Here is a 113,399-nt window from a genome sequence, read left to right as displayed (position 1 = left end):
TGATGAGATCCACGGCGACCTGGTGCTCCAGCACGGTGATGTTGTCGCGCCGGCGCACCATGCCCTCCAGCGTGGTCTCCACGGCACGGCCGGTGGCGTCGGCGGCGTGGACGATGCGGCGGTGCGAGTGACCGCCTTCCCGGTGCAGGTGCAACGGGCCCTCGCCGCGGCCGTCCTCCTCCCGCGAGAAGGGAACCTTGTTGCCGATCAGCCAGTGGATGCAGTCCGCCGCCCGGGATGCCACGAACCGGGCCACCTCCGGGTCGGACAGGCCGGCACCGGCGTCCAGGGTGTCGGCCACGTGGGCCTCCACGGAATCCCGCTCGTCCAGGACGGCGCTGATGCCGCCCTGGGCGTACAGGCTGGAACCCTCGGTGAGCGGACCCTTGGACAGGACCGCCACCCGCAGGTGCTGCGGCAGGCGCAGCGCAAGGGTGAGGCCGGCGGCGCCGCTGCCGACGATGACGACATCGAACTGCTCGGACATGGGCACGTTGCTTTGCTGAAAGATTGCTGGGGCCTGTTTCCGGAGTGCGCGTTTCCCGGACAGGAGACCGCCGGGCAGGCTGGCCCGCTTCCGGCCCGTCGCTTGCAGGGCCATTGGCCGATCGGCTACCCTCAGTGACCGTTCCGGCCTGCCTGATCCGGCCGAATGGCATGCCGGAGCCGAGTCAAGCAACGACCGCACTGGGCGGCGTAGCCGGCACTTATCTAAACACAATCCGCGGAAGTGCGCGAACTATCCATGCCCATCAATGTCTATGGCACAGACGTGGTCAGAGGAATGATCACGAAAGGACGGGCTGAATGACCAATGCTCAGGTCGATCAACAGCTCGTCGAGCGTGTGCAGGCCGGCGACAAGAAGGCGTTTGACCTGCTGGTGCAGAAGTACCAGCACAAGCTCGTGAAGATGATTTCACGGTACGTGTCCGATCCCAGCGAGGCGCAGGATGTCGCGCAGGAGACCTTCATCAAGGCCTACCGGGCCCTGCCGAAGTTCCGGGGCGAGAGCAGCTTCTACACCTGGATCTATCGGATCGGCGCCAACACGGCCAAGAACTACCTGGTCGCCCAGGGGCGGAGGCCGCCGGGCAGCGATGTCGACGCCCAGGACGCCGAGCAGTATGCCGCCGACTCGATGCTGCGCGAGACGGATACACCGGAAGGCCTGGCCTACCGGGAAGAGATCGAACGCACCGTGTTCGACGCAATCGAGGCGCTGCCGGAAGACCTGCGCACCGCGATCACGTTGCGGGAGCTGGACGGTCTCAGCTACGAGGAGATCGCCAAGGCCATGGATTGCCCCGTGGGGACGGTCCGATCGAGAATCTTCCGTGCGCGAGAAGCGATCGACAACCGACTGCAACCGTTGCTGGATAATAAATAGCGGACAGGTGGTGTGCCATGACGAAGCCTTACCATGAACAGCTGTCGGCCCTGGTGGATGACGAGCTGGACTCCTCCGAGCTGCAGCTGCTCCTCCGTCAGGCGCAGCGTGACGACGAGCTCGCCGAGCGGGTGGGCCGGTACGCGGTGATCCGCGACGCCCTGCACCGGAATCTGCCGGAGCAGGTGGATCCATCGCTGGGACGCCGGGTCTCGGCGGCGCTGGAGCAGGAGCCTGCCCATGACGCGCGGGCGCCGGAGGTGCCGCGCCGCTGGATGCGGCCGGCGGCCGGGGTCGCGGTAGCCGCGTCCGTGGCGCTGGTCGCCATCACGGTGTGGCCGGAGCAGTCCGCCGGACCGGAAGGCGAGCCGCTGCAGACCGTCGCCACGCAGGGTCTGCCGTCCGGTGTCACCGGGCAGCCCGTGAGCACGGACAGCATTCAGTGGGAGCGGCTGGATTCGGATGTCGAGACACGCCTCCAGGAATACGCGGTCACCGGCGCTGAAGGCCGGGAGATGCAGCTGGAGCTGCTGACGCGGCCGGTGAGTACGCAGGGCGCTGACAACTAGTGCCGTATTCCGGTGGACAACGCGGCGCCCGAAGCGCCGCAGCGCAGCCACTTGAGGCTTCGGCATCGCCTTCTTCTGCAGGCCACGCAGCCCGTCACTCCTGCCCCCCGGAATCGAACCGCCGTCGCACACCGTGGGCGGCAGGAATATGTCGACCGACCATGCCGTTCGCGCAATGAGGTGCGGATGATCCGGCAGCACGGCGAGGTGGCGGAGGTAACGGGCCGGTTCGTCCGGGTCCGCGTGCAGCGCCGGAGCGCGTGCGACCGATGCCACCTGCGCCACGGCTGCGGTGCCGGCGTTTTCGCGCGGGCCTTCCCGGGCGGTCATGTCGATATCGAGCTCCCCGCATCGCGGCGGTGGCGGACCGGGGACCGGGTGACGGTGGCCCTGCCGGAGGGCGGCCTGCTTCGCGCAGCAGCCATCGCCTATCTCGTGCCATTGATCGCAATGCTGGCGGGTACCCTGGCGCTGGCCGCCTGGGGCGAAGGCGGCAGTATCGCCGGAGGGCTCGGCGGCTTCGCCGCCGGGTGCCTGGCGGCGCGATGGCTCGGCCGATGCGCTGGACGGGGGAACCGTTTTCAACCAGTGTTAGTGGAGCAGGTTCCTGATACGGTCTGCAGCGCAGGGTACCAGGGCCGCCAGGGAGAGGGCGGCTGAGCGGCGGCGACACCGTGGAAGAACCAAGCGATGGTACGCATCCGGCTTCGCCGGGGCGTGCGGATTTCAGTTTCGGGAGTACGGGGATCCGAGCATGCAACAACTGGTGAGACAGAAGAACCTGATCGCGGTGTGCACCCTGGCGCTGCTCGCGGCCATGACGCTGGCCCGGGCCGAGGCGCAGGAGAGCCTGCCGGCCTTCACGGATCTCGTGGAAGCGAACAGCCCCGCCGTGGTGAACATCAGCTCCACGCAATCCGGCGGCCAGGGCAGCAGTACGCGCGACATGCCGGATCTTCCCGAGGATCACCCCTTCCGAGACTTCTTCGACCGCTTCGGCGGGGAAAACGGGGGCGACGGCGCGCCGCCGCGGCCGTTCGATGCCGAGTCGCTCGGCTCCGGGTTCATTATCTCGTCCGACGGCGACATCATCACCAACTACCACGTGGTCCGCAACGCCGATGAAGTCGTCGTGAAGCTCAGCGATCGCCGGCAGTTCACCGCGGAAGTGGTGGGCTACGACGAGCGCAGCGACCTGGCCCTGCTGACCATCGATGCCGAGAACCTGCCGACGGTATCCATCGGCTCGTCCAGTGATCTCTCCGTGGGCGAATGGGTCCTGGCCATCGGCTCGCCGTTCGGCTTCGAGCATTCGGTGACCGCGGGCATCGTCAGCGCCAAGCAGCGCAGCCTGCCCCAGGACAACTACGTGCCGTTCATCCAGACCGACGTGGCCATCAACCCGGGTAACTCCGGCGGCCCGCTGTTCAACCTGGACGGCGAGGTGGTGGGCATCAACTCCCACATCTACAGCCGCAGCGGCGGCTTCATGGGGCTGTCGTTCGCCATTCCCATCGAGCTGGCCATGGACGTGGTGCAGCAGCTGCGCACCGAGGGCCGGGTCGCCCGCGGCTGGCTGGGTGTGCTGATCCAGGACGTGGACCGCGATCTGGCCGAGTCGTTCGGCATGGACCGGCCGCGGGGCGCGCTGGTCGCCCAGGTCACCCCGGACAGCCCGGCGGACGAGGCGGGGCTCAAGCCGGGCGATATCATCGTTCGCTTCGACGGCCGCGAGGTGGGGACGTCGTCGGACCTGCCGCCGATGGTCGGCCGCAAGCGCGCCTCCTCGGAGGCGACGGTGGAAGTGATCCGCGACGGCGAGCGTCGCGAGTTCGAGGTCACCCTGGGTGAGCTGCCCGACGACCTGGCGCAGCGCCAGCAGCCCGGCTCCCCCGACAAGCGGCAGGCGCCGGCCGAGCCGGAGACGTTCTTCGGCATGCGGCTGCGCGACCTGAGCAGCCAGGAGCGTGAGGAGATGGGGCTGGACCAGGGCGGCGTTCTCGTGGAGGGCGTCGACGCCGGACCGGCCGCCGAGGCGGGCGTGCGCAGCGGGGACGTGATTACCATGCTGGATCAGAAACGCGTCGATTCCCTGGAGGCCTTCCGGGAGATCGCCGAAGACCTGGAAGGCGGCCGCGTGGTGCCGCTGCTGCTTCTGCGCAACGGTTCACCCCGGTTTCTGCCGCTACGCCTGCCGGAAGACGACTAAACCGGTACAATACCGGCTCCGGAAGGGTGCCGGAGTACGTCGCACGTGCCCCGCCTGCGGGGCACGTTTGCGTTCGAGTGCCGCAAATTCGGGGCCGGGCGGCCCGCGGCGGGCCGCCGGCGGATCAAGAAGGTGACATGAAACACATACGCAATTTCTCCATCATCGCGCACATCGACCACGGCAAGTCGACGCTGGCGGACCGGCTGATCGAGCGCTGCGGTGCGCTGACGGGCCGCGAGATGTCCGAGCAGGTGCTCGATTCGATGGACCTGGAGCGCGAGCGCGGCATCACCATCAAGGCACAGAGCGTGGCGCTGCAGTACCACTCCCGCGACGGCAATACCTACCAGCTCAGCATCATCGACACCCCCGGGCACGTGGACTTCTCCTACGAGGTCTCGCGCTCGCTGGCCGCCTGCGACGGCGCGCTGCTGGTCGTGGACGCATCCCAGGGCGTCGAGGCCCAGAGTGTGGCCAACTGCTACACGGCGGTGGACGAGGGGCTGGAGATCCTGCCCGTGCTCAACAAGATCGACCTGCCGTCGGCGAATCCCGAGGAGGTCCTCCAGCAGATCGAGGAGATCATCGGCCTGGAGACCGACAACGCCCTCATGATCAGCGCCAAGACCGGCCAGGGGATCGACGAGCTGCTGGAGGCCATCGTCAAGCATGTACCGGCGCCCCGCGGCAAGCCCGAGGACCCGCTGAAGGCGCTGATCATGGACTCCTGGTTCGACAACTACCTGGGCGTGGTCTGCCTGGTCCGGGTGTTCAACGGCCAGATCAACGTCGGCGAGAAGATCCAGGTGATGTCCACCGGCCGGGAGTTCCAGGTGGACCAGCTGGGCATGTTCACGCCCAAGAAGACGGCGATGAAGTCCCTGGAGACCGGCGAGGTCGGCTTCGTGGTCGCCGGCATCAAGGATATCGACGGCGCCCCGGTGGGCGACACGCTGACCCACAAGTACGCCCCCTGCGCCGAGCGCGTGCCGGGCTTCAAGCGGGTCCAGCCGCGCGTGTTCGCGGGCATGTTCCCGATCAGCTCCGAGGACTACGAGTCCTTCCGCGATGCGCTGTCGAAGCTGCGCCTCAACGATGCCTCGCTGCAGTACGAGCCGGAGAATTCCGCGGCGCTGGGCTTCGGCTTCCGCTGCGGATTCCTGGGCATGCTGCACATGGAAATCGTGCAGGAGCGCCTGGAGCGCGAGTACGGCCTCGATCTCATTACCACCGCTCCCACCGTGGTCTACGAGGTGGAGACCACGGACGGCGAGATCCTCAACATCAGCAACCCTGCGTCGCTGCCGCCGATGCACGAGATCGCCGAGATCCGCGAGCCGATCATTCTCGGCAACATCCTCGTGCCGCAGTCCTATGTCGGCGCCGTGATCGCCCTGTGCGAGGAAAAGCGCGGCAAGCAGCGCGACATGCAGTTCGTGGGCAACCAGATCTCGCTGACCTACGAGCTGCCGCTGAGCGAGGTGGTGCTGGATTTCTTCGATCGTCTCAAGTCGGCGAGCCGCGGCTTCGCCTCGTTCGACTACGATCTCGCGCGTTTCCAGGCGGAGGACCTGGCGCGCCTGGATATCCTGATCAACGGCGACCGGGTCGACGCGCTGGCGCTGATCGTCCACCGCGAGCACGCCCACCGGCGGGGACGCGAGCTCACCGACCGATTGCGGGAGCTGATCCCGCGGCAGATGTTCGAGGTGGCGATCCAGGCGGCCGTGGGCAACCACATCGTCGCGCGGTCCACCGTCAAGGCCATGCGCAAGAACGTCACGGCCAAGTGCTACGGCGGCGACGTCACGCGCAAGCGCAAGCTTCTGGAAAAGCAGAAGGCCGGCAAGAAGCGCATGAAGCAGGTGGGCAAGGTGGAAATCCCGCAGGAAGCCTTCCTGTCCGTCCTCCAGGTCAACAACAACGAATAGCCCCCAGGAGTCTCCATGTTCCCCGATTTTGAAGTCCTGTTGGTTGCCCTGACCCTGGTGACCGCGGTCACGGTGGTCTGGGCCCAGGTGCAGCGTCGGCGGAGGCAGAAGGCGGGCGAGCCCGCCACCCGGGAGAACTGGTGGGTGGACCTGTGCCGCTCGCTGTTCCCGGTGATCCTGGTCGTGCTGGTGATCCGCTCGTTCATCGTGGAGCCGTTCCGCATTCCCTCGGGCTCCATGATCCCGACGCTCCTGGCCGGGGATTTCATTCTGGTCAACAAGTTCTCGTACGATGTACGCCTGCCGGTGCTCAATAGTACGCTGATTCCGACGGGCGAACCGGAGCGTGGCGACCTGGCGGTGTTCAAGTACCCGGAGGACCCCGGACAGGACTTCATCAAGCGCATCGTCGGTCTGCCCGGGGACAACGTTGTCTACGACAACGGTACGCTGTACATCAACGGCGAGCGTGTCGAGCAGACCGAGCTGGGGCCGTACGACCAGCCGCAGGCGCCGCGCGCGTACGTGATCGAGGAGCATCTCGGCGGGCGGGAGTACCGCACGCTGCGCCATCCCCGGGGCACGTGGTGTACCGACTATGCAGCGCCGCCGGATGGTTACACGGTCCCGGAGAACCATTACTTCGCCATGGGGGACAACCGGGACCGGAGTAGTGACAGCCGTTGCTGGGGGCCCGTCAGCGAGGATCTGCTGGTCGGGCGGGCATTTCTCATCTGGATGAGCTGGGACACCCATGAAAATCGAGTCAACTGGAGTCGGATCGGCGATGTTCTCAACTAGCGGCACGGTTCCCGGGCCGCGGCGACAGGCCGGAGCCGGCCTGATCGGGTGGTTTCTGGTGCTGGTGGTCGCCGCGTTCGTGGCCGTGATGGCCCTGCGGATCGTGCCGGTGTACATGGAGTCGATGACGGTTGGGTCCATCGTGGACAACGTGGCCTCGGACGCGGCGCTGCGGGGCGCCGGGGTGAACGACGTCCGCAGGGCCGTGAGCCGGCGCATGCAGGTCAACAGTGTCGATTCCGTGGTCCGGGACGGCCTGAGCGTGGAAAGGGCCGGCGAGAGCATCCGGGTGGTCGTTGAATACGAGCGCCGGTTCCCGCTGGTCTGGAATCTCGATGGAGTCGCCAGCTTCCGCAACGAGGCAATGGTGGAGCCGTGAGCGACAGCCTGGAGCCGCTGTGCCGGATGCTTGACTACCGATTCAATGATCCGGCATTGCTGGAAGAGGCCGTGACACACCGCAGTGTCAGCGACCGCAACAACGAGCGGCTGGAGTTCCTGGGAGACAGCGTCCTGAACTTCGTCATCGCCGACGAGCTGTTCCGGCGCCAGCCCCGGGATTCCGAAGGCGGTCTGAGCCGCCTGCGGGCGAGCCTGGTCAATCGCGAGACCCTCGCCTCCATTGCCCGCCAGCTCGACCTCGGACGGCACCTGCGGCTGGGCAGCGGCGAGCGCAAGAGCGGCGGGCGCCGCCGGGACTCCATCCTGTCCGACGCCCTGGAGGGCGTGCTGGGGGCGGTCTACCTGGACGGCGGTTTCGCCCGCTGCCACGCCCTCATCGTGCGGCTGTTCGCCGAGCGCCTGGAGCACCTGCCGGATGCCTCCGAGCTCAAGGACCCGAAAACCCGGCTCCAGGAATACCTGCAGTCCGCGCGCCTGTCCCTGCCCACCTACGAGGTCCTGGAGATCGCCGGCAAGGCGCACGACCAGACCTTCCGGGTGGAGTGCCGCGTGCCCGAGGTGGACACGGTGACCGTCGGCGAGGCAGGCAGCCGGCGCCGGGCCGAGCAGCGGGGCGCCGAGGCCATGCTGCGTACCCTCGAGGCCGGCAAGCAGGAGGATTCGCAATGACCGACCGGGTGCCGGACGACGCCGGCGCGGAGCAGCGTTGCGGCTATATCGGCCTGATCGGTCGACCCAACGTGGGCAAGTCCACGCTGCTCAATCGCCTGCTGGGCATGAAGCTCAGCATCGTCTCGAACCGGCCGCAGACGACGCGGCACCGGCTGCTGGGCGTGCAGACCCGCGGCGACACGCAGTTCGTGTACGTGGACACCCCCGGCCTGCACGGCGAGCAGAAAAAGGCGCTCAACCGCACGCTCAACCGCACGGCGGTGGCGGTGCTGGGCGACGTGGACGTCATCGTCCTGCTGGTCGAGCCGGGGCGCTGGACCGACGACGACGACCGCGTCCTGAAGCACGTCCGCGAAGCCGGACGCCCGGTGATCGCGGTGATCAACAAGGTGGACCTGATCCCGCACAAGGAGCAGCTGCTGCCATTCATCGAGGAGCTCTCCGGGCGTTACGAGTTCGCCGACATCGTGCCGTTGTCGGCGACCAAGGGCCAGAACCTGGAACCGCTGGAGGAGGCCATCCGCGGATTCCTTCCTGTCTCGGCGTTCTTCTTCCCCGAGGACCAGGTGACCGATCGCAGCGAGCGCTTCCTGGTCGCCGAGCGCATCCGTGAGCAGCTCATGCGCACCCTGGGCCAGGAGGTACCGTACTCCACCTCGGTGGCGGTGGAAGCGTTCGAGGCCGGCAGCAGCCTCACGCGCATCGCCGCGGTCATCTGGGTGGAGCGCGAGGGGCAGAAGGCCATCGTCATCGGCAAGGGCGGCGAGCAGCTCAAGCGGATCGGCCAGCAGGCGCGGCGGCAGATCGAGCCCCTGCTGGGCCAGCGGGTGCACCTGGAGCTGTGGGTCAAGGTGCGGGCCGGCTGGGCGGACGACGAGCGCGCCGTGAAGAGCCTGGGTTACGACGAGGGCGGCTGAGCGTGACAGGGCAGGCGCACCCGGTGCCCGCCTGGGTGGTCCACCGGCGTTCCTATCGCGACACCAGCCTGCTGCTGGAGCTGCTCACCCGGGACCACGGGCGTATCGGCGCCGTGGCCCGTGGTGCGCGCGGACAGCGATCCCGTTGGCGCGGCGTGCTGGAACCCTTTCAGCCGGTACTGGTGAACTGGGCGGGCCGCGGCGAGCTGGCGACGCTGACGTTCGCGGAAGCGGGCGGGCGGCCGCTGCGCTTTCCCGGTACCCGGCTCGCGGGGGCGTTCTACCTCAGCGAGCTGCTGCTGCGGCTGCTGCGCCGGGATGACCCGGTCCCGGACGTGTTCGTCGCCTACGGCGACGCGCTGACGTCCCTGGCCGCCGCGGACCAGCCCGAGGACGTGCCGTTGCGGCTGTTCGAGAAGCGGCTCCTGGAAGGGCTCGGATACGGCCTGCTTCTGGACAGTACGGCGGATACCGGGCGCCCGGTGGATCCGGGCGCCCGGTACCGCTACGAGCTCGAGTACGGCCCGGTGGAGGCCGACCCGGAGGCCGCCGGGCTGGTGATCTCGGGAGCGGCGCTGCTGGCCCTGGCGCGCGAGGAGCTCGCCGACGAGGCGCTTCGCGGCGAAGTGCAGCGCCTCATGCGCGCCGCCGTCGGCCTGTACATCGGCGCGCGCCCGCTGCAGAGCCGGGCGTTGTACGCCAGCCTGCGACGCACGGACCTCTCCCAGGAACAGGAGCCATGACAATGACCTGCAGCCCCCGGACCGGTGTTCTGCTCGGCGTGAATATCGACCACGTGGCCACGCTGCGCCAGGCGCGGGGAACACGGTACCCGGACCCGGTCCAGGCAGCCCTGATCGCCGAGCAGGGCGGTGCCGACGGCATTACCCTGCATCTGCGCGAGGACCGGCGTCATATCCAGGATCACGATCTGGAGCGGCTGGCACCGGTGCTGCAGACCCGCATGAACCTGGAGATGGCGGTCACCGAGGAGATGCTGGCCATCGCCGAGCGCGTGCAGCCCGCCCATTGCTGCCTGGTTCCCGAGAAGCGCGCGGAGCTGACCACCGAAGGCGGGCTGGACGTGGCGGCGGAGCCGGAACGCATCCGCGGCGCGTGCGAGCGGCTGGCCCGCGCCGGCATCCAGGTGTCGCTGTTCATCGACCCGGACCCGCGCCAGATCGTCGCGGCACGGCAGGCGGGGGCGCCCACGGTGGAGCTGCATACCGGGCGCTATGCCGACGCCGGCGACGAGGAGACGCGGCGCGACGAGCTCGATCGCGTTCGCGCCGGCGTCGAGCTGGGGCTGGAGGAAGGGCTCATTGTCAACGCCGGCCACGGGCTGCATTACCACAATACCGAGGCGATCGCGGCGATTGCGGGCATCCACGAGCTCAATATCGGCCACGGCATCATCGCCCGCGCCGTGCTCGCGGGACTCGAGCAGGCGGTGCGGGACATGAAGGCGCTCATCCGGGGAGCCGCACCGTGAGCGTGATCGGCATCGGCACCGACCTGGTGCAGATCGAGCGCGTGCGCCGGGCCCTGGAGCGCCACGGCGAGCGTTTCGCCGAGCGGGTGCTGACGCCCGGCGAGATGGCGCGGTGGCGTGCCCATGGTGATCCGGGCGGGCATCTCGCCCGCCGCTGGGCGGTCAAGGAGGCCGCGGCCAAGGCGCTGGGCACGGGCATCGGCGCAGCGCTGGCCTTTCACGACCTGACCGTGGAGCGCACCGCCGCCGGGGCTCCGGTGCTGCAGGTCGGCGGCCGCGGGGCGGAGACCGCGCGGATCCTTGGAGTTGCCCGCTGGCACGTCAGCATCAGCGATGACGGCGCCTATGCGCTTGCCTTCGTCATGGCCGAGGGCGGCGCGGCCGAGAGGCCGCCCGACGGTCACTGATCCCCGGCATAGGTGGTCAGCAGCTGATTGATGGCCGTGACCACGCGCTCGACGCCGGACGGGATGTCCACCCGCCGGTCCTCGGCCACCGCGCGTTCCAGATCCTCGCATGCGACCCGCAGCTCCTCGGCCCGGCAGACGCTGGCGGCGCCGTTGAGCTTGTGCACGTGATCGCGCAGAGCCTCCAGCTCGCCCCGCCGATAGGCCCGGCGGATCGCCTGGCGATGGTCGGGGAGCTCGCCGGTGAGCATGGACTGCATCTCGCCCTGGAGCTGGCGGTAGACGGTGCTGCTGCCGGCGGGATCCGCATCCGCCTGCTCGCCGCCCGCCGCGGCATCGTCCGGCTCCAGCCCGGTCGCCAGGCGCAGCTGTCGTGACACCTGCTGCTCCGACACGGGCTTGATCAGGCACTCGTCCAGGCCCAGGGACAGCAGGCGCTCACGCTCCCCCGAGAGGGCATTGGCGGTCAGCGCCACCAGGCGGGGGACGGGGCCGCCCCGGGCCGTGACGTTCTCGCGGATGGCCTGGGAGGCGGCCTCGCCGCTCATCGCCGGCATGTGGATGTCCATGAACACGATGGAGAAATCGGACTCGCGGCAGCATGCCACTGCCTGGTGCCCGTCGTCGGCTTCCTCCACGTCCACTCCCTGGTGACGCAGGATAGTGGAGACCAGCTTGCGGTTGATGGCGTTGTCGTCCACTACCAGGGCCCGCGTCCGGGCGCGCGGGATGGCGGCAGCGGGCGCCGGCTCGGCAGCCGGCCGCAGACGGGGCGGTACGGGGGCGGGCGCGTGGGGCTCGCCCCTGTCGTCCAGCAGGCGGCAGAGCTCCCGGTAGAGGGTCTGCCGGCGGACCGCCTTGGGCAGGCACGACGCGGCGCCCTGCTGGTAGAGACCGCGCAGCTCGTTGCGGTCCACGGTACTGGCCAGCACGAGCACGGGGCAGCCGAGCCGCTCCACCCGGGTCATGAGGTCGCGGAAATCCCGCCGGTTGAGCTCGTCCCGGGACAGCCCGACGACGATGCCGTCCCAGTTGCGGGCGGCGGTGGCCAGCGACTGAAAGGTGGCGGCGTCCTCGGCGTCGCGTACGCGCACGTCCCAGCCCTCGAGCACGTGGCGAACGGCGAGGCGGCTCAGGGTCGAGGTGTCGTAGAGCAGCAGCTGCCGCCCTTCGATGGGGTTGTGACCGACCACCGGCCGATCGTCGGTCTCGATACGGCGCTGCTTGACGCAGCTCAGCGTGAACGAGAACGTCGATCCCGACTGCGGCTCGCTCTCCAGCCCGATCTCGCCGCCCATCTGCTCCACGAGCTTCTTGGAGATGATCAGCCCCAGGCCGGCCCCGCCGAAGCGTCGGGTAATGGATGTATCCGCCTGGCTGAACGCCTTGAACAGCTTCTCCTGCTCCTCGGGCTTCATGCCGATGCCGGTGTCGGTAACCGAGATGCGCAGGAGCGCGTGCTCGGCCGCTTCTTCCTCCAGCATCACCCGGACCACGACGCGGCCTTCCGGCGTGAACTTCACCGCGTTGTGGACCAGGTTGGTCAGCACCTGCCGGATGCGGATGGGGTCGCCGAACAGCTGCAGCGGAACGTCCTGGTAGATCAGGTGCACCAGCTCCAGGCTCTTGCCGTAGGCCGTCGGTGCCATCAGCGCCAGGACTTCCTCGATGCAGTCGCGCATGTCGAAGGCGACGTTGTCGATGACCAGCTTGCCGGCCTCGATCTTGGAGAAATCGAGGATGTCGTTGACCAGGGCGATGAGATTGGTGCAGGACTCGCGGATGGTACCCACGTAGTCCTGCTGCTCCTCGTCGAGCCGGGAGTGGGACAGGAGGTCGGCGAAGCCGAGAATGCCGTTGATGGGCGTGCGGATCTCGTGGCTCATGTTGGCCAGGAACTCGGACTTGACCTTGCTGCCCTCCAGGGCCCGCTTGCGGGCGATGTCCAGCTCGGCGTTCTGGATCTCCACCGCCTCCAGGGTCTCCCGCAGCTCCCGGGTCGCCTGGTCGATCTGATCGTTCAGGTCGCGCTCGTTGCGCTCCTGGCGGATCGCCATGCGGTTGATCGAGCGCGCCAGCCGGCCGACTTCACCGCCGGCGAGCAGGTGCACCCGCGCGCGCAGATCCCCGGCACCCAGCCGCCTCACCGTCTCGGTGAGCCGCTCCAGCGGCCGGCGCACGCCGCGCGCCGCCCAGTAGCCGAGCGCCAGGCTGATCAGCAGGACCAGTCCCAGAACGGCGGCCGCCCGCGCCACCATGGTCGCCTCCCGCTGGAGGTAGGGGGCGGCGTCCACGTCCACGAGTACCCAGCCCAGCGGCGGAGTGCCGCTGTCGATGGGGAGGCGGTCGACCAGCGGGGCCGGGGGCGGGACCACCGGAACCCGGAAGCTGGGCGCGCGGTCCAGCCCGAGAAGCCAGGAGCCGAGGGTGACCATGAAGCCGTCGGTGCGGGAATCCGCCGTCTCCGCGGCGCTTTCCAGCAGGACCCGGCCGTCGCTGCGCTGGATGGTCACGCGGGCGATGGCCGGGTCCAGGCGGGCGGCGACCACCACCTCGCGCATGACGTCTTCCTGCTCGCGGGTGAGCGGCCCCGTGAGGGCCGGTGCCAGCTGGCGCGCCACGGTCTCGCCGCGCTCGAGGAGCTGCGTGCGCACATCCTGCCCCCGGCTGTAGAGCAGGTAGCCCACGAGCACCGTCGTGGCCAGCATCGGCGCCAGCACCGCCAGAAAGAATATGCGCGCACCCAGTCCCCAGCGCATGGTGATCGGTCCTGTCCGTGGGATCGGCTTCCGTTATGCTACAGGTGATGATGCGGGCCGCACAGCAAGCCGAGCTTTCCCGCGTCCCTGCTTGTGGGCGAGAATACGCCTCCGGGGCGGCCGCGCCCCGGATTGTTCCTGCGCTCCGCACGACGGAAGCGCCCCTGGCCGAGTTTGCACATACATGAGTTATCCCACGGTAGAAGACTTCGTCGGTAACACGCCGCTGGTTCGCCTGCAGCGACTGGGGGGCGAGTCCTCCAACACCATCCTGCTCAAGCTGGAAGGCAACAATCCCGCGGGCTCGGTCAAGGACCGCCCGGCCATGAGCATGATCCGCCGGGCGGAGGAGCGCGGCGAGATCCGCCCGGGGGATACGCTGATCGAGGCGACCAGCGGCAACACGGGCATCGCCCTGGCCATGGCGGCAGCCATCCGCGGCTACCGCATGGTGCTGGTCATGCCGGAGCACATGACCGCCGAGCGCCGGGCGTCCATGCGCGCCTACGGCGCGGAGCTGGTGCTGGTGTCCCAGGAGGGCGGCATGGAAGAGGCCCGGGATCGCGCTCAGCAGATGCAGGACCAGGGGCTGGGCCGCGTGCTCGATCAGTTCGCCAACCCGGACAACTGGCGGGCCCACTACGAGGGCACCGGTCCGGAGATCTGGCGTGACACCCGCGGGACGATGACGCATTTCGTCTCCTCCATGGGCACCACCGGCACCATCATGGGAACCTCGCGCTTCCTGCGGGAGACCGCGCCCGGCGTACAGATCGTCGGCGTCCAGCCGGAGGACGGCTCGCAGATCCCGGGGATCCGCCGCTGGCCCCAGGCCTACCTGCCGAAGATCTACGAGCCCGAGCGCGTGGACCGTATCATCGACGTCAGCCAGGATGACGCCGAGGAGATGACCCGGCAGCTGGCCGCGGTGGAGGGCATCATGGCCGGCGTCTCCTCGGGGGGAACCCTGGCGGCGGCGCTGCGCCTGTCGGCGGAGGTCGAAAACGCCACCATCGTCACCATCGTCTGCGACCGCGGCGACCGTTATCTTTCGTCCGGCGTGTTCCCGGCGTGACGCCATGAGCGTATTCGTGTTCGACATCGAGACCGTACCGGACGTCGCCGGGCTGCGCGCGCTGCACGGGCTGCACGACCTGGACGACGCCGGGGTGGTGGAGGCCGGGCGCGCCCTGCGCCGGCAGGAGACCGGCGGCTCGGATTTCCTGCGCCTGCACCTGCACCGCGTGGTGGTGATCTCCATCGCCATGCGCAGCGGTGACCGCTTCCGGGTGTGGTCCCTGGGCGAGGGCGGCGACGACGAGGCGGACGTCATCCAGCGCTTCTATGACGGCATCGACCGCTTCGCGCCGACGCTGGTGTCGTGGAACGGCAGCGGCTTCGATCTGCCGGTCCTGCACTATCGCGCCCTGCATCACGGGCTCAGTGCGCCGCGCTACTGGGAAACCGGTGCCAGCGAGCAGTCGTTCCGGTGGAACAACTACCTCAACCGTTTCCACGAGCGCCATACGGATCTCATGGACATGCTCGCGGGCTTCCAGCCGCGGGCCAATGCGCCACTGGACGAGATCGCCAGCCTGTGCGGATTCCCGGGCAAGATGGGCATGAGCGGCGGCCAGGTCCACGAGGCCATCACCGCGGGCAACTTCGCCGGCGTGCGCGACTACTGCGAGACGGACGTGCTCAATACCTACCTGGTCTGGCTGCGCTTCCAGCTCCTGCGGGGGCACCTGGACCGCGCCGGCTACGCCCGCGAATGCGGGGTCGTGCGCGAGACTCTGGAGGCGGACGGCCGTGATCACTTCCGGGCGTTCCTGGACGCCTGGCCGCGGGGCGCGCTGGAGGAAACCACCGATGGCTAAGCGGCGTCGCCGCCCGCGGCTTCCGCCGGAGCCGGTGGATGTCGCCATCGAGGGCCTCAGCCACGAGGGCCGCGGCGTCACCCACGTGGATGGCAAGACCGTGTTCGTCCACGGCGCGCTGCCCGGTGAGCAGGTGCGCATGCGCTATGTGCGCCGCCACCGCCGGTTCGACGAGGCGCGGCTGGAGGCGGTGCTGGAGGCATCCCCCGAGCGCATCGAGCCGCGCTGCCCGTTCTTCGGTGTCTGCGGCGGCTGCAGCCTGCAGCACATGCCGCCGGAGGCGCAGATCCGCTTCAAGGAGGGCGTCCTGCTCGAGCAGCTCCGGCACATCGGCGAGGTTACGCCGGACGCGGTCCTGGAGCCGCTGACGGGCCCGGTGTGGGGCTACCGCCGCAAGGCGCGGCTCGCGGTCAAGGATGTTGCCGCCAAGGGGCGGGTACTGGTGGGCTTCCGCGAGAAGCACAGCCCCTATGTCGCCGACATGACGGAATGCCACGTACTGGATCCGCGCGTGGGAGGGCGGCTTACCGAGCTCAGCGATCTCGTCGCCGGCCTGTCCTGCCGGGATCGCATTCCCCAGATCGAGGTGGCCATCGGCGACACCGGCACGGCCCTGGTGTTCCGCAACCTGCGGCCGTTCACGGACGCCGACTACAGCCGGCTGGCGGGTTTCGCGCGGGAACACGACCTGGCCGTCTACGAGCAGCCCGGCAACGAGGACACGGTGGCCCCGATCTGGCCCGCGGCCCCGGAGCTTGCCTACCGTCCCGCCCCGGACGAGCCGGAGATCGCCTTCCAGCCCACCGATTTCACCCAGGTCAACGCGGCCATCAACGAGGCCATGGTCGGCCGGGCGCTGGCATGGCTCGATCCGCAGCCCGGCGAGCGGATCCTGGACCTGTTCTGCGGCCTGGGCAATTTCTCCCTGCCGCTGGCCCGCCGGGCCGGCTCGGTCGTCGGCGTGGAGGGCGATCCGCACCTGGTCGCCCGGGCCCGGGAGAATGCCGAGCGCAACGGCCTGACGAATGCGCATTTCCATGCCGCCGACCTGGCGCAGGACGGTACCGCCCCGGACTGGCTGGAGGGCGGCTTCGACCGGGTCCTGCTGGATCCGCCGCGCTCGGGGGCCGCGGAGGTCCTGCCCCGGATCGCCGGGCTCGGTGCCGGGACCATTGTCTATATCTCCTGCAACCCGGCGACGCTGGCCCGGGATGCCGGCACGCTGGTGCACGGCCACGGCTATCGGCTGGTCAGCGCCGGCGTCATGGACATGTTCCCGCACACGGCGCACGTGGAGAGCATGGCCGTGTTCCGGGCTCCCTGACCGAGGCAGTCGAAGGACGGCGCGCACATGACGAGACCCGTGGATATCCTCGAACAATCCGTCGCCTACCAGGGATTCTTCACCCTGGAACGCTACCGTCTGCGGCACGGCCTGTTCTCCGGCGGGCTCAGCGGCGAGATCGTACGCGAGCTGTTCCGGCGCGGCCGCGTCGCCGCCGTACTGCCCTACGACCCGGCGCGGGATGCGGTGGTGCTGGTGGAGCAGTTCCGCATCGGGGCGCTGGAGGCCGCGACCGGGGCATGGTTGCTGGAGACCGTGGCGGGCTACGCCGAGCCCAACGAGGCCATCGAGGCCGTGGCGCACCGGGAGGCGGAAGAGGAGGCGGACCTGGCGCTGCAGGATCTGTGGCGGATCTGCGACTACTACCCGACGCCCGGGGCGTCCTCGGAGCTGGTGAGCCTGTTCTGCGCCCGGGTGGACGCCGGCGAGGGCGGCGGCATCCACGGGCTGGACGACGAAGGCGAGGACATCCGCGTGCACGTGCTGCCGTTCGACGAGGCCATGGACATGCTGGACAACGGCATGATCAACAGCGCCATGCCCATCATCGCCCTGCAGTGGCTGGCCCTGAACCGGGAACGGCTGCTCGATCTGTGGGGTAATGGCTGACGCGCACCCTGCCGGCAAGACGCACGACGATGCAGGAATCTGACAATGCCCGGGACGGCCCGCAGGATCAGCGGCCGATGCGCTCGACGCGCAGCCACCACACGGTTCCCTCGTCGGAGCGCCGGGTGCTGTACCGGGCGCCGCGGTCGGCGTCACTGCCGATGCTGCCCCGATCGCCTTCCCGGATCGTACCCGACGAGGCGACACGCAACCATTCTCCGAGGGGACCGGTGACGGTGGTGGTGACGTCGCTTCCCGCGCGCTCGCCGCGGTTGCCGAACGCCTGGCGGGTGGCCGCTAGGGTGACCGTCACGGTGTCTCCGTGGATCTGCGGGCGCGCGTAGAAGCCGCGTTCCGCCGTAACGTACTCGCGGCTTTCACCGACGCCGGGCCGGCTGCCGCCCAGGATCAGGCGGCTGCGGGTGCGGCCGCGCTCCTCGCCGCTGCTGATGCGCAGGGGCTCGCCGGCAATGCCGGTCACCGTCTGCTCCGTATCCCGTCGGTCCCGTTGCCGCGTGCCGCGGACCCGAAGGCCGTCATCGCCGACGCCGATGCCCTCGCGCCGCAGCTGGGTCGGCTCGCCGCTGCGCACGCTGACGCGGACCCGCTGCACCGGTTGATCCAGGCGCCGGGCGGCGTTACGCACGGACGCCACCTGCGCCTCCGTGCCGCGGACCAGCAGCCGCGTGCCGTCGGGGATGATGGTTACCCCCTCGTCCGCGAGGGCCCGCACGTCGGCAACGATGCTCTCGGCCGTGCGGTGCCGCAGATCGACGGTGTGGAGATCGGCGGCGGCTGCCGACAGGGCGGCGGCGAGTGCCGCCGCGATCAGGGCGCGGCCGAGACGGATGGCCGGGCGACTTCGGTGCGTGTACGTCATGACTGCCTCCCTGTGCTGCGTTACAGCACCAACCGTCGGAACTCCGGCTCGGGCTCGGCCCGCTCCCAGCGTTCAGTAAACTCCGTTTCCGTCCGCCGGGCCACGCCCGGGGCATGCGGATCCACCTGCCCGGCGTAGCCGCTGCCGGGCTGCCAGCGGATGACCCGCCGGCGGTCGACGATGAGGCAGGCGGTATCGTCGTTGGCGTCGTCCTCGGCCAGCCGGCGGACCTCCAGGGCGGACGTCAGCTGTTGCGCCAGCGCTGCCAGGCGGTGGCCGCGGCGGGCGATCTCGCTGCCGTCGCGGATGAGTACGCGCACGCTGGCGCGGCGGCCCGCGCCGGCGATCAGCTGCCGGACGGCATCCACCACTTCCAGGCGGTCGTACAGCGCCGGGTCCAGCCCGGGACTGAGCAGATCGATGCTGCGCCGGGCCTCGGCCAGGCTCTCGTCCACCGCTGCGACGGCCTCGGCGGCGGTGGTGATCCGGTAGCGCTTGTCTTGTTCCGTCATGCTCGGCTCCCCGGGGTCGATTACACGTTACGGGCCTGCTCGGCGGCGTTGCCGGTGTAGCGCGCCGGCGTCAGGGCGCGCAGGCGGCGCCGCGTCTCCTCCGGAAGCGCGAGGCGGTCGATGAATGCCTGCATGCCGGCGGCGTCGACCCGATGGCCGCGGGTGAGCTCCTTGAGCTTCTCGTACGGGGCCTCGATGCCGTGGCGGCGCATCACGGTCTGGATCGCCTCCGCGAGCACCTCCCAGTTGCCTTCCAGGTCCTCGGCGATGCGCTCGTGGTTCACCGCGAGCTTGCCCGTGCCCTTGAGCAGGGCCTCGTAGGCGATCAGCGAGTGCGCGATCCCCGTGCCCAGGTTGCGCAGCACCGTGGAATCGGTGAGATCCCGCTGCCAGCGGGAGATGGGCAGCTTGCCGCCGAGATGATCGAACACCGCATTGGCCATGCCGAGATTGCCCTCGGCGTTCTCGAAGTCGATGGGGTTGACCTTGTGCGGCATGGTGGACGAGCCCACTTCGCCGGCCACCAGGTTCTGCTTGAAATAGCCCCAGGCGATGTAGCCCCAGACATCCCGGCTGAAATCGATGAGCACGGTATTGACCCGGCTGCACGCGTCGAACAGCTCGGCGACGTAGTCGTGGGGCTCGATCTGCGTGGTGTAGGGGTTCCAGTCCAGACCCAGGGATTCCACGTAACGCCTTGAGAATGCGGGCCAGTCGACGTCCGGGTAGGCGACCATGTGGGCATTGTAGTTGCCCACCGCGCCATTGATCTTGCCCAGGATCGCGACGGCGGCGATCTGCTCGCGCTGCCGCTGGATGCGGGCGGCGACGTTGGCCATCTCCTTGCCCAGGGTCGTGGGGGAGGCGGGCTGGCCGTGGGTACGGGCCAGCATGGGTACGTCGGCGTGCGCGTGAGCCAGTTCCCGGATTGCGCCCAGGACCCGGTCCAGCGCCGGCAGGAGGGTGTGCTCCCGGGCGGCGCTGAGCATGAGCGCGTAGGCGAGGTTGTTGATGTCTTCGGAAGTACAGGCAAAATGCACGAACTCGCTGATGGCGGCGAGCTCGCGGTGACGGGCGATCCGCTCCTTGATGAAGTACTCCACGGCCTTGACGTCGTGGTTGGTCTCGGCCTCCAGGGCCTTGACCCGCTCGGCGTCGGAGACGTCGAAGTCGCGGATGAGCCCGTCGAGCACCTCGTCGGCCCCGGCCGACAGCGGCGGTACTTCGCCGATCGCCGGCTCCGCCGCCAGGGCCTGCAGCCAGCGGACCTCGACGATGAGGCGGTGCCGGATGAGACCGTACTCGCTGAACACGGGCTGCAGGGCTTCGGTCTTGCCGCCGTAGCGGCCGTCGACGGGGGAAAGCGCGGTGAGTCGCGTCAGTTCCATGGTGGCTCCGCTGGCTGGTGGTTTCTCAGGGAACCGCGCGGAGGGCAGACCGGCGGTTCCGTCGCGGCGGGTATTCTAGCAGGATGCAGCGGCGACGACCGCCGTGTATCCGGACACTTTGTAAGGAGAACGATCTATGGCCGAGTATCGCACCGAGAAAGACAGCATGGGCGAGCTGCGCGTGCCGGCGCAGGCCCTTTACGGCGCCCAGACGCAGCGCGCGGTGGACAACTTCCCGGTCAGCGGGATCCCCATGAGCCGGCCCTTCATCCGGGCCCTGGGCCTGATCAAGGCCACCGCGGCGGAGGTGAACCGCGATCTCGGCCTGCTGGACGCCACGGTGGCCGATGCCATCGTTACCGCGGCCAGCGCGGTCGCCGACGGCGACCACGACGAGCACTTCCCGGTGGATGTCTTCCAGACCGGCTCCGGGACCAGCAGCAACATGAACGCCAACGAGGTGATCGCCCACCTGGCGAGCCGGCAGGCCGGGATCACGGTGCACGCCAATGATCACGTCAACATGGGGCAGAGCAGCAACGACGTCATCCCCACGGCGATCCACGTCAGCGCCGTGCTGGAGTGCGAGCAGCGGCTGCTGCCCGCGCTGACCCACCTGGAGCAGGCCATCGAGAAGCGCGCCGCCGAGCTGGAGGGCGTTGCGAAGACCGGGCGCACCCACCTCATGGATGCCATGCCGGTGACGCTGGGCCAGGAGCTGTCCGGCTGGGCGGCGCAGATCCGGCAGGGCCGCGAGCGCCTCACTGACAGCCTGCCGCGGGTGCGGGCCCTGGCCCAGGGCGGCACGGCGGTGGGCACCGGCATCAATGCCCATCCGGAGTTCGCCCGGCGCTTTGCCGCCCGGCTGGCGGAGCGCACGGGCGTGGCCTTCCAGGCCGCGGACAACCGCTTCGCGGCCCTGAGCAGCCAGGATGCCGCGGTGGAGCTGTCCGGGCAGTTGCGGGCCCTGGCGGTGGCCTACATGAAGATCGCCAACGATCTGCGCTGGATGAACAGCGGCCCGCTGGCGGGGCTCGGCGAGATCAGCCTGCCGGCGCTGCAGCCCGGGTCCAGCATCATGCCCGGCAAGGTCAACCCGGTGATTCCGGAGTCGGCGGCCATGGTGGCGGCGCAGGTGATGGGCAACGATGCCAGCGTGGCGGTGGCGGGCCAGTCGGGGAACTTCCAGCTCAACGTGATGCTGCCCCTGGTTGCCCACAACGTGCTCCAGAGCATTGATCTCCTTGCGAACACCGGCGCGCTCCTGGCGGATCGCGCCATTGCCGGCTTCACTGTCAACCAGGCCAACCTGGATGACGCCCTGGCCCGCAACCCCATCCTGGTCACGGCGCTCAACAGCGTCATCGGCTACGAGCTCGGCGCCAAGGTGGCCAAGCAGGCCTACGCCGAGGGTCGGTCGGTGCTGGACGTCGCCGAGGAGATGACCGATCTGGATCGGTCCGAGCTGGAGCGCATCATGGATCCGCGGGCGCTGACCCGGGGTGGGATTCCAGAGTGAAGCGGGCGAACTGCTGCGCCGCATCCGGGCCGTCGGCGTCCAGGTAGAGGGATTCCAGGCGGCCGTCCACCGGGGGCCGGAGCGCCGGCCCCTCGGTGATGGTGCGGTACGACGCGCCGCCCACCAGGCGATAGCGCTGGGTCAGGAACAGGGCGTCCAGGGCGTCCGCGGCCAGCAGGGTATGCAGGACATAGGGCCCCGTTACGGAGTACGCGCGCCGGTACCCGCACGCGCCCAGGTGACGCATGGCGGCGTCGCCCGCCACGCCGTCGCCGGCATTGACGGCGACCACCGACGCACCGGCGGCCTCGTGGCGCGCCCGCGCCTCGGCGGGTGCATCGCGGGTGGTCAGGATGATGACCTGCCGCCCCTGGCGGAACAGCGCATCGGGAAGCCGGAAGTCAAGGCTGGCGGACAGGATGGCGACGTCCGGCTGCGGCGGCAGGCCCTTGTCCCGGCGCCAGCCGTGGAGGTCGCGGAAATCCGGGGCGGAGCTCAGGGGCAGTACGTCCTGGGCGGCGCCCAGCCGCAGGTCCCGGAAGTAGCGCCCGCTGCTGATGATGATATCCGCCCGCGCGGCGAGCTCCTGGAACAGGCGCCAGTCCCGCGGGTCGGCGATGCTCGCCGGCACGCCCAGGCGGTCCGTTTCCGGGTCGGCCAGGGCGATGCGCCCGTCCAGGGTGGCGACGAAGTTGCTGTAAACCCACGGGCCGCAGCGACCGCTGTCCGGCAGCTCCGCCTCCAGGTACAGCCCGCGCAGCGGGACCGGGGCGCCGCTGCGCGGGTACAAGGGTACGACCGGGGCCGTGTAGCTGGTGTCCGTCATCGAGCAACCTTTCGCGTGACGCTGCGTGACGGGATACCCTAGCAGCTTGTCGCGGTGCGCGGCATGAGCGCAGGGCGACGCGGCGGATGTCGATGACGTATCATGATCGCGGGACAGGGAGAAACGGATGCCAGGGGAGGGATCATGGAAGCGAGGGAACCCGGCCCGCCGTTGACGGGCACAGGAGTCAGCATGCGCGTGCTACTGGTCGACGACCACCAGCTCGTTCGCAGCGGCATCCGCCGCCTGCTGGATGACGCCTGGGACATCGAGGTCGTCGGCGAGGCCGGCAGCGGCGAGGATGCCGTGCAGCTGGTTCGCGACACCGGTCCCGACGTGGTGCTCATGGACGTGAGCATGCCGGGGATCGGCGGGCTCGAGGCGACGCGCAAGCTGCTCCGCATCGATCCGGAGCTGCGGATCATCGCCCTGACCATCCATGTGGACGAGCCGTACCCCAGCAGGCTCATGGAAGCCGGGGCCATGGGATACATCACCAAGGGCTGTGACGAGCAGGAGATCATCGGCGCCATTCGGGCCGTGCAGCGGGGAGAGCGCTACATCGGCGCGGATATCGCCCGGCAGATGGCCCTGGCCGGGTTCGACGGCACCCGCGGCGGCCTGGACAAGCTCTCCCAGCGGGAGATCCAGGTCATGATGATGGTCACCCAGGGCTACAAGATGCAGGAGATCTCCGACACCCTGTGCCTGAGCCCCAAGACCATCAGTACCTACCGCTACCGCCTGTACGAGAAGCTCGGGGTGGAAACCGACGTCGAGCTGACCCATCTGGCGATCCGCCACGGCATGATCGATCAGATGTCCTGAGCGCGCGGCCGCCCCGGGCGATGCCCGCCCCTTGAACCGGGTGGCTGCCACCCGTACCTCCGTGGGTAGGCGTGAGTGACGCGCCGCACCGGAGCAGCGAGCAGGAATGACGGAAGCCGAGTTCGATCCCCAGGCCGTGGTGCGCTCCCTGCCGGACCAGCCCGGTGTCTACCGGATGCTGGATGCCGCCGGCGAGGTGCTCTACGTGGGCAAGGCGCGCAAGCTTCGCCGGCGCGTGGCCAGCTACTTCACCGCCTCGGTCAGGAACCCGCGCACCCGGGCCATGGTGGCGCAGGTGGCCGACATCGGCTTCACGGTCACGCACACCGAGGCCGAGGCGCTGATCCTCGAGAACAATCTCATCAAGGAGCACAGCCCGCGCTACAACGTGCTGCTCCGGGACGACAAGAGCTACCCCTACATCTACCTGTCGGCGCAGCAGACCTTCCCGCGGCTGGCGTTCCACCGCGGCGCCCGCCGGGGCGCGGGGCGGTATTTCGGCCCGTTCCCGAGCGCCGGCGCCGTGCGCGATACCCTGAGCCACCTGCAGAAGGTCTTCCCGGTGCGCCAGTGCGAGGACACATTCTTCGCGAACCGCTCGCGGCCGTGCCTGCAGTACCAGATCAAGCGCTGCACGGCGCCGTGCGTGGGCTACATCTCGCCGGAGGAGTACGCCCGCGACGTCGAGCACGCGATCATGTTCCTGGAAGGGCGCAGCGGCGATGTCATCGATCGCCTGGTGACGCAGATGGAGCAGGCCTCCGAGGCCCTGGACTTCGAGAAGGCCGCGCAGCTGCGCGATCGCATCGCGACGCTGCGGAGCATCCAGGAGAAGCAGGCGATCACCGGCGAGAAGGGCGACCTGGACGTGGTGGCCTGCGTTGCCGAGGCTTCCGGCGTATGCGTGCAGGTGTTCGTGATCCGCAACGGCCAGAACCTGGGCAACAAGACCTTCTTCCCCCGGGCACCGGAGGACACCTCCGCCGGGGAGATCCTGTCCGCCTTCCTGGCGCGCTACTACCTGGGCCGGGATACGCCGGCGGAGATCCTGGTGAACGTCGACGTGCCCGAGCGCGCCGTGCTGGAGACCGCGCTGGCCCAGGATGCCGGCCACGCCGTGCACATCCGCCAGCGGGTGCGCTCCGATCGCAGGCGCTGGGTCGAGATGGCCGTGAACAACGCCCGCACGGCGCTGCAGACGCGCGCGGCGCAGCAGGCGGGGCAGGGCCGGCGGATGGAAGCGCTGCAGGGCGCGCTGGACCTCGAGGCCGTACCGGAGCGGCTGGAGTGCTTCGATATCAGCCACACCCGCGGCGAGGCCACGGTGGCTTCGTGCGTGGTCTTCGACCGCGACGGGCCGGTGAAGTCCGACTACCGGCGGTTCAACATCGAGGACATCGAGCCCGGGGACGACTACGCCGCCATGCGCCAGGCCCTGGAGCGGCGGTACCTGCGGCTCAAGCGCGGCGAGGGGGTGCTGCCGGACCTGCTGATCATCGATGGCGGGCCGGGGCAGGTGCGCCAGGCCGTGGACGTGCTCGAGGAGCTGCAGGTCGACGGCGTGATCATCGCAGGGATCGCCAAGGGGCCCGACCGGCGTCCCGGCGAGGAGAAGCTGTATCTTCCGCACAGGGATGAAACGGTTATACTGCCGGCGGATTCCTCGGCACTTCATCTTCTGCAGCAGATCCGCGACGAGGCGCACCGGTTCGCCATCACCGGACACCGGACGCGCCGCAGCAAGACGCGCAAGAGCTCACGACTGGAGGACATCCCCGGTCTCGGCCCCAAGCGGCGGCAGAACATCCTCAAGCAATTCGGCGGTTTGAAAGCGGTTTCTCGTGCGGGTGTTGAAGATCTGGAGCGGGTCCCGGGAGTGAGCCGGGAGATGGCAAGGCGCATTCACGACACGTTTCACGGTGATGTTAAGGACTGATTCGCCCATGCAGATGAATCTGCCCAACAGCCTGACACTGGCCCGGATCGCGATGATTCCGATCTTCGGTCTGGTGTTTTTCCTGCCGGTCGGCTGGTCCGGTTTCGCCGCCGCCTCGGTGTTCGCCCTGGCCGCGGTCACGGACTGGCTGGACGGCTGGCTGGCCCGCCGGCTCCAGCAGACCTCGGCGTTCGGCGCCTTCCTGGACCCGGTGGCGGACAAGCTCATGGTCGCCGTCGCCCTGGTCGCCCTGGTGGCGGTCAATCCGTCGCCGCTGTTCGCATTGCCCGCGGCGGTGATCATCGGCCGCGAGATCGCGGTGTCCGCGCTGCGGGAGTGGATGGCGGAGCTGGGCAAGCGGGCGACGGTGGCCGTGAGCGTGATCGGCAAGTTCAAGACCGGGGCGCAGATGGTGGCCATCATCATGCTGCTCTACGGACAACCGGTGGCGGGGCTGCCGACCGCGATCCTGGGGCTGCTGCTGCTCTACATTGCCGCGGCGCTCACGCTGTGGTCCATGATCGTGTACCTGCGCGCCGCCTGGCTGGTACTGGAGGCGGAGCCGCGGGAAAGGGGATCGTCCGCCTCGGAGACTTGACACCGGGGGCGGCAGGAATAGAATACACGGTCTTGATGCGGGAATAGCTCAGTTGGTAGAGCACAACCTTGCCAAGGTTGGGGTCGCGAGTTCGAGTCTCGTTTCCCGCTCCAGGTATCGCAACCCCGGCCCGTGCCGGGGTTTGTCGTTTGTGGCTGCCCCGTGGCCACAATCGCGCGAGATGTTAAACTCCCCCATAACACGGCTCGGTGGCAGAGTGGTGATGCAGCGGACTGCAAATCCGCGTACGTCGGTTCGATTCCGGCCCGAGCCTCCATCTTTACGAACATGCATCCCGGCGCGATCCCGGACGCCTGCACGCAAGCGGTCGCGAGCGACCGGATCGGGGTCCGGGCCGATGTCGCGGGTGTGATGGAACAGGTAGACATAGCAGACTTAAAATCTGCTGGGCTCAGGCCCGTGCCGGTTCGAGTCCGGCCACCCGCACCATTCCCCGGGGACGGCGCGCAATGAACGGGACGCTGGCGAACCGCTGGGATCGCCACTACAGCACAGCGTCGCCCCTGGACGGTCGTCCGGCGCAGGTCCTCACCGACAACCTCCACCTTCTACCCGCCGGCGGCCTCGGGCTCGACCTGGCCGCGGGCCTGGGCGCGAACGCCCTGGTCCTGGCACGGCAGGGGATCGCCTCGGAAGCCTGGGATGTCTCCGGTGTCGCCACACGCATCGTCAATGCGTACGCCGGCGACAACGGCCTGCCCGTGACCGCCCGGCGGCGGGACGTGATTGCGAGCCCGCCGACGCCCGGCGGCTTCGATGTCATCGTGGTCAACGCCTTCCTGCACCGGGAGCTGTGTCCCGCCATCGCCGACGCCCTGCGTCCCGGGGGGCTGCTTTTCTACCAGACGTTCTGCCGTACGCGGGTCACCCCCGGCGGCCCGTCCAACCCCGATTATCTTCTCGCCGACGGCGAGCTGCTGCGGCTGTTCGCCGCGCTGATCCCCGTCGTCTACCGGGAGGAAGGGCGGATCGGCGATCCGTTTCGGGGTTTCCGCGACCGTGCCATGCTTGTGGCACAACGACCTAACACACGAGACACGGCCTGAAAGGCCGTCGAAGAGAGGAGAGCCGGCATTGCCGCGTAGAACAAAGATTGTCGCCACACTGGGGCCGGCGACCGAGGATCCGGCCGTTCTGGAGGAGATCATCCGGGCGGGCGTTTCGGTGGTACGGCTGAATTTCTCCCACGGCGAGGCACAGGAGCATATCGACCGTGCCGCCGCCGTCCGGGCAGCGGCGGACCGAGTGGGCCAGGACGTGGCCGTCCTGGCAGACCTCCAGGGGCCGAAGATCCGCACCGACCGCTTCCGCGACGGGGCCGTGCACCTGGAGGAGGGCGGCGCATTCTGCCTGGACGCCGAGCTGCCGGCGGACGAGGGCACGCGGGAGGCCGTGGGTCTGACCTACAAGTCCCTGCCGCAGGACGTCGCCGCCGGCGACACGCTGCTGCTGGATGACGGGCAGATCGTGCTGCGTGTGGACAGCGTCGACGGCCCGCGCATTCACTGCCGCGTGGATCTCGGCGGCGAGCTGTCCAACAACAAGGGAATCAATCGCCAGGGCGGGGGGTTGTCGGCTCCGGCCCTGACCGACAAGGACCGGGCGGACATCGAGACGGTCGCGGCCCTGGCGGCAGACTATGTCGCCGTCTCCTTCCCCCGCTCCGCGGCGGACCTGGACGAGGCCCGGGAGCTGCTCCACGCCCGCGGGAGCGCGGCGGGTATCGTTGCCAAGATCGAACGCGCGGAGGCGGTCACCGCCATCGAGTCCATCACCGGCGCGGCGGATGCGGTCATGGTGGCCCGCGGCGACCTGGGCGTGGAGATCGGCGACGAGGAGCTGCCCGGGGTCCAGAAGCGCATCATCACTACCGCCCGCACCATGAACCGCGCCGTGATCACGGCCACGCAGATGATGGAGTCCATGATCACGCACCCCACGCCCACCCGGGCGGAAGTGATGGACGTCGCCAACGCCGTCATGGACGGCACCGATGCCGTGATGCTGTCCGCGGAGACGGCGACCGGGGCCTACCCGGTGCGGACCGTAGAGGCCATGGCCCGGATCTGCCTGGGGGCGGAGCGGCAGCGGTCCACACAGCGGTCCCACCACCGGCTGGACTCCCACTTCGACCGCATTGACGAGGCCATTGCCATGGCCTCCATGTACACGGCCAACCACCTCGACGTACGCGCCATCATCGCCCTGACGGAGTCCGGCTCCACGCCGCTGTGGATGTCCCGGATCAGCTCCGGCATCCCCATCTACGCACTCACCCAGCACGAGACGACACGCCGACGCACGGCGCTCTACCGCGGCGTCTTCCCCATGGCCTTCGACATCATGCATCACGACGCGGCCATGGTGGTACTGGACGCGGTGGAGACGCTCAAATCCGCCGGCCTGGTTACCGAAGGCGAGCTGGTCATCGTCACCAAGGGCGATTTCCAGGGGATGTCCGGAGGCACGAATGCCATGAAGATCCTGCGCGCCTGAGCACGGGACGCACGCGCACGCGCCTTTCAGTGATTGAACTGGGAAATGTTACCAGTACAATCCCTGAGCTTGGCGTCATCGGACACGCAAACGGGTGCGCGTGTGATCAGAATCGAGAATATATCGAAATCCTTCGGTGGCTTGCAGGCGGTACATGACGTGTCGCTTGAGGTCGAGCCCGGGAGCATTACCGGGCTGATCGGCCCCAACGGCGCGGGCAAGAGCACGCTGTTCAATATCGTCGCCGGCCTCATCCGGCCGGATCACGGGCGCGTCTACCTCGACAATCGCGACATTACCGGCCATCCGCCCTACCAGCTGTTCCACCAGGGCCTCGTGCGCACCTTCCAGATCCCCCACGAGCTCGCGCGCATGACCGTCCGCGAGAACCTGATGGTGGTACCCCCGGGCCAGACGGGCGAGAACCTGCTGGCGAGCTGGTTCAGGTGGGGGCGGGTACGCCGCCAGGAGGCATCGGTCCGGGAGCAGGCCGAGGAAGTGCTCGATTTCCTGTCCATCCGCCATCTGGCGGACGAGCGGGCGGCCAACCTCTCCGGCGGCCAGAAGAAGCTGCTCGACCTGGGCCGCACCATGATGACGGAGGCGCGGGCCGTACTCCTCGACGAGCCGGGCGCCGGGGTCAACCGCACGCTGCTGGGCCGGATCACGGACGCCATCCAGCGCCTCAACCGCGAGCGCGGCTACACCTTCTGCCTGATCGAGCACGACATGGACCTGATCGCACGGCTGTGTGATCCGGTGCACGTCATGGCCAACGGGGCGGTCATCGCGTCCGGACAGATGAGCGAGATCCGCCAGAACGAGGAGGTGCGCGAGGCCTATCTCGGCGGCGCGGCGGCACGGGAGGGCGAGGCGCAATGAGCCTGCTGCGCGCGAACGACATCTACGGCGGGTACGGCGGTGCCGATATCCTCAACGGCGCGAGCATCGCCGTGGACAAGGACGAGATCGTCGTCATCATCGGCGCCAACGGGGCGGGGAAGTCCACCCTCATGAAGGCCGTGTTCGGGCTGCTCCACGTGCGCTCGGGGGAGGTGGTCTACCGGGACGCACCGATTACCAACGGGCGCCCGGAGACAATGGTCACGCGCGGGATCGCGTACGTGCCCCAGGAGCACAACGTCTTCCCGTCCCTGACCGTGCAGGAGAACCTGGAGATGGGGGGATACGCCCTCAAGGGCGATCTCCGGCCGCGGCTGGAGACGGTGTACGGCCTGTTCCCGCGCCTGGCAGAGCGGCGTCGCCAGGAGGCGGGCCTGATGTCCGGCGGCGAGCGGCAGATGGTGGCCATGGGCCGCGCCCTGATGATCGAGCCCAGCCTCCTGATGCTGGACGAGCCGACGGCCGGCCTGTCGCCCCGGCTGATCGACGAGACGTTCCAGCGCATCGCCAGCATCCGCGATCTCGGCATCGGCGTGCTGATGGTTGAGCAGAACGCGAAACAGGCACTGGCGATCGCCGACCGGGGCTACGTCCTGGCCACCGGCGCCAACCGGTTCGAGGACACGGGGCCGAACCTGCTGGCCAACCGCGAGGTGGCCGAGATGTTTCTGGGGGGCTGATAACGGTGTATACGCTCATCGAGCTGATGCAACTGAGCATCTACGGGATCGTGCTCGGCAGCATACTGACCCTGGGCGCCATCGGCGTGTCCATGATCTTCGGGATCCTGCGTTTCGCCCATTTTGCCCATGGCGACCTGCTTACCGTGGGCGCGTACTGCGGGCTCGGGTTCCTCAGCCTCACCGGTGCGCCGGTCTGGTTCGCGCTGCCGGCCGGCATGGCAGGCGCGGCCGTCGTCGCCGTACTGGTCGACCAGGCCGTCTACCGGCAGATCCGCCGCACCCAGCCCGTGATCCTGCTGATCTCCTCGTTCGGCATGGGCCTCATCATTCGCAGCGTAGTGCAGGTGATCTGGGGCCCCGACGTCTACAGCTATCCCGGCGGTATCCAGCGACCGTGGCAGATCTGGGAGCTGTCGATCATTCCCAACCACGTGTGGATCCTGCTCGCCGCCGTGGTGCTGGTGGCGCTGCTGCACCTGTTCCTGACCCGGACCCGTCTCGGCAAGGCCATGCGGGCGATGTCGGACAACATGGACCTGGCACTGGTCACCGGGATCCCGGCGGAGCGCGTCATCATGATCACCTGGATCATCGGCGGCGCCCTGGCGGCGGGTGCCGGGGTGCTGCTGGGCATGGACTCGCGGCTGACGCCGATGATGGGCTGGAGCACGCTGCTGCCGATCTTCGCCGCCGCCATCGTCGGCGGCATCGGCCGGCCCTACGGCGCCATCGCCGGCGGCATGCTCATCGGCCTGGCCATGGAGATCTCGACGCTGTTCATTGATCCCTCGTACAAGCTCGCCGTGGCCTTCGTGATCATGGTCGCCGTCCTGATCGTCCGGCCGCACGGCATTCTCAAGGGAGCGTGGTAATGGAGCTCACGGGCATTGCGGCGTACCTGGTTTCGTTCTTCACCTTCGTCGGCATCTACAGTGTCCTTGCCCTGGGCCTGAACATGCAGTGGGGCCTCACCGGGCAGTTCAACATCGGCATTGCCGGGTTCTTCGCCATCGGCGCCTACACGTCGGCGATCCTCACCACGTCGGAGACGACCCGCCATCTGGGCGGTTTCGATCAGCCGTTCCTGGTCGGCCTTGCCGGGGCCGTGGCCGCTTCGGCGCTGCTCGGACTCGCGGTCGGCTGGATCACGGCGCGGTTGCGCACGGACTACCTGGCCATTGCCACCATTGGCATCGCCGAGACACTGCGCCTGGTGATCGCCAACGAGGGCTGGCTGACCAACGGCGTTCGCGGGGTGTCGGGCATCCAGCGCCCGCTGGACGGGACATTCCAGGCCCTGGGCCTGGGGTCGGGCCTGGGGTCGCTGCTCGTGGTCCTGGTATTCGTCGGCATTGCGTATTTCTTCGCGGAGCGGGCCCGCTGCTCACCCTGGGGGCGGGTCCTGCGCGCCGTCCGTGAGAACGAGCCGGCCACGGAGGCGGCCGGCAAGAACGTCGGCCGCTTCCGCCTCGAGGCCTTCGTGGTCGGCGCCGGAATCATGGGCCTGGGGGGCGGGCTCTACGCGCACCACTTCGGCTTCCTCAGCCCGGAGGCCTTCCTGCCGCTGTACGGCACTTTCCTCGTCTGGGTCATGCTCATCGCCGGGGGCAGCGGCAACAACAAGGGGGCGCTGCTCGGCGCGGTCGTCATATGGATCATCTGGTCCGGTAGCGAATTCGTCATGCGCGGCGTGCTCCCGGAGGGCTACGGAGGCCATGCCGGGCCGCTGCGGGTGATCCTGATCGGCGTGCTGCTGCAGGTGATCCTGATCACGCGCCCGGAAGGCCTGCTGCCGGAGAAAGCGCCCCGCGACATCGGCAAGGGGGCTGGTCGGCGGGAGTCCTAGGGCCGATTGCTGCGCCTGCCCTGGCGGGCATGGCCGTCGGCGCGGCGGGGTCTCGAGGAGGGAGGGCGGCGCAGGCCCGGCCTGCGCCGCCCGGTAACGGCAAGCTTCTTACTCGCCCGGTGCGAAAACCCGCACGTTGCGGATCTCGCCGCCCTGGATCTCCCAGTGAGCGAAGGAGCCCGGTACGTCGCCGTTGTCGTCGAAGTCGACAGAGCCGGAGGCACCCTCGTAGTTGATCTCCTCACCGTTGGCGAGCAGCTCCAGGGCCTTCTCCCATTCGCCGGGGTAGACCTTCTCGCCCGGGGCGCGCGACACCGAGCGGAGGTTATCCCGGATGGCCTCGCTGTCGGTGGTGCCCGCCTGCTGGGCGGCGAGGGCGATCAGGTGGACCGCGTCATACGCCGTGTCCATGAACGGCTGCGGAGGCACCTCGCCGTATTCCGCGCTGTAGGACTCCTCGAAATGCTGCGCACCGGGCGTACCCTCCGGAGCCTGCGGAACCGAGCCCACGGTACCGTTCATGAACTCAGCGCCGATGGCCTCGATCAGGGCCGGATCCTGCAGGCCGTCGGTGAACACGAAGTTCTCGAACATGCCGCCCTGAACAGCCTGTCGGAGGATGGTGCGGCCGTTCTCCGGATAGCCGATGAGCACCAGGCCCTCGGGTCCGCCACGGCCGACACGCCGCAGATCACCCCGGTACGAGGCCTGCCCCGGCTCGTAGGCGGCCACCTGCGGGACTTCCCCGCCTGCCTCGGTGAACGCCTCCTGGAACGCCTCGGCGAGCCCGAGCCCGTAGTCGTTGTTGATGTGCAGCACGGAGAGGCTCTGGTAGCCCTCGTCCTGGGCGATCTCGGCCAGGGCCTTGCCCTGGAAGGCATCCGAAGGAACGGTGCGGAAGAGGAAGTCGTTGTCCGCGAGATCCGTGATCACCGGCGACGTCGAGGCGCCGCTGATCTGCGGGATGCCCTGCTCGCTGCTGACACTCTCGGCCACGGGGATGGTGACGCCGCTGGACAGCGCGCCCACGAAGGCGTGAACGCCGTCCACGGAGGCCAGGCGCTGGGCCGCATCCACGCCCGCCTGCGGGCTGGTCTGGGTATCACCCGAGGTGAGCTGGATGGGCTCACCGAGAACCCCGCCGGCCTCGTTGATTTCCTTGACGGCGAGCTCGATGCCGTTCTCCGAGGTTTCACCGTACGCCTGGAGATCGCCGGTCAGAGGGACCAACGCACCGATGTGCAGCGGCTGCGCGCTCGCGCCGGCGGTTGCCCCCAGCGAGACCGCCAGCCCTACGCCAATTGTCCGAGCCAGATGGTTCATTTCTCTTCTCCTTTTGCTTGGACTTACAAACGCTTCGCACGGCCCCCGCGAATGCCGTGCCGGCTGCCGAAGACAGCGGATCGGCACTTCCGGGAAGGCCCCGACAACGTCCGTAACATCCCGAGAATACTGCCGAGCCGGACCAGCTGCAAACGCCCGTCGGCGTGATGGCGGGATTCTTCCCGGGCTCGTGGCGTGGCAGACTGCAGCGGTACGCCCACCGGTTTCGGGGGCGAGCCCATCACGGCGGTTCGCAACACGGCGGTAGACCTATGACGGCAACACGAGCGCGGGCCTGGACGGCCCTCATGTTGGCGGGCCTCGTCCTCGGTACCGGGACGCTGCCTGCCGTGGACGACCAGGGACAGCACGGGGCAGCGGCCTGCGCCGAGGAGACCGAGGCCGTTGCGGGAATGCCCACGGCCGAGCTCGGCCTTCCGGGCGGCAAGCATCTTCGCGTGCGGGTGGCGGCCACGGGGGCCGACCGGGCCGCAGGCATGCAGCACCTGTGCGCGGAAGCCGTCGACGCGACCGCCATCCTGTTCGTGTTCGAGCGGCCCCGGCGTCCGCACTTCCACATGAACAATGTCCACGCGCCGCTGGACATCGCCTTTATCGCGCCCGACGGGCGCATCGTCGAGGTACACCGGATGACGCCGGACCAGGAGACCCTGACCTCGCCCGGAGAACCGGTGGCGGCGGCGCTCGAGGTCGCGGCGGGGCGCGGCGCCGCCTACGGTCTGGCCGCCGGCGCCGTCGTGGAAATGCCTGCCGGCTTGCCCGGCCGTGCCGGGAACTGACGCCGGCGGGCCCGCCGCCAACAGAAGCATTGGTGACGCAATGATCGTCCTCGGCCACCGCGGCAGTGCCCTGCACCGGGAATCGGAGAACACCCTCGAGGCGTTTGACGCCGCCATGCGGGCCGGGGCCGCCGGTGTCGAGACCGACGTACGCATGACCGGTGACGGTGCACTGGTGCTCCTGCACGATGCCTGGCTCGACGATTTCCGCCGGATCAACCGGCTGACTGCCGAGGAGGTCGACCGGTGTCGGGCGGGGCAGGGCAGGCCGCCGGCCGTACGCGTCGACGAGGCGCTTGCCGCGTTCCCCGGTGCCGTCTGGAACCTCGAGATCAAGGACCCCGCGGCTGCCGGCCCGCTGGATGAGCTGCTGCGTCGCCACGACGGTATCAGCGTGCTGCTCACCTCCTTTCACCATGCCGCGGTCGGCGGACGGCGCGGGGCCCGGGGCGACCGGCGCGCCGGGTGGCTGCACGCGCACCGGCCGGCCTCGGTGGTGCAGTTCGTCGCGGCGCTGAATGCGGCCAGCGGCATCGACACCGTCGTCTTCGACGCCCAGTTCTGCGATGAACCGCTCCTTGCCGCGTGCCGGGAGGCCGGTTATGCCACGGGCGTCTACAACGCCGTACCGGGCGACGAAGGCTGGCTCCTTGCCCGCGAGACAGTGGACTACCTCATCACCGACCACGTCGAGCACTTTCTCGGCTGCCGGCGGGAACGGGAATCACCGTAACCGGGGAAAGGTTCGCCCTAATGGCGGCGTGGCCGCGCCGCGCACTAGACTGCCTGTAGCAGAATCCCGAATCGCTGCTTGTTGCCGAAGCTGCTGCAGCGCACTGCTTCCGCATGCGTGCGCGGCGCGTTCATTTCTGCGAGGCATAGAGGGGATCCGATGGCGACGGCGCATCCGGAACAACCTCGGCGGGACAAGCCCGTTCCGGCAGTATCCGGGCCGGGACGGGACGCCCTGTACCGGTTCATGGTGGATGCCGCACCGGACCTGATGTACGTCCTTGACGCCCAGGGCCGGTTCACGTTCGTCAATGGAGCCGCCCGGCACCTGCTGGGGTGCGAGCCCGAGACGCTCCTGGGCCAGCACTACAGTAGCGTCCTCGTGGAGGTGGACGAACCCTGTGCTTGCCGCTGTTTCCACGAGCGGCGAACCGGTGACCGGGCCACGACCGGCATGGAGCTGCGCCTGAGGCGCGTTGCCGACGGTGAGCCGGTCCACGTGGACGTTACTGCGGTGGGCATCTACGGCGACGGCGAAAACGGGGCGGCGGGGCAGTACCTGGGCACCTACGGCGTTGCCCGGGACATGACGCAATACAAGAAGGTCGAGGCGCTGTTCCGGCATCAAGCCCACCACGACGCACTCACCGGCCTCCCTAACCGGCTGCTGTTCCAGGACCGCCTTCAACAGGCCCTCGCCCGGGCGCGTCGGGGGGGAGCCGGGATCACCGTGCTGTTCCTGGACCTGGACGGCTTCAAGGCGGTCAACGACGGCCTCGGTCATCCGGTCGGCGATCGCATTCTCGCGTGCGTCGCGGAGCGCCTGGGCCGCTGCCTGCGGGAGGAGGACACGCTTGCCCGCCTGGGCGGGGACGAGTTCGCCGTCCTGTTGCCGGAGCATGGGCGGGAGGAGGCGGGGCGGCGCGTCGCTGACAAGTGCAGGGCGGCCTTGCGGGCGCCGTTCGAGGTGGACGGCAAGTCGGTTCGCCTGGGGGTCAGTATCGGGGTCGCCGTTTCCCCGGATCACGGGGACAGCATGGAGGCGCTCCTGGAACACGCGGATACGGCGATGTACCGGGCCAAGAACCGAGCGGCCGGACGCGGGGCGTCATGGTGAGGTCCGCCCGGCGGCTCCCGGGATGACCGCAGCGGATGTAAGGCTTTCCCTGATTTCCCGGGTTCCGCGCGGGCATTAGCGTTGTAGGCGATGGTGCCGGGTTGTTCAGCGGTCCGGTGAACGATGCGGTGTCGAAACAGCGGACGGGACAGGCATGAGCAGCGTATCCGCCGATCAGGACAAGGAACCCGTACGGCGTCCTCCCGCACGGCTGCTCCTTGACGAGCGCCTGCGGGTGAGCGCCGTCAATCATGCGTTGCGGACGCTTTGCGACCTTGGCGCCGGTCCCGCCCGCGGCATCCCGGTACAGGACTGGATCAACCTCGATGCGGGACTCCTGTTCCGGGTGCGCTCCGCATTTCACGATTGCACCACCGTCTGGCTTGACCGGCTGGAGTTCATGCTGCCCAGCGGCTACCACGTGTCCGCGACGCTGCAGCTGCGAATGCTCCGGGGCAAGCGACGCATCGGCCTCATGGTGACGGTGACGGAGATCGCGTTCAGCATCCCGAGCGGGAACGGGGAACACGACAAGGGCAACAGGGCCCTGCGGCGGACGGTGTCCGGCGCCCCGGAGCGGCAGCGATGATCGACCGCGGATCGACAGCCGGCAGGACGGGGCCTTCGCCGGCAGCGGATGCACCGTCTCCCGCAGCCGCGAAGCCGCCGCCGGACGAGATGTTCCGCTATGTCGTCGAGGCAAGCACGGATCTGGTCACCCGGCTTGATCGACGCCTGCGCTACCTGTACGTGAATCGGGCCGTTGAGCGGGTCCTCGAACGCCCGCGGGAACAGATTATCGGGCGCACGAACCGGGAGCTCGGCTTGCACGACACCCGGCTGTCGTACTGGGAGCACGCGCTGGCCCGGGTGTTCGACACGTGTGAAGAGGAGAGCATCCGCTTCTGCACCACGATCGGGGGTCGTGAGCACGGTTTTGAAAGCCGCCTCGTCCCCGAGCGTGATGCGGACGGGAACGTCCCTTCCGTACTGTGCATTACCCGGGACGTCACGGATTTCATGTCCGTGGGCAAGGCATTGCGGGAGAGCGAGTCCAAGTGCCGGACCATCATGGAAGCGTCCTTGGCGGGTATCTGCGTCTACCGCGACGACCTGTTCCTGTACGTCAATCCCGCGATGGCCGGCATGTTCGGCTACCAGCCCGACGAAATGATCGGCCGTATCGGGCCCCTGGACGTGGTGGTTCCCGAGCAGCGCGAGCTCGTCTCCCAGCGCATGGCAATGCGCAACAAGAACGAGCAGGGGCGGCCCTACGAGCTCCGCGGCCTGGCGCGGGACGGCTCCAGGCGGGATCTCATTGCCTGGGGGGCACGGATCGAGCTGCAGGGCCAGACGGCGGCGGTGGGAACACTGATCGATATAACGGACCGCAAGCGCGCCGAGGACCAGGTCGGGCGTCTGCAGAGGGACCTCGCCCACGTATCGCGGTTGACCATGCTGGACGGCATCGCGGCCGGTCTGGCGCACGAGATCAATCAGCCCCTGACAGCGGTCGTCAACTACGCCGAGGCGTGCCGCAACCTGCTGGGGGAGCGGCTTGCGGGCGAGCAGACCCGCGTCGGCGAGCTGCTACGCAACGTCGTCCGGCAGGGCCAGCGCGGAGGCGAGATCATCCGCCGTCTACGGCGCCTGGCACGGCATTCCTCCGGCCAGCGTTCGCCGGTGGATATCAACGCGCTGATCCGGGATGCCACGCAGCTGGTGGACTGGGAGCTGCGCGAGCGCAGGATCACGCTGCACCTCACCAGAGAGAGCGACGTCGAGCCCGTGATGGCCGACTGCGTGGAAATGCAGCAGGTGGTGCTCAACCTCCTCCAGAACGCCATCAGGGCCGTGAAGCACCGGCACAGCGCCCGGGAGATCGAGCTCGGCACGCGCGGGGTCGACAACGAGGGCCACTGGGTCGAGTTCTGGGTGAGGGACAACGGCCCGGGCGTGACCCGGGAGGAGCATCAGCGGCTGCTCGAGCCCTTTTTCACCACCCGGCCCGGGGGGCTGGGCTTCGGGCTGCCCATCAGCAGCTCCATCATCGACGCCCACGGGGGCGTGCTGGAGCTCCCCGAGCCGGGACCGTGTCCCGTCTTCAGGTGCCGCCTGCCGGCGATCCGGGGCCGGGGCGGGGAGGAATATCAACGACCGCGCCGGTCCCAGTAGGTATCGGCGATATAGATCAGCTCGTAGAGCGTGCGGGCACGCAGCTTGCGCATGATGTTCCGGCGGTGGGCCTCCACGGTGGAGATACTGACTCCCAGCTCATCGGCAATGGTCTTGTTGTATGCGCCGTGCACCACCCGGAAGAGCACTTCACGCTCGCGCTCCGAGAGCAGGGCCATGCGGGCGACCAGGGTCTGTGTACGGCGATGCTCCCGCCGTTGTTCCGCGTCCTGGTGCAGGGCTTCGTCGATCCGCGCGATGAGCTTGTCGGCATCGAACGGCTTCTGGATGAAGTCCAGCGCGCCGCCCTTGATGGCCCGCGCGGCCATCGGTACATCACCGTGGCCGGTAATGATGATCACGGGGATACGATGCCCCCGGCGGTGGAGCTCCTTCTGCAGGTCGAGCCCGCTGACGCCCGGCATGCGGACGTCGGCGATCAAGCAACCCGGAATGTCCGGATCAAAGGCGTTCAGGAACGCCGACGCGTCCGGGAAGGTCTGTGTCCGGATCGCTTTCGAGTGCAGAAGTGCTTCGATGGATTCGCGGATGACTGGATCGTCATCAACCACGTAGACAACGGGCTCGCGGCTCATCGGCGTTCCCGCGGGCCGCATCCCGGCGGCGCGTCTCTTGCGACGCAAGCAATCCGTTGCAGGGCCGCGAAGGCGAGGAGTGACGAATCCTCGCGGGCTCGGCTCGACCAGTCGAGGCAGCGCGCGAACTCCAGCCACACGGCGAAGAAGCCGTGCCTCCCCATCTGCCGGGCAGGTACAGGCCTGCCGCCGTGGATCACGTGCATCATCCGATTCTCCCGCATAAAGGGCACCCTGGCGTCGTCCGGAAATCCCGTGATGCTTGACTTGTCTGCCTCTCCACCGTGCGGCCCGAACGGCGCCGGGAGACGCAGGGATTCCGGAATATGGCAGCCTTTTCTGCAACAGTAGATGAAGTCCTCCGCGCCGGGGATTAGGGACAACCGCAGTCGGATTGCGGAAATGCGCATATCCCCTCCATGAACCCTGTTTCCAGGGTCGCGCGCCGCGGCACGTTGTGCCCCCGATCCCTGGATTCCATACTCCCGTAAGGAGGTCGATGCGTTTCGTCGAGATACGGTCGCCACGGATGGTGAGGAGGTAGATCACCATGAACGCGGTCACCTCGCCGAACATCGCTGTGGTGGAGAATGACGAGGCCATTCTGACGACACTGGAGGAATTGTTCTACTCAGTCCGCATTGACGCACGCTGGTTCGAGACCGCCGGTGAGGCTTTGCTGGCAGCGAGCCGTTCCAGGCCATGCTGGCAATGCGTGCTGGCCGACGCCGATGCTCCGGGGGTGGACGGCGTCCGGTTCATCCACTCGCTGCGGCAGCAGGGCATCGTCCCGCCCGTCATCCTGCTGCTCGAACCCAACGACGTAAGCACTGCGGTGGATGCGCTCAAGAACGGGGCGACGGACGTCCTGGAGAAGCCGTTCAACGGGCAGGTCCTGCTCGACGCGGTGCACGATGCACAGCAGTTCGCGCGCTCGGTGTCCCGGAGCAGGGAGCGTCGTCGCGATCTCTCCGCCCGCTTCAAGGGGCTGACGAGTCGTGAGTATGAAGTGGCCGTCGTAACGATCCAGGGCTTTTCGAATCGTGAGATCGCCAAGACTCTGGGGATCAGCCCGAAGACCGTGGAAGTCTACCGATCCAGGGTGATGCACAAGACCGGTGCAGGGAGCCTTTGCGATCTGATCCGCATGGCCATCAAGGCGGACCTGGTTCGTCTGGGCGACAATGGTGCGCGGCCGCGAAACCGGGACATGGCCGTGTGCAACGCCGGATAGCCGGCGCATCCGTACTCGCGATGTCCCCGCAATGTCGGCGAGCCCGCCCGTGCTCCGGCCCTCTCGCCGGCAGCGTTCTAGGGAGAACATGAACCTGGTTGGGGTACATCCCGATCCCTGCGGCCCTGGCGGATGCTTACTGTGGATGGTCACCCGTCGTGCCGTTTCGCCGGTAGGACCTTCACGGAGGAATACGGAGGCAGGATTGCCGTCACAACAGACCAACCACACCATCGCAAGGGGATGACAGGACATGGCACATACGAAGCAATCGCAAGGCACCGCGACGCCAATCGATCCGTCGAGCTGGGCGCAACCCTGGACAATGGCGATGAAGGGCGCCGAGGAGAGCGTCCAGCGCATGCAGGAAGTCACGGCCGAGCTGCAGGACGCCGTTCGCCAGACGTCGCAGGGACAAGTGGACGACTGGATGAAGACGGGCGACAGGATCGCGAAAACGGTCGCCAGGGCCGCCGAGACCCGGGAGCCGGCAACGTTGCTGACGGTGCAGCCGGAGCTTGTCAGCTGCTTTCTGGATGCCGCGCAGGCCAGCAACAAGCGCTGGCTGGATTTCGTGGACCAGGTGCGTAGCTGCTCCAGCAGAATCTTTGTCGCCAACGGCACCATGGCGACCGCGTCCTCGTCGCAGCCCGTGCCGGGGAAGGGCGATGGCGCAGGGCGGCCCGACGCGGACGAGGCCGCCCCCGAGTAATCGCGACAGCCGGTAGCGGGTTGTCACCACGTTATTGATCCCGCGCGGGCCCGTACGACCGGCTCGGAGTGGTTGCGCGGCCTGCGCGGCTCGCCTCGGCGACACGGCAACCGACGGGCTCGCGCGACGGAATCACCACGGATCAGTCGACTCCTGTTTCGGCTGCAAACAGTGCCGCTGTTCCCTGACCGCCCATGGCCGAGACGGCTGCCAGGCCGGGGGTGCACGGCAACAGATCGTGGAAGAGCCGACAGACAAGGTAGGCACCGGATGCGCCGAAGGGGTGCCCGAGGGCGAGGGCGCCGCCGCTGCGGTTGGTGCGGTCTTCCGGCAGATCGCACGCACGCAGGCAGGTCAGTGCCTGACCGGCAAAGGCCTCGTTGAACTCGACACGCTCCGGGGGCACGGGCTGGTATCGTTGCCTGAGACGGGTGAGGGCGGGTACCGCGGCATAGCCGGCGTCCGCCGGATCGCATCCCGCCCGGGCCGCACCCAGAAGCCGCAGTCGGCGGCCGGCACCGAGCTCTGCAGCCATTGCCGGGGACACCACAAGTGCGATCACGGCCGCGTCAGCTTCCGGGGCAACGCTGGCGACCGTCGCCGTACCGCCGCTCAGCAGCGCGGGTAGCCGCCCCAGGCGGGCCGTGGTCATGCCGTCCCGTGGAATTTCATCGGTCTCCGCCTCGTTGCCGGCCAGGACGGGGACCCGTTCCGCCCGGAAGCACCCGGCAGTCATCGCCGTGCGGGCGTTGGCGTGGCTGCGTGCCGTCCAGGCATCCTGCTCGGCGCGCGTGATTCCGCTCCGGCCGGCGAGGGCGTCCGCGCCGGCGATCGGATCCGGATCGGCGTACGGCGGAGCGCTGAACGGCGCTCGCCGCATGAACGCGGGGGCCGCAGAAGCGCTCGGCGGCCGTGAGACGCGCCATGGTGCGGTACTGCAGCTCTCGACACCACCGGCCAGGATCGCCTGCGCCCGGCCGCTGGCCACCAGCTGGAAGGCATCGATGATGGTGTCCAGCCCGCTGCTGCACTGGCGGTCCACCGTGAAAGCAGGCGTGTCCACGGGCAACCCGGCGGCGAGGGCGGCGCGGCGGGCGACGTTGCCGCCCTCCAGGGCGTTGCCGAGCCAGACCTCGTCCACGGCGTCGGAGGCCAGCCCCGTATCCGCGAGAATGCTGCGGATAACCGGTGCGGCGAGGGCATCGACCGTGCATGAACGGAATACGCCTCCGGTGCGGCCGAACGCCGTTCGCCGGATCGCAACCAGGATCGCGTCTCCGTGCGCTTCGGCCGTCACGGCAACACCTCCGTGGCCAGAGTCCCGGCGGCACGCGCCCGTGCCAGGGCGCGGCGATCCAGCTTGCCGCCTGCCGTGCGCGGCGGGTCATCGAGCATTCGTTCAACGCGCAGCCGGGCCGGCGTGGCGCGGTCAAGCGCTTCCCTGAGCTGGTGCCCGGCATCGTCGGCCGGGGTACCGGCCGTCATCACGAGCGCCAGGGCCGTGTCGGAGCGCCGGGCGTCCGGCAGCCCAACAACGGCCGCTTCGGTCACCCACGGCAGCCGTTCCAGGGCCTGCTCGAGCGGGGCGGCAGCGATCAGGGCACCAGCGATGTTCACCCGGTCGTCCGTTCGCTCGAGGAGGCGCACCTTGCCGTTGGCCGCGAGGGAGACGCGATCGGCCAGGGTCAGCCAGCCGTTGGCATCGGTGACGGGCTGGGTCGTTCCATCCGCCTGCTCGACCGTGGTGGCCGCGTACGGCGTGCGCACCCGGAGCCGGCCCAGAGGATCGCGTGCGCATTCCACGCCGGGGAACAGCATGCCCGCATCGGCGGAGTCCGCGCCGTCCGGATTTTCCCGGACCGACAGGAAGCTGGTTTCGGCCGTACCGTAGAAGGACGTGATCCGTGCCGCGGGCCACGCCGACTGCATGCTGCGTAGCTGCGCGACGCTCACCCGGGCACCCCCGGTAATGATGCGTCGCACGGTTGCATCGGGCTGCGCCGTCTGCATCCGCGCCAGGGCCATTACCAGCGGCGGCGCACCGTAGATGACCGTCGGCGCCAGGGCGCCACGCATCCAGCGGGCGGGCCGGCGGGCAGGGCGGCCGAGAACGCCCACGGCGGCGCCCAGGTGGAGGGCCCGGAGCGCCGCATAGGGCACCAGGGAAAAGGCGGGGTGGCCCAGCACGAGTATACGGTCCGTGGACCTGAGACCCAGGAGCCATTCCTCAGCGATGAAGCAGCGCAGCCAGGACGCCCGGTCACGGATCAACGTGCGCGGGGCGCCCGTGGTGCCGGTGGTCTGCGTGGCAATGCAGGGGGTGTCGTCGGCCGAGGGCGCTGGTATCGACGCCCCGGCCGGCGGCGGCTCGTCGATGCCGCCGGCAGCCAGCCGCCAGATGCCGCCGCCGAGGGAGCAGCCGGCAAGCCAGGGTAGCCACGCTCCCACGTCGTCGGGAGCGACGACCCGCTGCGTGCCGGCATTGCCGGCCTCCGCCGCGCCCAGGGCGCGACGGAGTAGGGTGTCCCGGTCCAGCGTGCCGCTGATCCCGAATACGGCGGGATGCTGCGGTGCACGAACACTGGCATCGTGCAAGCGCTCCAGGAGCGCCGGGTACGAGGCGCTCATGCCCGTTGCAGCACCGGGTAGCCGCGATGGATGGCGGCGGCCACGAGCGCGGCCAGGCAGGCCTTGATGAGGTCGCCCGGGACAAAGCTGAGCGCCATCAGCAGCACCTGACTGACCGGGGTATCCGCAACGAGCGCCCAGTGCGGGATCCCGAGCAGATACACGCCGCCGATGCCGCCGACGATGCTGGCGATCAGCAGGCGCGGGAACACCATTCGCAACGGCAGGCGTTCCGCCAGCAAGCCGGTAAGATAGGCGCCCACGATGAACCCCACGGCGAAGCCCCCCGTGGGGCCCGCGAACACCCCGAGACCACCGCGGCCGCCGGCCAGGAGAGGCAGGCCGAGCGCTACCAGAACCAGGAAGATCGCCATTGCCCCGGCGCCCCGCCGCGCACCCAGGATGGCGCCGGCGAGCATCACCCCCATCGTCTGGGCCGTGATGGGCACGCCGAAGCCCAGCGTCACCTTGGGCAGGAGGCCAAGACCCGCCACCACGGCAGCAAACAGGCCCATGAGGACCAGATCACGCGTCTGTGTCACTTGCTTTCTCCTTATGTCGTCGCTCGGGGATTCCGAAGTCATCATCGTCGGTGAGCGCTCCCCGTGCCTCCACCGCCTCCGCAACGCCTTCCGCCAGGCGCAGCGCGCGGATCGTCACGGGAATCGCCAGGGCCAGAGGGTTTCTCCCCATGCCGCGGGCGGCCTGGGCGGCGCGGGTTTCCTGGATCATCTCCTGAAGAAGCGGGACAAAACGGACCGTCATGGTCAGCGCGAACGCGATCCGCGCCGGGCGTACGCCAAAGCGGCGCAGCGGGGCCAGGATGCGCTGCAGTACCGCCATCATCGCCGAAAACCCGGTCGTCGCCGTAACCAGACCGGCGGCCCAGACCAGCGTGAGAACACGAGTAACGGTCAGCGCAGCCGCGAGCGGGCTGTCGAACCATGCCTGGGTGACCGCCATGAGGACGAGCAGGGGGGCGAGGTCCCGGGCCTGGACCCAGACCTGGTGCAGCGGCACCCGGCCCAGCGGGTAGAGCATGATCACGACCGCTGCCCCGGCGGCGATCACTGCCGGGTCCGCGATAACAAAGCTTGCCGTGCCGAGCCCGCAGAGCACCAGCAGCTTGTATCCGGCCGGTACGGCATGGACGGGCGACGGGCCCGGTACGTGGAGCGTCCCGATCATGCCGCCGCCTCGCGGGCGTCCACCAGGTCCAGGTAGGCCTCAATGGCGGCACGCGGGCTGCCGTCCGCGTGAATGCGGCCGTCGTCGAGCACCAGCACGCGCTGGAAACCTTCCAGGAGCTCCAGATCGTGGGTCGCGATCAGCACCCGCTGGGGAAGCGGATCGATCATCCGCCGGAACTGCCGCCGCCCCGGGAGATCAAGCATGATCGTCGGCTCGTCCATGACCAGAATGTCCGGGTGCATGGCAAAGATCGACGCCAGGGTCAGCCGCCGCTTCTCGCCGCCGCTCAGCAAGTGCGCGGAGTCCTCCTCCCGGCCTTGCAGACCGAACCGCTGCAGGGCGTCGGCCATGCGTTCCCGACGCACGGAAGAGGGCAGTCGCTGCGCCTTCAGCCCCAGATCCATCTCTTCGGCAATGGTGGGCATGACGATCTGCGCTTCCGGGTCCTGGAATACGAAGCCGACCTTGCGCCGCACCTGCCGTATCGACTGTGCGGTGTCGAGCCCGTCCACCCGTACCTGTCCGGAGGACGGCGTCACCAGCCCGTTCAAGCAGCGAAGCAGCGTGCTCTTGCCCGAGCCGTTCGCTCCGATCAGGCCGATACGCTCATCCGTTAGCCTCAGGTCATCGATATCCAGCACCGTGCGCTTGCCGTGCCTTACCGTGACCTGGTTGAGCTCGATTGCGGGTGCGTCACCCATCGGGCTATCTCCCGTTCGCCTCGAATGCCTGGCAGCAAATTCTGTTGAGAGACGTGAGGATACCCATTCGAGCAGTAGCGTCAACCTGGATGCTGCTCTATCGGTTTACGTTCACCTCCGATTGGGCTCAACTGTTGTTTAACATAATCTACCTTATACGCAGTACGGTTATCGGGTAGGACGCAATGCGGGTTGTAACGCAATTGCTTCGGCATGATTCGCGGGCAATCTGCCCACACTCTCGAGCCTGCAAGCCCTGGCCGGCTACTGTAGCCCCGAGTAGCACAGGTCGGTAGATGCAAAGCGGCTACAGCGGCTACAGCGGCTACAGCGGCGACACCCGCTACCGCCCGGTATCATGAATCCGGTCCCGCCGGTCGCTGCAGCTGTTCACCGACTTGAAACCGTCTCGGAGGCAAGGCCTGGCGCGTATCCGCCGAGAGGCACGATAACCGACAGAACACGCGGGAGAAGGTCGAACTCCGCCGGTGTATGGCCAACCTCTTCGCCGTCCGCGAGGACGCGTCGCGGACGACGCGTGCGAATCACGATATGCTGTCCTTTTGCGCGCCACACAGGACTACTCGGCAGACCCCCTCGTCGTACATCACGGATTGCATGCAATAATCCGAGCCCCCGTTGAGGAGGGATCGAGTATGCATCGAGCAGATTGTCATCGATTGCTGCATCGGCCTCGATCGGAACGCCGCCGCCATAGAAGCGTCCGTTTCCGACACTGAGATGTATCGTCCGCACACGCTCGGTGCGCCCGTCCACGGAGACTTCCGCCGTGAACGAGGTCAGTAGTCGCCGGGCTCGCCAGATGCTCACGGCGTAGCTGAGGCCTCGTAGCCATTTCTTGTGCTCCGCATTCAACGCCTCCGTCTGTGCACGCACGCCGAAGCCGATATGCGCTACATTGCAGAACAAGCGGCCGTTGACCCGGCCCAGGTCCAGCGGCTGCATGCGCCCCTCGGTGATCACCCTCGCCGCCTCACCGAGGTCGGCGGGTAAGTTCAGCGTTCGAGCGAAGTCGTTGGCAGTTCCCGTCGGTAACACTCCCATGGGGATCGACGCTTTGACGACGGCCGGCAGCGCGGCATTGATAGTACCGTCGCCACCGGCGATGACCACGGCATCGATGTTGTCACCCAAGGCGGAGATGCTTCGCCGAAGGTCGTCCACGTCGCGGGGTGAAAACCATTCGTAATCAATCCCGTATTGATCGAACACGGCCACGGCAGCATTCAGAATCCGGGGATCACGGCCAGCGGATGCATTAGAGAATATGACAATGCGTTGCAGCATTCCATCCTCTCCGGTTCACAACCAGCAAAGGGAAGATGAGATTGTACGGAAGGGGGTTCAGCCCCTCCTCCCCTACAGAACCTCCACGCCTTCACATTTGTATGCACCAATGAAGGTGTCATTCATGAGAACGTTACCGTCGAGATCGAAGCAGAACATGTAGGTCTCCGTAATGGCGCCCCATTCCACGCTCTTCAGGCCGACACACTCGTTCGGCCGCCCGGGGATGATCTTGAAGGACGATACACCTCGCTCCGGGACCCGCTGCCCAATGGTGATCGCGCGTACATCGTCGAACGCCTCGTCGGCGATGATCAGTTGGCTGCCACTGCGCTCGCGTTCGTCGAGCTCTTCGTCGAACGGCTCCGTGGAGATCTTGCGAGGGAAGAAATACCAATGTCGGTACACGGGGTGCCATTCCGCGGCTTCGTGTATGACGTAGCCCGGTGTCCCCTCGACACCGAGAACTTCACGCATGCGCCGATAGCGGGTGCGCCAGTTCAGGCTCTCGAGCCCGTAGCCGCGATCCAGGCGCTTGACCCAGCATTCCTCCGCCGTCTTGCCATGGCTGCCCACGTAGAGGGAATCGTCCTTGAGGGTCGCCCATTCACTCTTGAAGCCCTTGAAACGCTCATCGCCACGCCCGGTCATCAGGATCTGCCGGGGAACAAGCTGGTGCCGACCGCGCACTTCGCATACCAGGCCGGTGCGGTCATCGAACGTCAGGAGCCGTTCGCCAAAACGAACGAGCTCAGAGAATTCAGCGCCGCGTTCGCCCTCAGCGATGAGGCTGGTAAGGCGGAACCGACCGCCCTGTTCCGGATCGATGCACCTGACCTCATAGCGCACCTCCCCCGTCGAGGCGTCGACCTTCCGCTCGAGCCGGTCGTACCGAATCGTGGACTGCCAGGCGACCTGGCCATCGTCCAGCTCGACACGGGATGCCTGATCCTCGTCGGTGATCACGGCCAGGAGGTAGCTGGAGTCCTGCTCGCCGTATCGCGCGAATCGCTGCATGTCAGCCAGCTCTGCCGCCATGAGACCTCCTCATGCTTTGGGGTGTATCGGCCGACCGCCCTACTCCGGTTGAACCTGATCGAATGGCAAGCCCACCTGCAAAGGCATCAATAGGCTCCCGATGGCGGCGCTGCTCAATGTCCACCGGAGGGAGCCGCTGGCGGAAGCCGAGGCACGAGATCCACGACACCGAACGTCTCCACCGCGATCCAGACGATGAACGCGAGATATACGCCCAGTAGCACAACGGACTCGGCGCGGGAGAGCACCATGCGTGTGCGCATCAGAAGGAAGAGCAGTACGGTCGCTCCTGTGAGCGCGGCCATCATTGGAGCGGCGACGGAAAAATCGATCGCTGCGCTCCCGGCGATGAGAACACCTGCCGGAATACACACCAGCAGGTCAAAGGTATTGCTGCCGAGGACATTGGCAATGCTTGTAACGCCGCGCCCGTCACGCGCCGCCCGAACGGAGACAAACGCATCGGGAATCGAGGTGCCGGCGGCGACAACCGTAATCCCCCAAAGGAAGCTGGGGGTCCCGAAGATGTCGCCGAAACTCACGGCTGCACGCACGAGGCCTTCGACACCGACGACGATCACCAGCAGGGACAGCGCGAGCTTGCCCCACTCGCGCCCCGGGCGCACGTGAGAGGCGTCCACCTGCGAGGTATGGTCAAGGGTGTCCTGGTACTGCACGAACAGGTACAGCCCGTACAGCGCGATCGGCATGAGGGCGAGCCACCGCGTCATCTCGCCCCGGATCGTGCCCTCGGGCCCCGGGATCGGATGATAAATGGCCGCGAAGGAGAAAGTCAGAGTGAGGACCGCGACGGCGATCATGTAGAACTGCGCTTCCTTGTAGACCAGATCGCGGTTCGAGCGAAGCTGCTCCCGGCTACTCAGCCCCGACAGGGCCGGAATGACCAGAATGTTGAACAGCGCCGATCCTACGATTGCGGCCACCCCGAGCTCGAATTCTCCGTGGACAAGCGTCGAGATGACCGTAGTGGAAAGCTCCGGGAAGCTCGAGCCCACAGCGACGACAATGGCCCCCTGGACGATATCCGGAAGCTGGTAGTACGCAGACAAACGCGCGCTGGAGCCCTCCAGCAAGCCACTGCCCTTCCAGATAATGGCCGTCGAGACCAGTGCCACAAACGTCCATAGCAGAATCCCGGTCATGACTCAGAGTCCTTCGTACCGCTGGTGCGCGGGACGTTGATACATGGATACCTCAGGTCGCTTCTATTCTATACATCCAGGGCCAGAGGCGGCGTCGCCCCGTCTTCCTCCAGTTCCCACCACGCGAGCCAACGGCCGGACGAGCGCTGGAGCACGAGATAGTTGCGCTGCGGCGTATACACGGTTCGCTGCCCGGGCAGCGGATGCAGCCGTATCGGGTGATCCGTCAGCGGCGCCTCTCCCAGGCGGGCCAGCCACCCGAGTGCCCGCGCGTATGCGCGCGGCGGCGGTGGATGGGTGATTCCGGACGACACCAGCTGATGCAACGGCCCCGCTTTCGCCGCCATCGTGGCGCGTGTCGCCAGGTGGATCTCACCGGATAGAACCGTTACGGGTGATTCGTCCCGCTCATGGACGGCAAGCATTGCGCTCAGGAATCGCCGCCACTCGTGGCGATGCCACCGGCTCTGCCACTGGTCGCGCAGATCATCCTCGTACTTCTGGGCTCCCGGCGTGATGTGCATGGCCAGCTCGACCCACGACAACCGGGGGCCGAGTGCGGGGACGCTGGAGAGCACGAACACGCGATCGCCGTTCGCCCTATCGAGGCCCTCCTGGAACGCCCGCCATCCAGTCTCCCCCATGACGCGCTCCGGGCGCCGCTCGGAGCGCAGATCCGGGGCCACCAGCGACACCCCGGGCAGGGTAACCGCCCAGGTCAGGTTCCTGCCGGTGCGGTCGGGACACGCGGGCGGCGGCTCATCCGGTGGCGAGCCGAGCTGGAAGACCATGAACATCTCCCGGGCAACGCGAAATACAGCCTGCCCGATGGCCGCATCGAGTTGCCGCGCTGGCAATGACCCCCAGCCGTCGCAGATATCGTGGTCATCCCACATGCAAAGCGACGGCACGCGGGCCAGCAGCCAGGCCGGGTCCCGCTGGCTGTAGAGCTCCAGGTACCGTCGAAGCAGGAGCTCCCGCAGCAGCGCGCTTACGAAGGCAACCTCTTCCCCGTCATCGGGGCCTCCGTTGGCCCAGGAACGCACCGAGGCATGGACGTCCAGCATCTCGTCCGCGTAGAGCTGATCTCCCCCGTGGAGCAGCAGATGAAACGGCACACTCCGGTGCTGCTCGGCCAGGCGCTTCCACAGCACGTTGCGCTCGTCGAGGTCCCTTTCCCGATCGCCCTGCTCGAGGCCGTTGCAGGCCACGTACGCCAGTCGCACATCGCCGTCCGGTATCCCGGCCACGAAGTATTCGTCACCATTCACGGTATAGGTGCCGCCCTCGTCTGCGGGCAGAGAAAATGAATAACCGTGGACGCATATTCCTGAGCTCTGATAAAGCAACACGGGTTCCACGGCATCACTCCCCGCCGCCACCTCAAGCGAGGCGTCGTCCGCAGAGACGGCCATCAGTGCCATGAGGTGAAGCCGGACACCGTCGTGACCACGGAAGAACAGGACTGGCCCGACGCGCTGGTGCTCCGCAAGCACCGCTCCCGGCGCCTCTCTCGTTTCCGCTGTATCGGATTCCATGATGTTCCTGTTGCGCATCTCAAGTCATCGGCCGGTTCCGAAGCGTCGAAGCATCAAGCTTCTGCGTGCCACGGGAGAATCCTTCACGGATGAACTCGCGGCAGAGCCGCGATGTCGCAAAGCGTGTGCAGATGCACCGAAGGAGTCATTGAAGGATGCAATGCCGTCTCGAAGTCGCATCAGGGACGTTTTCTCCTTGGGCCGCCGTTCGGCAGAAATCCAGGCTTGTTGGCCTCCGCGCGCTTCCGCTCGCCGCGCCGGCAAGAGTTTAAGTACGAGCTGTGCGTGGAGGAATGACACGGGACGCTGAGCCCGGGCAATGCGCAGGCCGGCGCTGCGCACGTCGTCATCGAGCTCTTTGAGCCGGTACCGCGCAAGGCGTTTGAGTCGACGTACACCGTGGGCCGCTCCGTGAACCGGGCAGTGTACGTAAGCCGTGATGATGACTCCGTGACGCGTGACGCGCGCGAGTTCGGCAAGTGTCTTCCGCCGGGCCTCGGCGTCATGAAGATGCTGGAGTAACCGTACGCAAAGGGCAGCATCAAACGCATTGTCCTGGAACGGCAAGGCAACGCTGGTAGTACAAAGATGCGGGATTCGCCCTCCGGTGTGCTCTCTGAAAAGGCTCAGCATATCCGGGTTGATGTCCGCGCCGACGATCTCCCGGCCGCCTTGCCATGCGGATTCTGTGCACCGCCCATAACCGCAGGGCACGTCGAGAACCCGATCCCCGGGATGCGTAAGCTCAAGCAGATATCGGCGAATGACGCGTGTCTCAAGGGCATGGACCAGCCTTTGGTCCGGATTGGCATACCGCCGCTCCGCGTATCGCCTCTTCCGACCGAGACTGGAATGTCTGGATGGATCCTCGAATTCCGAAACAGCCGACGCTGACATGGATGGACTCCCTGAGCAGTCGTCGGCAGCATAAGCAGGAGCGCGTCAAATGCGCGTCACCGAAATGTCAACGAAGTGTGAAAACCGCAATCATCCGGCGGCACGAGCAGGAGCGGATACCCGGTAGGCGCACAAAGCGCATCGGCCTTATGGCGGGATCGTCGTGAAAGTACTGGTCATCGAGGACAACGCGGATCTGGCCGGCAATATCGTCGACTATTTCGAAGGTCATGGGCATGTCGTTGATGTTGCCGCCGACGGTCTGGGAGGACTCCATCTGGCGATCACCGAGCAATTCGATGCCGTGATTCTCGACCTGATCCTGCCCGGAATGGATGGCATGCGCCTGTGTGAGCACCTGCGTAGCCAAGGCTATGACGTACCCATTCTCATGCTGACCGCACGTGGGGAACTTGAGGAAAAGGTGTCCGGCTTGAGCGTGGGAGCCGATGACTATCTGGTTAAACCCGTCGCGCTCAGGGAGTTGCTGGCACGGATTCAGGCCCAGGTGCGCCGCGCCCGTGGCGGCCTGCCGCTGCGCAGATGGCAAGTTGGTGATTTATGCCTCGACGAGCGCACCATGACCGTACACCGTGCCGGCTGCGAGATTACGCTGACGCGAATGGACTATGAGATACTCCGCATCCTGATGCGGGAATCGCCCGCCGTCGTCACCCGGGCCCGTATCGAGTCCGAGGCCTGGGGCGACAATCCGCCGGCATCCGACAGCCTTCGCGCCCACATCCACCGTCTTCGCGGTGCGATCGATCGCCCGTTCCGGTCATCGTTGCTACATACGGTGCACGGTATCGGCTACCGCCTGGCCAGCGATGAAACACCGACCCCGTAGTCTACGCTCGCGGATTCTGCTCGCCTTCGTGCTCGCGGGCATGATTCTGGGGCCTCTCGTCGCCGTGGCCCTGCTGCTGGTGTTTCATGACATACGCGAATGGCAAGCCGAACAGGCGCTGCGTACGAGGCTTAGCGCCGTCGTTGCGCAGCCGGAGCAGTACAGCACCCGGATCATCTCCAGTGACCCGGTGGTGCGCCTGGCGGGTGACGTACGCCTTGAGCAGGAGGGCGAAGCACTCCTCCGAATGCCGGACGGAGTGCACGAGTACGAAACGGACAACCGCGCACTGCTGGTCGCGCTCACCACCACGCCCCGAGGACGTTACGCCGTCGCGCAGGATATATCGGTGATTGAGCGGGGGGAGCAATTCGCCTTCGTTGCAGCGCCAGCGGGATCAGTGATCGCCGTCATTGCGGCTCTTGTCCTGGGCTTTCGGATATCGCGTCGATATCTTCTACCGCTGGAGAATCTGGCGCACCAGGTCTCCGAAGGCCGAGACGGCGAGCTCGATGCTTCAAGACAGGATAGCAACTATGGCGAGATTGCCGAGCTGGCCACGGCCCTGACGCACTACCGGGATCGCATGTCCGCCGCCCTGGCGCGGGAGAGAGCGTTCTCCGCCGACGTCAGCCACGAGCTGCGCACACCGATCGCGATCATCCAGAATGCAGCCGAGATCCTCGAGGAGAGTCCCGACAGGTCGCTCGGTGAGCAAAAGGCATTGGCCCGAATCCGCCATGCTGCAACGCGCATGCAGGAAACGGTCGGCGCCATGCTCCTGCTGGTCCGGGAGCGTACGCCCGATGACCCGGAGGATTCCGTGTCGGTTGCGGACTGCGTTGACAATGTTCTTCGGTATCCGGAAATCGCGGCAGCCGCACAATCGATTCCGATAGCCTGGCGGCGCGACGCCAACCCCTTCGTCGACATGCCCGCCGCGGTGGTCGAGGTCATCGTGGTCAACGTGGTGCGTAACGCACTCCAGCATTCCCAGGGCACATGGGTATCGGTGCGATTGTGCAGTGACAGGCTCATCGTTGCCGATGACGGCGTGGGAATGAAGCCCGTGGATGTCACGCAAGCGGAGCGCTCGGGGGCGACAGGGGAAAACAGCCTGGGCCTGGGCCTATCGCTTGTTGACCGGCTCGCAACCCGCTTCGGTGGCAGCCTCTCCTTCTATAGCGGAAACGGCGCGGCATCGTCTTGCTGGACGATGCAAACGCAAGCGGGATCCGGCAACGACGTCGCCGGCCCGGTTCATGAAACGGGAGGCCCAGCGACAAACGCGGACTCGAAAGAACGGAGCGACGCACCACTTCACGGCACGCGGGTGGAGTGGCAATTCGCACCAGTGGTTCATTCTCATCCGCCTGGAAAGCGCTGAACTTGCCGCAATGCCGGCAACGGTCGGCGACACTTGCCCGTAGGCGCCGGTCCCGGAGACGACGTACCCGCCCCCCTGGGCTGCTCGCCGGATCCAGCGGTGCAGGAACAACGCAAAGTTCCACTAGCAAAAACAAAAAACCCCGTGCGGACACGGGGCAAGCGGGGAGGACAACCACCTGACAAAACAGATCATGCATTTCGCTGCCCCTGGGGACATCTCACGTCGGTGGGTGTTCCCGGGGCCACCTCCCCGACGTTATCTGCTGTCGGGAATGCGTTCGGTGAAGCTTCACTTCGATACAGAAAGTCACGCACAGTCCATGGACTGCGCGTGACTCCCTGGAAACGCGCTCCGCTCAGGATCTGCCCTCCGGGTCGGCATTGCTGGGTGAGCCGGTACCCTGCCCTGAGGGCTGGCCGTCACCTCCGCCGGCACCGGCTGTCTGTTCGTCCGGGTGCAACGACCCCGGGCTGGCCTCCCTGATCCGGTTGAGTTGCTCGGCGCTAACGGTGTACCGCCACGGCTGCCCCTGCCGCACCAGCCGGGGGGAACCGTCTCCGGTAGAAGAATAGTAGGCGAACCGTATCGTCTGATCGCCCTCCGTCACGATCTCATAAGCGATTGCCGGGGACTCCTCCGGTGCCTCGCCGGCAGAAACCGCCGTGAAGGAAGGACGGGCCAGACGCGAGACCAGTTGCTCCGCCTTGCTGTCGCTGATCGCTGTCGACGATTCGCCTACGAGCTGCCATCCATCGTCGGTGCGCTCCATGCTGAACTCCGGCAGATTCACCCGCTTGACCCGACTCGGCTCGACGGCCACGTTACCGGTTGCGAACCAGGCGGATCGCTCGGCACCGGCCTCCCAGGCGGGGAAGCTGATCTCGTAGACAGCGTCACCGTCCCCGCGCCGGGCATACACGCGCCCCGCGCCCGCGGACTTGCCGATCAGGACGGTTACCTCGCCATTACTCGCGGTGGTCAGAGCGACACGGCGCTCGAAGCTGTCGTCTCCGACGTTGAAGCGCGCAGCCGCCGACTCCGCATGGGCGACGGGCAGTCCCGGTTCTATGCTCGTCAGCTGCCCGACCAGGTTCCCGACCTTCGACTGTTTCGCCGGATAGCCGTCGGATCGAGGAAGCACCCATTCACCGTTGTCTCTTTCCAGGTGCAGTGTCGTGCCGTCCGGACCAGTGATCGATACGGCACGCACCGACTCCGCCTGGAACGGAACGAGCTGTCCAGGCCCTTCGCCACGATTCCCGCCTTCGTTCAACCAGAGTCCGCCGGCCAGCGCGATCTGGCCGGCGAGAACCACGGACAGCGTCATGATCACTTTCTTCATCTTATTTCGTCTCCCTGTTCAGAACGCCTTCGTACCAGCGACGCTGACGCGTTGCGACGATGCGGCGCACGGCGAAAACGAGCAGCAGGCCGCCGAGGGCGGTCCCGTAGTTGGCGGCCTCCCAGACGCGGCGCGTCTCCTCCGGGACGGGGCGCAGGAGCCCCGAGTAACGGCCTTCTCCGCGAAGCGCGAGCAGCGCCGGGTCGCCGAGGGACCAGTCGACGATGTTCTGCGCCAGCTGGACAGGCGTGATGTATTGCGACTGCGTGCTCCGGCTGACGATCTGCAAGGCCCGATCGGAGAGGAAGTTGCCGGAGCCGAACACGATCAGCCGTGCCGATGCAGGTGACCGCTGGATCACGGAGGTCACCGTAGGCCCTGAGTCCGAGCCCCCGCCGTCGGCGCTGGCAGACGCTGCGTCCCCGTTGCCGCTGCCGGAGGCCTGTCCGCCGGCCTCGTTTCCGGACGCCTCCGCCAGGGGTGACGACTGTCCCTGGAATGCCGACGTGAACCGGCCCTCCAGCATGACGCCCAACGGTTGACGAGCGCGTGCTTGCGGCTCCGGGAAACCGAGCTCCGGGTGGTTCTGGTAATCGGGGAGGACATCGGTGGAATCCGATGTCCATGCACGCTCGGAGCTGTTGAGCAGCTCGGTTACCTGGATGTTCCCCGCCTTTTCCGGATCTACTCGAACGGGTGACGCCCAGGCCATGGTGAGCTGGTTCAGAGATCCCAGCATCGGCACATCGGCCAGGCCCGAGTCGCGTATATCCAGGAAGTACGGGTAGTCGAACGTCTGCATGCGGGTCCGCCCGCCCGATTGCGTCGGCAGCGTCAGCGGTCCGCTCTGCGGGTCGAGAACGAGGCTGTTCTCGATCGTGACGCCAAAGCTGGCGAGCCAGTCCTCGAGGCCGGTGACAACCTCATTGACCTGAACACCCGTGCGACGGCTTGCCTGGACCTGCATCGGTGAGCCGGCAATAGCGACCGTGCCCCCGCGCATGAGGAACTGGTCGATGGCATAGCGCTGCTTCTCGCTGAGCTCCTCAGGGGAAAGGATCAGCAGGAAGTCCGCGTTCGAGGTCACCTGGCCATCGCTGAGATCCGCCTGGGTGACGGTCGCGCTCTCGCGCAGCTTGCGCATCAGCAAGCGATAGGACGGCCCGGCCTGGCGTCGCAGCATGGGGTTGCGCGGCTGCGGCGGCTGATGGACCGCGACGGTCTTCCGGAACCCCTGTCCGAAGCGCTGCAGGGCGGACTCGATGGCACTGCGTAAATCGGCCGCCTCCAGGCTGTCCGGTAACGTCACCGGGACGGTCTGATCCCCTTGCTCGAGAACCATGTGGAAGTAGAACCGCTCGTCACTGAGCAGATTCGTTGTCATTGCCTGAAAGCCGTATTCCGATTGCAGTCGCTCGGCGAGCGCACCGTCGCCCGAGCCGGGGTCACGGAATTCGACGTCCAGTTTGTCCTCTGCGCCCGCACGCAACTCGTCCAGAATCGTCCCGAGCTCTTCGCGGAGTTGCTTCAGCGGCTCGGGAAGTTGACCCGCGGGTGAGATGTAGCCGTGAAAGGTCACGGGTTGCTCGAGCGAGGCGAGAACGTCTCCGCCGCTGCGCCACTTGTTGGCGACCTCGCGTATGGCGCTGGTGATCTGATACTCAGGATTGCGCAGGGTGATCTCCGGCCCCCAGGTGGTCGTCCCCTTTGCCTGCACGAGGTCCTGGAGATTGAGCACCGTGTGCTGGTCGCCGTACTTCACCAGCACGTGAAAATATGCACTAACGACGGAGGACTGGTAGCGGCTGGCGGTCTGAAGCGGTACCGGCTCGATGCCGTACGCTTGCCGGGCCTGCTCGGCGGCGCTCGTGTCTGTCTGGGGATCAACGAGCTCGACCCGGACCTGATCGCCTCCCGCAATGGCATATTCCCTCAGCAGATTCTGCATCTGCGGCACCAACGGACGAATCAGGGGATGCGTCTGGCTGCTCAGAAACCCCTTGATCACAAGGGGTTGCTGGAGGTTGGCCACGTACCTGTTGGTGGCAGCACCGAGGGTGTATTGATTGCCTTCCGTGATATCCGCGCGCGCGTAGCTGATCGGGGTCATCCATAGATTGGCGGCGAGGAAATTCACCGCGACCAGCGCCGCGGCGACGCGCCAGGCCATGTGCCGCCGTGCGCTTCCGTGGCGATGATCTCCCCAGCGCAGTCTTTCCAGACTGTAGACGTTGAGTGCAAGGAACAGCCCGACCAGGCTGACGTAGTAGTACACATCGCGTAGATCAAGGACGCCGCGCGTGATCTCCTCGAAGCGTGCACCGGTGCCGACGAGATGCATGATCTGGCCCAGTGCGTCCGGAGCCAGCGCCGTCAGCCAGTCCGTCCCGATAACGTAGAAGGCCCCACCGACAAGTGCGGTGACGATCAGGCTGATGATCGGATTATCCGTGCGCGAAGACACGAACAGGCCCATGGCCGTATAGGCCGCGGCAAGGAAAAGGCTCGCGACGTACCCTCCGATCACCGGGCCCCAGTCCAGCGGGCCGAGCATTTGGACTGTTACCGGCAGCGGGAGCGTCAGCGCAAGCGCGACGGCGATGAGGGAAAGCACCGCGAGAAACTTCCCCGCGACAAGGACAAGGGACGAGACAGGAGCGGTCAGCAGCACTTCCACCGTCCCCGAGCGTAGCTCCTCGCTCCAGCTGCGCATGGTCAGCGTTGCAACCAGTGCGATCAGGAGGATCGGCATCCACTCGAACAGTGGCCGCACGTCCGCGATATTGCGGGAGAAAAACGCTTCGGCCCAGAAAAAGATGAAAAGCGTGACTGCGAGGAATGTGCCGATAAAAAGATAAGCGACGGGGGAAGCGAAATATGCACCTGCCTCCCGCCGGAAAATGCGCAAGAGGTTCTGCATGGCTCTCTCCCGGAGTCAGTGCTTGGTATTGATGTCCGCGAACAGGGTTTCCAGGTCTCGGGTTTCGGGCTCAAGGGCATACAGCGCGAACCCGGCCTCGTGCACGCAGCGTGCAAGAGCAGGCGCCAGGCCGCCCGCGTCGTCCGATGCCTCGACGACATAGCGGTGTCCGAGCGCATCCGGCTGGATGGCCTCGACATTGGCGACACCATCCAGGTTGCGCAACACGGGCAACGCGTCGCGCGGGTTCGCATCCAGGGTCACGAGGAGCCGCGGTGTACCACCGAGCTCATCCAGCTTGGTATCCAGCGCAAGCTGTCCCTGGCGAATCATCAGAACGCGGTCACAGACCGCCTGCACCTCCTGCAGGATGTGCGTGGAGACCACCACGGCGGCATGCTCCGCCAGGGAGCGGATCAGCGCTCGCATTTCCCGGATCTGGGAAGGGTCGAGGCCATTGGTGGGTTCGTCTAGGACAACCAGCCTCGGGTGATGCAGGATGGCTTGAGCGACACCAGTTCGCTGCCGGTATCCGCGGGAGAGAGTTGCGACCGGCGCCAGTGCCTTTTCCTTCAGGGATGCCCGCTCGATCGCGCTGCGCACCGCCTGCGGCCGGTGCTGGGCTGCTATGCCGTGCAACGTTGCCTGGAAGTCCAGGTAATCGATCACGGTCATGTCCGGGTAGATGGGGCAGTTCTCGGGAAGGTAACCGATTCGCTGCTGTATTGCCCGCCGCTGGCGTGCCATCTCGAGCCCGTCCACCCGTATCCAGCCGGACGTTGGCTCGAGAAAGCCGGTCAGCATCTTCAGTATCGTGGTCTTGCCGGCCCCGTTTGGACCGAGCAGGCCGACGACCTCTCCGACATCCACTTCAAAGGAGATCCGGTCTACGGCCGTCAGGTCGCCGTAATGGCGTGACAGTGCCTCTGCCTCGATCATCTACCGTCCTCCTCTTCCTGATAGAGGGTGAGGGTTGCTCGAACATCGTTTGAACCGACATGTGTTGTGGCCGCCGAGTTCCGTGCCGGCGACCGTCGTCCGATGACGTCCTGCCGGTAGGGTGATTGGCCTCCTGGACAGACATCCCCGGGAACACCGTCGCCGATGCCCTTGTCCGGGCGAATGATGGTAAGGCCGATGTGTCCGCAGGACGGATCTCGGCCGACCATCATCGAATGTTGACAACGTGCAAGGTCAAGGAGGGAAAAATGAGACGCATCAACCTGAGCATTGCCGTTCTCGCGCTGGCGTTGATCCCGCTCGCGGCTGTCGCGGCTGAGGAGAAGCCGAGCTTCGAGGAAGCGGACAAGAACGGTGACGGGGCCGTCAGCATCAAGGAAGCCGAGCAGAGTGGCATTCCAACAGCGGAAGCCAAGGGCAATGATCTGGATGGAAACGGCAAGCTCACCCAGGGTGACTGGTCCTTCGTCGATATGAGCGAAGAGGAGACGTCATCCAGTTGATCCGTAAAAGCGCGCCCGATTGCTCGGGCGCGCTTTATCGTAAAGCGGAGGCAAACGCATGCGGGCGGTGCGCCCGGTTAGCTACTCGACACGGCGTGATGGTAACCGGCGGGGGTAACCCCCATAGGCCACGATGAATGTATCCCTGCCCGAGCAGTTCGAGCAGACTGCTCGTAGCAAGGATTATAATAGTAGCTAACTGTCGGACGTAGGGTGCCGGATGGAATCGGGTTATCCGTCCCGCCCGGCGGTAGCCACATGGCCTGCAGAACGGCTGGATATCGTTACCGCAACGATTCTGCAGAGTGAATGTGTACAGACTGGAGACGTCGCATGGACAGTCTCTCGTTCTTGGGCCTGCGTTGATGAAGAGACGTCCATGAACGAAGAAGCGGCGCTGATCAGCAGGACCATTGTGTCCGAGTTCGCGAGCCTTAACGATTTGGGCGAAATGGTTGTTGTCCTGGTCAGGCTCGTTCTCGCTGCGCTTCTAGGGGGGTTGCTCGGGCTCGAACGGGAACAACGAGGCAAGGCCGCCGGCGTGCGCACTCATATGCTGGTTTGTATGGGAGCGGCTTTGTTCATCCTGATTCCGCAACAAGCAGGAATCTCCGACTCGGAAATGAGTCGCGTTATTCAGGGCGTCATCACCGGCATCGGATTTCTGTGCGCGGGAACCATCATCAACGGCAATGACGAGCAACGTGTGGCTGGTCTTACCACGGCCGCCGGCATCTGGTTTACTGCCGCGATGGGAATTGCGGTCGGCCTGGGTCGCGAGCAGACGGCCATTCTGTGCACCCTTCTTGCCTGGGTTGTCCTGTACGTGGTGCCTTTGGTGTCGCGCTTCAAACGTTCAAGAAAGCCCCAGGACCTGACCTCGGGTATCACCAAACCCGGCGACGAGATTTAGTTACCCATTGCCAGGTACGGCGTGCCCTCTGCGCCGCCGTCTAACGCAGGTCATCGATCACGGCGGTTACGCTTTGCACGGACTCGTCCGTGAAGCCTGCCTGGATGAGGGCCGAGCGCAGCGCCATCCAGGCAGCCTGGTCGTCCTTTGTAAGCGCCTCGCCCAGCGCCAGGAGCCACTGAGGATGCCTGGCCGGTGCGGTTTCGCGCATGGGGGCGCCAATGCCCAGGCCTACCGCTTCCGGTGTGTCGTCCGGACGAATCCCGATCTCGATATGGCCCGCGGTCGTCTCGCCGACCTTCGGCAGAACGGCCCGCCAAACCTTCAGGTTTCTGCCTGGATCCCGGCCCTGAACCAGCCAGCTGCCTTCCTGCCCGGGGATCTCGTAGACGTGTGACAGCGTGTACGGCCCGGCCATGCCGGTCAGTATCAATCCGATGGCTATCGGTGCCTCTTCCCGCCAACGCTTGCCGCGACAGCTCAGGTCGGACAACCGGTGCCGGTAACCGAGCCGATTGAGCGACGCCATCGTGACTGGACCGTCGAACAGCGTATTAGTCCAGTACCGCTCCATTTCGTCCCGCCCGGAACCCCCCATGGCCGATTGGAACACGTTGTTCATCGGGCCGAAGCCATCGGAATGGCCCAGGAACACGAAGCCGCCTCCTTGCGCATATAGCTGGACCACGTTCTGGGGGCTCGGTTCATCGAAGGGCTGCCCCCGAACCACCCGCAGCTCCTTATAGTCGAGCGGTGGAATGGGCGCCGAAACCCCGTTCCAGCGCAGTTGGAATACGCGTTGATCGGGAAAGCCGGGGTGGGCTTCGAAAACCAGCTCTGTGCGTTGGTTCTGGTCCAACCGGCTCACCAGCGCCTGGCAGCGCTCGGGCCACATCGCTGCCGCCCGCTGCCCCATCTCGGCCTCCGTCGCCGGATCCTGCGCCTTGCAGTCGACGAACAATCCCATGGCCAGAACGGCCGCAATGACTGCGCACTGCAAGGAGTTCCTTTCGACGTTGATCATGCGCTCCCTCGCAACGAAACGGTTCGATCTAGTCCGCGCCAGGCAGGCTTTAGCCCACTGCTATCGTCATTGCCGATTACGCTTTGCTCTGGCGAGTATGCCTATGACCTCAGAGTAGTCCCGATTCGGAATCTTCCGCTGAACGAAGCGCGCGTACTCGAGCGGTGCAAGATTGCCGACACCGGCTTCACGCGCCTCCGCACTCGTATCCTCAATGTCCAGCCGCGCGCCGGCGTCCAGGAGCACCCGAACAAGCTCGGGCGAGTTATAGAGCACGGCTTCGTGCAACGGCGTGGCGCCGGTATCCGGTCGCTGATGGTTTACTTTGGCCCCTGCCCTAATGAGCCGTTCGACCTCTTGTACTACGGCCTCATTGTTCTCTCTATCCGCTTCCGTCATCCCGGGATGCGGGATGACATAGTCCGCTATTGCCTTCGACAGGGGCCCGACTCCGTACCTGTCGGGTGCGACGCTTTCAGCCGAGCAGCAGCTGACCGTCAGGACCAAGAGCAGAAGCGAGACAATTTGCTTAAATACCGCCAACATGTGAAGCAAACGTGAGCAGCGCCACAAAGCTGCTCGCACGAATTGCCGGGGCCATCTCGGGCAGACCAACGGTCGGGCAAAGTACATGCTATGCGGTGAACTCTTCCGGTTGATCTCCAAGTAGCGCCCCTTGCGCCGCACGCTTGCGTTCCGCCTCCTCAAGCAGGCGGATTACCCGCGAGAAATCCCAGTCCGGGCCGTGCTCTTCGAGTTGCCTTGCGTATTCGAGTGGCGTGAACCCCTCGTTCCCCTCGATATCTAAACGAGCACCAGCATCCAGAAGTACGCGCACAATTTCGGATGCGTTTAGCAGCACGGCATTATGGAGAGGCGTCCTACCCGTGTCGGCGCGCTGGTGGTTCACATCGGCGCCTTCGGCGATTAATCGCTTGATCTCTTCGACGACGGCCTCATTGGCCTCTAGGTCCTCCGCGGACCGACCAGGGTAGTCAGTTTCGTAGTCGGCCATGGCTCGCGAAAGCGAGCCAACGCCGTACTCGCTGACGCCCGGTCCAACCTTCTCGGAGGAGCAGCCGGCAACGGTCAGTGTCAGCAAGAGCAACAAGAAGTAGGACGGCGCAGTGATGTGATTGTGTGCCAACCTACTGCCGTTCACGCTTTGCCTGCTCCAAGATACGAATAACCGCGGAATAGTCCCTCTCCGGGTTACGTTGCTGCAGCCACTGTGCGTACTCCAATGGCGTCAACCCGCCACGTGCCGTCTCTTCAATGTCCAATCGGGCTCCTGCGTTCACGAGTACGCGGACCAGGTCCGGGGCTTTATACAGGACCGCTATGTGCAGTGGCGTATCCCCCCGGTCGGGACGTTGGTAGTTGACGTCTGCACCCTGCCTAATCAGGCGCTTTACTTCCCCAACCACCTTGTCGTTCTGTCGCAGCTCTTCCCGTGTTCGACCCGGGTACTCCGTGACATAGTCGGCCATGGCCCTTTCCAGCGCTCCGGCGCCGTACTTGTTGGTGCCCGGCTGAATCGACGGATTGGAACAGGCAACCAGCAACAGGGCCGCAAGGACGACCCAAAGGCTAGTAATCCGCAACATCGCCATTAACTAGCACCTCCGCTGTGGAACGATGGCTACGGGCGATGGTTACCCTTACCGATTCGTAGATTTCCACGTCGCCCCATAGGGAGTCCAAGTTTGCGTGATCGAACCAACGGTTCAACGCCTTCTTGGCAAATTTCTGAACGATCCGTTTCACCCCACCATGAAAGCCCGTGGCGACGGACATGAAGAGGTCGTCGACAAAGCCCTTTTCATAGGTGCCATCGATAGCCTCTACCAAGAGCGCTTGCGCGAGCTCCCGGTGTACAAGCTCCAGCGACACCGTTTCCAGTCGGTACTGGAAGTCACGGCCTTCGAAGAAGAACATCAATATTGCCTTCGCCTCCTCATCCGACAGAAGAAGCTGTTGCTCCGGGAAGTGGAGCAGCTGCATCTCTTCGCTAACGCCCATTTCGCCTTCCTCACATCCGCTCGTTCGTGCGGGCATCAAACCCCACCACAATCGGCGGCAACGGGTTGTTGTCGTCGTCGTGGGGCATGTAGGCCACTTCCAGCTTGGAGAAGCTGATCTTGATCTTCTCCAACGGCCGTTCCTCGTCCTCGGACCAGCCGGCCATGTGGTAGTCGCTAAGCAGGGCATGATGGAGGGTGTAGCGGGCGTACGGCTCCGAGCCGCTGCCCGTGCCCGTGCGGCACAGCTCCAGCGTCATGGTCCGGCCCCTGCCGCAGCAGCTCTCGATGAACAGCAACGGAGTGGCCCGGTCCATGTGCTTGGTGAAGGTCAGCTTCTGCAGCTCGGCGCTGGCCGATTCCCGGTCGTACCGCGTTGAGGCTCGGGCGGTGATGCGCCTTCGGCATCCCCAGGCGAGCTGAATGACGTCAATGTCCCCTTGATGACGAGCGTCAGCGGAGTCGCCTCTGAGGCCGTCTATATGCAGGTGTATGGACATGGCTCTCCCCTCCCTGGCGGCGTGTTGTCCCTGGCGGCACGGCGCTCGGACGTTCTGGGAAAGCAGAGCGGGTGGGTAGTTACTGGTGATCGCGGCAACCAATCCCTTTGGAGCATCCCTGGTACCGCCGCCGTCCCGATTTCCGTGGCAGCCGTGCTCGATCACCGATCACGTTACCGGCCTTACGGGCGCTACACAATCCCATCACTGGCCTCCTTTTGGGCATGGAATGAGAATCATTGTTATCCGATGCCGGGTGGTGTATAAGAACGCGCACCACTGCTTGTCAACGAGGCCCGATTGCCCCGATGGAAAGAATGGTGGCCATGGGACACGACGCCCGCATCCTCGTGGTCGAGGACGACCGTACGCTCAACGCGCAGATATCGGACCTGCTGCAGGACAAGGGGTATCGCACCGAGCAGTCGTTCGAGGGTGACGGCGCCCTTCTGTCCGCGGTGAGCGGCCGTTTCGATCTCATCCTGCTCGATGTGCTGCTACCCGGCAGTGACGGCTTTACCGTGCTCAGCAAGCTGCGCAAGAGCCGGCGGACGCCGGTGATCATGCTGACCGCCTGCGGTGCCGAGGAGGAACGGATCACGGGCCTGAGCAACGGTGCCGACGACTACCTGGCCAAGCCGTTCAATTTCACCGAGCTGCTGCTGCGCATCGAGGCCTTGCTGAGGCGCAGCATGGCGTCGTTCCAGTCGTACAGTGATCCCCCTACGCTGGCGATCGACGGCCTGTGCCTGGACCGACGGAACCAGAGCGTGACGTACCGCGAACGCCCGATCACGCTCACGCCCGTCCAGTTCCGCCTGCTCTGGACCCTGATGCAGCACCAGCACGAGTCACTGAGTAAGGCCTATCTCTATCAGGTCGTCCTCGAGCGCGAGTTCAGCCGCTACGACCGGAGCCTGGACATGCACGTCAGCCGCATTCGCCGCAAGCTCGAGGAGGCCGGCGCGCTCCCGGATTGCCTGCAGACCGTGCACGGCAAGGGGTACTGCTTCACATGAAGCGGCGCCTGCTCTGGAAGCTGTGTGCCACCGTCGCCGCCGGCACGGTGGCTTTTTTCTGGGCGATCTCGCTGTTGAGCTCGCATGCCGAAGACCAGATGAGCTACCTCGCCGAGGAACATCAGGCGACGCTGCTCGAGTACGGCAACACGGCGAAGACGCTCTACGAATCCGGCGACCAGGCCGCCCTGTCGCGCTGGTTGCGAGAGCTGCAGGACAGGGAGAACACCTGGGCGGCGGTGGCGAGGACGGGCATCGAGCCCGTTGCCGGCAGTGAGCTGGCGCCGTCACTGCAGGACGGGTTCCGTCTGGGACGCGGCGTGGACTGGAAAGTCCACTTGTACTTCGATGACAACCCCATCATGGAAGTGCCCATCGATCAGCACACCCATTTCCTGATCAAGCTGCCGCAACGCATGCGCCCGGGCACCTATCTTGCGCAGACGGGGCTGCTGATCCAGATCGCCCTGCCCCTGCTGGCATTGTCGGGGCTCAGCGTGGCCCTGTATCGCCACCTGATGCGGCCGTTGCGCAACCTCGAGTCCGCTACACGCGAATTCAGCCGCGGCCAGCTGGATGTCCGCGTCCGGCCGTTGCTCGGCAACCGCAACGACGAGCTGAGCTCGCTGGCCGAGACGTTCGATCACATGGCCAAGCGCACTGGTGAGCTCATCCGCATGCAGCGTCACCTGATCGCCGCCCTCTCCCATGAGTTGCGCACGCCGCTGACACGGATCGACATGGCCCTGGAATGCGCCGAGAACAGCAATGATCCGCACGTGACGACGCTGCCCCGCGTACGGCGGGAATGTGCGGTCATGCGACGGCTGGTCGAGGATACGCTGACGCTGGCATGGCTCGATACGGAGCAGCCCCGGCTCGATCAGGACACGCTGAACCTGACGGACCTGATCGACAGCATCCTCGAGGATGCGCGCTTCGAGTATCCGGATCACGAGCTGCGCGCCGCCCTGCCGGACGAGGCCGTCGTACACGGCAGCTGTCAGCGCGCGCTGGGCCAGGCCCTGGAGAACGTCATCCGCAATGCACTGCAGCACACGCCGGCGGGCGGCTCCGTTGGTGTCGACGTGTCCGATGACGGCGAGTCCTTCCGGGTGGAAGTCGCCGACGAAGGGCCTGGCGTCCCCGAGGATCAACGCGAAGCGATCTTCGAGCCCTTCGCCCGCCTCGAGCGGGTTGCGCGTGATGATGCACAGGGCGGTCATGGCCTGGGGCTCGCGCTGGCGCGACGCGAGATCCGGGCGGTGGGCGGCAGCATTCACGCGACCAATCGATCGCCGCACGGCCTTGTGATCACGATCCAGCTGCCGAAGAACGCCCCCGGAGGCCCGTCGGTGGATGGTGAGCCGGCATGAGCAGCACGATGACGGTGTAACAGATGTAACAACGGCGTAAAAAATGTAAAAGCGCCTTCCCATCCACTCCGCCCGCAATGAGAATGCCTCTCAAGTGCGAACGATTATCATTTGAGGGGCGCATCATGAATCGACAACAATGCGGCACACTGGGCTGTGTCGCGGCCACCATGCTTCTCGCCAGCCAGGGTGCCTCGGCGCAGGAATCGGAGGCGCTCTCGCTGGACCCTGTCAACGTGTCCGCCGACGGCTACGTGACCGAAGGCACCGACATCACGATCGAGCAGGAATCGCTGCAGGATTATCAGGCGAACGACCTGGAAGACATCTTCGCCGGCGATCCCGAGGTGACGGCCGGTGGCGGTCCCGGTGCGGCGCAGCGCGTCTACCTGCGGGGGATCGAGGAATCGCTGCTGAATCTCTCGGTGGATGGCGCCAGCCAGTCCGGCAGCCTGTTCCATCACACGGGACGGCTGTCCATCGCGCCCGAATTGCTCAAGCGTGTCGAAGTCGAGGCGGGCGCGGGCCGCGCGACCTCGGGGCCGGGCGCACTGGGCGGCAGCCTTCGTTTCGTGACCAAGGACCCCGACGATCTACTGCGTGCCGGCGAGCAGTTCACCGTGCTCACCAGGCTGAGTCACTCCAGCAATACCGACGGACATGACGCCAGTGCCTCGGTGGCCAGCCGCTTCGGCGATACCTGGAGCGGGCTGTTCTCGCTGGGCACGAGCGATCACGACAACTACGAGGACGGCGACGGCAACGAGCGCCTCGGCACCGACGCCGATCAGCAGCTCGGCTTCGCCAAGCTCGTCGGCGACCTGGGCGGCGGCCAGACCCTGCGCCTGAGCTACGACCGGCGCGAGGATGAGGGCGAACGCGCTCAGCGGCCGCAGTGGGCGGTCAGCCCCGGCAACCAGGTGCTACCCCTGGAGGGCACGCGGCAGACGGGCACGCTCAACTATGAGCTGATGCCGGCGGCCAACGACTGGCTCGGCCTCGATGTCACGCTCTACCGCACGGAGCAGAACATCGAGCAGGACCAGCGTCCGCTGGGCTGGCCGATCTACCACGGCAAGGTCGAGACCGACGGCATCGACGTGCGCAACACCAGCCGGCTCGGCAGCCACGAAGTGACCTACGGCGTCGACTACCGCGACGACCGCGTGACCGCCGGCCCCGAGGGCGACCGCAACGCGGAATCCGAGGAAGGCGAGGTCACCGGCGTCTATGTCCAGGACGACTTCGATGTGACCGATGCGTTCCTGCTCAGCTTCGGCGCGCGCTACGACAACTACGAGCTGCGCGATACCAATGACGAGGAATTCGAGGAATCCGGCGTGAGCGCGAACATCAGCGGCACGTATTTCGTGACGCAGGGGCTCAGCGTCAATGCCGGCTATGCAGAAGCCTTCCGTGGTCCGATGACCCGCGACGCATTCAAGATCTTCGGTACCGAGAACGATCCCGACCTGGAGCCCGAGAAGGCCGAGAATCGCGAGATCGGTTTCGAATACCGGGCGGACCGGCTCGCCCTGTCGGGGACCGTCTATCGCACCGACATCGAGGACTCGGTCTCCGTATCGCCCCCGTGGAGCCGGTTCTACACCAATGTCGGCGACCTGGAGTCGAAAGGTTACGTGCTGCGCGGCGGCTACAGCTGGGACCGCGTAACGATGCGGGTGGGATACCATCACAACGACACCGAGCTCGACGGCGAGCCCGTGACGCTGTACGAGCACAACGGACTGGGCAACTCCATCGGCAGCACCTGGACAACCGAGATCGAGTACCAGGCGACTTCCAGCCTGCGGGTCGGCTGGCTGGGCCGGTTCGTCGATGACATCGACGGCATCCAGAGCGTGCCGGGTACGGTCAGCAAGTCCGGCTATGATGTCCACGATGTGTACGCGAGATGGCAGCCGATGGGCAGCTCCAACCTGGAGCTGACCTTCACGGTGAAGAACCTGTTCGACGAGCAGTACGTCAATCAGGCCAGCAACGCCGATTACAGCAGCTATCCCGGCTACGACGCGGTGGTCGGACAGCCCGAGCCCGGCCGCGACATCCGTGTCGGACTGAATCTGGAGTTCTGACGTGCGACGTCGCCATAGCGATCCCGCACGGGCACGGCTCGCCCGTGCGGGGGTTCTTCTCTGGAGCCTGATCGCGGCCTCGGCGGTGCACGCGGAGACCGTTACCGATTTGGCCGGCCGCCAGGTGGAGCTGCCGGCGCGTGTCGAGCGCATCATCCTCGGCGAGGGGCGCTACCTCCCTACCCTGGCCATGCTCGAACGCGAGCAGCCGCTGGAGCGTGTCGTCGGCATCCTGCCGGACTTTCGCCTGGCGGACCCGGGCACCTACCGCCTGTATCGCGAGCGCTTTCCGGCCCTGGAATCGATTCCCGAGCTCGGCCATACCTCGGCGGACAGCTTCAGCACCGAGCATGCACTCACGCTCGATGCCGACGTGGCCATCTTCAGCCTGGCGGGTCACGGGCCCTCGTCGGGCAGCAGCCGGCTGATCGACAGTCTCGAGGAGGCAGGGGTAACCGTCGTATTCCTGGACTTCCGTCAGCAGCCGCTGCGCAACACGCCGCGCAGCCTGCGCCTGCTCGGCAAGCTCCTGGATCGCGAGCGCGAGGCGCACGAGTTTCTCGCGTTCTACGAGGCCGAGCTCGCGCGGGTCCGCGATCGCCTGCCGGACATCGCGCGCGAGGATCGCCCGGGCGTGTTCCTGCACAGCCGCGCCGGCCTCCACGACACCTGCTGCGAGACCATGGCCGACGGCATGATGGGACACTTCGTCGACTACGCCGGCGGCCGCAACATCGCCCGCGATCGGATTCCCGGCGTTGCCGGGACCATGAACCTGGAATATCTGCTGGTTCATCAACCGGCGATCTATATCGCCACGGCGATCGGCTCGGCCGCGCGCGAGGGCGAGCAGCCCTTTGTCACGCTGGGGCCGGGTGTTTCTCCCGAGCGTGCCCGGCAGTCGCTTCGGCGGGCGACACAGGGGCGCGGGCTGGGTCAGCTCGAGGCCATTCAGGACGAGCGTGCCTACGCGATCTGGCACAACTTCTACAACACGCCCATGAACGTGGTCGCCGTGCAGGTCATCGCCAAATGGCTGTACCCCGAACGATTCCCGGAGCTGGATCCGCGCGCGACGCTCGCGACCCTGTTCCAGCGGTTCCAGCCGGTGCCGCTCGACGGCGTTTACTGGACCGGACTCTAGCGGGATGAACCCAATGCCCGGCAAGCGACTGCATGAACACCATCGGAAAGGCGCGTAGCATGCGCCGCTCCGAGCCAGCCACTGCGCCGGCATCGACGGGATCCGAATCGCTGGCCGCTGCGTATCGGCGCTTCGTGATGCGGCGCGTGCTGTTGCTGGTGTCGCTGGCCGCCGCCGTCGTCGTGTCGGTGGTCGTCGACCTGGCGATCGGCCCCGCCGCGCTCAGCGTGCTGGATGTCGCCGGCGGCCTGATCCACCCGGCATCCCTCGACGCGACGACCCGGGTGATCATCTGGGAGGTCCGCCTTCCCTACGCGTTGATGGCCCTGGTCGTCGGCGCCAGCCTGGGGCTTGCCGGCGCCGAGATGCAGACGGCGCTGAACAACCCGCTGGCCAGCCCGTTTACGCTGGGCATCGGCGCGGCCGCGACGCTGGGCGCCTCGATCGTCATCGTGTTCAACATTGCGCCGTTCGGTCTGCCGCCCTCGGTCATGCTGCCGCTGTCGGCATTCGTGTTTGCCGCCGCGGCGGCGCTGGTCGTGCTGTCGCTGTCGCGCGCGCTCGGCGCCTCGGTCCACACCGTCGTTCTGTTCGGCATCGCCCTGCTGTTCGGTCTCAACGCCGTCGTCGGGTTGCTGCAGTTCGTCGCCGATGCCGATGCACTGCAGCAGCTGGTGTTCTGGACCATGGGCAGCCTGGCCCGCGCATCCATGGACAAGTTGCTGCTGGTGGCGGCGGTGCTCGCGCTCTGTCTGCCGTTTTCCATGCGCCATGCCTGGGCCATGACCGCCCTGCGCGGCGGTGAGGAGCAGGCCCGCAGCGTCGGCATTCGTGTCGAGCGCCTGCGGCTGATCGTGTTGCTGCGGGTCAGCCTGCTGACGGCGGCGGCGCTGGCGTTCGTCGGCGAGATCGGCTTCATCGGCCTGGTCGGGCCGCACATCGCGCGCCTGGTCCTGGGCGAGGATCATCGGCTGTTCCTGCCGGGCAGTGCCCTGGCCGGCGCTTTGCTCATGTCCTGCGCGTCAATTGCCAGCAAGTCGCTTGTCCCGGGCGTCGTGCTGCCCGTGGGCATTGTCACGGCGCTGGTCGGCATCCCGCTGTTCATCAGCCTGATCCTCATGCGCGGCCGGAGCGAATAGCTTGTCTCTCGAGATCGACAACCTGTCCGTCGGCTACCGCAAGCGGCCGGTGCTGCGCGACATCAGCCTGTCGGCGATCGCCGAGGGCTCGGTGGTGGCGGTGATCGGGCCCAATGCCGTGGGCAAGTCGACCCTGCTCAAGGCGTTGGCGGGGACGTTGCGTCATGAAGGAAGGCTGCGGCTGAATGGCGCCTCGCTGGCCGAGCTGGCGCATCGGATCCGCGCCCAGCGGGTCGGCTACCTGCCCCAGGCCCTGCCCCAGGCCAGTACCCTGGTTGCCTACGAGGCCATCTACAGCGCATGCCGCGCCATCCGCGGGGATCTTTCCGCAGAGCACCTGCGCGCGGCCATCGAATCGATCTTCGCAACGCTCGGCATCCGTAACCTGGCCCTGCGCCGCTTGTCCGAGATGTCCGGTGGCCAGCGTCAGATGATCGGCCTTGCGCAGGTGCTGGTACGCGACCCCGAGCTGTTGCTGCTCGATGAGCCGACCAGCGCCCTGGACATGCACTGGCAGCTCAACGTGCTCAATACCGTCCGGGAACGCACCCGCGCGGACGGCAGCATCGCGCTGGTGGCGAGCCATGACATCAATCTCGCCTCGCGCTTCTGCGATCAGCTGCTGGTTCTCTCCCGCGGCGGGCTCGAAGCCATGGGCCCGCCCGCAGAGGTGCTGTCGTCACAGATGCTGCGCACGGTCTATGGTGTCGAGGCCCGGATCGAGTCCTGTTCCCTGGGCCAGCCTCTGGTACTGGCCGACCAGGCGGTCAAGGGAGGTCATTCCCTCGACTGAGGCCTCCGGGACTGCACGCCCATTCTGATACCGGCTTATTCCTGCCAGGGGCTTTCGCCCTGCCTCACGTCGCCGATCGCCCAGTAGAGCGGTGCGCCGATCTGCGAGAAGAGCGCGATGCCCCATACGATGTTGCCCACGATCGCCGGCACCACCGGGTGAATAACGAGCACAATCAGAGCCACCACGATCCCGAAGGCCCGCACCGTGCCAGTGTGGTAGTGGCGGGTGATCTCACGCCCCTCGACAAGCAGTTGCAGCGTCCAGAGCGAGGCCAGGAAGACGGCAAGCCCGACACACCCGATCACGCCATAGTCAGTGGGATACGGCTCCCATAATCCGACATAGACTTCCCCTGCCAGAGCAACACCGACCAGGACGGCGCTCCACAGGATCGCAATGTGCGCGAACCAGTACGCAATGAGAACGGGCCTGGCCCGGCTTTTCGGCTTGGCGTTCCCGGCAGCATCAAAGTAGATCCACGCCAACGCGAACAGTGACAATCCCCCCATGAGAAGATTGAACAGCGTCGCTGCGCCCACCTCGGCGATGCCCTTGTCGGCTAGTGTTACGACGAGCTTGAAAAAACCCTCGCCCAGGAGGATGAGCATCAAGAGGCCGAAGCGCTCGGAGATATGACCGAGCCGGGGGACGAATCGCCCGAAACGGAGCGTGCCGATGCGGGGCAGCACGTATTGCAGCTGGATCAGCACGACGCCGCCGGCGAAGACCCAGTAAGCAATGGGACGCGGCAGAAACGCCGACACGGCGAACAGGCCGGCAAGGATGAAGAAGTTCCGGCCCTGTTCCCGGGCGAGCGCGCTCCTGTCCGCACCGACATGCCGCGCCCGCCAGTAGAGGTAGGCGGTGAGCGCTCGATTCAGCGCGTATCCGGATGCGAAATACGGCCACCCCTCCCCCGCCACGTCCGGAATGGACGCGGCGATGACCATCATCGTCACGACCTGAACGGCCATGGCCGCGCGGTGCGGCGTGTCGGTGGATATGTAGAGAGAGTTGTAGATCGAGCTGTCCGCCCACGCGTAGAAGATCGCAAGGAAGAGCCCGGTGAAGACCAGAATCCCGTGCCAGCCCAGGTGGTGAGACAGATAGTTCCCGAGGATGAAAATCGTGACCACGTGGATCAGGTCGAAAAACAGCTCGACCCAGTGGACATGATCGCTCGCGCCCTCGACATCCATGTAATGACGGGGGCGGCGCCAGATTGGGAAATCCTTCAGCGACACTTCCTGTCACTCCCCGAGATCAATCGTCCACAACGCCCACAGAGCCGTCGTGGACAATATGCAACCGGCCACAGCATCATGACCACGAATTGTTGTCGGCGCGGTGGCCATCCCGTCATCCTGTTCGCGTGCGCGGCACCGATGTGCCGGGCCCACCGGGTCGGCCAGGCGCGGCAATGACGGCCTGAGCGCTTCACTGCCGACGGTATCATGCCCGAACACGACGCCCGTATCATTACAGCCTGCCGCGCCATGCATGCCCGGGATCGCCGCGACCCGAACCGCGGTGTATCGCCTCTCGAGCTGTTCTTCGACCTGTGCTTCGTGGCCGCGATCGCGCAGATTACGACGCAGCTCACCCAGGCGGTCACGGCGGGGGGTACCGCCACGGCGATCGCCAGCTATCTGACTGTGTTCTTCGCCATCTGGTGGGCCTGGATGAATTTCACCTGGTTCGCGTCCGCGTTTGACAACGATGACATTTGTTGCAGGCTCGCGGCATTCGTGCAGATGGTAGGCGCACTGATCCTCGCGTCCGGGACGGCGGAGGCATTCACACGGGGCGATTTTGCCATCGTCTTCCTGGGATACGCCGTGATGCGCCTCGGCCTGGTCGCGTCATGGCTGAGGGCGGCCCGGTGGAATCCGGAACACCGGGGCGCGGCGGTACAGTACGCCATCGGCCTGTCAGTCGCTATGGCGGGATGGTCGACCATGCTCGCAGCGGGTGCATGGCCGTTGTGGGGCTGGTGCCTGATGGCCCTGGTGGAACTCGCGATTCCCCCGTGGGCCGAATCGAGAGGGTCGACACCTTGGAACCCGCACCACGTTGCACGCCGCAACGGGCGATTCGTCATCATCGTTCTCGGGCAATCCGTCATCGCTGTTACAGGCAGCGTCCGCATCGCGCTTGACCATGGAGATGCCGGCGTTGCCGTGTACTCGATCATTGCTGGCGGGTTGCTGCTCGTGTTCTCCATGTGGTGGTTGTACTTTGCTGCCTCGCCGCCAAGGTTTCTCACGACCAGCGGCAAGGCATTCATGTGGGGATACGGTCACTACTTCGTCCTGTGCTCCGCGGCGGCGGTCGGTGCCGGCATTGCGGCGAACCTGGACCTGGTCACGGCCGGATCGCCGGCAACCGGCGCGCCGGCGGCCGCAGCACTCAGCGTTCCGGTAGCTGTCTACCTGCTTGCGCTGTGGCTGTTGCATCGCCGCCCGGGCCGGGAGCACCGCGGCGACACGCTGCTGTTCCCACTGGCTCTCGCTATGATCGTCGCGTCAACCTGGCTCCCCTGGACGGCGCTGATCGTGGGCATCGCAACCGCCGGGTTGGCCGCGGGCTCCGTCGCCATGCAGAGACGACCGGCGCATCACGAAGCCGGTCGATAAGGGGTTGCCGGCGCACGGGTCCGAGTCGACTACCAACGCCGATGCCGGCCCCCGACAGCCGCTTGCTGCAACGGCCGGTCACCCGGCACAGTAGCGGCCATGGCGAATCCCACCGACCATGCTCACCACAGGGACCATCCGGATGATGGCAACCACGCGCACGAGCACCAGCATCTGCGGCGCTCCGGCGGCCGGGCACTGCTGCTCGGGTTGCTGCTCACGTCGGGGTTCGCCGCGGTGGAGCTCGTCGCCGGCTGGCTGAGCGGCTCCCTGGCGTTGATCGGCGATGCGGGGCACATGATCACCGACTCCATGGCGCTGGGTCTGGGCGCCCTCGCCGCCCGCCTGAGCATGCGCCCCGCCGGGCCGCGGCACACATTCGGGCTGCAGCGAGCGGAGATCGTGGGCTCGCTGGTGAACGCCGGCTTCATGCTGGTGGTGGTGGCCTGGATCGCCTACGAGGCGGTGCATCGCCTGCTGGAGCCCACCCCCGTGAGCGGGATGGCGGTGCTCGTCGTCGCCGCCGTGGGACTCGCGGTCAATCTGCTGGTGCTGAAGGTGCTCCACGGCGGCGAGCAAAACCTGAACACCCGTGCCGCCATCCTCCACGTCATGGGCGATCTCCTGGGCTCCGTGGCGGCCCTGGCCAGCGGCCTGGTCATCGCGGTAAGCGGCTGGACGCCCATCGATCCGTTGCTGTCCCTGTTCATCTCGGCCCTGATCCTGATCTCGACCACGCGGCTGCTGCGGGAGGCCGTGCATGTGGTCATGGAGGGAGTGCCGCCGCACGTCGACCTCGCTGCCCTGCGGGCGCGCCTGTCCGCCCGGGACGGCATCGAGAGCGTCCACGATCTGCATGTATGGACCATTGCCTCGGGCAGCTACGCGCTGGCCGCGCATGTACGGGTGCAGTCCATGGAGCGCTGGCCGGAGCACCTGGACGCCCTGCGTCGCGTGCTTCACGAGGAATTCGGCATCGACCACGTGACGCTGCAGCCGGAGCTCCCTTATGACGTGGCCTTCCTGCCGGTTCGCGAGCTGGCCGGAAAGGGAGCGCCGGGCGACCGTGGCAGCTCGTGATGCCGCGGCCCGACGAAACGCCGATCCCGACGGCGCCGGGCGCCGCCGGGAGGCACCCGGTCACCTGGCGGCGCGTTTGCGGTACGTCTCGGCCGGCCGGTTCTGCTCGTCCAGCCGGGCCCGCGCCTCGCGCTCGGCCAGCACCTCGCCGTTGCGGATGTACTGCTCGGCGGCATTGGAGCGCGGCTCCCAGTCCCAGGGCTGGGTCCGGCCCTTGCTCAGCGCGTTGTAGATGAAGCGGCGACGCTTCTGGGTATCCAGCACGCGCCGGCGCAGGTCATCCGGGTTCCACCGCTTGCTTACGCGCTCGGCCAGCTCGTTCTCGATCTCCTTGTAGCCGGAACGGCCGGCGAGGTTGTCGAGCTCGTCCGGGTCGTTGTCGAGATCGAACAGCTGCGGCGGATCGGCCGACTGGTCCGGCTCGCCGTCACTGTAGACGTACTTGTACGGGCCGCGACGGACCATCAGCACGGGTCCCGCGGCGCCCTCGCCCATGTACTCGGAGTAGGCCGTATCGGGCCAGTCCTGGTCGTTGCCGTGCAGCAGCGGCACGATGCTGCGGCCGTCGAGGTTCGGTGCGACGACGGGGTCGGGCGTCTCGCCGGAGGCGAGCTCGACCAGCGTCGGGAACAGGTCAACCAGCGACATGTTGCCCGTCGCGCGCCGGCCGCCGGGGATGTCGGGATGGCTGATGACGAACGGCACGGCGGCGGACCACTCGTACATGCTCATCTTGTACCACATACCCCGCTCACCCATCATGTCGCCGTGGTCGGCGGAGAAGATCACGATGGTGTTGTCCAGCTGACCGGTCTTCTCGAGTGCGTCGAGGAGCTCGCCCACCTTGTCGTCGACGTAGCTGATCATGCCGTAGTAGGCATGCCGCGAACGGCGGATGTCCTCGTCGGTGTGATCCACCTGGTGCATGCCGTAGTGGTAGTACAGCCGCGCGCTGTGCGCGTCGCGCTGGTCCACGGGACGGTACTCGACATGCGGCATGTCGATCTCGTCGGCGGCATAGCGCTCATAGTATTCGCGCGTGGTGAGGTACGGATCGTGCGGGTGCGTCAGGGACGTGCAGATGAAGAAGGGTCGATCGTCCCTGTTGTTCTGGTCGCGCGTGACGTCGTAGATGTGCCGGGCGGCCTTCCAGGTCGCCTCGTCGTCGTAGTCGATGGGCATGCTGCGCGCGACCACGCCCGAGTGCGTGACGCTCTCCATGGTGTGGAAGAACTCCAGCTGCTCCTCCGGCTTCTCCCAGTCCGGCGTCCAGCCGAAGTCCACGGGGTAGAAATCGGTGGTCAGGCGCTCCTCGAAGCCGTGGAGCTGGTCGGGACCGACAAGGTGCATCTTGCCCGACAGGCAGGTGCGATAGTCGAGCGCGCGCAGGTAGTGCGCGAAGGTCGGCACCTGGGACGGGAACTCGGAGGCGTTATCGAACGCATCAAGTTCGGACGGTAAGCGCCCGGAAAGCATGGATACGCGCGAGGTCGAGCACAGCGGTGAATTGCAGTAGGCGTTCGCGAATACCGTGCCGCGCTCGACGAGGCGATCGATGTTCGGCGTCTTCACGACCGGGTGACCGTAGGCCGGGAGTACCGGGGCACCGAGCTGGTCGGCCATGATGAACAGGATATTGGGGCGATCGGCTGCCATGACGCGCTCCTCCATTCGGACGGCTAAGACATTGACTGCGACGCGACCGAGTGTCCGCGGGGCTCCCCCGGCGGAACAAACAATGAATTCACCGTGTTAGGCTTAGCTGAGCTTATGCCGCCCGGAGGCGCTGGTGCCCAGATCGTTGCCACCGCCGAGCTGGCTGCGCACGTTCGAGGCGGCCGCGCGCCACACGAGCTTCACGCGCGCCGCCGAGGAGCTGCACGTGACCCAGTCCGCGGTCAGCCAGCAGATCCGCCTGCTGGAGGATCGGCTCGGCCAGGTGCTGTTTCACCGCCTGCCGCAGAGCCTGCAGCTCACCGACAGCGGCCGGGCCTACCTGGCGGTGGTCCACGACGCCTTCGAGCGGCTGACCCTCGGCACCGAGGAGCTGTTCGGCTATGCGCGCGGCGAGCTGGTCACGATCCGCGCCACGCCCGGTTTCGGCGAGCTCTGGCTGGTGCCGCGCCTGGGCTCGTTCTATCGGGAGCATCCGGACCTCGACATCCGTGTGATCTCGACCATCTGGAATCCGCAGTTCATCGAATCCGGCGTGGACCTGGAGATCCGCTACGGGATCGGCGAGTGGACCGAGCTGGAAATGCAGCCGCTCATGCAGGAATACCTCCTGCCCGTGTGCGCGGCGACGGTCTCGGCCCGGCTCGAAGGGGTCCCGGCACGGCTCGCCGACGAGCGCCTGCTGCATACGGACGGATTCCGCAACGGCTGGCCCGAATGGCTGCAACGGGCCGGGGCGGCCCGGGACGTGGACGGCGGGCGCGGCTCCCACTTCGACACGGCCGGCCTGCCGATCAAGCTGGCGGAGCAAGGGCTGGGCGTGGCCATGGGGCGCTGGTCGATGATCGAGCGGCACATCGACAGCGGCCGGCTCGTCGCCCCGTTCGACCTGGCGATGCCCGTCGAGGAGACGTTCTACGTGGCCTGGCCGGCTGGCGGGCAACTGCGCCCGGAAGCCGCGCTGCTGCGCGACTGGCTGCTGCGAGTCGCACGGGGCGCGGAGGAGTGAGCCATGCCGGGGTGGCGTGAGCCCGTTGATACGCCTTGCGGGCCCGCTGCCGGTTCGCGGTGCTACATCAGATCGTCGACGGAATGCTGCACGAAGCGGAATGCCGCACGCGCTCCCGCAACCGCGCGCTGGCACTCACCGGCGGTCAGTCCAAGGGCGTCGAGCGCCGCCTTGAAGCGGCGCCAGTGCGGGGCGCGTCCGTCCGGGTGCGCCGCCATGTGCCGGGCGCCGAACGCCGAGGACAGCCCCAGCTCGCGCTCGACTTCCTTGAGCAGGATGGCCGCCCCCATGCGCGAGCCCTCCTGGGTGTAGATCCAGCCGAACGCCTCGCACCCGTCCGGTATCACCGCCTTCGCCGCCGCACGGCGGTCGTCGTCGAGCACATCCGGCGACAGGCCGAGATCCGCGCAGTCGGACTGCACCGCCTCCAGGCGGTTCGGGTCGAGGAGGCCGGGAAGCCCTGCCTGCAGCCGGGCGTCACGATATAACGGGGCGGTGGCATGGTGCAGCCGCAGCTGCACACGCAGAAAGCGTGCGTAGCGCTGCCGGTCCGAAAACGGTGCGGCGGTCATGATCCGCTTGTCCAGCGTCTCGTGGACCGACGCGGTCTCGTTCTTGAGCCGCCGGGACAGGGGTGGCGCGGCATTCGCAACCTCGGACATGAGCAGGCCTCTTGCTATTGTTCTGGTTAGGATGGTTTCGCAGACATATCTGCCCCTATAACGTTTACGCGGTTACCACCCCTCACCTTCCCGGACCGTGCGGACACTGCGCCGCGGTACGCCATCATGGGCGCCGGCCGTCGTGTCCGCGGTGAAACTCCGGGCCAGTCTCGCCAGGGCCGCACGGTCGAGCCTGCCGGCCAATCGGTGCAGCCGCACCCACGCGCGCAAGTAGCCGTAGCGTGCCTCGGCCAGGTCGCGGCTGGCCGTGTAGAGCTGCTCCTCGGCGTCCAGCACGTCCGGATTCGTGCGCTCCCCCCCGATGACGCTCTTGCGGGTCGCCTCGACCAGCGTGCGCGCCGAGCTCACCGCCTCCCGATAGGCCGTGATCCGGGCCTCCGCACTGCGCGCCCGGTTGAACTGCTCGCGCAGATCGTTGATCAGCGTCGCCCGCTCGGCCCGCAGCTGGCGGCGCATGCGCCCTCGTTCCGCGGCGGCCTGGTGCCGGCGGGCGGTGACACCGCCCCCCGCGAACAACGGCATTTCGAAACGTATGCCGATGCGGTCGGTATCGTAGCGGCGGTTGTACGCACTTTCGGTGCTGGACTCCGTTCGCCTCGTGCTCATCTCCAGCGACACCGTCGGAAGGTGCTCCGCGCGCGCACCGGCGAGCTGCTCGTCGGCCACCTCGACGCCGTGGCGCAGCCGCTCCAGCGCCGGGCTGCCCGCCACGGCACGTTCGCGCCAGGCCCGAAACGTGCCCGGTCGTAGCGGCGGCATTCTTCCGTCAGAGCGCAATTTCGCCAACTGGCGGGGCCCGATCGCGGTCCCCGTGATCGCCTGCAGACGACGCCGGGCTGCCGCCACAGTGTCGTCCGCCTCGATCACCTTGGCGCGGGCGAGCTCCAGGCGCGCGCGGGTTTCGATCACGTCGGTCGTGGTGCCCTCCCCTCCGCGGTAGAGCCGCTCATTGGCCTGCAGGCGCGCGTCGAGGTTGCTCTTGCGCGCCCGCGCCAGGCGCTCGCGCTCCGCCGCGAGCAGGACCGCCGTGTAGGCCTCGAACACCCGTACGATCAGGGTCTGCTGCGCCTCGCGGAACTGCGCGTGCGCACGACGGCTCTTGGCCACCCCCTCCTGGTACGCGGCCCAGGCACCGTAGTCGAGCAGCGGTTGCTCCAGGCTGAGCACCGCCGCACTGCTGTCATAGTCGCGCGTGGCGGTGGCATCGCCCAGGGCGGATAGCTGCGTGACTTCCGAGCGGTTCTCGGCGGCGCTGTAGGTGAACGACACACGCGGCAGCAGCTCGGCGCGGCCGATGGCGCGATGGGACGCACCGGCCTCCCGGGCCTTGACCGCCACCTGGAAGGTGGGATCGTTGCGCAGCGCGTGTTCGTAGGCCTCCAGCACGCCCATGGCGTGTGCGTTGCCGGCCCATAGGACGGCCATGAGGGCGAGCCCGACGGTCAGGCGTGAGCGGCCGCGCGTACGGACGAGGATCGTCATTCGTTCAGCCTCCGGCAAACGCGGTGTTCAGGCGGTCCATCAACGGCTTGAACAGGTAGCTCAGCAGCGTGCGCTCGCCGGTGCGCACGAACGCCTCCACGGACATGCCCGGCCGGATCCGCCGCTCGGGGCCCCATGGCAACGCGTCACGCTCGACGCGAATCTCGACGCGGTAGTACGGCTCATTCGTCGTGTCGTCCACGAGGCGATCCGCCGATACCTGCGTGACTTCACCCGGAACCCGGGGCGTATCGCTTTGATTGAACGCCGTGAACATCAGGTCCACGGCCAGCCCCGCATGGAGCCGGTCGACCACCGACACCGGTGCGCGCCCCTCGACCAACAGCGGCGCATCCCCGGGTACGATCTCCATGAGCGTCGCGCCCTCGGCGACCACCCCGCCCTCGGTGAACACCTTCAGCCCGACCACCCGTCCGCTGGCCGGGGCCCGGATGACGGTGTCGGCGAGCCGCGATTCGACACCGTCGAGCCGCGCGCGCAGCTCGTCCGCGCGAACGCTGACCTCGGTGAGCCGGGTATCCACCTCGCGCTGATGCTCCTCCCGCCGCTGCCGCGCCCGCGCCTCCAGCTCCGCGATGCGGTTGCGCAGCTCGTTCATGCGGCCGCGGTCCTCCGCGAGCTCGGCCTCCAGGCGCTCGCTCTCGCGCCGGAGCTCAAGGAACCGGTTGCGGGCCACGTACCCGGACTCCACCAGGCCCGCCAGCCCTTCGATCTGCTCGACCAGAAGCTCACGCTGGCGCTGACGCGCCCGTCGCGTGTGGCTCAGCCCGGAGAGGCTGGCCCGACTGCCGGCGATCTTCTCCTCGATGCCCTGGAGCTCGGCCCGCAATGCGGCCCGGCGCTTGTCCAGCAGTTGGCGCTGGAGCGCCAGCATCACGGGTACGCGCGGGTCCTCGCTGGCGCGCAGGACCTCCGGAAACGCAATGCGCTCGGCGCCGCTGCTCTCAGCGCGCAGGCGCGCCGCGCGGGCGGTCGCCGCGAGCCACTGCACGCGCAGGGCTTCGGCCTCGGAGCGCAGGCGATTGTCGTTGAGACGCAGCAGAACGTCCCCGGCATCCACCGCGGCGCCCTCGCTGACGAGCAGACGCTCCACCCGTCCTCCTTCGGTCGGCTGCACCGCCTTGCGGTTACCGGAGACCGTCACCGTCGCCGGCACGGCGACGCCCTTGTCGAGCGGCGCGAGCCCCGCCCACAGGAGCAGCCCGATGAACCCGAGCAGGACGACCACCAGCCCTCCACGCAGGTAGCGGCGGGCATCCAGGTGCAAGGCGGCGTCGGGATGCGCCTCCACGTGTGCGCTCTCCGCCTCCTGATCACCCCGCCTGGCCACTGCTCTGTCCTTTGTCCGTCGCCGCAAGGTGCGTCGAGTTGACGGCCGTACGCGTGTGCTCGGTCTGCGCAGCCAGGATCCGGGCGGTAGGGCCGAAGCCCCGGACGCGCCCCTGCTGGAGCACCAGCAGACGATCGGTCAGCCGCACGATGTCCGGCTTGTGGCTGATGACCACCATGGTGCAGCCACGCTCCTTGAGCGCGGCCAGTGCCGCGAGCAGCGCCTTCTCGCCGGCGTCGTCCAGGCTGGCGTTGGGCTCATCCAGGACCAGGAGTACCGGCAGGCCGTAGACCGCGCGGGCCAGGGCGACACGCTGCTTCTGCCCGCCGGAGAGCCCGCTGCCGCCCTCGCCCAGCACCGTGTCGTAGCCGTTCGGCTGCTGGAGCACCATCTCGTGCACACCGGCCAGGCGGCCCGCCTCCACGACCCGGTCCGGGTCCGGCTCGCCGAAGCGCGCGATGTTCTCGGCGATGGTGCCGGCGAACAGCTCCACGTCCTGCGGCAGGTAGCCGATGAACGGCCCCAGCGCGGTCTTGTCCCAGGTGCCGATATCGGCGCCGTCCAGGCGGACGGTGCCGGCCGCAGGGGGCCACACGCCCACCAGCAGCCGCCCCAGCGTCGACTTGCCGGAACCCGAGGGCCCCATCAGGCCCAGCACCTCGCCGGCGGCCAGCTCGAAGCTCACCCCGCGCAGGATGCGCGTGCGCTGGCCCGGAGGCCCGCCGGCCACCTGCTCCACGGCAAGCGCGCCGGTCGGATCGGGAAGCGGCATGCCGGCCTCCCGCGGCGGATGCTCGCTGAGCAGGCCCTGGAGACGCTGGTAGGCCTGGTGGGCACCGGTCCACTGCTTCCACACGCCGATGAGCTGATCGATGGGTCCGAGCACGCGCCCCATGAGGATCGAGCCGGCGATCATCATGCCGGGCGTGATCTCGCCCTCCACGGCGAGCAGCGCCCCCAGCCCGAGCACGCCGGACTGCAGCGCAAGCCGCCCGGCCCGCGACCATGCGGTGATCACCGCGGTCCGCTCGCTGGCGCGGTTCTGCCGGGCGAGAAAGCCGCGGTGCTGGTCCAGCCAGCGCGCGCGCAGATTGGGCAACATTCCCATGGCCTCGATGGCGCCCGTGTTGCGCAGATTGGCAGTAGCGCGCTGGCTCGCCTGGATCGACCAGTCGCCGGCCTCCTCCAGCAGCGGCATCGAACGCCGCTGGTTGAGCCAGGCCAGCGCCAGCAACACCAGCGCCCCGGCCAGCGCGAGCATGCCGAGCCAGGGGTGCAGCATGGAGATAACCAGCAGGTACACCGGGAACCACGGGACATCGAAAAAGGCGAACAGCGCGTTACCGGTGGCGAACTGGCGCAACGTGGTGAGGTCGTTCAGTGCCTGACCGGCGGCCAGCCGGCCGCTCCTGAGATTGCTGTCGAAGGCGGCGTCGAAGATGCGCGGGCTCAGGCGCAGATCGACCTGCGCGCCCAGGCGAATCACCACCGCGCTGCGCAGCCATTCCAGCAGTCCCGTCATGGCATAGGCGCCCAGGACCATGACCGTGAGCATGAGCAGCGTCATCTCATTGCTGGACGCCAGCACGCGGTCGTAGACCTGGAGCATGTACAACGCCGGCGCGAGCATCAGCAGGTTGATCACCGCGGAGAAGATGCCGACATGGATCAACCCGCCGCGGAACTGCGCGAGCACGGCTGCCATCTCGTTGCGTTGCCCGTCCCAATTACGCATCGACGTACGGGAAAACGCGGCGCATTCGGCGTATCGACATGGCGTTCGCTCGATTCACGGGGATAAAGGCCGCTACGGCCGCCCTGCACCGGACGACCGCAGCGGGACCTCCGCCTCCCTGGCGGGTGCTGCTTCCCTGCCCTTGCGCCGACTCAGGCAGCAATCGTGACGTCGTTGACGTCGTCGATGCCCACGAGAGTCACCGTGCCCTGGGAGTTCGAGGACGCGTCGAAGACCTCGATCTCCAGGTCGCTGCCGACGACCGTGTCGGAGTAGCTGTCGAACGCCGAGATGTCGACGACGTCGTCGCCGATCTCGTAGTCCTCGATGGTGTCGTCACCGATGGTGCCGGCGTTGCCGTACAGATCGAACAGGAACGTGTCGTCGCCACCGTTGCCGGTCAGCGTGTCATCGCCGGCGTAGCCGTTGATGACGTCGTCCCCGGAGCTGCCGTTGACGGTGAGGTCCTCGGTGTTGAGGAAGTTCTCCAGCTCCGTGGCATCGCCCTGCATCAGACCGTAGACGATCTCGTGGATCTGGTTGTTGGCCACTGCTCCAGAGCTCAGGTCGAGCCCGTCGACGGTCAGCTCCGGACCGGAGTTGAAGGAGTACGGCGTCGAGGTGCCACCGCCGATCTGATCACCGAACTCCAACTTCTCGAGGTCACCGTAGAGCGTGTGCGCCGGGGAATCCATGAACGTATAGTCGAGCGTCTCTCCCGCAGGTGCGGATGCGATGAAGCCCGCTGTGTGACCGGCCACGCCACTGGACATAGCGTACTGCGAGCCGGAAAACATGCCGGGATAGAAGCCGCCGGTGTTGTCCGGATGATCACCGGTGACGAACTCGCCTTCCCACCAGCTGAGGTAGTCGTCCCCACCGGTACTCGTCGCCTGGTCATGGGTGATGGTGATAGCCATTGCAGCCTCCTTGGTGCATTACCTTTCGCGCTTCTCCAAGATCCCGGCAAAGCGCCGGGACCGCCTTTCCCGCCTTCCGGCAGGAAAACCCTAGAATCGAAGCTCCATGCTCCCCTGCACGGTCCGGCCGCGGCCGAGCGTGACGTCCAACGGGTCGCCGTAGCCTGCGAGATAGGCCCGGTCGAGCACGTTGTCGACGGTCAGGCGCAGCGTCATGTGCTCGTTTGGCTGATAGCTGGAGTAGAAGTCCCAGACCGTGTAGTCGTCCCAGACCGGAGGAAAGGCGTACTCCTCGCCCCTTGCGAGCGATTCCTCACGGCTCTCGTTGAAGCCTTCGGCGTGGCGTACCTTGATGCCGATGTCCACTTGCTGGTCAAGCAGCCTTACGCCCGTATGGGCGCTGAGCTTGTCCGGCGGCGGGTACTCAGCGGAACCGAAGACCGCACAATTGGCGGCTGGTGGATTGGGCCTGTCGTAAACCGTGCCGAGGTAGTAATAACTCGAACAAAGGTTGTCCTTGTTATCGCCGATCATGTTCGTGTAGTTGAGCCCGGCGTACCAAAAGCCGGCATCGTACTCGAGCTTGAATTCAGTGCCGCGAAACCGGACCTCCTTGGCCGAGTTGTCGTAGGCCATCTGAAAATCGCCCGCCATCGTCTGGTGCGGCGCCTGCTTCGAGAACGACATGTAGATGAAATCGTCGACCCGGGTATCGAAGTAGTTGACCTTGAGGCGCAAGGCATCGCGCTCCGTGAACAGCCGGTCGGCCTGGATGTTCACGCCGGCCTCCCAGGTCTCGGACTTCTCCGGATCGAGGTAGGGATTCGGCTGTGTCGATGCCACCGTGTCGCCAACATGGCCGCCCGTGATCAGGGTCTCCGTAATGGCGGGCATACGCCACGACTCTCCCCAGCGGGCGTAGGGCTGGAGCCAGTCGGTGACCTGCACGGCGGCGGAGAGGGTCGGCGAGGTGTGCTCGAATGTGCGATCAATATCGTACGAATATTCCCTGGGCCAGCCGTCGCCGGTCGCATGACCCGGAACGTCGAATCCGGTGTGACCTCGCAGGTTGTAGTAGTCGTAACGCAGGCCGGCGCCGAGCTCGATGGTGTCGGCGTAGGTGTAGCTGAGGTCGGTGAAGGCGCTCACCGAATCCCGTTCGCCCTCGGGTGTGGTGGTTGTCAATCCGCCGATCGGACTGGCCTCGAAGTTGAGGCTGGAATCGGTGACCTCCGCCTCGGACTCCGTCTCGTCGGTGTAGCCCTCGATGCCGTAGTTTGCGCTCAAGTCGTGTCGAGCGCTGTCGAGGAACTGTGAGGTATTCTCGAGCTCAAGCCCCCAGGTGTTGGTACGGTAGCGGGTTTCGTACGCGGGCGTGCAGTAACCACTGACCCAAGAGGGAATAGGGTCATACAAGTCATAGTACTGTTTGCAGTCGCTGAGAGGGATGTAGCTGCTGCCCCGGGCAGAGCGTTCCTGGTCCATGTACGTTGTGACGTAATAGAGCTGCGCGCTGAGATCGACCAGCCCCGTCGGTGGGGCATACTCGTAGCCCAGTGTGGATGTCCGAGAAGTGACATCATTCGAGCCGGTTCGCTCGTACAGCGTATCGCCGCCTTGATTGAATTCCGTAAAGGTCGCTCGGCTGGAGCTGTGCTCCATTCCGGTGTCGAGATAGCTCAGCTCGAAGCGCTGGAAGTCCGTCGGCATGACGCCGATCTTGGCGAGGGTGGAGCGGCTGGAGCGACCAGACTCCCGTACCGCCGTCTGTTTTTGTCGATCCGAATCGCCGACCCGCCGATCCGTGCCCAGTTCACCGTTGTCGCCGGGCTCGTACTCGCCGAACTCCTGTCCGCTGCGCGCGAGCAGCACGTCGAAGCTGTCGGTCGCGTACGCCGCGGCGGCGCTGCCGATGAACTCGGTGCCGTTGGCATACTCACCGAGGCCGGTGGTGCCGCGCAGGCGCAGCCCGGCGCTGTTGCCCGGAAGAATGACGTCGTACGGGCCGATGGTGCGGAAATTGGCCGAGCCGGCGATGGCGCCGGCGCCGTGAACCCCGGAGCTCGGGCCCTTGTCCACCTGCACCTCGGCGAGCAGCTCCGGGTCGATGTACATCTGGCCGTTGCGCTGCTGGTGGCCGCTGATCTGGAAGTTCTGGCGGGCGCCGTCGATCATCATGTTGACCCGGCCGAAGTCCTGCATGCCGCGGATGTTCACCGACAGCGCCGGATCCTGCTCGCTGAACATGCTGTAGGCGCCGGCGATCTCCTCCAGCATTTGCGCCGCGTGGCGCGGCGGGCGCCGGTCGATCTCGTCGCGGGTGAGCGTGCTGACCGAGCGGGCACGCCCGTACCCCTCGTTGTCCGGCAGCGCGACGACGTCGATGGCCCGCAGGCCGACCGCCTCCTCGTCACTGACCGTGGGCGCGGTGAGGACGACCGTGCGCGGATCGCGGTACTCAAAGCGCAGCTCCGTGCCCGATAGCAGCCGCGTGAGGGCGCGATCGGCACTCATCTCGCCGCGCACACCGGGCGCCTGGCCGCTGATCGCGTGGTTGTCCGGGCGCACCACGCTGATCCGCGTGACCTCGGTGAACTCGCCCAGGGCGGACAGCAGCGGCTGGCTGGCGATATCGAACGTGTATTGCTGCGCCTGGGCGCTGTCGGCATCGTCCGGCCGCGGATCCGGTGTTTCAGACGTGGTCTGGGCCGGTGCCTGCCCCGCCGCCAGGCACAGCAGGACCCCGCCGATTACCAGGCGCGCCGCTCGCGCGCATTCGCTGATGTGCTTGTTGTCTCGCCATGAATGATGCATGGGTTGTCGGGCCCTCGTTACGGAATGATTCTCGTTCTCATTTCCAATAACGAGCGAGATGCCATCCCTCCTCACCCGCGGAGGTAGCCGCGGTTAACGCGGAGGCGTGCAAAGGGGCCCTTTGTTCAAAGGCAACGATGTCTCACCGGCCAGACGAGCGGTATCCAGCGCGCGGGGTGTCGCCCTCGTCAAGGTGGATGCCGCGTACGCGTTCAGGGGATGGGCGGGAGCGCCGCCGTGCCGTGCGGCCGCGGATCGATGTCCGGGGCCGGGCCTCAGCGGCGCAGCCAGACGCCAACGCCGGGGATGTGCTCGCTGCGGATGCCATGGGCCCGGCGAAGGGCGTCGAGCAGCGCCTGCGGGCGATCGGCGGGGAAGCTGCCGGAAAGCCTCACTCCCTCGAAGGCCCCGGCATCGTAGAGCAGGCGGCCCGGCAAGGCGCGCTCCAGTTGGGCGGCGATCTCGGCAAAGCGGGCACGATCGAGCAGGACCAATCCCCGTGCCCAGGCGAGCTCGACGTGCGCATCCACGGCGTGGACCTCGCCGGGATGCCCGTGGGTGACGGCTATCTGCTCGCCCCGCCGAAGCACGCGCACCGAGCTGTCGTCGTTGGCGGGCTCGCCGCCGACCTCGACCCGGCCCTCCTCCACCGTTACTTCGACGGCGCCGGGCCCGCGAGCGATGCCGAACCGCGTGCCGGTCACGCGCACGCGCGCGCCGCCGCCGACAACGACGAAGGGTCGACCACCGGCGGCGACATCCAGCCATATCCGGCCCCGGCGGAGCGTGACGCGGCGCGTGTCACCGGCGAGGTCGACGTCGACGGCGCTGTCGTAGTCGAGGTGCAGCTGCGTACCGTCGGCCAACGTGGCCCTGTGGGAGACGCCCGGTGCGGTTGCGACGTCCGCGGTTGCACGATCGAACAGGCCGGGATCCCGCCACAGAAGGCCGACGACGACGAGGATCAACAGGCAGGCGGCGGCCGCGAGCCAGGGCTGCCACCCGGCACGGCCGCGTACGGACGGGCTGCGGGGCCGGTAATCGGCGACCGCCGCCAGATGGCGTGCGGGGCCGTCCACGCGCTGCCAAAGCGCCTGCGCCTGCTCGTACGCCTCCGCGTGGCGGCTGTCCTGCGCCAGCCACCGCTCGAAGCGCTCGCGGTCCTCCGCTGTGGCGCTCGGATCCTTGAGGCGCAGATACCAGGCGATCGCCTCGTCGTCGATCTGCTCTGTCGTCGACACCTCGTTCGCCGATAACACCAAACCGGTCTACCTGCCTTATCGCCGCTGCGACGGGGAACGTGAACCTACAACAAGATAACGTCTCATGGTCGCTGCGACCTCAGTCCGTGCCTCGCCCGCGCTGCCAGTCCCGGCAGGCCTTCATGGCGCGCATCATGTGCTTTTCCACGGCGCTGGTCGAGATGCCGAGCATGCCGGCGATCGCCGCATAGGTCTCGCCGTCGACGCGGTTGAGAAGAAAGATCTGCCGGGTGCGCTCGGGCAGTTGCTCCAGGACCTCGATCAGCTGTTGCCACTCGTCGGCCATTTCCACCACGTGATCCGTGGGCGGCAGAATCCCCTCGTCCATCTCGCGCAGCCCCTGTGGACGCCGGTCCCGCACCTTCTTCGAGCGCAGATAGTCCAACGCCAGGTTCCGCGCCGTACGGTGCAGAAGCGCTGCAGAATGCTCCATGAACGGCCGATCGAGCAGCCGGAGGAAGCTTTCCTGGACCAGTTCCTCCGCAACGGCGTCATTACTGACGATGCGGCGAACGCGGCTGATCAAGCTCCGGCGCTCGTTCTCGAACAGCCGCGTCAAGGTCTCTCGCGCATCCTCCAAAGCGTTTCGCAGCCGGTTATCCGATGACGGCAGAAAGAATAATGGGAATGCGTCGTATTCGCAAATCAGCCCGGCGGCCTGCAACGGCTGCCCCGGGGCGCGGTGCCGGGCGCCGCCGGGGACGACGCGGCCCTACCCCGCGCTGAGGTACAACCGGGATGTGCCCGTTTATAGGCAGGGAAGCATCGCACGATTCCCGCGACAGCGGTCATTCACGAGCAGCGAGATCATCCGGCGGTGATGCCACGGTCCCTCTTCCGATCCAGGACGCTCCCGGGCATCGGCCCCCTCGCACGGGCGCCCGCGAGGCTGGTCTGCGTCGTGACCGGGTGCGTCATGGTGGTCCTCGGCCTCATCGGCGCGTTCCTGCCGCTCATGCCCACGACGATCTTCATGATTATCGCGGCACACTGCTTCGGGCGATCGTCGCCACGGCTGGAGGCGTGGATTCTCGCACAACCCCGGATCGGCCCGCTCGTGAAGGCCTGGCGTGCGTACGGCGCGATCCCGCGCCGGGCCAAGATGCTCGCGTGCTCGGGTATGGCGTGCGGCTTCGCGCTGTTCGTGGTGGCGGCACGGCCGGGCGCACCGCTTGCCCTCCTGGTGGCGTCGCTGCTGATCGGGGCCGCGATCTACATCGTCTCGCGCCCCGGGCCGCCGGTGAGCTACCCGCCTGGTTCCCCCGGTGGTGAGGCCTGATGAGCCTGGTGGGGAGTATGCACGGCGCCTCAGCGCGGGCTCAGCCACACGGGCATCCGCCGTCGCCCCCAGGCGGCGCTCGGCCGCTCGGCGAAGACCCCGGCGCAGCGGGTACCGCAGTTCCGGCAATAGCCTCCGGGGTCGAGGTACCAGTCGGAGAGCTGGTACCAGTCACGGCCGATCAGCCGCCCGCCGCAGTGATGGCAGTACGTGCTCTGCCCTTGCTTGTCGAACGTGTTGCCCGTGTAGGCGTAGCGGATGCCCTGCTCCAGCGCGATGTGCCGTGCACGGCCGAGCGTGGCCGGCGGGGTGTGCGGGTAGTCCTGCATCTTGAAATCGGGATGGAACGCCGTGAAGTGCAGCGGCACGTCCACGCCGATCTCGTCGCGCACCCAGGCCGCCAGCCGGGTGATCTCCTCGTCGCTGTCGTTCTCGCCCGGGATCAGCAGCGTGGTCAGCTCGAACCAGACGTCGGTCTCGAAGCGCAGGTAGCGGATGGTATCGAGCACCGGGCCCAGGGACGATCCGGTGAGTTTGCGGTAGAAGCGCTCGGTGAAGGCCTTGAGGTCGATGTTGGCCGCGTCCATCCGCCGGTAGAACTCGGCCCGCGGCTCGGGCGTGACGTAGCCCGCGGACACGGCCACCGCGTGGATGCCGCGCTCCCGGCAGGCATCGGCGATGTCGATGGCGTACTCGTGGAAGATGACCGGATCGTTGTACGTGAACGCCACGCTCTCGGCACCCAGGCGCTGCGCGGCGTCAGCCACCGCCTCGGGCTCGGCGCGATCGGCCAGGGTGTCCATTTGCCGGGACTTCGAGATATCCCAGTTCTGGCAGAACTTGCAGGCCAGGTTGCAGCCCGCCGTGCCCAGTGACAGGACCGACGAGCCGGGCCGGAAGTGATTGAGCGGCTTCTTCTCGATGGGATCGACGCAGAATCCGGACGATCGGCCGTACGTGGTCAGGACGATCCGGTCGTCCTGACGGCCGCGCACGAAGCACAGGCCGCGCTGCCCTTCCTGGAGCCGGCAGAACCGCGGGCACATGTCGCACTGGATGCGCCCATCGTCGAGCCGGTGCCAGTAGCGGGTCGCGACACCGTTCAGCCGCTCGTGGGTCACGTTCGCTCCGGGTCCGGACAGGACCTTTATCCTGCCTGCCTTTCTGGACAGAATGGGGTAATCACCCGCATTTTCAAGGCGTTCCGGGCTTATCAAAAGGTATCGGTCGCGGGAGGGAGCCGCCATGGCCAGCGAAACCGCCGTTCGCCGACCCGCCGTCGCCGGCCGCTTCTATGCCGCGGACCCGCGCGCCCTGCGCCGGGAGGTCGATGATCTCCTGGCGAGCGCCGAGCCCGGATCGCCGCCGGTGCCGAAGGCCGTCATCGCACCGCATGCCGGGTTCATGTTCTCGGGGCCGGTGGCTGCCGCCGCGTATCGCCGCCTCGAGCCCGCCGCCGGCCGGATCGCGCGGGTCGTGGTGATCGGCCCGTCGCATTTCCATCCGGTGCGCGGGGTCGCCGCGCCCGGTGCCACCGCGTTCGCAACCCCTCTGGGCGACGTGCCGGTAGACCGCGACGGGCTGGAGACGGCCCTCGCGCAGCCCGGCGTGATCACCGACGACGCGGCCCACCGCGACGAGCACAGCCTGGAGACGCAGCTCCCGTTCATCCAACGCGTTCTGGGCGATGTCGCCATCGTGCCGCTGGTGGTGGGCAGCGCCACGGCCGAAGAGGTCGGCCGGACCCTGGCAGCCCTGTGGGGCGGCGCGGAGACGGCCGTGGCGGTCAGCTCCGACCTGTCCCACTTTCACCCGGACACCGAGGCGCGGGCCCTGGACGCCCGCACGGTCGCCATCATCGAGGCGCTGAAGGGGGAGGAGCTGGGCCCGGAGAACGCCTGCGGCTTCCTGCCGATCGCGGGACTGCTCTGGCATGCCGGCCGGCACGGCGGCCGGATCCGTACCCTGCAGCTCGCCAACTCCGCCGATGCGGGCGCCCCGCCCGAGCGCGTGGTGGGCTACGGCGCCTTCGAGTACGCCGAGGCCGCGGCGTGAGCACGCCGGCATGCCCGGGGCGTCAGAAATCCACGCCGAACTCGAAGGCCACGATCCCGGCCACGTCGATGTCATAGCGGGCCGGATTCACGACACGCCTGATGTGCTGGCTGCTCGGGCCCGTGGGCTCGGGATCCGCCGCCAGGTTCACCAGCAGGCGCTTCTGGTAGTAGTCGCCGTCGGGCGTGCGCACCAGCAGCACCGTCGGTTTCAGGCGGTTTTCCGGGCTGCTGCCCACGACGACGCCCAGGGCTCCGTTGTCGAGCTCCACCAGGCTGCCGATGGGAAAGATGCCGATACAGTGGATGAAGGCCTGGACCAGCTCCGCGCCGTAAGTGGCTGCGCTGTCGTTGTAGAGGTCCTGCAGCACGTCGTCCGCGGGACGCCCCTGGCGATACGGCCGGTCGCTGGTGAGGGAGTCGTAGCGGTTGACCAGGCCGACGAGGCGGACGGTCTCGGGGATCTCCCCGCCCCGCAGGCCCCGCGGATAGCCCGTGCCATCGATGCGCTCGTGGTGCATCCGGATGATATCCAGGACTTCGCCCGGGATGTTGCCCGTGGCGGCGACCTTCTCGGCGCCGTCGTCGGGGTGGCGCTGCATGGCCTGCCACTCCGCCCGGTTGAGAGACCCCGTCCGGGTGAGCCGCTCGCCGGGCTGATCCACCTTGCCGATATCGTGCAGCAGCGCCCCCAGGCCGAGATTCTCGAGGCGCCGGCCGCGCAGGCCCTGCTCCATGCCGAAGGCGAGCGCGAGGACGCAGACGTTGATGGAATGCGCCGTGGAGTAGTCGTCCTTCCTGGCCAGATTGGTCAGCCACAGCGAGGCGCTGGTATTGCCGGAGACCTGGGACACCAGGTCCTCGACCACGGCGCGGGCCTGGCGGGAGTTCACGGTGCGCCCGAGACGCGCGTCGTCCCACGCGCTGCTCAGGAAGGCCCCGGCCGCGGTACGGCTGTCGGCTGCCGAGGCGAGCCGCTCGCGCAGGCGGTTCTTGTCCGGGTGCCGCTGGCGGCCGATGGCCGCCGCGATGTCCTGCTGCCCCGGGGACTGGTTGTCACCCGCGCCGTCGGCGCGCAGGTCCTGCTGCAGCGTCGCAAACACCCCGTCCCGCGAGCGTGCTTCTTCCACGTACACGAAGCTGCAGTACGCCCGCAGGACCTGCAGCTCCTCGTCCGTGCGGATCAGGAACCCCTGGAACATGACGGGGATTTCATCCCACGGCCGATCGGCCTCGGCAACATAGAGATCGTGACGCAGCATCGCCACCGGGACGCGCGTCAGATACCGGACATCGAGCATGCTTTTCACCTGGATTCGTCAACGGCGGAACCGGAATGCGTTGAGCCGCGGGCCCGACAGCCGGCACCATTGCTGCACCGTAGCATCGGCTCCGATGCGGAATCCGTGTCTGCGAGCACATTTCCGGCACCATGATTCCGGCAGAGGCCGTGCCCGCCCTGTCGCGTCCGTGTTATCCGCACCACCGGTTGTTCGGTACCATTCGGGGATACACGAACCCGATACGGAGCCGTCATGGCACATTCGCAGTTTCCCCAGGACGCCGACGTGGTCTACCTCAATCATGCGGGTGTCGGTGCCTGGCCCCGGCGCACCGCGGACGCAGTCGCCGCGTTCGCCCGGGAGAACGCCCAGCGCGGCGCGGCACGCTACCCGCAGTGGCTGGAAACGGAGAAGCTGCTGCGCCAGCGCCTGGCGGACCTCGTCAACGCGCCGTCGGTGGACGACATCGCCCTGGTCAAGAACACCTCCGAAGCCCTGTCCCTGATCGCCTACGGCCTCGACTGGGCCCCCGGGGACGAGGTCGTGATCAACCGGCGGGAGTTCCCCTCGAACCGCATCGTCTGGGAGTCGCTGCAGGACCAGGGGGTCGTCGTCCGCGATGTCGACCTCGGTGACGGCGAGACCCCCGAGGATGCGCTGATCACGGCGCTCGGCCCGCGAACCCGGCTGCTGGCCGTGAGCGCGGTCCAGTACGGTGACGGCCTGCGCATGGACCTCGACAGGCTGTCCGGGGCGTGCCGCGAGCACGGTGTGCTGTTCTGCGTCGACGCCATCCAGCAGCTGGGGGCGCTGCGCTTCGATCTGCAGGCGCTGGACGCGGACTTCGTGGTGGCGGACGGTCACAAGTGGCTGCTCGGGCCCGAGGGCCTGGGCCTGTTCTACTGCCGTGCCGATCTGCGCGGGCAGCTGCGGCTCACCCAGTACGGCTGGCACATGGTGGCCGACGCCGGCAACTACGACACCGTCGCCTGGGAGCCCGCCGCGACGGCGCGGCGCTTCGAGTGCGGCAGCCCCAATCTGCTGGGCGTCCACGGCCTGGAAGCGAGTCTGGCCGTGCTCCAGGACGACGTCGGCATGGCCGCCGTCGAGGCCGGCGTGCTGGCGAATGCCCGGCACCTGCTGTCGCGTCTTGAGAGCAGCTCCCTGCTGCACGTGGTCAGCGATCCGTCGGCGGACCGGCTGTCGGGCATCGTGGTGTTCGCCGCGCCCGGGGTGGACAGCAAGGCGCTGTACCGTGGGCTCATGGCCGAGGGGATCATCTGCGCCGCCCGGGGTGGCGGCGTCCGGTTCTCGCCGCACTTCTACCTGGAACCCGCGCAGCTGGATTATGCCGTCGAGCGCGCGGAAGCGTTGGCCGCGAACCTGCGCGCATCCGCCTGAACCGCCATTCGCCGGCGCCTGCCGCTACAGCACGGCGTCCGGGTCGGGTGCGGGGGCCTGCGGGAACAGCCGGTAGAAGTTCTCCGTGGTGTACGCGGCCACCTGCTCCAGGCTCTCGCCGCGCACCTGCGCCAGGCACTCGGCCACCTCGCGGACCCACGCCGGCTGGTTCTGCTTGCCCCGGTGCGGCACGGGAGCGAGGTAGGGGCAGTCGGTTTCCACCAGCAGGCAGGACCGCGGCAGCCCGGCCGCCACCTCGCGCAACGCCGCCGCCTGCCGGAACGTGAGAATGCCGGACAGCGAGATGTGAAACCCCAGGTCGAGGTAGCGTTCCGCGGCGGCCATGTCGTCGGTGAAGCAGTGGATAATGCCGCCCACCAGATCCGCCCTTTCCTCTTCCAGGATGCGCGCGGTGTCCGCCGGGGCTCCGCGGGAGTGGATGATCAGGGGCTTGCCCGCGAGATGCGCGGCGCGGACCTGGCGGCGGAAGCGCTGGATCTGCCAGTCCCGGTCGTCGGCGTCCGCGCACTGGGCGTCCAGGCCGGTCTCGCCGATGGCGAGCACCCGCGGGTGGTCGGCCATGGCGGCCAGCTCCTCCGGCGCGACCTCGCGCAGCTCCCGCCCGCAGGGGTGGACGCCGACGGAGGTGGTGATCTGCGGGTAGGCATCCGTCAGTGCCAGGAGATCCGGGGCACTGTCGATGTCGACGCTGACCGTCAGGAAGTGCCCGATTCCCCGCTCACGGGCGCGGTCAAGGTAGGTCTCCGGGTGATCGGGACCCGCATCGAGCATGTGCAGGTGACAATGGGAATCGACCAGCGGCACGGCTGCCATGGCGCGTTCGCTCTCCCGCGTGTACGAAGGGATGGTGTCAGAGGGTATGGGTCGGACGCTCGGACTCGAGGGCACCGGCGAGGTAGGTCTCGATCTTGTTGCGCGCCGGGCCGCCGTCCTTCTCGTTGAACTGAAGCCCGACGCCGGCGGTGCGGTTGCCCTGGGCCCCCTGCGGGGTGATCCACACGACCCGGCCCACGATGGGGAGCTTCTCCGGCTCTTCCATGAGGCTGAGCAGCATGAAGACCTCGTCGCCGAGGCGGTAGCTGTTGGTGGTGGGCACGAACAGGCCACCGTTGCGCACGTGGGGCATGTACGCCGCATACAGCGCGTGCTTGTCCTTGATGGTCAGCGACAGGATCCCCTGCCGCCCGCCGCGGCCGCCCGCTTGTTCAGCCATGGATACCCTCCCGTGGGCAGAGATCGCTCCAGCGAATAAACAACGACTCCAGGACCAGTTGCGTGTTCAGGGGATGATCCGCCAGTCGTCGCTGCTCCAGCAACTCGTCCAGGAAGCCGTGCAGCTTTTCCCAGTCTAGCCCCTGCGGCAGCTGATTCAGTCGACTGATTCTCGGTTTGACCCCGGCACCCTGCGTGCGCGCCAGATCCATGGCAACCGCCATGAGCAGATCGACGACCAGCGTCGCCTGCTCCTTGCGCCACTGCGATGCGGCGTGGACCGGCGTGATCTGTCCCCGGGCCACGCCCGCGAGCTGATCCACCAGCGTGCCCAGGGCGCTGCCCGCCCCTTCCTGCTGCAGCCTCACGGCGGCCAGCGGCGCGTTGCCGGTGACCGCCAGAAGCTCCACCGCCTCCCGGTCAGCGCCTTCGGCCTCCAGCCACTCCGCGGCCGCCTCCCTGGATGGTGCCTGCAGCGGCACGAGCTGACAGCGGCTCCGGATCGTGGCCGGCAGCCGCGACGGTTGATCGGAGACGAGAAGCAGCACAGTCCCTTGAGGCGGTTCCTCAAGAGTTTTCAATAAGCTATTGGCTGCACTTGTATTCATCCGCTCTGCCGGAGACACAATCGCGACCCGGAATCCGCCGTACTGGCTTTTCAGCCCCAGGCTCGCCCCCAGCGCGCGCACGGCATCGACGCGGATGGCGCGACTGCCGTCTTCCGGCATCAGCGTGTGCAGATCCGGATGGCTGCCGGCGCGCAGGAGCCCGCAGCGCGGGCATGTACCGCACGGAGCGTGCTCGGCCGACGCCTCGCAGAGAAGCAGATGCGCCAGCCGCCGGGCCAGGGCCCGCTTTCCCAGCCCCGGCGCCCCGGTCAGCAGCACCGCATGGGGAACCCGGTCGTCCCGGACCCGTTGCACCAGGGCATCCCAGGTGTCACGGAACCAGGGATAGAGGCGGTCTTCCTCGGGCACCGTCATTCGCTCCGCCCATCCAGCCAGCGGTCCAAGACGGCGACCAGCTCGCGCGCCACCGTTTCCTCGTCCCGGGATGCGTCGATGACCTGCATTCGCTCCGGCTCGTGGCGCGCCCGCTCCAGGTAGCCCTCGCGCACGCGCTGGAAGAACTCGTCGCGCTCGCGCTCGAAGCGGTCCGGCTGGCTCCTCCGCCCGGCGCGCTGGCGCCCCTGGCTGACCGGCAGATCCAGCACCAGCGTGAGATCCGGGCGGAATTCGCCCTGGAGCCATTCCTCGAGCACGGCGATGCGGTCATGTCCCAGGCCCCGGCCGCTGCCCTGGTAGGCGTAGGTGGCATCGGTAAACCGGTCACACAGCACGCACTGGCCGCGGGCCAGTGCGGGGCGGATGACGCTGCGCAGGTGCTCGGCCCGGGCCGCGAATGCCAGCAGGGCCTCCGTATCGGCGCCCATGCCGGGTTCCGAATGCGCCAGCAGCAGCGCGCGGATGGACTCGCCCAGCTCCGTGCCCCCGGGCTCCCGGGTGACCACCGGCGGCTGGTTGCGATGCTCCAGATGGCGGGCGAGCACCGTCAGGGCGGTGCTCTTGCCCGCCCCCTCGACCCCCTCCAGGGTGACGAAAAGCCCCGGCCTATCTGCCATTAGTCCTCGCCATCGAGAATGTACCGCTGCACCGCCTGATTGTGCTCCTCCAGCGTCTCCGAGAAAACGTGGGTACCGTCACCCCGCGAGACGAAATACATGGCGTCACCCGGAGCCGGATTCACCGCTGCCTCCAGCGAGGCGCCGCCCGGCATGGCGATGGGGGTCGGTGGCAGGCCGGAGCGGGTATACGTGTTGTAGGGCGTATCCTCGCGCAGATCGCTCGTGCGGATGCGGCCCTCGTATTCATCGCCCATGCCGTAGATCACCGTCGGATCGGTCTGCAGCCTCATGCCCTGCTCCAGCCGCCGGATGAAAACGCCGGCGATCTCGCGGCGTTCCTCCGGCGCGCCGGTCTCGCGCTCGATGATGGAGGCCAGGATCAATGCCTCGTACGCGGATGCCAGCGGCAGGTCCTCCTTTCGGTCGGCCCAGACCGACTCCAGGTGCTGGCGCATCTTCTCGTGCGCCCGCGCGAGGATTTCGCGGTCCGTCGTACCCCGCGTGTAGTGGTAGGTCTCCGGGTAGAACCAGCCTTCCGGGTGCTCGTCGGGCCGGCCGAGCTCCGCCATGACCTGGTCGCCGGACATGCCGTCCAGGGCGTTGACGATCCGGGGATCCGCCTCCAGCGCAGCGCGGAGCTGCCGGAATGTCCAGCCCTCGATGATGGTGAAGCGGTACTGGATGACGTCGCCCTTGACGATGCGGCTCAGCAGGCCGGGAGCGGTCATGCCCGCGGGAATCCGGTACTCGCCGCTTTGCAGCCGCGGCGCCTTGCCGGACAGGCGGGCATGCAGCCGCAGGTACAACGGGCGATCCAGGATGCCGTGGTCGTCGAGCTGGTCGGTGACGGCGCGGACGGTCTGGCCACTCTCCAGCGTAAGCGTATACGGCGCATCCCGGGTGTGCAGGGCGCTCGTGGACCAGCGCTGATAATCCACGGCCAGGGCCGCGGCTGCCAGCAGGACCACCACCGCCGCCACCAGCAATCCGCGCACGAGCAGGCGCCGCCCCGTCACCGAGCGGCCTCCCCGTCACGGGTGGCCGGCGTGCATGCCAGCCGCTCCCGGTCGATCCACTGCTGCAGCCGTCGGCTCACCGGGCCGATGGAGCCGACCGCCACGTCATCCACGTGGGTCACCGGCCAGACCCCGTTGATGCTGTTGCAGAGGAACACCTCGCTGGCGCGGCCGAGGTCCGCATCGTCCACCAGCTCCTCGCCGACCTGGAAGCCCTGGTCGGTCAGATGCGTCATGATCGCATCGCGCATGATGCCGGCCACTCCGCACGCCTCCAGGAACGGTGTTCGGACCTCGCCGTCGATGACCAGGAACAGGTTGCTCATGGTTCCTTCGATGAAGTGCCCGTTCTGATCCCGCATCAGTCCCTCGGCCACAGCCGCCTGTTCCACCTGCCGGCGCGCAAGGACCTGCTCGAGCCGGTTGAGGTGCTTGATGCCCGCGAGCGCGGGCTGACGCGCCAGGCGCACGCGGGAGACGGCCACGCGGATGCCGCTGTTCCAGCGGTCGTTCGCATGCCGGGGGTCGGCATGCAGGGACAGGATGCGGCGCGGCTGGACCGGCTCGGGCCGGGCGTAGCCGCGCCCGCCGGAGCCGGCGGTGTAGAGGACTTTCAGGATGCCGCGCCCCGCCGTCTCCGCCAGTTGCTGCGCTTCCGCGGCGAGGCGGTCGGTATCCGGTGCCGGCAGCCCCAGAGCGGTGGTGCCCCGGCCGAGCCGCTCCAGGTGCTTGTCCAGCAGGACGGGCCGGCCATCGACGACGGCGATGGTCTCGAACAGCCCGTCGCCGAACTGCAGCCCCCGATCATCGGCGGGCAGCTCGTCCCGATCGGCACCATCCACCAGGTACATGGCCGTGTACTCACTCCGGTGCGCGGAACAGCACCGTACCGTTGGTTCCCCCGAACCCGAAGGAATTCGACAGGGCGACGCGAATCGTGCGCTCCTGCGCCGTGTGCGGAACGTAGTCGAGATCGCACTCGTCGTCCGGATCATCGAGGTTGATCGTGGGCGGCGCGACCCGATCCCGCATCGCCAGCAGCGTGAACACCGCCTCGACGCCTCCGGCCGCTCCCAGCAGGTGGCCCGTCATCGACTTGGTGGAGCTGACCGCCAGCTTGTGGGCATGGTCGCCGAAGAGCCGCTTGATGGCCTTGGTTTCCGCGACATCCCCGACCTGCGTGGATGTGCCGTGGGCGTTGATGTAGTCCACCTCGTCGGCGTTCACGCCGGCATCCCGCAGTGCTGCGGTCATGCACCGGGCCGCGCCCTCGCCGCCTTCCGACGGCTGCGTCATGTGGTAGGCGTCCCCGCTCATGCCGTAGCCGGCGACCTCGGCGTAGATCGGTGCCCCGCGCCGGCGGGCGTGCTCGTACTCCTCCAGCACCAGCACGCCGGCGCCGTCGCTGAGCACGAAACCGTCACGCCCGCGATCCCAGGGGCGGCTGGCCGCCTCGGGGTCGTCGTTGCGGCTCGACAGCGCCTTGGCCGCGGAGAAACCGCCCAGCCCGGTGGGAGTGGTGGAGAACTCCGCGCCCCCGGCGACCATGACGTCCGCGTCGCCGTAGGCGATGATGCGCGCGGATTCGCCGATGTTGTGGGTACCGGTGGTGCAGGCCGTGACGATGGACAGGTTCGGCCCCTTCATGCCGTGGATGATCGACAGGTGCCCGGAGATCATGTTGATGATCGCCCCGGGGATGAAAAAGGGCGAGAGCTTGCGCGGCCCACCGTCGAGATAGGCCTTGTGCCCGTTCTCGATCCAGTTGATGCCGCCGATCCCGGAGCCGATGGCAACGCCGATGCGCTCGGCATTGTCTTCGGTGATCTCCAGCCCGGACTCACTCAGCGCCTGGTTCGCCGCCGCGATGCCGTAGTGGATGAACGGGTCCATCTTGCGGGCTTCCTTGGGATTGATGTAATCCTTGGCGTCGAACCCTTCGATGGTCCCGCCGAAGCGGGTGGCGAATCGCGAGGTATCAAACCGATCAATCGGCCGAATACCGCTGCGCCCGGCACAGATATTGTCCCAGGCTTCCTTGATGGTGTTGCCCACGGGGGAGACGATCCCCAAGCCCGTGACAACGACGCGCCGCTTGCTCAAGGTCTTGTCCTCGCTTCATCCGGTTCGCGGAGCATCCAACAAACACATGAAGGGTGCCGGCCCCCCGACACCCTTCATGCATCGCTCCGCACATGAGTTGTCGAAGCGTTTACTTGCCCAGGTGGTTCTCGACGTAGTCGATCGCCTGCTGGACCGTCGTGATCTTCTCGGCCTCTTCATCGGGAATCTCGCACTCGAATTCCTCTTCCAGGGCCATCACGAGCTCGACGGTGTCGAGGGAGTCGGCACCAAGATCGTCAACGAAGGACGCTTCGGAGGTGACTTCCTCATCCTTGACTCCGAGCTGCTCGACAACGATCTTCTTGACGCGCTCTTCGATACTGCTCATAAACCCTTACTCCCGATTGAGGCCGGTGCAGACAGCATGCCGGCGTATTCTATGCAAAGAAAATTGCTGTTACCACAGTTGCCGCCCCCGGCGGCGTGACTGAAATCGTTCTTGTGCCTTGGCGCGGTGTCCGCCCCGGTCAACTCATGTACATACCGCCGTTGACGTGGATCGTCTGGCCGGTGATGTACTCGCCGGCATCCGAGGCCAGGAAAGCCACCATTGCGGCAATGTGATCCGGGCGGCCTAATGTGCCCAAGGGGATCTGCTGCGTCAATTCCCGGCGCTGCTCTTCACCCAGCGCGCGGGTCATGTCCGTGTCGATGAACCCCGGCGCAACCGCGTTGACCGTCACCCCGCGGCTGCCCACTTCCCTCGCCAGCGACCGCGTGTAGCCCTGGATGCCCGCCTTGGCGGCAGCATAGTTCGCCTGGCCGGCATTGCCGGTGGCGGCGACCACGGACGAGATGTTGATCACGCGCCCCCAGCGCGCCTTCATCATGCCGCGCAGGCATCCCTTGGTGACGCGGTAGATCGAGCTGAGGTTGGTCTCGATGATGCTGTCCCACTCGTCGTCCTTCATGCGCATCATCAGGTTATCCCGGGTAATGCCGGCATTGTTGACCAGGATCGCGGGCGCACCGAACTCGTTGCCGACGGTCTCCAGCACGGTGCGGATGCTGTCGCCGTCGGTCACGTCCAGGGCCATGCCCTGGCCCGCGGCGCCCGCCTCACCGAGATACTCTGTGATCCCCCGGGCGCCCTGCTCCGAGGTCGCCGTGCCGATCACGGTATGTCCGGCATCGGCCAGCCTCTCTGCGATGGCGCGGCCAATGCCGCGACTGGCTCCGGTTACCAGGGCGACTCGTGCTTGTTCGCTCATTTCGCTCGTCCTTCAGTCGAGTACCGCTGCCAGGGTGTCCGGATCATAGACCGCCCGACCCTCGAGCGTCTTGTCGATACGGCGCGTCAGCCCGGCGAGAACCTTGCCCGGGCCGCACTCCACCAGCGTCGTCACCCCCTGCTCGCCCAGGAAGCGGACCGTCTCCACCCAGCGCACCGGACGGTGCACCTGGCGGACCAGCCGCTCGCGGATACCATCCGGGTCGTCACACAGCGCAACATCGACATTGTGGACGACGGCAACGCCCGGTGCCCGGATCGCCACGCCGGCCAGGCGCTCGGCCAGGCGCTCGGCCGCCGGCTCCATGAGCGCGCAGTGCGCGGGCACGCTCACCGGCAGCGGCATGGCGCGCTTGGCGCCGGCCTGCTTGGCCCCGGCGATGGCCCGCTCCACCGCCGCGGTCGCACCGGCGATGACCACCTGCCCGGGGGCGTTGAAGTTCACCGGCTCCACCACATCGCCCTGGGCCGCTGCGGCACAGACGTCGGCGACCTGCTGGTCGTCCAGGCCCAGCACCGCCGCCATGGCCCCCTCACCCTGCGGCACGGCCTCCTGCATGAAGCGGCCCCGGTCGGCGACCAGGCGTACGGCGTCGGCGAACTCCAGGGAGCCGGCACACACCAGGGCGCTGTACTCGCCGAGGCTGTGCCCGGCGAGGTACGACGGTGTCGGTGCGCCCTTCTCCCGGAGCGCGCGCCAGACCGCGACGCCGGCGGCCAGCATCGCGGGCTGGGTGCGGTCCGTACGGTTGAGCTCCTGCTCGGGCCCCTCGCGCACCAGTGCCCAGAGATCCTCGCCGAGCGCATCCGACGCCTCGGCAAACGTCTGCTCCACGACCGGCGTGGCTGCCGCGAGATCGTCGAGCATGCCCACGGACTGGGAGCCCTGGCCCGGGAACACGAATGCCTTGTATGCCATCGTGACTGTTTCTCCTGGCTGCTGTTGTTCAGTAGCGGATCAGCGCCGAGCCCCAGGTGAAGCCGCCACCGAACGCCTCCAGCAGGAGCAGCTCGCCGCGGCGGATGCGCCCGTCACGGACGGCGACATCGAACGCCAGCGGGATGGAGGCGGCGGATGTGTTGCCGTGCTCCGCGACCGTCTGCACCACCTGTTCCATGGGCAGTCCCAGCTTCTTGGCCGTCGCCTGGATAATCCGGATATTCGCCTGGTGGGGGATCAGCCAGTCCACGTCGGACTTCGCCAGGCCATTGGCTTCCAGGGTCTCGTCGACGATACGCCCCAGCGTCCGGACCGCGACCTTGAACACCTCGTTGCCCCGCATCTTGAGCTTGCCGGCGCTGCCGCTCAGGGCGTCGTATCCCTGGGAGACGCCCCAGGGGACGTTGAGGAGATCCTCGCAGCCGCCGTCGGCGTGCAGGTGGGTGGAGAGAATGCCCGTCTCGTCGTCGGCTTCCAGAACCAGGGCGCCGGCGCCGTCGCCGAACAGGACGCAGGTTCCCCGGTCGGTCCAGTCGATGATGCGGCTCATGGTCTCCGAGCCGATTACCAGGGCCCGGCGCGCCCCGCCCGTGGTAATGAAACGGTTGGCAACGTCCAGGGCGTAGATGAATCCCGAGCAGGCCGCGGAGACATCGAACGCCACGGCACCGGGATTGACGCCCAGCCCGGCCTGGACCAGGCATGCGGTACTGGGGAAGACGCGGTCCGGGGTACAGGTGCCGAGAATGATGAGATCGATGTCGCCGGGCTGCAGCCCGGCCGCGTCCAGCGCCCGGGAGGCGGCGATCATGGCCAGATCCCGGCAGGACTGGTCATCGGCGACGATGCGGCGCTCGCAGATACCGGTGCGCTCGCGGATCCAGCGGTCGCTGGTGTCGACCAGCTGCTCGAGCTCCGCGTTGGTCATTACGCGTTCCGGGAGATAACTTCCGGTGCCCTTGACTCTGGCGTACGTCACGTGTCCTGCCTTTCCGAGAGCAGTTGATCCAGGCGCTCATCGATCAGCGCGGCGACTCCGGCATCGACTTCCATCATGGCGGTTTCGATGGCATGCCCGAACGCCGTTACATCCGCACCACCATGGCTCTTCAAGACGATACCACGGAGGCCCAGCAGGCTTGCACCATTGAATTGCCGCGGATCGATGCGGGCGCGGAAGCGCCGCAGCACCGGAAGCGCACACAGCCCCGCCAGCCGGCTCAGAGGATTGCGCCGGAACTCCTCGCCCATGTAATGCGTGACGATGGACGCGACCCCTTCACTGGTCTTCAGGGCAACGTTGCCCACGAAGCCGTCGCAGACAATGATATCGGCGGTGCCGCGGAAGATGTCGTCGCCCTCCACGTAGCCGATGTAGTTCAGCCCGCTGTCGGCCAGGATCTGGGCGGCCTGCTTGACCTGGTCGTTGCCCTTGATCTCCTCCTCGCCGATGTTGAGCAGCCCGACCCGGGGACGGTCGATGTGATCGAGGGCCTCGGCCAGCACCGATCCCATGACACCGAACTGGAACAGGTGCTCGGCGGTGCAGTCGACGTTCGCTCCCAGATCGAGCATGCGGCAGAATCCGCCGATGCTGGGCAGCGTCGTGCAGATGGCGGGACGATCGATGCCGGGCAGCGTCTTGAGAACGTAGCGTGCCGTGGCCATGAGCGCGCCGGTGTTGCCGGCGGAAACGGCCGCATCCGCCGCGCCCTCCTTGACCTGGTTGATGGCCACGCGCATGGACGAGTCCTTCTTCAGGCGCAGCGCCTGGGACGGCGCTTCGTCCATGCCGACGGTCTGGCTTGCGGGCACCACCGAGATGCGCTCGGCGAGCTCTCCGGAGACCCTTTTCAGCTGCCGGCCGATGGCCTCCTCGTTACCGACGAGTGCCAGCCGGACATGCTCGTGCTTGCGCAGCACGTGCAATGCTGCGGGCACGACCACGTCGGGACCGTGGTCGCCGCCCATGGCATCCAGTGCAATCGTGACGGCTTGAGCCATGTGCCCGTGTGCTTCCTGTGGCCGGGGGCGTAGGTCGCGGGCGGGCGTGCCCCGCCCGCCGCCAGATCGGGCGGAGGGCCCGCGACCGGGTCTTATTCGTTATCGGTATCGGTATCCATGACCTTGCGGCCACGGTAGTAGCCCTCGGGGCTGACGTGGTGCCGCCGGTGCGTCTCCCCGGTGGTCGGCTCCACCGACAGCGTCGGGCCCTTGAGCCCGTCGTGGGCGCGACGCATGCCCCGCTTGGAACGGCTTTTCCGATTCTGCTGAACCGCCATGACTATTACTCCTTAACTGGAATCATCCTGCCCGACCCGCCCCTTGAGCGCAGTCAGAGCCGCAAACGGGTTGTCCCGCCGTGCTCCGTCACCCCCCGGCTCCTCGGCCGTCAGCGGACGACAGACGGGGTCGTTCTCGTGGCGCGCGATCACCGGCAGCGCCAGAATCAGTTCATCCTGGACCAGCTCGGCCAGCACCAGCTCGCCGCTGCTGCAGACCACCGGATCCAGCTCGTCCGGCAGGTCGTCCGCCTCGTCTTCCCGTTCGAGAATCGCGGCATTGACCTGCGGTTCGAGCTCGAGAACCATCGGCTCGAGGCAACGCTGGCAGACCACGGTGACCGCGGCGCGTACCGTCCCGGTTATGACGGCACGCCGCCCCCGATCCTCGCGGAACGTCAGCTCCACCTCGACCTCCCCGCGATCATCCGCGAGCAGGCCCAGGAGACGCTCCAGCGATGCCAGTGCTACCACCGTGGATATCCGCTTGCCCTGCCGGGCGAGCACCGCCGGATCCACGGGCTCGATCAAGGGCCCGCCAACCATAAGCCGCGCATGGTATCCCCGTCCCGACAGGCTGTCAAAGCGCTGCAAGGGCGCTTCTCCGGACTTGACGCCGGATGCCGGGCAACGCTCCAATCGCCACAATGACACCGAGGCGGCCGCAGCCGACGTCTGTCGCGGCTGCACGGCACGCACTCGCGGAGGGCGCCCGCGCCGGACCGCGCCGCGCGACCGGTAACCCACGCCTGCCCAGGGACGATTCGTGAATGGAAGACAGGACCATGACCCATCCGCAGCTCGTGCTGGCTTCCGGCTCCCCGCACCGGGCCACCCTCCTGCGCCGGCTGTTCGCGGAATTCCGTGTCGACCCGCCGGACGTCGACGAGAGCCGCGCGCCGGAAGAGACGGCCGACCGCTATGTCACGCGGCTCGCTGACGTCAAGGCGCGGGCCGTGTCGGCGCGTCACCCGGACAGCCTCGTCATCGGCTCCGACCAGGCCTGCGTTCTGGGCGACAGGATCCTGGGCAAGCCCGCCTCCCACCGGGAAGCCGTCTCCCAGCTGCTGGAGGCATCCGGGAGTACCGTTACGTTCGTCACCGGGCTGTGTGTCGCCAATACCGCCACCGGCGCCGCCCAGGTCGACGTCGTCCCCGTGCGCGTACGCTTCCGGCGCCTGAACGAAGGCCTGGTGGAGCGGTATCTGGCCCGCGAGCCCGCCTACGACTCCGCCGGCAGCTTCCATGCCGAGGGGCTGGGCATCAGCCTGTTCGAGCGCATCGAGGGCGGCGACCCCACCGCGCTGGTGGGGCTGCCGCTGATTCGCCTGGTCAGCATGCTGGCGGCGGAAGGCGTCGAGGTGCCGTGATCCGCTCCGTGGCAGGGGCTCCTCGCACGGGCCCTACCGCAGCTGCCCGGGCCCGAAGAGCTCGCGGGCGAAGGTCTCGCCCACCGCCGTTCCGATACCGCGACCGAAGCGCTCCAGCAGGCTCGGCCGGATCGTATAGTCACGCGTCTCCTGGACGCCGATGACATCGCGCACGACGTGCTGGGTCGTGCCGATCTCGTCGGCCAGGCCCAGCTCGATGCTGCGGGCCCCGGTCCATACCCGGCCGGAGAACAGCTCGTCGTTGTCGGCCAGCTTATCGCCCCGCCCCTGCTGGACGGCGTTGATGAACTGCCCGTGGATATCGTCGAGCAGGGCCTTGATGCGCTCCACGTCCTCGGGGTCCTCTTCCGAGAACGGATCCATGAACGCCTTGTTCTCTCCCGCCGTATACAGCCGGCGCTCGATGCCCAGGCGCTCCATGGCCTCGTGGAATCCGAAGCCGTTCATCAGCACGCCGATGGACCCGACCAGGGTGGCGCGGTCGACGTAGATCCGGTCGGCGGACACGGCCAGGTAATAGGCCCCGGACGTGAACATGTCCCCGGCGACGACGTACAGCGGCGTCTCCGGGTACTGCTGCTTGAGCCTGCGGATCTCCTCGTTGATCCGGCTGGCCTGCACCGGGCTGCCCCCCGGGCTGTTGACCTCCACGATCACGCCGCGCACGCCGCTGTTCTCGAATGCCCGGCGCAGCGCCCGATTGACGGTTTCCGCGTCGTTCTGCCCGCCCGGCATGATCGCCCCGTCGACCTCGACCAGCGCCGCGTGGGGGCCTTCCACCGTTTCCGAGGTGCCGGGAAACCAGTCCATGGCGAGAACCAGGACAAACACGAGATAGGCCAGGAACAACGACTTGAAGACGATGCCCCACCGGCGCGTGCGCCGGCGCTCGCGGATGCCCTCCAGCGCGACTTCCCGAAGTGCGTCACGTTCCCATCGATCGTCCTGCATCACCCTTCCACTCCCTTTTGCTTGACCTGCGCCAGCCGGGCGAGCACCCGCCCGAGATCCTCCGGCAGCGCCGCATGGTACACGAGCTCCTGGCCGGAATCCGGGTCCCGCCATTGCAGGCTGCTGGCATGCAGGAACAGCCGCCGGAGCCCCTGGGACCGCAGCGCGCGATTCCACTCGTCGTCGCCGTAGCGATCATCGCCGGCGAGGGGGTGGCCGGCATGGGCCGCGTGCACCCGGATCTGGTGGGTGCGCCCCGTGGCCACGGAGACATCCGCCAGAGTAGCGCCCTGGTAGACCTCCGATCGCCGGAACACGGTCCGGGCGTACTGCCCCTTGCTGTTGACCTGCACCGTCCGCTCTCCCTGCCGGCGGGCATTGCGGTCCAGGGCTGCCTCCACCGGTAACGGATGCCGGGGCAGCCGGCCCTGCACCAGGGCGAGATAGCGCTTGTCCAGCCCCCCGTCGCGAATGACCGCGTGCAGGCGCCGGAGTTCGCTGCGCCGCTTGGCCACCAGCAGGCAGCCGCTGGTCTCGCGATCAAGCCGATGCACGAGCTCCAGGAACGGCGCCTCCGGCCGGCGGGCGCGCAGCAATTCGATGACACCCCAGCGGATGCCGCTGCCGCCGTGGACCGCGATCCCGGAGGGCTTGTTGAGGACCAGCAGGCGCTTGTCCTCGTGCAGGATCGCGGCATCGAGCTGCTGCAGCAGCTTCTCCGGCGCCGCCGTTTCCGCCTGCCCGCTCGGCTGGTCCGTGCTGACCGGGGGAATGCGCACCCGGTCGCCGGCGGACAGCCGCGTGCCCGAACGCACCCGGCCGCCGTTGACACGGACCTCGCCGCGCCGCAGGAGCCGGTGGACCCGGGCCCGGGGCACGCCGCGCAGCTCGCGCGCCAGGAAATTGTCGATGCGCTGGCCGGCCGAATCGCGATCGACATCCACGTGGCGCACGCCGGAGCGGCCACCGTTGCCGGAATCTTCCCCCATCGAGCTGCACCCTGTTGGACTCGGGCCCCATAGTATCGCCCGAACCCCCGTTTGATGCAGCTCCCCGACACTGCTATATTTGGGCGACTTTCAGGGACTGTAATCAACGCGAAACACCCCTGAAAGGGATGACCGAAAGGTTTCCGGGCACCCGCGGCAGCGGATGCCCGTTATTTGCTGGTTTCATGGCGAGGCCCGTGTCGGGTCCGCCCACAGAGAACCGCTCCCATGGCTTCACTCCGACTGTTGACGCAGAACATGGTCATCTTGCGCCTTGTCGCGCTGCTCTTTCCGGAGCCGACCCGTTCGTGCGCGCACACCGCAGGTGCCGCGCACCGTCGCATCGTGACCAAAAGCGTGCACCAGCCCAGGGCCATGGTCGAGCGCCGGAGATTCGCGCCGTATGAAGAGAATGCTGATCAATGCCACCCAGCCCGAAGAGCTCCGGGTGGCGATGGTGGATGGACAGAAGCTTTACGACCTGGATATTGAGACCCCGGCCCGGGAGCAGAAGAAGTCCAATATCTACAAGGGAAAGATCACCCGTGTCGAGCCGAGCCTCGAGGCGGCGTTCGTGCAGTACGGCTCCGAGCGCCACGGGTTCCTGCCTTTCAAGGAGATCGCCCGCAGCTACTACCGCAACGACGGCGGTAACGGCAACGGCGGCCGCGTCAGCATCAAGGACGTCATCAAGGAAGGCCAGGAAGTCGTCGTCCAGGTGGACAAGGAGGAGCGCGGCACCAAGGGCGCGGCGCTGACCACCTACGTCAGCCTGGCCGGTCGATACCTCGTTCTCATGCCCAACAACCCCCGGGCCGGCGGCGTTTCGCGCCGCATCGAGGGCGACGACCGCGACGAGATCCGCGATGCCCTGCGCCAGCTGGAAACGCCGGAAGGCATGGGGCTGATCGTGCGCACCGCCGGCGTCGGGCGCAACATCGAAGAGCTGCAGTGGGACCTGAACTACCTGCTCCAGCTCTGGGACATGATCAAGGGCGCCGCCGACGAGCGGCCCGCGCCGTTTCTCATCTACCAGGAAAGCAACGTCATCATCCGGGCGCTGCGGGACTACCTGCGGCAGGACACCGGCGAGATCCTCATCGATGACCCCGAGGTCTACGCCACGGCCCGGGATTTCGTCCAGCAGGTCATGCCGCAGTTCAGCGCCCGCCTCAAGCGCTACGAGGACAGCGTGCCGCTGTTCACGCGCTACCAGATCGAGAGCCAGATCGAATCGGCGTTCGAGCGGCAGGTGCAGCTGCCCTCCGGCGGCGCCATCGTCATCGATCACACCGAAGCGCTGATCTCCATCGATATCAACTCCGCCCGCGCCACCAAGGGCAGCGATATCGAGGAGACGGCGCTCAACACCAACCTCGAGGCGGCCGACGAGATCGCCCGCCAGCTGCGTATCCGCGACCTGGGCGGGCTCATCGTCATCGATTTCATCGACATGGGCCCCAACCGCAACCAGCGGGACGTGGAGCAGCGGCTGCGGGAAGCAGTGAAGATGGACCGCGCCCGCGTTCAGGTGGGCCGCATCTCCCGCTTCGGCCTGCTGGAGATGTCGCGCCAGCGCCTGCGCACCTCCCTGGGCGAGACGAGCCAGGAAGTCTGCGCCCGGTGCAACGGCCAGGGCACCGTGCGCAGCGTCGAGTCGCTGTCGCTGTCCATCCTTCGCCTCATCGAGGAAGAGGCGATGAAGGACAAGACCGCCAAGGTCCTCGCCCAGCTGCCCGTGGATGTCGCCACCTATCTCCTCAACGAGAAGCGCGACGCCATCGGGCTCATCGAGGCGCGCCACGGAGTGCATACCATCCTGGTGCCCAACCGCAGCCTGGAGACGCCCCACTATTCCGTGGAGCGGATTCGCGGCGACGACAACTCCGCCGAAGGGTCGAGCTACCGGCTGGCCATGCCGGAGAAGGAAACGGCCGTTCCCGCCGGCGCCCAGGACAAGCGCCGCTCCGAGGAGCCCGCGGTCCAGGCCATGTCACCCAAGGCACCGCCGGCCCCGGTCGCGGAAGAGCCCGCGGCAGCCGAGCCGGAGACCGCCGGCAGCCAGCAGTCCGCCAGCGAGCGCGCGGCCGGCCTGGCCGGTGTCTTCCGGTGGCTGAGCGCGGTGTTCAGCGGTGACAGCGCCACGACCGCGGGCACCACGGCCGAGCGCGACAGCGCCGCCAGCAGCGGTGACAGCGCATCGCAGACGGCAGACAACCGCTCCCGCGGCCAGCAGCGTGGCCAGCAATCCAGTGACCAGTCCCGTCGCAGCGAGCGCGGCAGCAGCCGCAACCGGCGCGGGGGCAGCGGTGGTTCGCGCGGCAAGAGCAGCGCTGAGGGTTCCGGACAGCAAACCGGCAAGGCCGGCGCTTCCTCTCCGGAAGCCGGGGACCGCAAGGCCTCCGGAAAACAGGCCCCGGCCTCCGAGGCCCCAGCCGAGACGGCGCCGGCGAAGGCTGCGAGCAAGACGGAGTCGGATTCCGGCGGCAGCAGCTCCGCCGACGAGCAGGCGCGCTCCGGCCGGAGCCGGCGCGGCCGCCGTGGTGGTCGTCGCCGCCGCCGCAACGCTTCCGGCCCGGAGGCGGAGAATCAGTCGACGGACAGCGGTTCCCAGGCCGGCTCGGAAACGGACAGCGGCCAGCCGCAAGCGGCCCAACAAGAGGCCGCCCCAGCCTCGGAGCCCACGCAGCCGACGCAGCCCGCGGCGACGACCGGGGAGCAGGCGGCGGAGGCAGCGCCGGAGCCTTCATCCCGTGAATCCGCAGCAGATGCCGGCACGGATTCTGCGGACGACAACGCCGAAGCCCAGAAGAGCCGTTCCCGTCGACGGGGCGGCCGCGGCCGCCGCAAGAGCGCGCAGGGCAACGACAGCGAACAGGAGGCCGGCACGGCCACCGTCCGGGACGACTCCGGCGCCGCGGCGACGGGCGAGGCGGACTCCGCCGGGGAGAACGAGCAGGTCGCCGACCAGACCGAGGCGCCCGCGACCGCCGGCCAGGAATCCCCTGCCAAGGAGGACCCGCGCCAGCGCAGCGGCCGTCCGCGCATCCCCTCCAAGGACCGGGAACCGGCGACGCCGTCCGCGCCGGCCACGGAGGAGACAAGCCAGCAACCAGCGGCCGAGGAGACGGACAAGCCCGCTCGCACATCGGCATCCTCCGGCCTGTCGATCTTCTCCTCGGTAATGGTGCCGGTCACCGGTGACACCCATGCCTACGGGGTGACCATGGCGGATTTCGCCGGGTTCGGCGTCCACCGTCAGCCGGCAGCGGAGCAGAATGCACCCGCAGCGCAGGAAGGATCCGCCGGCGAGCCCGCGGCGGCCGATGAGCCGGCCCGTCCACAGGAGCCGACGGCCGCGGAATCGACTACTGAGCCGGCTGCGGAAGCCGATGCCCAGGGCAATGACTCCGCCGAGCCGGAGAATGATACCGTCTCCGGCTCCGCAAACGCCGAGACGCACGACCACCGGCGGGAATGAATGACGGCCCGGAGCCGGGGCGGCCTCCTGCGGGTTCGGCACCCCCGGCTGCGGGCGTTGGTACGACTCAGGCCAGGCGGGTTGCCTGCAAGTGCTGCAGGAACCCGCGCGAGGCATCCTCGATCAGATCCAGGACCCGCTCGAATCCCTGATCCCCGCCGTAATACGGGTCCGGCACCTCGTCCTCCCCGGATCGCTGCGCGAACTCCAGGAACATGCGCACCTTGTCGCGCTGTCCGGCCGGTGCCTCGGCAAGAAGGATATCCAGATTGCCGCGGTCCATGGCCAGCAGGTAGTCGAAGTAGCCGAAATCACTCAGGCTCACCTGGCGGGCGCGCAGATCGCTGATATCGATGCCCCGTTTCCGGGCTGCCTCCTGCGCACGCTGATCCGGCGGCCTGCCCACGTGAAAGCCGTGGGTGCCCGCCGAATCCGTCTCTACCGCCGCATGAAGATTCTTTTCTTCCAGCAGGTTACGGAAGACACCTTCAGCCGTGGGTGAACGACAGATGTTGCCCATGCAGACAAACAGAACCCGGACCATGTCGTGATCGCTCAATCCGCTTCTCCCCTCTTCGACCGCTGCTCGAGATGAGCCGCGACCTTGTCGAGATCGGCCGGGGTGTCGACCCCCGGCCCGGTATCGCCCGACACCTCCCCGGCGTGGATCGCCAGGCCATGCCAGAGCACCCGCAGCTGCTCCAGGGACTCGACCTGCTCGATGGGCGCCACCGGGAGCTCCGGGTACGCCCGCAGGAAGCCGGCACGGTAGGCGTAGATGCCGAGGTGGCGCCACCATGACCCGAGGGCCGCGGGCTCCGGGATCCCGTTGTGGTTGCGATCCCACGGAATCGGGGCGCGGCTGAAGTACAGCGCCTGCCCCTGCGCCGAGCGTACCGCCTTGACCACATTGGGATCGTGAAGCTCGTCGGTGGACGTCAGCGGCGTCACCAGCGTCGCCACCGGCACGTCCGGCCTGGCTTCCAGCTCCTCGGCCACCTGCCGGATGAACGCCGGGGGCATCAACGGCTCGTCCCCCTGGACGTTGACCACGATGGCCTCGTCGGCAAGCCCGAGGGTGGCGACCACCTCGGCGAGGCGATCGGTGCCGGAAGGATGATCGGAGCGGGTGGCGACCGCCTCCACCCCCAGGGCTGTGCACCGCTCCAGGATGCGTCGGTCGTCGGTGGCCACCAGCACCCGCTCCGCCCCGCTCTCCCGCGCGCGCTCGACGACATGCCGGATCATGGGCCAGCCGCGCAGCTCCGCCAGCGGCTTGCCGGGAAACCGCGTGGAGCCGTAGCGCGCAGGGATCACCACCTGGAAGCTCATTGCCCGCGCCTCCCCGAGCCGCTGGCGAAGCGTTCCAGGGCGCCCCGCACCCGGGCCTTGAGCGCCCGTTCCGTTTCCGCGGTCAATACCGTCTCGGCGGGGACGGCCCAGTGCCGGTCGCCGGCGCAGGCACGGCATTTCACCGCGTCCTTTTCGGTCATCAGTACCGGCAGCTCATCGTCGAAGTTCACGTCCTTGGCCGCGAACGGGTAGTGGTCGGCGAAGGGATGCCGGATCGCCTCGATCCCGTACCGCGCGAGGGCGGCGAAGAAGCGGTCCGGATTGCCGATGCCTGCGATGGCGTGGGCCTGCTCGTTGGCGAAGGCCGTCAGCGGACGCCGCTGCGTATCGTCCGCGATCCCCACGGCCTGCGTGATCCGGAGCGTGAAATAGTACGGCGTCAGCCAGGACGGGCCGCCGTTGGCAACCAGGAGGTCCACGCCGCGCAGGCGGCTGCGGGGCTCGCGCAGGGGACCGGCCGGCAGGCAGTGGCCGTTGCCCAGCCCCCGGGCGGCGTCGATGACCACGATCTCCAGGTCCCGTGCCAGGCGGTAGTGCTGCAGCCCGTCGTCGGAGATCACGACATCGCAGCCGTAGGTATCGATCAGCGTGCGCGCGGCCTCCACCCGGTCGGGCCCGGCGACCACCGGGCAACCGCCCCGCTGGGCGAGCAGCACCGGCTCGTCGCCGACGTCGTAGGGGTCGCTGTCCGGGCCGACCCGCTGCGGCCACTCCTTGGACTGCCCGCCGTAGCCGCGCGTGATGATCCCGGGGCGCCGGCCGATGGAGCGCAGATAGCGGGCCATCCACAGCACCAGCGGCGTCTTGCCCGTGCCGCCGACGAAGATGTTGCCGATCACCAGCACCGGCGCGGCGACCCGCTCCCGGCGCAGAAGCCCGAAGCGATAGGCCAGTCGCCGTCCCGAGGTGACCATCCGGTAGAACCACGAGGCCGGCAGAAGAAGCAGCGAGCGGGAGGTGTTCTTGAGCCAGAACTCGGGAAATCCGGTCATCGCGGGCCTCCGGCCGCAACGGCGTCGTGCTGCTTCGCCCTGGCGCCGCACAGACGCTCAAAATGCAACGGACTTGGATTACAGGACACTCGATTCTCCCCGGCAGCTGCCGGCTGGCGTGGTTGTCGTTGCGCTGACGCCCGCCCCGGCGCGGCTTCCGCC

General features: G+C 67.4%; 109 protein-coding genes and 3 tRNA genes (1 of these 112 running past the window's edge). 54 read left to right on the top strand and 58 right to left on the bottom strand.

Features of this window, described 5'->3' with window-relative positions; all coding sequences use genetic code 11:
• A protein-coding gene (gene nadB / locus QWY84_RS13205; RefSeq protein ID WP_290203178.1) for an L-aspartate oxidase crosses the window boundary here: on the bottom strand, window positions 1–487 show its start. Its footprint begins 1,106 nt before the window's first position; only the first 487 of its 1,593 coding nucleotides appear in the window; it begins with the start codon at window positions 485–487; its stop codon lies beyond the left edge, outside the window.
• A gap of 320 nt (window positions 488–807) precedes the next feature.
• On the opposite strand from nadB, the gene rpoE reads away from it, so the two are divergent.
• From rpoE to acpS, 12 genes are all read left to right on the top strand, one after another.
• Window positions 808–1,389 (top strand): RNA polymerase sigma factor RpoE, encoded by a 582-nt coding sequence (gene rpoE / locus QWY84_RS13200; RefSeq protein ID WP_290203177.1) that lies wholly within the window; start codon window positions 808–810, stop codon window positions 1,387–1,389.
• 17 nt (window positions 1,390–1,406) lie between these two features.
• Entirely contained in the window at window positions 1,407–1,958 is a 552-nt protein-coding gene (locus QWY84_RS13195) for a sigma-E factor negative regulatory protein (RefSeq protein WP_290203176.1), read from the top strand.
• Between the two features lie 186 nt (window positions 1,959–2,144).
• Window positions 2,145–2,618 carry a SoxR reducing system RseC family protein gene (locus QWY84_RS13190; protein ID WP_290203175.1) on the top strand — a complete coding sequence of 158 codons (474 nt, stop codon included), beginning with the start codon at window positions 2,145–2,147 and terminating at the stop codon, window positions 2,616–2,618.
• Window positions 2,619–2,712: 94 nt separating this feature from the next.
• Window positions 2,713–4,167 (top strand): DegQ family serine endoprotease, encoded by a 1,455-nt coding sequence (locus QWY84_RS13185; RefSeq protein WP_353959891.1) that lies wholly within the window; start codon window positions 2,713–2,715, stop codon window positions 4,165–4,167.
• Window positions 4,168–4,304: 137 nt separating this feature from the next.
• Window positions 4,305–6,101, top strand: a complete 1,797-nt coding sequence (gene lepA / locus QWY84_RS13180; protein ID WP_290203174.1) for a translation elongation factor 4 — start codon at window positions 4,305–4,307, stop codon at window positions 6,099–6,101.
• Between the two features lie 15 nt (window positions 6,102–6,116).
• Window positions 6,117–6,902: a signal peptidase I gene (lepB, locus tag QWY84_RS13175; RefSeq protein WP_290203173.1), complete on the top strand. Its 786-nt coding sequence runs from the start codon at window positions 6,117–6,119 to the stop codon at window positions 6,900–6,902.
• Entirely contained in the window at window positions 6,889–7,281 is a 393-nt protein-coding gene (locus QWY84_RS13170; RefSeq protein ID WP_290203172.1) for a DUF4845 domain-containing protein, read from the top strand. The genes lepB and QWY84_RS13170 overlap by 14 nt, the downstream gene beginning before the upstream one ends.
• Window positions 7,278–7,973 carry a ribonuclease III gene (gene rnc, locus QWY84_RS13165; protein WP_290203171.1) on the top strand — a complete coding sequence of 232 codons (696 nt, stop codon included), beginning with the start codon at window positions 7,278–7,280 and terminating at the stop codon, window positions 7,971–7,973. The genes QWY84_RS13170 and rnc overlap by 4 nt, the downstream gene beginning before the upstream one ends.
• Complete coding sequence (gene era, locus QWY84_RS13160; RefSeq protein ID WP_290203170.1) at window positions 7,970–8,893, top strand: GTPase Era; 924 nt, start codon at window positions 7,970–7,972, stop codon at window positions 8,891–8,893. Before rnc ends, era begins: the two co-directional genes overlap by 4 nt.
• 2 nt (window positions 8,894–8,895) lie before the next feature.
• Window positions 8,896–9,636, top strand: coding sequence for a DNA repair protein RecO (gene recO / locus QWY84_RS13155; RefSeq protein ID WP_290203169.1), 741 nt, complete (start codon window positions 8,896–8,898; stop codon window positions 9,634–9,636).
• Entirely contained in the window at window positions 9,633–10,385 is a 753-nt protein-coding gene (gene pdxJ, locus QWY84_RS13150; RefSeq protein ID WP_435372987.1) for a pyridoxine 5'-phosphate synthase, read from the top strand. Before recO ends, pdxJ begins: the two co-directional genes overlap by 4 nt.
• Window positions 10,382–10,792, top strand: coding sequence for a holo-ACP synthase (gene acpS / locus QWY84_RS13145; RefSeq protein WP_290203167.1), 411 nt, complete (start codon window positions 10,382–10,384; stop codon window positions 10,790–10,792). Before pdxJ ends, acpS begins: the two co-directional genes overlap by 4 nt.
• On the opposite strand, the gene QWY84_RS13140 is transcribed toward acpS, so the two are convergent.
• A complete protein-coding gene (locus QWY84_RS13140) occupies window positions 10,786–13,551 on the bottom strand; it encodes an ATP-binding protein (RefSeq protein WP_290203166.1) in 2,766 nt (921 codons plus the stop codon). The genes acpS and QWY84_RS13140 overlap by 7 nt on opposite strands.
• Before the next feature lie 184 nt (window positions 13,552–13,735).
• Between QWY84_RS13140 and cysM the strand changes: the two genes are divergently transcribed.
• From cysM to QWY84_RS13120, 4 genes are read left to right on the top strand one after another with little or no spacing between them, the layout of a single operon-like run.
• Window positions 13,736–14,626 (top strand): cysteine synthase CysM, encoded by an 891-nt coding sequence (gene cysM / locus QWY84_RS13135; protein ID WP_290203165.1) that lies wholly within the window; start codon window positions 13,736–13,738, stop codon window positions 14,624–14,626.
• Window positions 14,627–14,630: 4 nt separating this feature from the next.
• Window positions 14,631–15,431, top strand: a complete 801-nt coding sequence (locus tag QWY84_RS13130; protein WP_290203164.1) for a 3'-5' exonuclease — start codon at window positions 14,631–14,633, stop codon at window positions 15,429–15,431.
• Window positions 15,424–16,755 (top strand): 23S rRNA (uracil(1939)-C(5))-methyltransferase RlmD, encoded by a 1,332-nt coding sequence (gene rlmD, locus QWY84_RS13125; RefSeq protein WP_290203163.1) that lies wholly within the window; start codon window positions 15,424–15,426, stop codon window positions 16,753–16,755. Before QWY84_RS13130 ends, rlmD begins: the two co-directional genes overlap by 8 nt.
• Window positions 16,756–16,782: 27 nt before the next feature.
• Entirely contained in the window at window positions 16,783–17,385 is a 603-nt protein-coding gene (locus tag QWY84_RS13120) for an NUDIX domain-containing protein (RefSeq protein ID WP_290203162.1), read from the top strand.
• A 67-nt stretch (window positions 17,386–17,452) separates the two neighbouring features.
• On the opposite strand, the gene QWY84_RS13115 is transcribed toward QWY84_RS13120, so the two are convergent.
• Genes QWY84_RS13115 through purB form a run of 3 tightly spaced genes read right to left on the bottom strand, consistent with a single transcriptional unit; the run spans window position 17,453 to window position 20,165 of the window.
• Window positions 17,453–18,265 (bottom strand): secretin N-terminal domain-containing protein, encoded by an 813-nt coding sequence (locus tag QWY84_RS13115; RefSeq protein WP_290203161.1) that lies wholly within the window; start codon window positions 18,263–18,265, stop codon window positions 17,453–17,455.
• Between the two features lie 20 nt (window positions 18,266–18,285).
• The gene (locus QWY84_RS13110) at window positions 18,286–18,777 is read right to left on the bottom strand and encodes a DUF7931 domain-containing protein (RefSeq protein WP_290203160.1); all 492 of its coding nucleotides are present in this window, start codon (window positions 18,775–18,777) and stop codon (window positions 18,286–18,288) included.
• A gap of 20 nt (window positions 18,778–18,797) precedes the next feature.
• Entirely contained in the window at window positions 18,798–20,165 is a 1,368-nt protein-coding gene (gene purB / locus QWY84_RS13105; protein ID WP_290203159.1) for an adenylosuccinate lyase, read from the bottom strand.
• Window positions 20,166–20,301: 136 nt separating this feature from the next.
• Here purB and QWY84_RS13100 point away from each other — a divergent pair, with 136 nt between their 5' ends.
• Window positions 20,302–21,684 carry a class II fumarate hydratase gene (locus QWY84_RS13100; RefSeq protein WP_290203158.1) on the top strand — a complete coding sequence of 461 codons (1,383 nt, stop codon included), beginning with the start codon at window positions 20,302–20,304 and terminating at the stop codon, window positions 21,682–21,684.
• Here the strand turns inward: QWY84_RS13100 and QWY84_RS13095 are convergent.
• Window positions 21,641–22,510, bottom strand: coding sequence for a RibD family protein (locus QWY84_RS13095; protein WP_290203157.1), 870 nt, complete (start codon window positions 22,508–22,510; stop codon window positions 21,641–21,643). The genes QWY84_RS13100 and QWY84_RS13095 overlap by 44 nt on opposite strands.
• 192 nt (window positions 22,511–22,702) lie before the next feature.
• Between QWY84_RS13095 and uvrY the strand changes: the two genes are divergently transcribed.
• From uvrY to QWY84_RS13035, 12 genes are all read left to right on the top strand, one after another.
• Complete coding sequence (gene uvrY, locus QWY84_RS13090; RefSeq protein ID WP_290203156.1) at window positions 22,703–23,338, top strand: UvrY/SirA/GacA family response regulator transcription factor; 636 nt, start codon at window positions 22,703–22,705, stop codon at window positions 23,336–23,338.
• A gap of 106 nt (window positions 23,339–23,444) precedes the next feature.
• Window positions 23,445–25,274: an excinuclease ABC subunit UvrC gene (uvrC, locus tag QWY84_RS13085; protein ID WP_290203155.1), complete on the top strand. Its 1,830-nt coding sequence runs from the start codon at window positions 23,445–23,447 to the stop codon at window positions 25,272–25,274.
• 7 nt (window positions 25,275–25,281) lie between these two features.
• On the top strand, window positions 25,282–25,872 hold the full coding sequence (gene pgsA, locus QWY84_RS13080; protein WP_290203154.1) for a CDP-diacylglycerol--glycerol-3-phosphate 3-phosphatidyltransferase: 591 nt from the start codon (window positions 25,282–25,284) through the stop codon (window positions 25,870–25,872).
• 37 nt (window positions 25,873–25,909) lie between these two features.
• Window positions 25,910–25,985 (top strand) — tRNA-Gly (locus QWY84_RS13075).
• A 90-nt stretch (window positions 25,986–26,075) separates the two neighbouring features.
• Window positions 26,076–26,149, top strand: a tRNA-Cys gene (locus QWY84_RS13070).
• A gap of 86 nt (window positions 26,150–26,235) precedes the next feature.
• Window positions 26,236–26,322 (top strand) — tRNA-Leu (locus QWY84_RS13065).
• 20 nt (window positions 26,323–26,342) lie between these two features.
• Window positions 26,343–26,939 carry a class I SAM-dependent methyltransferase gene (locus QWY84_RS13060; protein WP_290203153.1) on the top strand — a complete coding sequence of 199 codons (597 nt, stop codon included), beginning with the start codon at window positions 26,343–26,345 and terminating at the stop codon, window positions 26,937–26,939.
• Window positions 26,940–26,967: 28 nt separating this feature from the next.
• On the top strand, window positions 26,968–28,389 hold the full coding sequence (gene pyk, locus QWY84_RS13055) for a pyruvate kinase (RefSeq protein WP_290203152.1): 1,422 nt from the start codon (window positions 26,968–26,970) through the stop codon (window positions 28,387–28,389).
• A gap of 159 nt (window positions 28,390–28,548) precedes the next feature.
• On the top strand, window positions 28,549–29,271 hold the full coding sequence (locus QWY84_RS13050) for an ABC transporter ATP-binding protein (protein WP_290203151.1): 723 nt from the start codon (window positions 28,549–28,551) through the stop codon (window positions 29,269–29,271).
• Entirely contained in the window at window positions 29,268–29,972 is a 705-nt protein-coding gene (locus tag QWY84_RS13045) for an ABC transporter ATP-binding protein (RefSeq protein ID WP_290203150.1), read from the top strand. The genes QWY84_RS13050 and QWY84_RS13045 overlap by 4 nt, the downstream gene beginning before the upstream one ends.
• Window positions 29,973–29,977: 5 nt before the next feature.
• Complete coding sequence (locus QWY84_RS13040) at window positions 29,978–30,847, top strand: branched-chain amino acid ABC transporter permease (protein WP_290203149.1); 870 nt, start codon at window positions 29,978–29,980, stop codon at window positions 30,845–30,847.
• Window positions 30,847–31,821, top strand: coding sequence for a branched-chain amino acid ABC transporter permease (locus QWY84_RS13035; RefSeq protein WP_290203148.1), 975 nt, complete (start codon window positions 30,847–30,849; stop codon window positions 31,819–31,821). Before QWY84_RS13040 ends, QWY84_RS13035 begins: the two co-directional genes overlap by 1 nt.
• 108 nt (window positions 31,822–31,929) lie before the next feature.
• Here QWY84_RS13035 and QWY84_RS13030 read toward each other — a convergent pair whose 3' ends face one another.
• Window positions 31,930–33,144 carry an ABC transporter substrate-binding protein gene (locus QWY84_RS13030; protein WP_290203147.1) on the bottom strand — a complete coding sequence of 405 codons (1,215 nt, stop codon included), beginning with the start codon at window positions 33,142–33,144 and terminating at the stop codon, window positions 31,930–31,932.
• A gap of 272 nt (window positions 33,145–33,416) precedes the next feature.
• On the opposite strand from QWY84_RS13030, the gene QWY84_RS13025 reads away from it, so the two are divergent.
• The 5 genes from QWY84_RS13025 (at window position 33,417) to QWY84_RS13005 (ending at window position 37,968) form a co-directional block, all read left to right on the top strand.
• On the top strand, window positions 33,417–33,944 hold the full coding sequence (locus tag QWY84_RS13025; protein WP_290203146.1) for a DUF192 domain-containing protein: 528 nt from the start codon (window positions 33,417–33,419) through the stop codon (window positions 33,942–33,944).
• A 40-nt stretch (window positions 33,945–33,984) separates the two neighbouring features.
• Window positions 33,985–34,677, top strand: coding sequence for a glycerophosphodiester phosphodiesterase (locus tag QWY84_RS13020; protein ID WP_290203145.1), 693 nt, complete (start codon window positions 33,985–33,987; stop codon window positions 34,675–34,677).
• Between the two features lie 159 nt (window positions 34,678–34,836).
• Entirely contained in the window at window positions 34,837–35,793 is a 957-nt protein-coding gene (locus QWY84_RS13015; protein ID WP_290203144.1) for a sensor domain-containing diguanylate cyclase, read from the top strand.
• A 154-nt stretch (window positions 35,794–35,947) separates the two neighbouring features.
• Window positions 35,948–36,382 carry a nitrogen regulation protein NR(II) gene (locus QWY84_RS13010; protein WP_290203143.1) on the top strand — a complete coding sequence of 145 codons (435 nt, stop codon included), beginning with the start codon at window positions 35,948–35,950 and terminating at the stop codon, window positions 36,380–36,382.
• On the top strand, window positions 36,379–37,968 hold the full coding sequence (locus tag QWY84_RS13005; RefSeq protein WP_290203142.1) for a PAS domain S-box protein: 1,590 nt from the start codon (window positions 36,379–36,381) through the stop codon (window positions 37,966–37,968). The genes QWY84_RS13010 and QWY84_RS13005 overlap by 4 nt, the downstream gene beginning before the upstream one ends.
• On the opposite strand, the gene QWY84_RS13000 is transcribed toward QWY84_RS13005, so the two are convergent.
• Window positions 37,944–38,564, bottom strand: a complete 621-nt coding sequence (locus tag QWY84_RS13000) for a response regulator transcription factor (RefSeq protein ID WP_290203141.1) — start codon at window positions 38,562–38,564, stop codon at window positions 37,944–37,946. The genes QWY84_RS13005 and QWY84_RS13000 overlap by 25 nt on opposite strands.
• 550 nt (window positions 38,565–39,114) lie before the next feature.
• Here QWY84_RS13000 and QWY84_RS12995 point away from each other — a divergent pair.
• Window positions 39,115–39,798 (top strand): response regulator transcription factor, encoded by a 684-nt coding sequence (locus QWY84_RS12995; RefSeq protein WP_290203140.1) that lies wholly within the window; start codon window positions 39,115–39,117, stop codon window positions 39,796–39,798.
• A 253-nt stretch (window positions 39,799–40,051) separates the two neighbouring features.
• On the top strand, window positions 40,052–40,510 hold the full coding sequence (locus tag QWY84_RS12990) for a hypothetical protein (RefSeq protein WP_290203139.1): 459 nt from the start codon (window positions 40,052–40,054) through the stop codon (window positions 40,508–40,510).
• A 142-nt stretch (window positions 40,511–40,652) separates the two neighbouring features.
• Here QWY84_RS12990 and QWY84_RS12985 read toward each other — a convergent pair whose 3' ends face one another.
• The 10 genes from QWY84_RS12985 to QWY84_RS20105 all read right to left on the bottom strand — a co-directional run bounded on the left by QWY84_RS12985 (window position 40,653) and on the right by QWY84_RS20105 (window position 50,974).
• Complete coding sequence (locus QWY84_RS12985) at window positions 40,653–41,807, bottom strand: thiolase family protein (protein ID WP_290203138.1); 1,155 nt, start codon at window positions 41,805–41,807, stop codon at window positions 40,653–40,655.
• Window positions 41,804–43,138, bottom strand: coding sequence for an AMP-binding protein (locus QWY84_RS12980; protein WP_290203137.1), 1,335 nt, complete (start codon window positions 43,136–43,138; stop codon window positions 41,804–41,806). Before QWY84_RS12980 ends, QWY84_RS12985 begins: the two co-directional genes overlap by 4 nt.
• A complete protein-coding gene (locus tag QWY84_RS12975) occupies window positions 43,135–43,680 on the bottom strand; it encodes a biotin transporter BioY (protein ID WP_290203136.1) in 546 nt (181 codons plus the stop codon). The genes QWY84_RS12980 and QWY84_RS12975 overlap by 4 nt, the downstream gene beginning before the upstream one ends.
• Window positions 43,664–44,326 carry an energy-coupling factor transporter transmembrane component T family protein gene (locus tag QWY84_RS12970; RefSeq protein ID WP_290203135.1) on the bottom strand — a complete coding sequence of 221 codons (663 nt, stop codon included), beginning with the start codon at window positions 44,324–44,326 and terminating at the stop codon, window positions 43,664–43,666. Before QWY84_RS12970 ends, QWY84_RS12975 begins: the two co-directional genes overlap by 17 nt.
• On the bottom strand, window positions 44,323–45,030 hold the full coding sequence (locus QWY84_RS12965; RefSeq protein ID WP_290203134.1) for an energy-coupling factor ABC transporter ATP-binding protein: 708 nt from the start codon (window positions 45,028–45,030) through the stop codon (window positions 44,323–44,325). Before QWY84_RS12965 ends, QWY84_RS12970 begins: the two co-directional genes overlap by 4 nt.
• Before the next feature lie 390 nt (window positions 45,031–45,420).
• Window positions 45,421–46,338 carry a lipid kinase gene (locus QWY84_RS12960; RefSeq protein WP_290203133.1) on the bottom strand — a complete coding sequence of 306 codons (918 nt, stop codon included), beginning with the start codon at window positions 46,336–46,338 and terminating at the stop codon, window positions 45,421–45,423.
• Window positions 46,339–46,410: 72 nt separating this feature from the next.
• A complete protein-coding gene (locus QWY84_RS12955; protein WP_290203132.1) occupies window positions 46,411–47,376 on the bottom strand; it encodes a hypothetical protein in 966 nt (321 codons plus the stop codon).
• 113 nt (window positions 47,377–47,489) lie between these two features.
• On the bottom strand, window positions 47,490–48,539 hold the full coding sequence (locus QWY84_RS12950) for a sodium:calcium antiporter (RefSeq protein ID WP_290203131.1): 1,050 nt from the start codon (window positions 48,537–48,539) through the stop codon (window positions 47,490–47,492).
• Window positions 48,540–48,607: 68 nt separating this feature from the next.
• A complete protein-coding gene (locus tag QWY84_RS12945) occupies window positions 48,608–50,077 on the bottom strand; it encodes a metallophosphoesterase family protein (RefSeq protein WP_290203130.1) in 1,470 nt (489 codons plus the stop codon).
• A gap of 24 nt (window positions 50,078–50,101) precedes the next feature.
• Entirely contained in the window at window positions 50,102–50,974 is an 873-nt protein-coding gene (locus QWY84_RS20105; protein ID WP_353959890.1) for a class I SAM-dependent methyltransferase, read from the bottom strand.
• A 163-nt stretch (window positions 50,975–51,137) separates the two neighbouring features.
• Here QWY84_RS20105 and QWY84_RS12940 point away from each other — a divergent pair, with 163 nt between their 5' ends.
• Window positions 51,138–51,824, top strand: coding sequence for a response regulator transcription factor (locus QWY84_RS12940; RefSeq protein ID WP_290203129.1), 687 nt, complete (start codon window positions 51,138–51,140; stop codon window positions 51,822–51,824).
• Between the two features lie 28 nt (window positions 51,825–51,852).
• Complete coding sequence (locus QWY84_RS12935; protein ID WP_290203128.1) at window positions 51,853–53,211, top strand: sensor histidine kinase; 1,359 nt, start codon at window positions 51,853–51,855, stop codon at window positions 53,209–53,211.
• Window positions 53,212–53,569: 358 nt separating this feature from the next.
• Here QWY84_RS12935 and QWY84_RS12930 read toward each other — a convergent pair whose 3' ends face one another.
• The 3 genes from QWY84_RS12930 to QWY84_RS12920 are packed head-to-tail and all read right to left on the bottom strand — an operon-like array spanning window position 53,570 to window position 58,415.
• Entirely contained in the window at window positions 53,570–54,556 is a 987-nt protein-coding gene (locus QWY84_RS12930; RefSeq protein WP_290203127.1) for a DUF4340 domain-containing protein, read from the bottom strand.
• Window position 54,557: 1 nt separating this feature from the next.
• A complete protein-coding gene (locus QWY84_RS12925; RefSeq protein WP_290203126.1) occupies window positions 54,558–57,476 on the bottom strand; it encodes a Gldg family protein in 2,919 nt (972 codons plus the stop codon).
• A 15-nt stretch (window positions 57,477–57,491) separates the two neighbouring features.
• Window positions 57,492–58,415: an ABC transporter ATP-binding protein gene (locus tag QWY84_RS12920; RefSeq protein WP_290203125.1), complete on the bottom strand. Its 924-nt coding sequence runs from the start codon at window positions 58,413–58,415 to the stop codon at window positions 57,492–57,494.
• Window positions 58,416–58,684: 269 nt separating this feature from the next.
• On the opposite strand from QWY84_RS12920, the gene QWY84_RS12915 reads away from it, so the two are divergent.
• Window positions 58,685–58,939, top strand: a complete 255-nt coding sequence (locus QWY84_RS12915) for a hypothetical protein (RefSeq protein ID WP_290203124.1) — start codon at window positions 58,685–58,687, stop codon at window positions 58,937–58,939.
• 379 nt (window positions 58,940–59,318) lie between these two features.
• Window positions 59,319–59,852 carry an MgtC/SapB family protein gene (locus tag QWY84_RS12910; RefSeq protein ID WP_290203123.1) on the top strand — a complete coding sequence of 178 codons (534 nt, stop codon included), beginning with the start codon at window positions 59,319–59,321 and terminating at the stop codon, window positions 59,850–59,852.
• Between the two features lie 40 nt (window positions 59,853–59,892).
• Here QWY84_RS12910 and QWY84_RS12905 read toward each other — a convergent pair whose 3' ends face one another.
• From QWY84_RS12905 to QWY84_RS12880, 6 genes are all read right to left on the bottom strand, one after another.
• On the bottom strand, window positions 59,893–60,876 hold the full coding sequence (locus QWY84_RS12905) for a hypothetical protein (protein ID WP_290203122.1): 984 nt from the start codon (window positions 60,874–60,876) through the stop codon (window positions 59,893–59,895).
• A 66-nt stretch (window positions 60,877–60,942) separates the two neighbouring features.
• Window positions 60,943–61,422: an ankyrin repeat domain-containing protein gene (locus tag QWY84_RS12900; RefSeq protein WP_290203121.1), complete on the bottom strand. Its 480-nt coding sequence runs from the start codon at window positions 61,420–61,422 to the stop codon at window positions 60,943–60,945.
• 88 nt (window positions 61,423–61,510) lie between these two features.
• Window positions 61,511–62,038 carry an ankyrin repeat domain-containing protein gene (locus tag QWY84_RS12895; protein WP_290203120.1) on the bottom strand — a complete coding sequence of 176 codons (528 nt, stop codon included), beginning with the start codon at window positions 62,036–62,038 and terminating at the stop codon, window positions 61,511–61,513.
• Complete coding sequence (locus tag QWY84_RS12890) at window positions 62,025–62,489, bottom strand: ankyrin repeat domain-containing protein (RefSeq protein WP_290203119.1); 465 nt, start codon at window positions 62,487–62,489, stop codon at window positions 62,025–62,027. The genes QWY84_RS12895 and QWY84_RS12890 overlap by 14 nt, the downstream gene beginning before the upstream one ends.
• On the bottom strand, window positions 62,467–62,898 hold the full coding sequence (locus QWY84_RS12885) for a hypothetical protein (protein ID WP_290203118.1): 432 nt from the start codon (window positions 62,896–62,898) through the stop codon (window positions 62,467–62,469). The genes QWY84_RS12890 and QWY84_RS12885 overlap by 23 nt, the downstream gene beginning before the upstream one ends.
• 10 nt (window positions 62,899–62,908) lie before the next feature.
• Window positions 62,909–63,397, bottom strand: coding sequence for an Hcp family type VI secretion system effector (locus tag QWY84_RS12880; protein ID WP_290203117.1), 489 nt, complete (start codon window positions 63,395–63,397; stop codon window positions 62,909–62,911).
• Window positions 63,398–63,705: 308 nt separating this feature from the next.
• On the opposite strand from QWY84_RS12880, the gene QWY84_RS12875 reads away from it, so the two are divergent.
• The 6 genes from QWY84_RS12875 to QWY84_RS12850 all read left to right on the top strand — a co-directional run bounded on the left by QWY84_RS12875 (window position 63,706) and on the right by QWY84_RS12850 (window position 70,964).
• Entirely contained in the window at window positions 63,706–64,416 is a 711-nt protein-coding gene (locus QWY84_RS12875; protein ID WP_290203116.1) for a response regulator transcription factor, read from the top strand.
• On the top strand, window positions 64,413–65,792 hold the full coding sequence (locus QWY84_RS12870; RefSeq protein WP_290203115.1) for a sensor histidine kinase: 1,380 nt from the start codon (window positions 64,413–64,415) through the stop codon (window positions 65,790–65,792). The genes QWY84_RS12875 and QWY84_RS12870 overlap by 4 nt, the downstream gene beginning before the upstream one ends.
• 125 nt (window positions 65,793–65,917) lie before the next feature.
• The gene (locus QWY84_RS12865) at window positions 65,918–67,888 is read left to right on the top strand and encodes a TonB-dependent receptor domain-containing protein (RefSeq protein ID WP_290203114.1); all 1,971 of its coding nucleotides are present in this window, start codon (window positions 65,918–65,920) and stop codon (window positions 67,886–67,888) included.
• A gap of 1 nt (window position 67,889) precedes the next feature.
• A complete protein-coding gene (locus tag QWY84_RS12860; RefSeq protein WP_290203113.1) occupies window positions 67,890–69,032 on the top strand; it encodes an ABC transporter substrate-binding protein in 1,143 nt (380 codons plus the stop codon).
• A 59-nt stretch (window positions 69,033–69,091) separates the two neighbouring features.
• Window positions 69,092–70,171, top strand: coding sequence for a FecCD family ABC transporter permease (locus tag QWY84_RS12855; protein WP_290203112.1), 1,080 nt, complete (start codon window positions 69,092–69,094; stop codon window positions 70,169–70,171).
• A 1-nt stretch (window position 70,172) separates the two neighbouring features.
• Entirely contained in the window at window positions 70,173–70,964 is a 792-nt protein-coding gene (locus QWY84_RS12850) for an ABC transporter ATP-binding protein (RefSeq protein WP_290203111.1), read from the top strand.
• Between the two features lie 35 nt (window positions 70,965–70,999).
• Here QWY84_RS12850 and QWY84_RS12845 read toward each other — a convergent pair whose 3' ends face one another.
• On the bottom strand, window positions 71,000–72,211 hold the full coding sequence (locus QWY84_RS12845; RefSeq protein WP_290203110.1) for a low temperature requirement protein A: 1,212 nt from the start codon (window positions 72,209–72,211) through the stop codon (window positions 71,000–71,002).
• 210 nt (window positions 72,212–72,421) lie between these two features.
• On the opposite strand from QWY84_RS12845, the gene QWY84_RS12840 reads away from it, so the two are divergent.
• Both QWY84_RS12840 and QWY84_RS12835 read left to right on the top strand, forming a co-directional pair.
• The gene (locus QWY84_RS12840) at window positions 72,422–73,603 is read left to right on the top strand and encodes a low temperature requirement protein A (RefSeq protein WP_290203109.1); all 1,182 of its coding nucleotides are present in this window, start codon (window positions 72,422–72,424) and stop codon (window positions 73,601–73,603) included.
• 99 nt (window positions 73,604–73,702) lie between these two features.
• Window positions 73,703–74,683 (top strand): cation diffusion facilitator family transporter, encoded by a 981-nt coding sequence (locus QWY84_RS12835; RefSeq protein ID WP_290203108.1) that lies wholly within the window; start codon window positions 73,703–73,705, stop codon window positions 74,681–74,683.
• 60 nt (window positions 74,684–74,743) lie between these two features.
• Here QWY84_RS12835 and betC read toward each other — a convergent pair whose 3' ends face one another.
• Window positions 74,744–76,339: a choline-sulfatase gene (gene betC, locus QWY84_RS12830; protein ID WP_290203107.1), complete on the bottom strand. Its 1,596-nt coding sequence runs from the start codon at window positions 76,337–76,339 to the stop codon at window positions 74,744–74,746.
• Between the two features lie 133 nt (window positions 76,340–76,472).
• Here betC and QWY84_RS12825 point away from each other — a divergent pair, with 133 nt between their 5' ends.
• Window positions 76,473–77,366, top strand: coding sequence for a LysR substrate-binding domain-containing protein (locus tag QWY84_RS12825; protein ID WP_290203106.1), 894 nt, complete (start codon window positions 76,473–76,475; stop codon window positions 77,364–77,366).
• A 62-nt stretch (window positions 77,367–77,428) separates the two neighbouring features.
• Here the strand turns inward: QWY84_RS12825 and QWY84_RS12820 are convergent, their stop codons facing one another.
• The 8 genes from QWY84_RS12820 to QWY84_RS12785 all read right to left on the bottom strand — a co-directional run bounded on the left by QWY84_RS12820 (window position 77,429) and on the right by QWY84_RS12785 (window position 88,172).
• Window positions 77,429–78,028: a biliverdin-producing heme oxygenase gene (locus QWY84_RS12820; protein ID WP_290203105.1), complete on the bottom strand. Its 600-nt coding sequence runs from the start codon at window positions 78,026–78,028 to the stop codon at window positions 77,429–77,431.
• A 72-nt stretch (window positions 78,029–78,100) separates the two neighbouring features.
• Entirely contained in the window at window positions 78,101–79,531 is a 1,431-nt protein-coding gene (locus tag QWY84_RS12815) for a TolC family outer membrane protein (protein WP_290203104.1), read from the bottom strand.
• Window positions 79,532–79,535: 4 nt separating this feature from the next.
• Window positions 79,536–80,882 (bottom strand): HlyD family type I secretion periplasmic adaptor subunit, encoded by a 1,347-nt coding sequence (locus QWY84_RS12810; protein WP_290203103.1) that lies wholly within the window; start codon window positions 80,880–80,882, stop codon window positions 79,536–79,538.
• Entirely contained in the window at window positions 80,866–82,587 is a 1,722-nt protein-coding gene (locus QWY84_RS12805) for a type I secretion system permease/ATPase (protein ID WP_435372986.1), read from the bottom strand. The genes QWY84_RS12810 and QWY84_RS12805 overlap by 17 nt, the downstream gene beginning before the upstream one ends.
• A 182-nt stretch (window positions 82,588–82,769) precedes the next feature.
• Window positions 82,770–83,537, bottom strand: a complete 768-nt coding sequence (locus tag QWY84_RS12800) for a heme acquisition protein HasA (protein WP_290203101.1) — start codon at window positions 83,535–83,537, stop codon at window positions 82,770–82,772.
• 90 nt (window positions 83,538–83,627) lie between these two features.
• The gene (locus QWY84_RS12795) at window positions 83,628–86,351 is read right to left on the bottom strand and encodes a TonB-dependent receptor (RefSeq protein ID WP_290203100.1); all 2,724 of its coding nucleotides are present in this window, start codon (window positions 86,349–86,351) and stop codon (window positions 83,628–83,630) included.
• A gap of 275 nt (window positions 86,352–86,626) precedes the next feature.
• Complete coding sequence (locus QWY84_RS12790) at window positions 86,627–87,592, bottom strand: FecR family protein (protein ID WP_290203099.1); 966 nt, start codon at window positions 87,590–87,592, stop codon at window positions 86,627–86,629.
• A gap of 100 nt (window positions 87,593–87,692) precedes the next feature.
• The gene (locus QWY84_RS12785) at window positions 87,693–88,172 is read right to left on the bottom strand and encodes an RNA polymerase sigma factor (RefSeq protein WP_290203098.1); all 480 of its coding nucleotides are present in this window, start codon (window positions 88,170–88,172) and stop codon (window positions 87,693–87,695) included.
• Window positions 88,173–88,433: 261 nt separating this feature from the next.
• On the opposite strand from QWY84_RS12785, the gene QWY84_RS12780 reads away from it, so the two are divergent.
• Window positions 88,434–88,892, top strand: a complete 459-nt coding sequence (locus tag QWY84_RS12780) for a YbaN family protein (protein ID WP_290203097.1) — start codon at window positions 88,434–88,436, stop codon at window positions 88,890–88,892.
• 29 nt (window positions 88,893–88,921) lie between these two features.
• Here the strand turns inward: QWY84_RS12780 and amrS are convergent, their stop codons facing one another.
• Window positions 88,922–90,013, bottom strand: a complete 1,092-nt coding sequence (gene amrS, locus QWY84_RS12775; RefSeq protein ID WP_290203096.1) for an AmmeMemoRadiSam system radical SAM enzyme — start codon at window positions 90,011–90,013, stop codon at window positions 88,922–88,924.
• 124 nt (window positions 90,014–90,137) lie between these two features.
• Between amrS and amrB the strand changes: the two genes are divergently transcribed.
• Window positions 90,138–90,947 (top strand): AmmeMemoRadiSam system protein B, encoded by an 810-nt coding sequence (amrB, locus tag QWY84_RS12770; protein WP_290203095.1) that lies wholly within the window; start codon window positions 90,138–90,140, stop codon window positions 90,945–90,947.
• A gap of 22 nt (window positions 90,948–90,969) precedes the next feature.
• Here the strand turns inward: amrB and QWY84_RS12765 are convergent, their stop codons facing one another.
• Complete coding sequence (locus QWY84_RS12765; protein ID WP_290203094.1) at window positions 90,970–92,247, bottom strand: HD-GYP domain-containing protein; 1,278 nt, start codon at window positions 92,245–92,247, stop codon at window positions 90,970–90,972.
• Between the two features lie 234 nt (window positions 92,248–92,481).
• Between QWY84_RS12765 and QWY84_RS12760 the strand changes: the two genes are divergently transcribed.
• Window positions 92,482–93,630: an aminotransferase class V-fold PLP-dependent enzyme gene (locus tag QWY84_RS12760; protein WP_290203093.1), complete on the top strand. Its 1,149-nt coding sequence runs from the start codon at window positions 92,482–92,484 to the stop codon at window positions 93,628–93,630.
• A gap of 24 nt (window positions 93,631–93,654) precedes the next feature.
• Here QWY84_RS12760 and QWY84_RS12755 read toward each other — a convergent pair whose 3' ends face one another.
• The 14 genes from QWY84_RS12755 to QWY84_RS12690 all read right to left on the bottom strand — a co-directional run bounded on the left by QWY84_RS12755 (window position 93,655) and on the right by QWY84_RS12690 (window position 104,674).
• Window positions 93,655–94,464: a TatD family hydrolase gene (locus QWY84_RS12755; protein ID WP_290203092.1), complete on the bottom strand. Its 810-nt coding sequence runs from the start codon at window positions 94,462–94,464 to the stop codon at window positions 93,655–93,657.
• 37 nt (window positions 94,465–94,501) lie between these two features.
• A complete protein-coding gene (locus QWY84_RS12750) occupies window positions 94,502–94,864 on the bottom strand; it encodes a PilZ domain-containing protein (RefSeq protein ID WP_290203091.1) in 363 nt (120 codons plus the stop codon).
• Window positions 94,857–95,846, bottom strand: coding sequence for a DNA polymerase III subunit delta' (locus QWY84_RS12745; RefSeq protein WP_290203090.1), 990 nt, complete (start codon window positions 95,844–95,846; stop codon window positions 94,857–94,859). Before QWY84_RS12745 ends, QWY84_RS12750 begins: the two co-directional genes overlap by 8 nt.
• Window positions 95,843–96,484, bottom strand: a complete 642-nt coding sequence (gene tmk, locus QWY84_RS12740; RefSeq protein ID WP_290203089.1) for a dTMP kinase — start codon at window positions 96,482–96,484, stop codon at window positions 95,843–95,845. The genes QWY84_RS12745 and tmk overlap by 4 nt, the downstream gene beginning before the upstream one ends.
• Window positions 96,484–97,503 (bottom strand): endolytic transglycosylase MltG, encoded by a 1,020-nt coding sequence (gene mltG, locus QWY84_RS12735; RefSeq protein ID WP_290203088.1) that lies wholly within the window; start codon window positions 97,501–97,503, stop codon window positions 96,484–96,486. Before mltG ends, tmk begins: the two co-directional genes overlap by 1 nt.
• On the bottom strand, window positions 97,500–98,354 hold the full coding sequence (gene pabC / locus QWY84_RS12730) for an aminodeoxychorismate lyase (RefSeq protein ID WP_290203087.1): 855 nt from the start codon (window positions 98,352–98,354) through the stop codon (window positions 97,500–97,502). The genes mltG and pabC overlap by 4 nt, the downstream gene beginning before the upstream one ends.
• A gap of 10 nt (window positions 98,355–98,364) precedes the next feature.
• The gene (gene fabF, locus QWY84_RS12725; RefSeq protein WP_290203086.1) at window positions 98,365–99,606 is read right to left on the bottom strand and encodes a beta-ketoacyl-ACP synthase II; all 1,242 of its coding nucleotides are present in this window, start codon (window positions 99,604–99,606) and stop codon (window positions 98,365–98,367) included.
• A 109-nt stretch (window positions 99,607–99,715) separates the two neighbouring features.
• The gene (acpP, locus tag QWY84_RS12720) at window positions 99,716–99,955 is read right to left on the bottom strand and encodes an acyl carrier protein (RefSeq protein WP_290203085.1); all 240 of its coding nucleotides are present in this window, start codon (window positions 99,953–99,955) and stop codon (window positions 99,716–99,718) included.
• Between the two features lie 139 nt (window positions 99,956–100,094).
• Entirely contained in the window at window positions 100,095–100,838 is a 744-nt protein-coding gene (gene fabG / locus QWY84_RS12715; RefSeq protein WP_290203084.1) for a 3-oxoacyl-ACP reductase FabG, read from the bottom strand.
• A 12-nt stretch (window positions 100,839–100,850) separates the two neighbouring features.
• Entirely contained in the window at window positions 100,851–101,777 is a 927-nt protein-coding gene (gene fabD, locus QWY84_RS12710; protein WP_290203083.1) for an ACP S-malonyltransferase, read from the bottom strand.
• Window positions 101,778–101,805: 28 nt separating this feature from the next.
• Entirely contained in the window at window positions 101,806–102,777 is a 972-nt protein-coding gene (locus QWY84_RS12705; protein WP_290203082.1) for a beta-ketoacyl-ACP synthase III, read from the bottom strand.
• A complete protein-coding gene (gene plsX, locus QWY84_RS12700; RefSeq protein ID WP_290203081.1) occupies window positions 102,774–103,802 on the bottom strand; it encodes a phosphate acyltransferase PlsX in 1,029 nt (342 codons plus the stop codon). Before plsX ends, QWY84_RS12705 begins: the two co-directional genes overlap by 4 nt.
• A 92-nt stretch (window positions 103,803–103,894) precedes the next feature.
• On the bottom strand, window positions 103,895–104,080 hold the full coding sequence (rpmF, locus tag QWY84_RS12695) for a 50S ribosomal protein L32 (RefSeq protein ID WP_290203080.1): 186 nt from the start codon (window positions 104,078–104,080) through the stop codon (window positions 103,895–103,897).
• Window positions 104,081–104,092: 12 nt separating this feature from the next.
• Window positions 104,093–104,674: a YceD family protein gene (locus QWY84_RS12690; RefSeq protein WP_290203079.1), complete on the bottom strand. Its 582-nt coding sequence runs from the start codon at window positions 104,672–104,674 to the stop codon at window positions 104,093–104,095.
• A 176-nt stretch (window positions 104,675–104,850) separates the two neighbouring features.
• Between QWY84_RS12690 and QWY84_RS12685 the strand changes: the two genes are divergently transcribed.
• Entirely contained in the window at window positions 104,851–105,450 is a 600-nt protein-coding gene (locus QWY84_RS12685) for a Maf family protein (RefSeq protein WP_290203078.1), read from the top strand.
• A 33-nt stretch (window positions 105,451–105,483) separates the two neighbouring features.
• Here QWY84_RS12685 and QWY84_RS12680 read toward each other — a convergent pair whose 3' ends face one another.
• The gene (locus tag QWY84_RS12680) at window positions 105,484–106,422 is read right to left on the bottom strand and encodes a S49 family peptidase (protein ID WP_290203077.1); all 939 of its coding nucleotides are present in this window, start codon (window positions 106,420–106,422) and stop codon (window positions 105,484–105,486) included.
• The gene (locus QWY84_RS12675) at window positions 106,422–107,411 is read right to left on the bottom strand and encodes an RluA family pseudouridine synthase (protein WP_290203076.1); all 990 of its coding nucleotides are present in this window, start codon (window positions 107,409–107,411) and stop codon (window positions 106,422–106,424) included. The genes QWY84_RS12680 and QWY84_RS12675 overlap by 1 nt, the downstream gene beginning before the upstream one ends.
• A gap of 403 nt (window positions 107,412–107,814) precedes the next feature.
• Here QWY84_RS12675 and rne point away from each other — a divergent pair, with 403 nt between their 5' ends.
• The gene (rne, locus tag QWY84_RS12670; RefSeq protein WP_290203075.1) at window positions 107,815–110,892 is read left to right on the top strand and encodes a ribonuclease E; all 3,078 of its coding nucleotides are present in this window, start codon (window positions 107,815–107,817) and stop codon (window positions 110,890–110,892) included.
• Window positions 110,893–110,959: 67 nt separating this feature from the next.
• Here the strand turns inward: rne and QWY84_RS12665 are convergent, their stop codons facing one another.
• The 3 genes from QWY84_RS12665 to lpxK are packed head-to-tail and all read right to left on the bottom strand — an operon-like array spanning window position 110,960 to window position 113,237.
• Window positions 110,960–111,451 carry a low molecular weight protein-tyrosine-phosphatase gene (locus tag QWY84_RS12665; protein ID WP_290203074.1) on the bottom strand — a complete coding sequence of 164 codons (492 nt, stop codon included), beginning with the start codon at window positions 111,449–111,451 and terminating at the stop codon, window positions 110,960–110,962.
• The gene (gene kdsB / locus QWY84_RS12660; RefSeq protein ID WP_290203073.1) at window positions 111,448–112,224 is read right to left on the bottom strand and encodes a 3-deoxy-manno-octulosonate cytidylyltransferase; all 777 of its coding nucleotides are present in this window, start codon (window positions 112,222–112,224) and stop codon (window positions 111,448–111,450) included. The genes QWY84_RS12665 and kdsB overlap by 4 nt, the downstream gene beginning before the upstream one ends.
• Window positions 112,221–113,237 (bottom strand): tetraacyldisaccharide 4'-kinase, encoded by a 1,017-nt coding sequence (lpxK, locus tag QWY84_RS12655; protein WP_290203072.1) that lies wholly within the window; start codon window positions 113,235–113,237, stop codon window positions 112,221–112,223. The genes kdsB and lpxK overlap by 4 nt, the downstream gene beginning before the upstream one ends.
• Window positions 113,238–113,399 lie beyond the last annotated feature (162 nt).

Origin of the sequence: Aquisalimonas lutea (assembly GCF_030409225.1) — a bacterium.
Lineage (GTDB): Bacteria > Pseudomonadota > Gammaproteobacteria > Nitrococcales > Aquisalimonadaceae > Aquisalimonas > Aquisalimonas lutea.
This window is presented reverse-complemented; position numbering and strand designations above follow the sequence as displayed.

Bases quoted from the DNA above. Each gene is read 5' to 3' on its own strand.
- QWY84_RS12995 (WP_290203140.1), top strand. From the start codon at position 39,115: ATGAACGCGGTCACCTCGCCGAACATCGCTGTGGTGGAGAATGACGAG.
- QWY84_RS12675 (WP_290203076.1), bottom strand. From the start codon at position 107,411: ATGGGGGAAGATTCCGGCAACGGTGGCCGCTCCGGCGTGCGCCACGTG.
- QWY84_RS12800 (WP_290203101.1), bottom strand. From the start codon at position 83,537: ATGGCTATCACCATCACCCATGACCAGGCGACGAGTACCGGTGGGGAC.
- fabG (WP_290203084.1), bottom strand. From the start codon at position 100,838: ATGAGCGAACAAGCACGAGTCGCCCTGGTAACCGGAGCCAGTCGCGGC.
- QWY84_RS12925 (WP_290203126.1), bottom strand. From the start codon at position 57,476: ATGCAGAACCTCTTGCGCATTTTCCGGCGGGAGGCAGGTGCATATTTC.
- QWY84_RS12945 (WP_290203130.1), bottom strand. From the start codon at position 50,077: ATGGAATCCGATACAGCGGAAACGAGAGAGGCGCCGGGAGCGGTGCTT.
- pabC (WP_290203087.1), bottom strand. From the start codon at position 98,354: ATGTACCTGGTGGATGGTGCCGATCGGGACGAGCTGCCCGCCGATGAT.
- era (WP_290203170.1), top strand. From the start codon at position 7,970: ATGACCGACCGGGTGCCGGACGACGCCGGCGCGGAGCAGCGTTGCGGC.
- amrB (WP_290203095.1), top strand. From the start codon at position 90,138: ATGGCCAGCGAAACCGCCGTTCGCCGACCCGCCGTCGCCGGCCGCTTC.
- QWY84_RS13005 (WP_290203142.1), top strand. From the start codon at position 36,379: ATGATCGACCGCGGATCGACAGCCGGCAGGACGGGGCCTTCGCCGGCA.
- QWY84_RS12980 (WP_290203137.1), bottom strand. From the start codon at position 43,138: ATGAGCGCCTCGTACCCGGCGCTCCTGGAGCGCTTGCACGATGCCAGT.
- rlmD (WP_290203163.1), top strand. From the start codon at position 15,424: ATGGCTAAGCGGCGTCGCCGCCCGCGGCTTCCGCCGGAGCCGGTGGAT.
- QWY84_RS12885 (WP_290203118.1), bottom strand. From the start codon at position 62,898: ATGGGCGTTAGCGAAGAGATGCAGCTGCTCCACTTCCCGGAGCAACAG.
- QWY84_RS12920 (WP_290203125.1), bottom strand. From the start codon at position 58,415: ATGATCGAGGCAGAGGCACTGTCACGCCATTACGGCGACCTGACGGCC.
- QWY84_RS13030 (WP_290203147.1), bottom strand. From the start codon at position 33,144: ATGAACCATCTGGCTCGGACAATTGGCGTAGGGCTGGCGGTCTCGCTG.
- QWY84_RS12755 (WP_290203092.1), bottom strand. From the start codon at position 94,464: ATGGCAGCCGTGCCGCTGGTCGATTCCCATTGTCACCTGCACATGCTC.
- betC (WP_290203107.1), bottom strand. From the start codon at position 76,339: ATGGCAGCCGATCGCCCCAATATCCTGTTCATCATGGCCGACCAGCTC.
- lpxK (WP_290203072.1), bottom strand. From the start codon at position 113,237: ATGACCGGATTTCCCGAGTTCTGGCTCAAGAACACCTCCCGCTCGCTG.
- lepA (WP_290203174.1), top strand. From the start codon at position 4,305: ATGAAACACATACGCAATTTCTCCATCATCGCGCACATCGACCACGGC.
- QWY84_RS12890 (WP_290203119.1), bottom strand. From the start codon at position 62,489: ATGGCGATGTTGCGGATTACTAGCCTTTGGGTCGTCCTTGCGGCCCTG.
- purB (WP_290203159.1), bottom strand. From the start codon at position 20,165: ATGGAACTGACGCGACTCACCGCGCTTTCCCCCGTCGACGGCCGCTAC.
- QWY84_RS13025 (WP_290203146.1), top strand. From the start codon at position 33,417: ATGACGGCAACACGAGCGCGGGCCTGGACGGCCCTCATGTTGGCGGGC.
- QWY84_RS12820 (WP_290203105.1), bottom strand. From the start codon at position 78,028: ATGTCCGAGGTTGCGAATGCCGCGCCACCCCTGTCCCGGCGGCTCAAG.
- QWY84_RS12990 (WP_290203139.1), top strand. From the start codon at position 40,052: ATGGCACATACGAAGCAATCGCAAGGCACCGCGACGCCAATCGATCCG.
- uvrY (WP_290203156.1), top strand. From the start codon at position 22,703: ATGCGCGTGCTACTGGTCGACGACCACCAGCTCGTTCGCAGCGGCATC.
- QWY84_RS13190 (WP_290203175.1), top strand. From the start codon at position 2,145: ATGATCCGGCAGCACGGCGAGGTGGCGGAGGTAACGGGCCGGTTCGTC.
- QWY84_RS13195 (WP_290203176.1), top strand. From the start codon at position 1,407: ATGACGAAGCCTTACCATGAACAGCTGTCGGCCCTGGTGGATGACGAG.
- QWY84_RS12680 (WP_290203077.1), bottom strand. From the start codon at position 106,422: ATGCAGGACGATCGATGGGAACGTGACGCACTTCGGGAAGTCGCGCTG.
- QWY84_RS12815 (WP_290203104.1), bottom strand. From the start codon at position 79,531: ATGACGATCCTCGTCCGTACGCGCGGCCGCTCACGCCTGACCGTCGGG.
- QWY84_RS13000 (WP_290203141.1), bottom strand. From the start codon at position 38,564: ATGAGCCGCGAGCCCGTTGTCTACGTGGTTGATGACGATCCAGTCATC.
- QWY84_RS12960 (WP_290203133.1), bottom strand. From the start codon at position 46,338: ATGCTGCAACGCATTGTCATATTCTCTAATGCATCCGCTGGCCGTGAT.
- QWY84_RS12745 (WP_290203090.1), bottom strand. From the start codon at position 95,846: ATGACGGTGCCCGAGGAAGACCGCCTCTATCCCTGGTTCCGTGACACC.
- QWY84_RS13120 (WP_290203162.1), top strand. From the start codon at position 16,783: ATGACGAGACCCGTGGATATCCTCGAACAATCCGTCGCCTACCAGGGA.
- QWY84_RS13020 (WP_290203145.1), top strand. From the start codon at position 33,985: ATGATCGTCCTCGGCCACCGCGGCAGTGCCCTGCACCGGGAATCGGAG.
- QWY84_RS13110 (WP_290203160.1), bottom strand. From the start codon at position 18,777: ATGACGGAACAAGACAAGCGCTACCGGATCACCACCGCCGCCGAGGCC.
- QWY84_RS12750 (WP_290203091.1), bottom strand. From the start codon at position 94,864: ATGGCTGAACAAGCGGGCGGCCGCGGCGGGCGGCAGGGGATCCTGTCG.
- QWY84_RS12795 (WP_290203100.1), bottom strand. From the start codon at position 86,351: ATGCATCATTCATGGCGAGACAACAAGCACATCAGCGAATGCGCGCGA.
- QWY84_RS12805 (WP_435372986.1), bottom strand. From the start codon at position 82,587: ATGGCAGCCGTGCTCGCGCAGTTCCGCGGCGGGTTGATCCATGTCGGC.
- QWY84_RS12760 (WP_290203093.1), top strand. From the start codon at position 92,482: ATGGCACATTCGCAGTTTCCCCAGGACGCCGACGTGGTCTACCTCAAT.
- QWY84_RS13045 (WP_290203150.1), top strand. From the start codon at position 29,268: ATGAGCCTGCTGCGCGCGAACGACATCTACGGCGGGTACGGCGGTGCC.
- rne (WP_290203075.1), top strand. From the start codon at position 107,815: ATGAAGAGAATGCTGATCAATGCCACCCAGCCCGAAGAGCTCCGGGTG.
- QWY84_RS13010 (WP_290203143.1), top strand. From the start codon at position 35,948: ATGAGCAGCGTATCCGCCGATCAGGACAAGGAACCCGTACGGCGTCCT.
- pgsA (WP_290203154.1), top strand. From the start codon at position 25,282: ATGCAGATGAATCTGCCCAACAGCCTGACACTGGCCCGGATCGCGATG.
- QWY84_RS12870 (WP_290203115.1), top strand. From the start codon at position 64,413: ATGAAGCGGCGCCTGCTCTGGAAGCTGTGTGCCACCGTCGCCGCCGGC.
- uvrC (WP_290203155.1), top strand. From the start codon at position 23,445: ATGACGGAAGCCGAGTTCGATCCCCAGGCCGTGGTGCGCTCCCTGCCG.
- QWY84_RS13035 (WP_290203148.1), top strand. From the start codon at position 30,847: ATGGAGCTCACGGGCATTGCGGCGTACCTGGTTTCGTTCTTCACCTTC.
- QWY84_RS12880 (WP_290203117.1), bottom strand. From the start codon at position 63,397: ATGTCCATACACCTGCATATAGACGGCCTCAGAGGCGACTCCGCTGAC.
- QWY84_RS13140 (WP_290203166.1), bottom strand. From the start codon at position 13,551: ATGCGCTGGGGACTGGGTGCGCGCATATTCTTTCTGGCGGTGCTGGCG.
- QWY84_RS12875 (WP_290203116.1), top strand. From the start codon at position 63,706: ATGGAAAGAATGGTGGCCATGGGACACGACGCCCGCATCCTCGTGGTC.
- kdsB (WP_290203073.1), bottom strand. From the start codon at position 112,224: ATGAGCTTCCAGGTGGTGATCCCTGCGCGCTACGGCTCCACGCGGTTT.
- QWY84_RS13060 (WP_290203153.1), top strand. From the start codon at position 26,343: ATGAACGGGACGCTGGCGAACCGCTGGGATCGCCACTACAGCACAGCG.
- QWY84_RS12950 (WP_290203131.1), bottom strand. From the start codon at position 48,539: ATGACCGGGATTCTGCTATGGACGTTTGTGGCACTGGTCTCGACGGCC.
- QWY84_RS20105 (WP_353959890.1), bottom strand. From the start codon at position 50,974: ATGTCAGCGTCGGCTGTTTCGGAATTCGAGGATCCATCCAGACATTCC.
- QWY84_RS12865 (WP_290203114.1), top strand. From the start codon at position 65,918: ATGAATCGACAACAATGCGGCACACTGGGCTGTGTCGCGGCCACCATG.
- QWY84_RS13095 (WP_290203157.1), bottom strand. From the start codon at position 22,510: ATGACGGACACCAGCTACACGGCCCCGGTCGTACCCTTGTACCCGCGC.
- QWY84_RS13115 (WP_290203161.1), bottom strand. From the start codon at position 18,265: ATGACGTACACGCACCGAAGTCGCCCGGCCATCCGTCTCGGCCGCGCC.
- QWY84_RS12930 (WP_290203127.1), bottom strand. From the start codon at position 54,556: ATGAAGAAAGTGATCATGACGCTGTCCGTGGTTCTCGCCGGCCAGATC.
- QWY84_RS12970 (WP_290203135.1), bottom strand. From the start codon at position 44,326: ATGATCGGGACGCTCCACGTACCGGGCCCGTCGCCCGTCCATGCCGTA.
- QWY84_RS13015 (WP_290203144.1), top strand. From the start codon at position 34,837: ATGGCGACGGCGCATCCGGAACAACCTCGGCGGGACAAGCCCGTTCCG.
- plsX (WP_290203081.1), bottom strand. From the start codon at position 103,802: ATGGCTCAAGCCGTCACGATTGCACTGGATGCCATGGGCGGCGACCAC.
- QWY84_RS12780 (WP_290203097.1), top strand. From the start codon at position 88,434: ATGCCACGGTCCCTCTTCCGATCCAGGACGCTCCCGGGCATCGGCCCC.
- QWY84_RS13170 (WP_290203172.1), top strand. From the start codon at position 6,889: ATGTTCTCAACTAGCGGCACGGTTCCCGGGCCGCGGCGACAGGCCGGA.
- fabD (WP_290203083.1), bottom strand. From the start codon at position 101,777: ATGGCATACAAGGCATTCGTGTTCCCGGGCCAGGGCTCCCAGTCCGTG.
- rpmF (WP_290203080.1), bottom strand. From the start codon at position 104,080: ATGGCGGTTCAGCAGAATCGGAAAAGCCGTTCCAAGCGGGGCATGCGT.
- QWY84_RS12840 (WP_290203109.1), top strand. From the start codon at position 72,422: ATGCCCGAACACGACGCCCGTATCATTACAGCCTGCCGCGCCATGCAT.
- QWY84_RS12765 (WP_290203094.1), bottom strand. From the start codon at position 92,247: ATGCTCGATGTCCGGTATCTGACGCGCGTCCCGGTGGCGATGCTGCGT.
- QWY84_RS12915 (WP_290203124.1), top strand. From the start codon at position 58,685: ATGAGACGCATCAACCTGAGCATTGCCGTTCTCGCGCTGGCGTTGATC.
- QWY84_RS12965 (WP_290203134.1), bottom strand. From the start codon at position 45,030: ATGGGTGACGCACCCGCAATCGAGCTCAACCAGGTCACGGTAAGGCAC.
- pdxJ (WP_435372987.1), top strand. From the start codon at position 9,633: ATGACAATGACCTGCAGCCCCCGGACCGGTGTTCTGCTCGGCGTGAAT.
- QWY84_RS13100 (WP_290203158.1), top strand. From the start codon at position 20,302: ATGGCCGAGTATCGCACCGAGAAAGACAGCATGGGCGAGCTGCGCGTG.
- QWY84_RS12855 (WP_290203112.1), top strand. From the start codon at position 69,092: ATGCGCCGCTCCGAGCCAGCCACTGCGCCGGCATCGACGGGATCCGAA.
- acpP (WP_290203085.1), bottom strand. From the start codon at position 99,955: ATGAGCAGTATCGAAGAGCGCGTCAAGAAGATCGTTGTCGAGCAGCTC.
- QWY84_RS12955 (WP_290203132.1), bottom strand. From the start codon at position 47,376: ATGGCGGCAGAGCTGGCTGACATGCAGCGATTCGCGCGATACGGCGAG.
- tmk (WP_290203089.1), bottom strand. From the start codon at position 96,484: ATGGCAGATAGGCCGGGGCTTTTCGTCACCCTGGAGGGGGTCGAGGGG.
- QWY84_RS12685 (WP_290203078.1), top strand. From the start codon at position 104,851: ATGGAAGACAGGACCATGACCCATCCGCAGCTCGTGCTGGCTTCCGGC.
- cysM (WP_290203165.1), top strand. From the start codon at position 13,736: ATGAGTTATCCCACGGTAGAAGACTTCGTCGGTAACACGCCGCTGGTT.
- QWY84_RS12905 (WP_290203122.1), bottom strand. From the start codon at position 60,876: ATGATCAACGTCGAAAGGAACTCCTTGCAGTGCGCAGTCATTGCGGCC.
- QWY84_RS13185 (WP_353959891.1), top strand. From the start codon at position 2,713: ATGCAACAACTGGTGAGACAGAAGAACCTGATCGCGGTGTGCACCCTG.
- QWY84_RS12910 (WP_290203123.1), top strand. From the start codon at position 59,319: ATGAACGAAGAAGCGGCGCTGATCAGCAGGACCATTGTGTCCGAGTTC.
- QWY84_RS13130 (WP_290203164.1), top strand. From the start codon at position 14,631: ATGAGCGTATTCGTGTTCGACATCGAGACCGTACCGGACGTCGCCGGG.
- QWY84_RS12900 (WP_290203121.1), bottom strand. From the start codon at position 61,422: ATGTTGGCGGTATTTAAGCAAATTGTCTCGCTTCTGCTCTTGGTCCTG.
- rpoE (WP_290203177.1), top strand. From the start codon at position 808: ATGACCAATGCTCAGGTCGATCAACAGCTCGTCGAGCGTGTGCAGGCC.
- QWY84_RS12835 (WP_290203108.1), top strand. From the start codon at position 73,703: ATGGCGAATCCCACCGACCATGCTCACCACAGGGACCATCCGGATGAT.
- lepB (WP_290203173.1), top strand. From the start codon at position 6,117: ATGTTCCCCGATTTTGAAGTCCTGTTGGTTGCCCTGACCCTGGTGACC.